Origin of the sequence: Rheinheimera sediminis (genome assembly GCF_004005375.1) — a bacterium.
Classification (GTDB): domain Bacteria; phylum Pseudomonadota; class Gammaproteobacteria; order Enterobacterales; family Alteromonadaceae; genus Pararheinheimera.
The window spans coordinates 1-87,594 of the sequence record NZ_RZUF01000023.1; the positions used below are offsets into that span (position 1 = coordinate 1).

Below are 87,594 nucleotides of genomic sequence, written 5' to 3' on the forward strand. Positions count from 1 at the left end.
AATAGGTGTTCACTTTGGGGCAGAATACGCAAAAGCGGCCAAGGAGCGTAACCAAGCATTCTTTGACAAGCTGGGTTTGTCTTCTGCTTAGGAAATTCTATGACTATCTACAACGTCTACTGCGACGAATAGTCGCCACATTTCTGACACGTCTCAACCCTATATTGTCATCGGAGCGCTGCAATGCCCTCGGGATGAAAAGCACCGCATTGTTGGCCGGTTGCATGGCCTGATGAGTAAACATGGTATTAAGACGGAATTTGGTTGGAAAAAATATCTCAATAAGGCTGAGTTTTACCAAAGTCTCATCGTTGCTGCCGGACATGGTTTGCTTCTGCACGTCTGCAGCAGCACAATGAATTTGGTAAGCTAAGATGATTTGATGTTTAGCGCACTAAAAATCGAATGTCCGCAATTAAGGCAAAGCAGATATTTATTAGGGAGATCAAGTCTGAACTAGTACAACTAAATGCTCTTACTACTCTAATCAATCTGATGTTATATTCCATTCTGCCCATTTGGTAGGTAAGCGATCTTGGGTGTTTAGCCACACCGCAAGATCAGGTTCAAGCCAGTTTATAACCATTACCCCTACTGAATGTTGTTGAATTAACGTAGGTGTTAACCACAAAAGTGGTTCATGATGAAATACTCTATTCCGCAAGTCTCGTATCTGGTTTAGTGCTGATGAAATATTATGGCGTTTTCTTTGATGTTTAGGGCAGCGTGTAAATACTAGGCGTAAGTCTTTCCATAGAACATGTTGGAATTGGGTGTTAAAAAGCGAACTCCAAAATCCAAAAGTTAATTCTGCGATTATTTTGTCCGGAGTTTGAGGTTCATGGCGTCTGTTGAGCTTTGCTTTTGCGTAGGCGACTTCTTTATTTTGCCAGTTGAAGTTTGTATCTGCAACCCAAGTCTCCCACCAGTCTTCTCTTCCATAAAGCGCACTTAGCCGAGTATGGATACCATTCCGCAAGGCGATTTCTAAAACGTTGAGCATTGGCATCATAGCTTCAGATAGCTGCAGATTATAAGTATAATCGAGTGCGGCTTTTGTCGTATCACCAGCCCTAGCTGCGCTGTAACGGCCTAATCGAGCAGGTGAGAACAGCCTTTCTAAATCATTCCAGTTCATACTTGATCACTTTAAATCATCGTTTAGTGCTGCTATACTCAAATCGCAGCCCTAGGCTTAGTCCTCTCCCAGCTACCATACTGGTGATTGACACTAGGTTCGTCCTGGCCCTGTTAATTAGGGCCATCCTAATTTTATTTAAGACCCTGCTAACTGGCAGGGTTTTATTTTTTAACCTTTCACCAAACGAGCTCTGATATTTACAGCTGCATCGTGATGTTCTGCGTCATATTCATAAGATTCCGCTATTGAAAAGAGTAGATTTGTGGCTACATATGGATGAGACGGTAAAAGTTTATTGCCAAAGGCTCTATACTTTTCAGCCAATTCCCTTTCCTGATTTCCACCATCGTTAAATGAGCGGGTGGTCACCCCTCGTGAGTTAAAGACGCCAGTTCTAATTCCCTCCATCATGGGTTCTGACTGAATTTCTTCTATTACCTCTCTTACTTCTTCGCATGGCCAGAGGCCATCTTTACCAATAGGTGAAGAAGAAAATAGTTTACCTATGCAAAGATCTCCTACCTCAGCACGGCTAAGTTCGTTACAAGATCCACGCACTCTTGAAACCCACAGCCTTAAGCGTTCGATCTCTAACTCCCCTAGATTATTTTGTCCAGGAATTAAAGTTAAAGCTTCGAGCAAGTGGTAACCTCTCTTCGCTAAATTGTCTCTACTTTTATCTGAAATTTGCAGTTCTTCGGGGTCAGAAAGTTCATCCTTTCTTTTATAGGCCCAAGTTATAGCTTGAACGAAGACTTCGGGATGATTTTCGATATATTTTTCTAAATTGGGGATTGAGTTACTGCTGCGTTCTCCAGTTGATCTAGACGATAGCATTTCCATGTAGGCAAATTCGAGCCATGCTTTTTCATCCAACGTCAACTTTGTCGTTGCATTTATCAGCTTGAATGCTGTTCTTACGTGATAGCTATCTAGCCTATAATGTTCAGTGTCCTCATCCTCTCCTCTAGCTATGTCTGACAGCAGGCGGTACAGGAGCTTTATTTCTATTTTATCTAAATGATATTGAATAGTTGTAAAGGCGGCTCTCGGCCTTTTGATATCCAACAGTCTATACACTGCTTCTATATTCTCTTCCTCACTAGAATATATGTGGGAAGGAGTTACCTTGCTCCAATACAACTTTTCTGCATCAGCGTTTTTGCTCTTTGCAAGCATCCATATGGACTTTCTAAAGGGAGCCAATAAAAGTAGTTCTGTATATTCACTTAATGACATGCCCTCGGCGACTTGTTGAATGACTGTCTCTCGTTCTATTTCATTTTCAAAAGCGGCTAAAGCACCTGATACAAGACTTTTTTGTGAAATAGAGTCAGTATTTTTTGTTAACGCTACCTTTGAAGATTGTCTTAACAGATTGACAAGATTCACTTTATCCATCACTGCTTTTGAGCAAAGCCAACCAATTTCCCGAGGGCAGTTCCCTTGATTTGCTAACTCCATCAATCCTGGAATACCTTTTTGAGTCAAGATCTCTTTTAGCGCTACAGATCTCAACTGCATAACTCTTTCTTCTTGGGTTTTGAAATCTAAGTCTTCATTTTCTTCAAATTCATCAACAGATGCTTCTGGCCATCCCTGTTGAAAAAGCCAACTATATTTGTTTAGTAGATCTTTGGGCTCTAGATTTTCATAAACTTCTCTTGCGAAAGCACTGAGGCTGGTTTTTTTAACTGCGCGCCGAGAAAATAGAGTGATTCTGATTTTTTCACGCAACTGTGCTTTTTCTTTATCTGTTGCTTTGGTTTCTGCCCATTTTTTTATTATTAACCAAATCTGTTCTTGATGTGATCCACCTAGATGTCGGATTCTATCTAATAAATCTGTAAGCATTGAGAACGTGTATTCATCACGATTGAGTGCTAGTGACAACATTTCATTGATGAATGACTGTATTTCAGTTGAGTCTTTTAATGGCTCTCCAAATCCATACCCATCAGTTCTCCATTTAGGCTTACGATTGTAGTCACCAATGGTGTTATGCGGGTGAAACTGATTAATACATATTTTCCATCCTACATAGGGATACTTACTTATAATGCGTTTTACCAACATTATGCGTGTTTCCAAATTTGTTGCAGTCTGAGGCATCCAAGATTTGAAAATAGAAAGCAGCGAGTTGATAGGTTTATTTGCCCAATTATCTTCTATTTCGATCTGAGCTAATTCAGCCAGAATTGATACACTTCTGGGAAAGGTCAAAGGATTCCAAGAGAGGCTTTCTAAAGCCCAAAGCAATCCTGTCCGACTCGGGTGGTGGAATATTCCTGTTCCAACGGGTCGCATTAATTTTTTTATAACTGGATCTGCACTTTTTAAATCAGATTCCAAAATTGACAAAAACTCATTTGGGGCAGCTTCTGCATACAGAGGAAGATCTTGCTGATTAGCTTCTAGCGTTCGAATCGTTAGAGGTGTATCCAGTAATTCTTTCACTAAACCAGAGATCTCTGCTGACACGCTAAAGTTAATAAAATTTTTAAATAATGTGTCACCATGTATTGATAGCAAAACTAATGTTTCAGAGATACTTTCACGAAACACTCCTGAAAATTCGCGAGTTTTACCATAAATAGAGGCAGCCCATCTTTTGTCTTCATCTAAATCTAAAGCAGGGTTATCTTCTCCTAACACAATCTTTGATACTTCGAAAAAACGTTTAAGATCCTCACTGGTAACCACAGTACTGATCGCAAAAAGTAAATCTATTTTAGAAACAACCCCATAGTAACCATCTGTCATCCAAACAGGTGAATCGTTTAACTGAGCTAGTTTTCGGAATTCACGTTCTAATTGAGAGTATTTTGCTTTGCCAGAAATAAGCTCTAAACAGCACTTATCTGCATCATTTTGACTATTCCAAGCACCAATAAATAGGAACGGGACCAAGTCTATTTTTGTTTGGTACTCACTTGCCCAATGGGGGAGTTGAACAGCAGGAACCTTGGATAACCGGCGTCTGAGGACTGTAGGGGAACGACCTGATTCAATTGCTAGGCGATGTATTTCATCGCGGTTTTTCCCCATATCTTCCATAGCTATATTGAACGATTCTTCACTGGCTGGTTTCAAAATGACGTGGGGTTCAGTGTTTAACACGTTGTGTGGGTAAACGACAATCGAATGGAACTTATGTGCATAAGGAGCTAGCTCCTGCTCAATTTTCCGATCATAAATCACTGGTATAAAAGTTTGACTGCTCTCGGCCAATTTGGATAACGTCCCAGGCTCATCAAATACCAGAGTCTGATCTCTATAATGCGCGAATCCATTCTCATCATTTTCACTTAACAGTAAAGATATGAAAGCCAATCCCTCCTCTGTTGAATCAGCAGCGATAATGATTGGTCCTTCGACAGGTTTAGATAATCTTGATAGTACTATGCGCTTAGATGCTTGAACCGAAGAATGGAACAACATTTTTGACAATGGTGGTTCTGAAACTGTTGCCCAATCTGTCCAGCATTTTTCTAGAGTTCTAACCCCTTTCGCTGTGGCATGAGTCTCATTCGCTAGCCATGCTTGTGCGGCGAGAGATTGTTCTAACCATTGCTCAAGATCACTTGCATCGTAAGCTCTAACATCCCCCCATAGCTTTTCACTTTTTTTAGATTCAACCCAGTTATTTTTTCCTGTCCAGCGCCGAGGAGTGATAAACACAAAAGTCATACTTGCTCTATCTTGCTCACTCACGTTTTTAACGCTTTTTTTATAGTCATCGTCTGCTTTACCTTTGGGATTTGCATTTACCCCAAATTCCCAGCCGGACACTCCTCTCGGAATCCATGGGGTAGCTTCATCGGCTTCTACATATCCATCCCATTCAGGGCGTTCACCATCGTCATTCCCTGGGAAGTCTACTTTTGTAAGTTTGAATCCTGTGGAGTTGACCAGCGTTCGAATAAAAACGGGGAGTCGTGTTCTTGCAGATATTTGGGACGACGCCCATTGCTCAATATCGTTTGCTTTTAAATTTAAAAAGGGAGGTACGTACGTTTTTGTGATTATTTGATTTTCACTTAGTGGGGCTTTAGCTTCAGAATAAATACTTTGTTTTGCCAGAAGATTTTTGCTTGGGTAGTTAAAAACTTGTTCTAATCTCTTTGCCATATCTGTTGAAAGCGATGCTTTACCATTGAGTAAGTTAGAAAGTGCTGGACGACCAACCCCTAATAGTTCGGCTGCTTTCGTTACTGTAGTTCCTTTAGGAATTACTTGACTCTTTATGTACGCACCTAAGTGAGGAAAATTACTATCGTTTTTCATTAAAAACTCCGCACCGATCATTTATTGATCACAGTGTAGCGTGTAACGCTACAGAATACAAATTTTTAAGCGGTAGATGAAATTCATAGTTCATAAAAGTCGCAACATTCAGTAATCACTTGTTTTTATTAATATATTGTCCATCAAATAGTCTAACTACTTTAGGCTCTGAGGAGGTATTTCCAATATCACTACATGGTTATCTGACCGCCAAGCCTTGGCTCTACCTCAAATGTTCAAGCAAATCAGCTGGAACGGGATTCGGATTAATGCAGTGGATGATAACGATACATATCTGATGAGAAAGGCTGTATCGGCGTTGCAAAACAGCCGGATGGATACGCACCTTGGTAAAAACACGGGGTCAGCTTGTCTGGCACCGTGCTATTTTAAAGCAGTCTAGCCACTAGATACTGTCGATATACTCTTTGCTATTTTGTCATTTGTCCTTGTAGGATCACCCAGATGACAGCTATGAATTTCATGCATGTAAGGGGTCGTACAGTACTCCAAAGTGTTATCCACTAAATCGAGTAACGGGATAATAGTCTTCCTAGCTATTTGGTTTTTATACCATTGCTGGAAAACATGATTACCTATTTTTAAGTCTTTGTAGGGGATAAAACACATTACTGCATCGTTTACGCTGCGGTGTATTGCAAGGGTGTACACATTGGAAGATATATATTCACTGACTGCTTGGTCTATAGTCACATCATCTGAGTCTGAAAGCTTCGGGGCATGCAATTTTCTAGAAGCGACGAACATGCAATAATTATCTAGAAGGTTAGCGAGCCCTTCTGAATTCAGAGAATACTTTGTTACAACAGCATGTCGCTTATAGCTTCGTTTCTGATTTTTTATTTGGTGAAGAACCATAGCTGTATGGTGAGATCCGCCTGACTGCACCCCCACATACCTATTTAACCACTCAAAATAATTGACGGTAATAGGCCTGCTCTTCGAAAAACCCTCTCGATTCTCTATATACCAAATGTTTTGCTCCCAATCGCTATCATCTAAGCCCGAAAGGTTATCCGATGGGTACATAGCTTGGCCCCAAGATGCTGCATCAGCGAACCAACTACCGTTAATGCTTGGAGACCAAAGTGAAGGACCAAAGCTTTTTGATGCAGAAAGACTCTTAATATTAGAGAAATCGAAGTCGGGTATTTCATGTTTTTCAGTAACAACTAATTTTTTTAATGCTTCAGCCAGGTCATTTGGCAAATAAGGTGGATACGAGCGTTGAAGTTCGTGATGCCAGTCAAATAGTAATCCTGCGTCGGCACTGAGTTTGTAGAATTTTGGAGGAGTTAGCTGTAACGTATATAAATTATCTTCTTGTAGATATGGAGTTCCGTTATAAAGCCAACGAATTATTTTATGCTGCCATTTTTCTTTATTTTTTCCTGTTTCTATTTGCATAGATAACTATCCTGTATTTGGTTGTTACCTCAATCCGAGCGGTGCGTTAAAGCCAGCTCATTGCAACTAATGTACATTGGTGATTATCTGGAAAATGTTCATAACAAAATGCTCAAAGCCTCGTATGGTATTGGATTCTCATTCCAACGAGGGTTTCCATTAATCTCGATTAGGGTTTGAGGTAAAGAAAACATACGACCAATAGGGGCTGAAGCATTTGGAATATACCTGGATAGCTCTACAACCTCTGAAATCTTGATCTCATCAGCTTTCTGAGTAAAGGGATTAACTCGCTTCCGAGACGAAGAAGACTCTTCTGAAAAAAGCTTGTCAAAAACTTCAACAAAATGACTGACGTCTAATGTTTTCGCGCCGCAGACCATAGCAATTTTTATTGTCTCAATAAGTAAGTGCTTTAACTTTCGATTCTCACCTTGAGTTGCAGCGAAAAGCGCAATTGCGATATCAGCATCTTCCAATGTTGGCGGAGTATCAAAAGGCATATGCTTCGCTAGGCCTTTGAGGTATCGCAAGTAATACGCACGATCATTAACTATACTGAAATAATCAAGCCGTCTTCTACGAACCAGCCGTGACGACCATTGTGGCTCCTTTGCTATGTGATCAGCCCAAGGCATTCCAACAAGCACAATAGGGACCTTCGCTTCTTCGCTGATAAACTTAAGCGCATTTGCAATGGCCTGACGCTCTCTCTGTGTCTTATACTCAATAAGCTCTTGAAATTCATTGATGATCAAGAGTTCGACTTCAGCCCGGATAAGGCTATTAACCAGCGTAGTCACTAAGTCTGTTTGATACCCTCTTTTTTTTCTTTGCGCACTACCGAACAACTCTAAATCAGAAATCATGTCAATCAACGTTGCATCCAACCCTTGATTACTTGCTATTCGACTTATAAGTATGGGCATACGTTCACGCCCGTAGTGTTGCGACGCTAATACTCGCTTTCGGTAATGATTAATTAGATGACTCTTGCCGACGCCTGTATCTCCGGTTAACAGCATACATTGCTGGTCAGATTGAAAGAGTCGATTCATTCGCAAATCATCAAAATCGCTGAAAATGGTTTTTACTTGTGTATGCTCAACCAGACTGTCGCTAAAGGCCTGAAGCTGCTCATTTTGCAAAAGTCTAAAGCTCATTCTTAGAACGCCTCCAGAGAGCTTGCATCATCATCCCAGCTTTCAAGAATATTATTCTTTTTGGTAGAGGCAGGACTATCCTTTTTAGGTTCAACTAAACTGTCAGAGTGCTCAATCTTAATTGAGCCATGCCCAGTGTTACTAATATCAGCAAACTGAGCATGCTTTTTCAGGTTTTTAATTCTCACAACACCTTTCGAAGCCGCAAACAAATCCTGCTCACTTTTGATTCTATCGCGCATAGCCATCCGTGCCTTAGCAAGACCTAAAGGATTCATACTTTCACGTATAACCTCGCGATTGTAAGCCTTAATTACTTTATGTTCATGAAGGCTCAAACCTTTCGTGTAGCCAACAGGATCATCACAAGGAACAGTTAAATATCCATTTAACTCCTCAAGGTAAACCCGAATACTAGAGAGGTCATCAGGATTCACTTTAATAAGCTTTTCGGCACTCTCTTTAGTCTGAGGGTAATTCATACGGTACTCAGCTAACGCCACTGAGTCGTACATTAGCTCTTCATATTTAAAGCCATTTTTAGTCAATGTCCTTTCTGTACTTATCCACATATAAGTGTCGAAACGCTTTTCATCTTCTGGCTCCATTTTTAAGGGCGGTAAGGAATCAAAACTCTGTTGCCAACGCAAAATTGGCATTCTGGTCTGTCGAGAATTTGCGTCTTGATGATAAATATCGACAATCCACCGGTGGAACTCTTCCACAAAGGTAGAGAAGCGGATGACAGCGTCTTTTTGCGGATTATATTCTTCTCTCTCTAAAATGTTAGAGAATGTCTTTCCAGGGAAATCGCTTAAAAAATGTTTATTGATGACGCCGAAAAAGCGTTCAATAATTGGTTTTAACCATGGTTTACGAACCGGATTGTATTGGACATTTATTCCTGATTCACGACATGCCTGCTCTAAGTTGTATGACCAAAACTCGGCGCCATTATCAACAACAAGTGTTTCTATTTTTCCAAAGCATGGCCACGAATTTTGGAGTGTAATACTCAATCCTTCCAGATTTTTAGGTTTGGTGGCATGGACGATTGCTTTTGCAACTGAAACATAAGATGGTGATTTATAACTTAAGTGGAAGCCTAAAATACAGCCACTGAACACATCAATGAGTAAAGTTAAATAGGGCCTGCCAATAGGGACCAAGAGGTCATCGTCAATAAGGATCACATCTAGTGGAGTATGATCAATTTCAACTCGCTCTAATATTCTTGTGGGCGGGATATGACTAGAGCAATAAGCAAACCATTGATCTGCAGTAAACTTTCCATGTCTTGCTAATGCAACAGGGTAAGGAGGTAATGACTGAACTCTTTTTCTAAACGCTGTATATGAAATCTTAGGGATCTTGCCTTCAATAACGCCCTCATTTAGCAGTTCGATGCTATCGCAATAATACCGGTACGCATCAATAATACTGGGCCTCTTTGAATCCAGGAAACGCGATAATGCTTTTCCAAAAACGACTTCGTCTCCCTGTACTCTGCTTTTCCGATTTCCCATTGCATGGCGTTTCGCAACTAAAGATACAAAACCGCCACCGTTCTCTAAGTAACTTTGACGCCAACGGACCAGTGTTCGCCAGTTAGGCCTTTTTGCCATATCAGCAGCGAAAATCTTATCTAAAATGGGGTCAATATTTTTCTGAGTCCAGCCGCCTTTGTTTTCTTTATCAACCAGCGCAATAACCTTGTATCGATGAATAGCTTCCTGCTGCAGAGGGTCAGAGAAGGTATCCAAATCACGCTCAATAATTTCTGAATCTTTAAGTTTGACATACTGGGCTGGCGGGGTTGGTTTTACAGCATTATCTGTGTTAACAAATTCGTCTTTAAATTCTTTCATTCCGAGCTCCATACCAAAGGATTTAGAGTTAAATCTTCTCCCTCCAAATCAGTAGCTAACAAGCCTTTACTTATTAACGTAATTACTAGAGCACGAGTTTCACCTAATGGAAGGCTATGCTCTTCAGCTATCTGATTGAGCCGAATAGGCCCAGAACTTTGAAGCTCACTAAGCAGCGTACGCTGACGGTTGTTGACTTCATGTGGCCCAGAGTATCGGTGTAATAACTTGAGATTATTTAGCACAGGGTTTACCCGAACCTGTTTCTCAGTCACCAAGATAAGCTCTATTCCTAATGAGCTGGAGGTGGCCTGCTTCGCTACAAACCGAGCTCTAAAAATTGGGTCTAAGGTTTTACGAAAGGGTTTATACTCATGGAAAACGAGCCTTCCATCGACATACCTAATCAGAGTATCGGGAGTATAGGGTAAGCGTTTGCCATCAAATTCATAGTAAAAGCCTTGCGGCTGACTGCGAAAGCTTTCAACCGAATTATTAAATTCATGGTGAAAGCAGGCGTCAAATTCGATGGAGCCTTCACACATTATGGTTTCACCAACTTTGGCGCTGGCGAACTTGTATAAAGTTTTTACTGGTGAAGCTTTGCGTAAATTTCTGATGTACATATACAATAATCAGAGCAATTTCGTGTATGTAAAGTGTAGAAGACTTAGTGAACTAGTCAACTTTGTCATTGATTGGTTGTAAATCAGCGTAACTAACTGATTTAGCTGGCCATAAATTATGTAATAAAACTACAAAATCAGAAATTATGTCAATCTATGGTTTCAATTTGTCACGCTATGGTTTCTTTATGTCAAACTATGATTTCAGCGACAGATTCAGCGGCAACAAAAATACTTAGATATTTAGCCGTCTATACTGTTGCAAAGCCCAAATTGCCGTGATATTACTAGTAACAGTTGTATAAATTAAACCCAATGAAGACCCAAACAACAATGAATTTAAACCAGCGTTTTGCTAACCTGCTCACACTCCTCGTGCTCCTCAACAGGCCACGGGGCTTTGTGCATTGGTAAAACGACTGTACCAGTAAACTAAAAACCCCGTGCCACAGGCCGGGGTTTTTTGTTTTAACCAAGGCCACCAGAACGGGTTTAAATCAATCAATGAGGAAAATGTGATGAGTGGTCAGGACAAAATCTGGATTTTTGATACCACCTTAAGAGACGGCGAACAGGCGTTGCGTGCCAGTTTAAGCCATAAGCAAAAAATTCAGCTGGCTCATGCTATCGCCCGCTTAAATGTCGATGTAATGGAAGTGGGTTTCCCTGTGTCATCGCCAGGTGATTTTGAGTCGGTGCAAAGCATAGCAACCCAGGTCAAAGGCCCTATTATTTGTGGTTTAGCCCGTGCTGTCAGCGCTGACATTGAAGCTTGTGGTCAGGCTTTGGCTAATGCTGAGCGTCGCCGTATTCATACCTTTATCGCGACATCCCCTTTGCATTTACAGTACAAATTACGCCGTACTTTAGAACAAGCCACTGAACAGGCTGTTGCCGCTATTCAGCTGGCGCGTCGTTATACCGACGATGTCGAGTTCTCCTGTGAAGATGCAGGCCGCACTCCTATTGATGATTTATGCCGTATTGTCGAAGCCGCTATTAAAGCCGGCGCCCGCACTATTAATATTCCGGACACTGTCGGCTACACCATACCGAATGAATTTGCCCGCATCATTACTGATCTGCGTAATAAAGTGCCAAATATCGATCAGGCCATTTTAAGTGTGCACTGCCATAACGATTTAGGTTTGGCTGTCGCGAATAGCATCACTGCAGTGCAGGCAGGTGCCCGTCAGATTGAATGCACAGTCAACGGTATTGGTGAGCGCGCAGGTAACTGTTCATTAGAAGAAGTGGCGATGATTATCAAAACCCGCCCGGACATTCTGCCGTTTTACACCGACATTAAAAGCACTGAGATTTACCGCAGCAGCCATTTGGTCAGCCAGATTTGCCATATGCCTATTCAGCCAAACAAAGCTATTGTCGGTGAAAACGCTTTTGCCCACTCCTCAGGTATTCACCAGGATGGCGTATTAAAAGCGCAAAACACCTACGAAATTATGTCTCCTGAACAAGTGGGTATTCGTCAGAACGAATTAAACCTGACCTCCCGCTCTGGCCGCGCTGTGATCCAGCATCGCTTAAGCGAAATGGGTTACACCACTGAAGATTACAACTTAGACGAAATCTACCAAGCTTTTGTCACTTTAGCCGACCAAAAAGGTCGTGTCTTTGATTACGACTTAGAAGCGCTGGTGTTTTTCCAGAACTTACAGGACACCAACGAGCCGTACAAACTGGAATTCTTAAGCTCATCCACTCATACAGGCCACGTTGCCAGCGCTACTGTGGGCATTAGCATTAATGGCGAAACCCATACAGAAGCGGCCACAGGCAATGGCCCTGTAGAAGCTTCATTCCAGGCTATTCAGCGTATTGTTGGCACTGACGTCAAGATGGTCGACTTTAACTTACAGGCTAAAGGCAGCGGTGAAGATGCCTTGGGCCAGGTGGATATTATTGCCGAACATCAGGGTCGCCGTTATCACGGCGCTGGCTTAGCCACTGACATAGTGCGATCTTCAGTCTTGGCTTATGTGCATGTCTTAAATTTAATTGAACGCAGCAAACAGGTAGACGCCGCCAAGCAGGCTCGCCGTTTATCTGAATCACAGACAGAGAAGTAACAATGAAAAATTATAAAATTGCCGTATTAGCCGGAGATGGTATTGGCCCTGAAGTGATGGTTCAGGCGTTAAAAGTACTGGCTGTGGTGTCAGAAAAATTTGGTTTTGGCATTCAATCGACTGAAGCCTTAATTGGTGGAGCTGCTATTGATGCTACAGGGGTAGCTTTACCAGATGACACACTGAACTTGTGTAAAAACAGTGATGCGATTTTATTTGGCTCTGTTGGTGGCCCTAAGTGGACCAGCCTGCCACCAGCTCAGCAGCCAGAGCGCGCCTCTTTATTACCACTGCGCAAAACTTTTGATTTGTTTTGTAACTTACGCCCTGGCCAGATTTATCCGGCTTTTGCCGAGTTATCGCCTTTGCATCCCAAAATCAGCAGTCAAGGCATGGATATTTTATGTGTGCGTGAACTGACAGGTGGTATTTATTTTGGTGAAAAAGGCCGTACTGAAGACGTAGCTTTTGATACCCAAAAATACAGTGTCAGCGAAATTGAACGTATTAGCCGGGTGGCTTTTGAAGCTGCGACTAAACGCCGCAATAAAGTCACCTCTATCGACAAAGCCAACGTGCTGGCGACCAGTGTGTTATGGCGTGAAGTAGTAGAACGTGTCGCTAAAGACTACCCACAAGTACAACTGGAACATATGTATATCGACAATGCCGCTATGCAGCTAATTCGCGCTCCGCAGCATTTTGATGTGTTGTTATGCGATAACCTGTTTGGCGATATTTTGTCAGATGAAATTGCCGCCATTGCCGGCTCTTTAGGTTTATTGCCTTCAGCCAGTTTAAATGGCTCCAACTTTGGCTTGTATGAACCTGCCGGTGGCACTGCACCGGACATCGCAGGCAAAGGAATTGCCAATCCAATAGCGCAGATTTTAAGCGCTGCTTTAATGCTGCGGTACAGTTTTGCCGAAGAAGCTGCAGCCCGGGCTATTGAGCAGGCCGTTGCCAGTACTTTGGAGCAAGGCATAGTGACAAGGGATATTAATGCAGCTTCGAATTACGGCACAGCAGATGTAGGCGCAGCAGTGATTGCAGCCTTAAATGCAATAGAGACAAAGAGAGCTTAATGATGGCTAAAACCTTATATCAGAAAATTTACCAAAGCCATGTAGTGGCCGCTGTGAATGGCAGCACCGACTTGTTATTTGTCGACCGCCATTTAATACATGAAGTCACCAGCCCTCAGGCTTTTGCCGGTTTACGCCAGGCGGGACGCACTGTGCGCCGTCCTGATTTAACTTATGCCACTATGGATCATAATGTCTCGACTCAGCTGCGCAGCATTGACGCCGCGGGGGAAACCTCGCGTAAACAGTTGGAAGCACTGGCAGCCAACTGCAAAGAATTTAATGTGCCTTTACTGGATTTACTGCATCCGGACCAAGGCATAGTGCATGTGATAGGCCCTGAGCTTGGCTTAACTCAGCCGGGTATGATTATTGTTTGTGGTGATTCCCATACCTCGACTCATGGTGCTTTTGGTGCTATCGCCTTTGGTATTGGTACGTCCGAAGTAGAACATGTGCTGGCGACTCAAACTTTGCAGCAGCAAGTGGCGAAAACTTTAAAAGTGGAAGTCACAGGTTCGTTATCGCCTTTTGTTACCCCTAAAGATGTAATTATGGCGGTAATAGGCCAGTTAGGTACTGCTGGTGGTAATGGTTATGTGGCTGAATTCTGCGGCTCTGCTATTCGCGGCATGAGTATGGAAGGCCGTATGACGCTGTGTAATATGAGCATTGAAATGGGTGCCAAGGCAGGTTTGATAGCGCCGGATGAAGTGACTTTTAGCTATTTAAAAGGCAAACCTCATGCACCACAAGCAGAGCACTGGGATGCAGCCGTTAGCTATTGGCAAAGCCTGTATTCAGATGCGGATGCAGTCTTTGATAAAACAGTAACTATTGCCGCGGAGAGTATCAGACCCCAAGTGACCTGGGGCACTAACCCTGAACAAGTGATAGCTGTCGATCAGCCAATTCCTTCCCCTGAATCGTTCAGCGATTTAATTAAAGCTGATGCCGCGCGCCGAGCTTTGACCTATATGGGTATTGAAGCGGGCCAGAAATTAACTGACCTGAAAGTCGATGTGGTCTTTATTGGTTCCTGTACCAACAGCCGGATTGAAGATTTACGTCAGGCTGCTGCTGTGGTGCAAGGCAAACAAGTGGCCTCTGGTGTTCGTGCTTTGATAGTGCCGGGTTCAGGTCAGGTGAAACGTCAGGCTGAAGCCGAAGGTTTAGCTGATATCTTTAAAGCTTCTGGTTTTGAATGGCGTGAACCAGGCTGCTCTATGTGTTTAGGTATGAACGATGACAGAGTTGAAGCAGGCCAACGTTGTGCCTCCACCTCAAACCGCAATTTTGAGGGCCGTCAGGGTCGCGGCAGCCGCACCCATTTAGTTAGCCCTGCTATGGCAGCGGCTGCAGCTATTGCCGGTCGTTTTGTTGATATTTCGTCTTTTGAAAGCGTGGGGGGAAACAACCAATGAGCCAGATTTTTGCAGAAGGATTAGTCTGTCCTTTAGATAAAAACAACGTCGATACTGACCAGATCATTCCGAAGCAGTTTTTAACCTCGGTCAGCCGTGACGGTTTTGCCGAAGCCTTATTTTATGACTGGCGTTATCTGGCGAACGAAACACCTAACCCTGACTTTGTGTTAAACGCCCCGCAATACAAAGGCGCTTCTATTCTGCTGACCCGGGCTAACTTCGGTTGCGGCTCCAGCCGAGAACATGCGCCATGGGCTATTCAGCAGTATGGTTTTAACGTAGTGATTGCCGAAAGTTTTGCCGATATTTTCTTTAATAACAGCATTAACAACGGCATGTTACTGATTAGCCTGAGCGCATCCAATATCGAGTTTTTATTCAGCCGCTGCCAACAAGGCACACAAGAGTGGAAAATAGATTTGGCTGGCCAGCAGATTATTCTGGGCAATAACGCTGCTGTAGGTTTTCAGATAGACCCTGATATCAAACAGCGTTTGTTAAGTGGCCTGGATTTTATCGGCGCCAGCGAACAATTTTCACCACAAATATCAAGCTATGAAACCCAACGCGCCAACAACCAGCCTTGGTTAGGGTAACACTACTTTTGTTCAGACCGCATGGGCCGCGACTTGTGCCGGCCCGTCCATGGCTACCGAAATAGCCTATAAACGGGGGAAAACCCGACTACCACCTGATCGGAATTTAAAACGGAAGGGGCAAGCCCCTCCCCTGCAGACATGAATAGCCCATCCAGCCGTCTAGCCATAAACTATTGATTTACATCAGCTACTTGCTAATCATAAAAGTCGGGTAATACTTGGCAAAGCAGTATCAGACAGTATATAGTTTCATTATTATCAATTTTACCAGTTCACCTATGAACCTTTAAGGGGTATTTTTATGAAAAAGCTCGTTACGTTAGCAGTAGTAGCAAGTGCTTATTTCGCCGCAGCACCTTCAGTTTTCGCTCAGGATCAATGGGCTGTATCCTTGTGTGAATATACGAAAGCAGACGATAAAAACCGCGTCCGTAAAGTTTTATCTGATAACAAAGTTAACGTTCGTAAGGTCTATGATGCGATCCAATGCAACGGTGATTCGCTGATTAAGTTTGCGATGCGTAGTGATGCCTATGAAACAGGTTCTTTTCTGGTAAAGCAGATGCCTGCTAAAGCATTGGTTGCTGAAGATTTGGAAGCATGGGCTGCGGCCAATGGTTTATCAGCTTCTCCACTGATCAACGATATTAAAGCTCGTATCGGCCAGGATTAATCACTCCACCTGAGCCAGTATTTACTGGTAAAAATATCCTCTGTAAAAGCAGCTCCCCAAAGGAGCTGTTTTTTTATGTCCAGGGACGGACGGTATGTCGCAACTGTAAGGAACAGAGTTGCGACTATGTCCAGGGACGGACGGTATGTCGCAACTGTAGGGAACAGAGTTGCGACTATGTCCAGGGACGGACGCTATGTCTCGCAACTGTAAATATAAATAACAGTGTTGCGACAGTTCAGGCCTCAAAGCCAGAGTTTAATTTGTATTGGCTTTCAAATTCAGACTGGCAAAGTTGATAAAATCCTCTGCGCTACCAATTCCTGCCATGGCAGAACCATCCTGCATTTCGGAAAAAGTTGGGGGATCTTGAAATTTAAAACTGAGTTTTAAACGTTGGGGTTGCTGTATAAATCCCAGAAGAGGCTCACGTATTTGAACAGGGATTTGCTGATTTTGCTGCAAAGCTGCGGTGAGCTGCTGCTGCATCACCTCATAATCCGGGGTGATTTGCGCCTGAGCCAATTGCGCAAAAAGTTGCTGGAGAAAAGCTTTGTTTTCAAGTTCAATTGCACCATTGGCAACACCTATAACCCCAACTTTTTTCATCATATTTGGCAAATAGTCTGGTTGTTCAGATCGCTGCTGTTGCTGCTCAGGAGTGAGCTGTTTTACCTCTTCGGCATATTGCCATAACTCAGTAACACCAGTCAGAGCAAAACGGTAGTTGAGGCTAAAATGGTGATCTATCCTCAATTCTTGCTGAAAAGACAACTCGCCGGTTTTTGCTTTGTAGTTGTATTGATAATTTAACTCCATCAACAAAGAGCCTAAGTAATCAGCCAAGTCGGCTGGCAAAGCAGCCAATGCCTGTGGTGCAAGTTTTAAATCTTTGAATCGGGCAGCTCCATCTTCAGGTAAACCTTCCCGCTGCAACCCTATCAGCTCTACCTGACCTATAGTGACTAAATCACCCATACCAGCAATACCAATATGCAAATTCTGGATTTTATAACTTGAGGTAATAATATTGGCGGACAGCTTGCTGTAACTCATATGAATAGGCGGCATATCACCATGTTCAGCCAATTCCTGATACTGCTGATTACTGCGCTCTATATGACCAGCCATCAGTTGTTCAGCATTATGGTTAGCATAAAAAAGACCAGCTAAAGCGCTGGCAGATGCAAACAATGCGGCACCAAGCCAAATCTTTTTATCCATATTTTCTCTTCCTTCCACAAAACTAGCGACGCCATACTAGCATGAGCAGAAAATAAAACACCTGTCTGAACCTGTGATTCACACCAAAAGCCTGTTAATTTAACGTTATTCATCTCATTTTTTGGTGTGCTATGGAGCTCTATTTCCATTGGTTTGATTTATTAGGTATAGCGGTGTTTGCTATCTCAGGCACTTTAGCTGCGTGGCGAAAACAGATGGATGGCTTCGGAGTCATAGTACTTGCCACTGTAACAGCCATAGGTGGTGGAACCTTGCGGGATCTGATCCTCGACTCCCCGGTCATTTGGCTGACCAACAACAGTTACTTTTTAGCTATTTTTACTGCCGCCACTCTGACTATTTTATTAGTCCGTAACCGACTAGTGATCCCAAACAATACCTTGCAAATTGCCGATGCCTTCGGTTTAGCGTTCTTTGTTATTATGGGTACACAAAAAGCTATGGACCATGGCACCTCAGACTTTGTCGCTATTATGCTGGGTACTATGAGCGGCGTCTGTGGCGGCATGATCCGCGATGTATTATGCCGTGAAATACCAATGGTATTTCGTGGCGAGTTATATGCCATCACCTGCATTTTTGGTGGCTTGGTTTATGTGCAATTGTTGAGTTTTGGCGTAGACCAAATGCCTGCAATGTTATCAGGCATGATAGCTTTACTGGCTTTACGATTAGCTGCTATTCGCTGGCATTTAACCATTCCGGTGTTTGGCAAAAAAGCCAACGATTTGCGCTAAAGCAAGCTTGGCATCACGCCAGTTTTTTAGCTGCACCTCTATGCTTGACCATTTTGGCGCTATCGGAACAGCAAGACATGTAAAAAATGAAAGCTCAACCTCAGAAATGTAAGCTTATCGTTGAACACAAATAACAGCATGGCGGGTTTACAGAGTCTTTAGTCTTCATAGGCTATCGATTCAGCCGTAGTGGTATCAATTAGCCAGCTACACTGGCTAATTCAGATTCCATGGTTAAAATTAAGTAAACAAAATTATCTGAGGATGGAGTATGGCATTGGCCTTAGTCCACAGCAGAGCCCGTTGTGGCTTAGATGCTCCTCTTGTTACCGTAGAAGTGCATTTGAGTCGCGGATTGCCAGGTTTCCAGTTGGTTGGCTTGCCTGAGACTTCTGTCAAAGAGGCGAAAGACAGAGTACGTAGTGCCTTAATCAATAGTGGCTTTGAGTTTCCTGATCATAAAATCACGGTCAATCTGGCTCCCGCCGATCTACCCAAAGAAGGTGGGCGTTTTGATCTGGCTATAGCTCTTGGCATACTGCGAGCCAGTGGTCAATTACAAGCCGATTTGTCCAGATACGAGTTTTTTGGAGAGCTGGCTTTATCGGGAGAAATTCGTAGCATAGTGGGAGAAATCCCTCTGGCTTTAGCCTGTAAAATAGCAGGTCACATAGCCGTATTTCCGTTAAAAAATGCGATACAAGCACAACAAGTTCCCGATATGCAGCTGCGTGGGGCAGAGCATTTATTGCAAGTGCACGCTTTTTTATCCGATCATCAGGACTTACCCGCTATACCAGCTCTGCCCGACACTCTGACAGACCCCTACCCGGATCTGGCTGAAGTCCGGGGTCAGGCGCAGGCAAAAAGAGCATTGGAAATAGCTGCAGCTGGTGAACACAATTTATTAATGTTTGGTCCTGCGGGTACTGGAAAATCAATGTTGGCCCAGCGCTTAGCTGGCATACTCCCCAGGTTAACCGATCAGGAAGCGTTGGAAACCGCTGCCATTTATTCAGTAGCTGCGCAGCCCCGAACTTTACAACAATGGTACCAAAGGCCCTTTCGTCAACCTCATCACAGTTGTTCTGCTATCGCTTTGGTCGGAGGAGGTTCAATACCACGTCCAGGTGAGATCTCTCTGGCCCACAGAGGCGTGTTGTTTCTGGACGAAGTACCAGAGTTTCCGCGGGTCGTCCTCGAATCATTACGCCAGCCACTGGAAAGCGGTAAAGTGTTTATTTCAAGGGCTGCACGGCAGGCAGAGTTTCCAGCCTGTTTTCAATTGGTGGTCGCTCTGAACCCCAGCCCTTCGGGACATCATAAAGATGGCCGTGCCAGTCCTGAGCAGATCAGACGTTATTTAAGCCGCTTGTCGGGCCCTTTTCTTGACAGAGTAGAGTTACAGGTCGAAGTTCCTTTACTACCCAAAGGCAGTTTAAGCCAGCAGAAAAAGGAAGAATGCAGCGAAGTGGTGAAACGACGGGTCGATGCAGCCAGAATGGTGCAATGGCGGCGTCAGGGTAAAGCCAATGCCCGCTTAAACCTGACTGAGCTTGAACAGTATTGTTATCTGGAACCAACAGATGCCGAATATTTTGAAAGCTGCCTGACTCAATTAAAGCTATCAGCCCGCAGCTATCATAAACTGTTAAAAGTAGCTCGTACTTTGGCAGATTTAGCACAGCGACCACAGATAGAGCGCAGCGATTTGTTAGAAGCCTTAAGTTACCGATCTTTTGACCGCTTGCTGAACTATTTAACCTGAACTAGGGATAACGAGTGTCGACTTCAGTTGATTTAATCAATAAAATCAAAGACGTAAAAGTGTCTTTTCAAAAAGAAAAACTCTTTACTGACTGAATGCGCAGATTTTTATGGATCTCAAGGCGCTTTGTCGTACGCCATAGCAAGCTATGGCTAGACAGAGCAACGCAGAGAGGCACGAAAAGATGCTCGTTCAGCGGCGCTGCATATCCCGATTTCAGGTTATTTACTATGAAGCCGGGATAGATCGAGCCCATCACTTTGCATATCAGGAGGCTTTGACCGCTTTGGTCTGATACACCCCAAAAAACTGACTGATGGCAATAGCCAACACACCTGAACACATCAGCACAGCAAAAGGCAAGGCAGTGCCTGTGTAAGTCAGCGCCAATAAAGGGCCTGCTAAAGCGCCACTGCCAAAACGTAAGGTACCAATTACAGCTGTTGCAGTACCACTATGCTCCGGGAAGCGCATCAAAATCATCGCATCAGCATTCGTGGCTATTAAACCCAAGCTAGCCATCAGCGGCGCTATGCACAGCACAGTAAAAATTAAACCTGCTTCAAAGCCGTTTGCCAGACAAAGTGCTGTTGAACTCAGAATAGCCAATACCAGCCCGAGATTTAACATCCGCTGTGGGCCAAATCTGCCCACCCATTTGCTATTACAAAAATTTGCCAGCATTAACATGCCCACGTTTAAGGCAAACAGCAGGCTAAACAACTGCTCGTTCACACCATAGTACTCAATGTAAACAAAAGGTACTGCGGTGAGAAAACAGAAAAAAGCAAAAGAAGCGAACATCGAGGTCGCTATTTGTGGTCGGGCCGCCAGATTGGCAAAAACAACACGATAACCCGCTAGAAACTCCAGTTTACGGCCTTTTATTACAGGCACAGGATCAGGCAAAAAACGCCAGGTAAGCAGTAAGATCAAAAATGAATACAAGGCCAGCACCAAAAATATGTCCTGCCAATGACCAAGCCATAATACAGCACTCCCAATAGCGGGCGCGATCAAAGGTGCCATCATCATAATCATCGAAACATAAGACATGCCCTTTGCTGTATTTTCCTGATACAAAGCGCGAATAATACCAGGAACCACAACAGTGGCAGCGCTGCCAGCAAAAGCCTGAAAAGCCCGCAGAGCCAACAACCACTGCGCATCCTGACAAAACACCAGTGCAAAACTGGCCAGACTAAAAAATAGCAATCCAGCCAGCGCCAGAGGCCGACGACCTATCGCATCAGCCAAAGGACCAAAAAGCAGCATACCAAGGCCGTAAGCAGCCAGATAAATGCTCAAGGATTGCTGGATAAGACCAATGTCTGTGCCAAGCTCATCCGCCATTACAGGCATAGCGGGTAAATACATATCAATAGCCAGAGGCGTAGTTGCGACTATACTGGCAAGCAGCAGTAGCAAGCTAAAAGAAACTGTTTTACTCATGATCATACTCAGGCAGGAAGTGAATAAATGATAACCGATCTCAATTAAATTATTGCTGCTTAAATCGCAAAAATTGTGATATTGGTCCTGAACTATAGGCAGTTATCTGAATTCAGGGTACGCAGAGCTATTGAAGCAAGCTTTTTTAAAATGAGAAGTGAGGACAAGGTTGATCTAACATGTCCAATACTTCGGCAGCCAGCACTGACAGTTTGAAGCCATTTCAGGGACAAACTATCTCCCCTGCATGGTGCAATGAACTCTAGTGTGGTCTTATCCGCCAGCTTTGCGACCCGAAAGCAGCTAAGCAATGACCACAGCTCTGACTATTACTCATAAACGACAGAATGCAACCGCCAACAGGGATGACAAAGTGCTGATCTACTGTATAACCTGGAGCAAAACAGGTCAGACACTATCCCCTGTTACTTGCACTGTCGCTTTCTGGAATGCAACAGACGAGGCCCAATTGAAACCGAGCTTGCGACTCTGTTCGAATCGGGAGACTTTGTCAGGATCAGTGCCAAACCCCAATCTTAAACCAGACTTTTAATGATCGTAGCCGGATTACCCGCTACTACTACATAAGCCGGTACGTCTTTCGTCACCACAGATCCGGCCGCTACTACAGCCCCGTCCCCCAAGGTAACGCCCGGTAAAATAATAGCACCACCTCCCAGCCACACCGAATTGCCTATGGTCACAGCCTTAGCTTGCTCCAGTCCGGTTTTGCGCTGAGCTGCATCCAACGGATGGGTCACAGTGTAAATTTGCACCCCGGGTCCAAAGAGCACATCATTGCCGATGCTGACTTTGGCCGCATCTAAAATAATGCAGTGATGGTTGGCATAGAAATTCTGACCCAGCTCTATATTCTTGCCATAGTCGCAGAAAAAATTCGGTTCTATATAGCAGCTCCCCACCTTGCCAAATAGCTGCCTGGCTAACTCTTGATGAGCTTTAAAAGGTAAAGGCCCTTGCTTGTTCAGTTGAGCACACAAAGCTTTGGCATGTATACGCTGTTTGGACAATAGCTTATCTGCTGGGTTGAACCATAAACCTGCAGCCATTTTTTCCTGTTCAGTCATCAGTGATTACTCTCGTTTAACTTGTTGATCCTTCCAGGCTATCGCCCACGTTCCTTATACAAAGCTTCAGGCTTTTTATAGTCTTATGCGCTGGATTAGAGATATACTAAAACTAATGTCGTTGTTTAGCCGGGATGATCTGATGAAAAAAACGAAAGTAGTCACCACCGAAGAAATATTACTCACCCTCTGCCAGTCCGTTACTCAGGTATTAGCTGCTGCAGGCAACGATAAAGTTGCTTATTCACCTATGGTCCAAAAGATCCAGAAAACCTGTTTGCGCCCAGATCTTGGCTGCTTTGTGTTATTTGATGGTGGTTTTTCTGGTTTAGTTATTATTAACTTTACCTCCCAAGCCGCCATGGAAATTTACCGCAAATACATGATGAGCATGGGGATGCCGGAATCTGAGCTGGCTAATTTTCACACCTCAGACGAAGTGAGTAATGTGATGGGCGAACTGATGAATCAAATAGTCGGCGACTTCACCAACAGAGTTCGCATGGAACTGCAAACCTCGATTAATCAAAGCCAGCCAAAAATGATGGCGATTAACAAACAAGTTCAGATTATGATCAACACCCAGCTTGACCAACCTCAGGCGCGCCGGGTGACCTTTAGCACACCAAACCATGCAATTTTTTACATGGAATTGTCTATGGATAAAACTGAGTTTATTCAGTTACATGACTTTGTACCAACACAAGATGAAAATCCGGACGATATTATTGCCAATACTAATGCGGCAGAATCTGAAGCTGCCTCAGCTGCAGAAGCGCTCGCCTCAGAAGTGGATGACGACTTCCTGAACAATCTCGGCCTTTAAACTTTTCGCTTCAAACTCTGCCATCAGAGCAAAGCTCAGATGGCAGTTTTATCCGAAAGCAGGCACCGCCTAAAGGACTTTCATCCACGTCCAGACTGGCCTTATGCCATTCAAGCACTCGACACACAATAGCCAGACCTAAGCCAAAACCGCCAAATCCTTTTTGCCGACTAGGGTCCAACCGCACAAAAGGCTTCAGTATCTCAGCCCTTTGCTCTACTGCTATACCAGGACCATCGTCTTCAACCCTTATTTCAATAGAATCCGCAGCTGATTCTAAAACCAGCACTACTTTGCTACGGGCAAATCGTTTGGCGTTGACCAATAAATTCTGCACTGCCCTTTCCAGATAATGACCATCGCAGACATACACACAGCTCTGGTTGAGTGACAGCTCAATGCTGGCACCGGGCAACGCAGATAACTTCTCGACTAAGTTTTGTAACAACTCAGATAAATCGACTTGTTGCATCTTCAACTGAGGTTGTGCCGATTCCAGCCGGGCGTAATCCAGCATTTCATCCACCAATTGCTCCAGCTCTTTGACATCATTTAGCATCAACTGTTTTTCGTCCTGAGTTAAAGCAGATAACTCCAAAGCGAAACTCAACCTGGCGAGAGGTGTACGTAACTCATGCGAAACCGCCTGAGTCATTTCGCGCTGCAATGCCAGCAAACGTTGGATTTTCTGGCGCATCAGCTCAAAACTGCTGGCGATAGGGGCAATAAAAGATCGAGCAGGAACAACAGTAGTGCCTGCAGGATTCAGCAATTGCTGTTTTAACTTTTGGATATCGCGCGCGACAGGCCATAACCATAACCAGACAGCTATGGCCAACAAGCCCAAAAATAACAAACTAAACCAATAGGAAGGAACTGTACTCTCGCTCAGGTCTGTCGGCCCTAATTGCCATAACTCGCCTTGCTGCATGGCATAAAAAAATACCTGATCTCTGGTAAACAGCGGCACAACCTGCCCAGCCTCTAAAGCTGCCAACTCTGTTGCAGACCATAAAATACTGCCTGCAGGTAACAAAGTAATAGGTAAGGCTAACGACAGCTGTGTATCTGGCAAAGACTGTGTCCTGAGCTGATTTGCAAGATTATCTGCAATCAGCATCACCCAAGGCGGCACTTGGCTTTGCGTTTCTTGCCAAATCCGCTCCACTGTCCAGCCCACTCCAATCAGCACCAATGAAATAAACAAATAAAAATGCAGAAATAATCTGGACATGGGTTAGAAGCCAAAACACTGGTGGTACAAGCAGCATACAGGTGCAAGCCAATTGCAGTTGCCTCCCCAAGCCCACTCAGACCCGCATGGATGCATTACAACTGAGGTTTCAGCGTCGCAGAAGTTATGAGTTCCAGGCATCAGCAACAAATAAATATCCTTTACCCCACACTGTCTTGATCCTGAAAGGCGTTTCAGCATTGTCATTAAGTTTACGGCGTAAATGCGACACCCGCACATCCACAGTGCGATCCAAGCCATCGTACTCACGGCCAATAATTTGTTTATGAATGGCCTCACGTTTTACCGTCTGGCCAGCATGCTTGGCTAACATCCATAACAAATCAAACTCATAACTGGTCAATTCGACCAGTTGCCCGTCAAAGTGTGCTTCACGAGCACTGTTGTTCAGATTAAGTTTACCGAAGCTCAGCTCCTGATTTTCAGTTTTCTGCACTGGATTGCCGCGTCTTAATAACGCATGAACTCTGGCCAGTAATACGCGGGGTTCCACGGGTTTTATCACATAATCATCCGCACCCAATTCCAAACCCAGCACCTGATCTATATCACCTTGTTTGGCTGTTAACATCAACACAGGTGCAGTAAACCAGGGGCGTATAGCCCGGCAAACGCTAAAACCATCCATACCAGGCAGCATCAGATCCAGAATAACCAAATCTGGCTGCCATGTCTGGCAAATCGCAGGCACGGTATCGCCTCTGCTCTCTTGACGCACCTCAAAGCCATGTTGCTGCAAAAAGCTCTGTACTAAAGCCGCCAGACGAGCATCATCTTCAACCAATAAGATTTTTTGCATTAAAACACACTCCAGGGGGCCACCAGACGGCGTCGTTTTTCCGGCTGACGGCTTAATACAATTAACTCTTTTTGCAACAACACCTGGGCGTTATTTTGCAATCTCACTTGCGTTTTACCCGGCCAGCTTAACTCTTGTTGCCATTGTCCTTGTTGCGCCTCTTGCCAACATTGCAATTGTTGTTGCGCAAAATACAAGCATAGACTTTGCGCTTTTGTGCTGCTCCAACGCACGCTAAGCTGTGCTTTACAGTTTTGCTCCACTGTTGCAGAAACACAAAAAGCCGGACTTACAGACCAGCATAATTCAGCACTGCACTCAGGGAGTTGAGCGGTCGCCAGTAACATATTACCAGCGAAAAACAGCCCGAACATTCCCTATCCTTGTATTAAAAAAAGCGATAACCCACACCTACAAACCAGGTTTGCACTGAATCATCCCGCACTAGCGGACTATCCGTCATTGCGTCGTCCAAATGCAGATATCTAAAAAAAGTTAACAGTGACCAGCGCTGGTTCAGTGCTCTTTGCCAGCCAAACCTTACCTCAGGTTGCCAGCTTGCTCGCCCCTGATATCGCTGCAGATAATACAGGTCATCCTCGTCAACACCATAATAGGTATCAATTAATCTGGCACTTTTCCAATACAAAGTCGCATTCAGATCAAAGTGTCCACCGCCAAGAGACCAAATTTTTGTCCAACTCAGGCTGGCATTCTGGCCTTGATACTTGGAACTCAGGTCCTGCCAAAGGTTCAATCTGCCTTGCCATTGTTCAGCGAACCAATCGAACTGAATACCTGCATCCACCGCAGTCGGACGCTTTTTGACATGTGAAATAGATACAGCAGCCAACGACTTTTCAGTGCCCACATCTACTTCTGGTGGCAATTGAGTTCCAGCCGTATTCATAGTCAGCAGATTGCCAGCAAACCAACGCTGAAAATAGCCTTTTTCTGCATTCAGTCGCACCACAATACTGGCGGCAAACTGTTCATTTTGTCTGAGGCTATAGCCTAAAGTGCCATTATCGATAAACCATGAATCGGTATAATAACTAAAATCGGGTAAAATCAGCATGGGGAAGCTATCGCCATCATGCAATGGGTTGCTGCGTTGCCCAGCTCCCAATGCAACAGAAAGTTGAAACTGATCCGGCGCTACGCAGCGTTCTTCACCAGTAGCGCACGCAAATGCTGTACTGCTGCCCAACAGACAGAAAAGAAAAAGCCAAGCCGCTGATTTCATCAAACTACTACCCCAATAATGAATAGCCTTTACTTTAGCATTGAACGCAAAACAGCTTAAGCAAAGTTAACAACTTCACACAAATTGCGTTATGAAGCGGCGCCGAATTTCAGTCCCTTAGTTCAGCTAAAAACACCTTTTCTGAAGCATGGCGAAAAGGATCCAAGAGACTATTTTAATGCTATGATGCCACAGCTTAAAAACAGCCCATTGCCAGTGAACGCGAGGCAATAAAAGAATGAGCTCCGCAGCAGATATTTGCTTGATGTGATAGGGAAGATAAAGCGCAGTCAACGCAGCTGCTGCTTGACGTAAGAAGGGTATATGAAGTCAACAAACCAGCCAGGAATAGCCCCGATGACACCGATGAAAGGAAAAGCGACCTCCTTTGATATCGCCTATCTCGCCGGCGTATCTCAATCTACTGTTTCCCGAGCATTGCGTGACAGCCCGGCTGTAAATCAGGAAACCAAAGATAAAATTTTTGCTATCGCTAAACAACTAAATTACAAGGTAGATAAAAACGCCAGTAATTTACGCAAGCAAACCACTGGTACTCTGGCGCTCCTGCTATTCGAAGATCCGACCGTAGATGAGTCGCAAATTAACCCATTTTTCCTCGCTATGCTGGGCAGTATTACCAGAGCTTGCAGCCAGCGTGGTCATGATTTATTAGTCTCATTTCAACAACTCAGTAATGACTGGCATGCCGACTATGAAGATAGCAAAAAAGCCGATGGTATTATTCTGCTGGGTTATGGCGACTACAAAGATTATGAAGAAAAGCTCAATACCCTGTTAGCCCAACAAACGCATTTTGTCTGCTGGGGAGCTGAAGTGCAGGGTCATCCTGAGTTCACTATCCGCAGTAATAACCTGCAAGGTGGCAAGCTGGCCGGACAGCATCTGCTGCAACAAGGCCGCAAACGTTTTGCTTTTATTGGCAATGCTTCCGATAACAGCCCTGAATTTCTCGCCCGTTATCAAGGTATGGTGCATGCTTTGGCACAAGCCGGCATAGCTGAAAACACTGTGGCTCAACTGGATGCCATTTCAACAGAACAAGCCGGTTTTGATGCGATTAACCAGTTACATGCGCAAGGTAAAAGCTTTGATGCTTTGTTTTGTGCCAGCGACCTGATCGCTATAGGTGCTATCCGGGCTTTGCAGAAAAAAGGCTTAAAAGTACCAGAGGATGTCGCAGTGGTAGGTTTTGATGATATACCAGTGGCCTCTTTTTCCTCTCCGGCTTTGACGACTATCCAGCAAAATACCTCGCTGGCTGGTGAGATGCTGGTGGTGAATTTATTAAAACTGATTAACCATCAGGCAGTAGAGCTGACTGAAATTCAGCCCAAAATCATTATCCGTCAATCCAGTGGCGCTGCAGAACGTTAAGCTGCAGCTCAGGTTTTCCTATGACTTTTACTTCCAAAGGCCTTCATCCTCGCAATAAGCACCAGCAAGTCTATGATTTTGTTGCTTTAACCGCTGAGGTTCCGGCTTTAGCTGCTTTTGTGCGCGACAATGGCCATGGCACACTTTCAATTGACTTTGCCAACCCGCAAGCCGTGAAAACTCTGAATCAGGCCTTGTTAAAACACTTTTATGCGATACCACACTGGCAGTTACCCGAGCAGTTTTTATGCCCTGCAGTACCGGGACGGGTGGATTATCTGCATTATTTGGCCGATCTGTTAGCCCCGTTGAATAAAGGCAAAATTCCAACAGGTTCAAAGCTGCACCTGCTTGACATCGGCTGTGGTGCCAATCTGATTTACCCTTTGCTGGCTCAGGCTGAATATGGCTGGAAAGTCACAGCCTCGGAATTAGACCTGCAAGCACTGACTGCAGCTCAGTTATTAATTGAGCAAAACCAGTTACATCATAAAATTACAGTGCGCCAGCAGCATAAAACTGAACAGATATTTCAGGGTATTATTCAGTCTGATGATTTGTTTGATTTAACCTTATGCAATCCGCCTTTTCACAGCTCTGCTGAGCAGGCTCAGGCGGGCAGTGCACGCAAAGCGAAAAACCTCGGGCAGAAAAATACCAGACTCAACTTTGCTGGCCGCAGCCATGAACTCTGGTGTGAGGGGGGAGAAGCCGCTTTTATTGGCCGTATGATCAAAGAAAGCCAAGATTATGGCCACCAAGTGTTATGGTTTAGCAGTCTGGTGTCTAAACAGGACAATGTGCCGCTGTTGCAGCAACAGCTGACAAAACTGGGTGCACAACAGCAAGTCATTGAAATGCAGCAAGGCAATAAACAAAGCCGAATACTGGCCTGGTCTTTTATGAAGCCAGCACAACGTCAGTTATGGGCTGATTATCGCTTTCGTTAAAGCACAGTAGAACAAGGTCCTGATCCGGCACAACGCCGCGGATCAGGACCAGGCTTGCTTTGTGTGTCACTGCTGTACTGCGGTCGTCTCTTGTTCTTTGACTAACCACACAGACAAAGCCCCCAATATCATGGCCGCACCTGCCAGCATCACAATATACAGAGCTTCATTTTTAAACACAGAGCCAAGGATCCAGCCCGCCAGTAAACCTGAGACAATCTGCGGCGCTGCTATAGTGAAATTGAAAATGCCCATGTAAACACCGGTTTTATTGGCTGGTAACGCGCCTGCCAGAATGGCATAAGGCATCGCCAGTATGGCGGCCCAAGCAATACCTATGCCTACCATAGGGATCATTAATGACAAAGCGCCTTGTGGAATGGTGACTTCAGTGATTAACAAATCGACCTGAGTCAGGGTAGGATCGTTAAAGAGTACAAAACTCAGATAACCCACACCACCACAAGCTAAAGCAAAGGAATACACCAGTTTACGGCCAAATACATTGGCCAGCTTTGCCATCACCATGGCAAAAAACACGGCAAACAGAGAATAGCCCGCATACAGAATACCAACCCAATCGCCTGCAGCACCTTTGGCAGCAGCTATATCGGCAGGTACACCACCCATTTGTTGAATATAAACCGGATCAAACCAGTGCACTGCAACACCCCAGTTGTTCTGAGCTACAGCGGCTGGAAAATAAGTCCACATGATAAATAAAGCAAACCAGGAGAAAAACTGTACCAGAGCCAGCTGTTTCATAATGCCTGGCATAGAAACCATGGTTGACCAGAATGATTTCATCTTCTCTGCAAGGCTGGTTTTTTCGTGCTGTTGCTGCAGTTTTTCAACCTGCAGTCCTTTGTACTGACAATATTGTTCAGGGCTATATTCACGGGTTCTGAATGCAGTCCACAATACGCTGCCCAGTAATACAGTAGCACCAATGTAAAAGGACCAAATCACTGAATCAGCCACCTGACCCGTTTGTGAGGCGTTATCCAGACCAATCACGTTGGTCAGCACGAAAGGCAAAATAGAACCAAAAACAGCACCAATGTTAATAAGCAAGGTCTGGACTGAGAACCCCAGATTGCGCTGTTCGGCCGGAACCATATCCGAAACCAAAGAGCGAAACGGCTGAAAGGTAACATTAAAAGCAGCATCTTTAATTGCAAAAATAACCAGACCAAACAACATAGGCGGAATAAGGGCAACCACCATGGAGGAATTAGGCAGCAACACCATAGCGCCAGCGGCAACCAGGGCACCCCCCAGCATAAAAGGAATACGACGTCCGAATCTGTTCCAGGTACGGTCAGAGGCAGCACCTACTATGGGCTGCACCAACAATCCCATAATGGGAGCAGCCAACCAGAACAATGACAATGACGATAAATCAGCGCCAAGATCGGAAAGGATGCGACTGACATTGCCATTTTGCAAAGCAAAACCAATTTGCACCCCAAGAAAACCAAAACTGAGGTTCCATATCTGCCAGAACGATAACTGCGGTTGTTTCATCTGTTGTCCTATTATTTTTATGTGAATGTCAGGTGAGCGCTCACCTGAAACCGGCTCCTCTGTCATCTAATCCGGCCTTCAGTTCACCTGCAATGGACAACGCTGACGACGCCTGTTAGAGCGTTGGAGAAGAGATCGATTAGAACAGCCTTTACCCGAGCCAGCAACCAGCTGAATACGTATTCAGCCGCTGAACAGAGTATCAATGATGGCCTGTATCAGTATGGCTCAGCCTGAATCTGATGCCGATTTTTTCCAGCTCACCATAGCTGATAGAGAATAACGGCTTAACGCTTTTCCCAGCTATAAAAAGGGACGTCAAAAGACGTCCCTGCAAAGCTTTCACTGCTTACCAGATTTTGACCCGTACCGCATCATCACGGTACATACCATCACCAGGCTTCACATCATAAGTCTGATAAAACTCTGGCATATTCGATAACACACCCAGTACACGGTACATACCCGGCGAATGTGGTCCTGTGATCACTTGCTGACGTAAAGAGGCATCACGGAACTTGATTCGCCACACCTGAGACCAGCCCATAAAGAAACGCTGATCACCACTGAAACCATCAATCACAGGCGCAGGTTTGCCCTGTAACGAGGTTTGATAGGCTTTAAAGGCAACAGTTAAACCACCTAAATCGGCAATGTTTTCACCTAAACCTAAAGCACCCTGCAGTTTTAAATCATCTATAGGATTAAAGGCACTGTATTGGTCTATCATCAGCTGAGCACGTTTCTGGAACTGCTCTGCATCTGTAGGTTTCCACCAGTCGGTTAAGTTACCATGGCCATCTGAACGACGACCCTGATCATCAAAACCGTGGGTAATTTCATGCCCTATCACGCCACCAATGGCACCGTAGTTCACCGCGTCATCCGCGTTCACATTAAAAAATGGCGGTTGCAAAATGGCAGCCGGGAACACGATTTCATTCATGGTTGAGCTGTAATAGGCATTAACAGTTTGAGGTGTCATACCCCATTCAGTACGATCGACTGGCTGGCCTAATTTAGCCACCATACGGTCGAATTCACACTGGCTGCTGCGCTGCATATTGCCCACTAAGTCGCCGGCTTTCACTTCTAAACAGCTATAGTCACGCCATACATCAGGGTAGCCAATTTTGGCATTAAACTTGGCTAGTTTTTCCTGAGCCGCTTTTTTGGTTTCAGGGCTCATCCACTCCAGACCATCGATAGCCTCTTTAAAAGCGACTTTCATATTTTTGATCATCTGATCCATGCGCTCTTTCGCTTCAGGCTTAAAATGACGCTCGACATAAATCTTGCCCAGCATAAAACCTAAAGACCCCTCCAGAGCAGCCACAGCACGTTTTTCACGTTCACGCTGAGCCTCTAAGCCTGACAAAGTTTTGCCATAAAACTCAAAACTAGCCTGGTCAAAGCTGCTGGCCAATAACTCACTGTTAGCACGTACCAGGTGGAATTTTAAATAACTTTGCCAGTCGGCAACCGAAATTTCGTTTTGTAACTGAGCAAAAGCAGTCAGATAAGTAGGTTGACGTACGACTAACTCTTTGACATCAGAGAGTTTCGCGGCACCTAAAAGAGCGGCCCAGTCAAAACCTGGAGCTGTTTCAGCAAGCTGGGCCAGAGTTAATTTGTTATAAGTGGCGTTGCGATCCCGGTTTTGTACCCTACTCCACTGAGCTTCAGCCAATTTAGTTTCTATCGCATAAACAGTGGCAGCAACTTTGGCCGGATCGTCCCAACCCGCCAATTCCGCGACTTTGCTGATATAAGCCTGATACTTCTGCTGAATTTCTTTCGATTTTTCATCTGTATTCAGATAATAATCACGATCAGGCATGCCTAAACCTGATTGGTTCGCCAGGGTAATATATTGATCCGATGCTTTTTGATCCTGACCGACAAATAGCACTACAGGAGTACCGGTACGAGCGGCCTGGAATTCGCCCCATAACTTAGCCAAATCGGCATGAGAGGTCAGCGCTTCTACTTTAGCAAAATCAGCTTTTAACGGCGCTAAACCTAAAGAGTCCAGGGCCGCCGTATCCATGTAAGAGCGGTAGAAATCGGAAATTTTCTGAATATCAGTACCAGCTTCTGCCGTTTGGCCCGCCAATTCCTGCACTATTTCCAGCACTTGCTTATCTGCGTTTTCACGTAATTCGTCAAAACTACCCCAGCGGCCTTTGTCGGCTGGAATTTCAGTTTTCGCCAGCCAGTTGCCGTTTACGTAACGAAAAAAGTCCTGCGCAGGCTTTACGCTCGTATCCATATTGGACAGCTCAATGCCTGAAGTTAAAGTTTTCACTTCAGCCACAGCAGCTGCAGGTGTTTCAGTAGATTGAGTTGGGGTTTGGGCTTTGTCGCAGCCTGCCAGTGCTACAAGCACAGCCAGAGCCAGAGTCGATTTTTTTAACATGGGTTTTCCTGAAATTGATTTTAGTTATCAGTTTTTACGCAGAACCAGTGTAGAGAAAAGGAGGGTATTGTCCAGTTTTTAGATTTTGACTGCGACTAGTGGCAAACCAAACCCGACCAATGTCTACTCTGCAGTGAAGGATTCGCCAAAGCTTGTTGCAATTCAACTTTCTAAGCCTTCTGCGATCTGAGTGGTGAGCTTTATTAACCAAGGCCTGTCTTGCTCAACTGCTGGTAAATCCAGTTCGCTCAACACGGCCTGAGCTAATTGTTGCAGATTTTCCTGCAGCATCCTTGGTATGGGATTGTCTACATCATTGACCAAACCTGAAACCGTCAGCCACAGCACTCTAAGATCGGCCAAGGCTTTGCTTTGTTGCAATTCAGAGCCTTGTTCAGCCAATTCAAGTTGATACAAGACGCGTCGAAACACCTGAGCTTCAAGAACCTTGGTGTTTGACGCCAGTAAACGGGTATCGCGATAAAGATCCACCGGGCTTCGCATCAGAGTGGCTTAGCTAAATAAACTGAGTAAGGAACGTGCGCCCTGATCTTTGCTACCAATGCCTATGGTTTGCTGTTTTAACTGCTGGCGGGTTTCTTCGGCCTGTTTTAGCAAGGCTGCACGACTTTCTTCATCCGGTGCAGCACGAGCTGTATTACGACCGCCAGTGCGCTCAGACTCCAGACTACTGGTTGCTTTGCTAACAGCTGTAGCAATTTCTAACTGAGCCTTTAATTTTTTATCATCTTTTGCCAAACGTTCCGCACTATCAGTCACTGCAGTTTCGGCAGTGGTTAAAAGGCTGGCTTTACCTTCTTTACCTTTTAGTAAATCGCGGGCTTCTGCTGCTGAGCCTATGTTTTCCGGCAAGCCCAAACTTTTAGTCAAAGCGCTGCTGCGCAATTCAGACTGGCTGCCATAACTATTGGTCGTCACTTTACTGCTGTCTTTATCCGTCAATAAATTAATGCTTTTGCCACCACCAGCGCCTTTGTAACTGGCACTTTCCAACGTTTTTTCGATACCGGTACGAAGTTCAGTATATTGCTTTTGTAGCTTCTCACGTTGCGGAGCTGTTAAAGAATCATCAGCCAATTGAGTGGCCACTTCCCTCACTTTTGTCAGTGAATCTTTAATCTCTGTAGTCGCAGCCTGAGCAGTTTCGACTGCGCCTTTACCTTTGGCTAAACTTTGCTGCACCGCTGAGTAATCTTTTGCTGAGTTGCGACCAGGACTCACTTCCAATTCAGCCTTTTTGCTGACTGAAGTTTTAGTATCTGGGCTGGCCTGACTGGAAACGGCGTTGGCCGCTGGATTTGCGACCTGGGTTGAGGGCATAAAGCCGGGGCTGATAGTATTGATCATAACAAACTCCATCTGGACTGGCGGCCAGAAATTAAACTCCTTAGTAGTTTAACTCTGCCAAGCCGTTTCGCCAGTTAAATATGGCTATTTTCTCACCACAGATCCACTGCAGCTTCTCTTCCGTTCAATGAGTGGTTTTGATGATTAGGCACCTTATGCAGCTAGCACTGATTTACGACGGAGACTGCCCCTTATGCCGTCACTATGTGGCGGCACAGCGGCTGCAAAAACAATTCGGCGAACTGACGCTGCTCAATGCCAGAGATTTGCCTGAACAAGCCCCCTTGTTACTGGCCGAATTGCATGCTCTGGGTTTGGTTATAAATCAAAGCATGCTGTTAAGGGTTGACGGTCGTTGGTTAAAAGGAGCTGAAGTATTGCAATTACTGGCTTCACTGAATGAAGCCAGTTGGCGCAACCGGCTTTGGTTGTATTGGTTTCAATCTGCAGACCGGGCCCGCTTTAGTTATCCCTTGCTGCGGGCCGGACGCAATCTGTTGTTAAAGCTGTTAAAAATACCGCCTTTGCCTTACTGAGGCTCCAGTTCCAGCATTAAACTGCCACGCGCTGGCAGTTGCAGACTGCCGTTGGTGCTGATGCTTTTGCCAGTCAGTACATCAGTAAAACGGGCATGGGCTGGTAAGAGTTCAGCATAACGCTTTAGATCCAGAGTTTTAGCATCGGCATTTTTATTAAAAAACACCCACAGCTGTTTGTTGTCCTGATAACGCACATAACTGTAAATACCGTCAGCCGGGCTAAAATGTTTCATCTTTCCTTGCTGTAACACAGTGTTGTTTTTACGGTAATTCGCCAGGGTTTTGATCAGTTGCTGTGCCTGTAGCTGCGCCTGGCTTAACCCCTTGCCGCTAAACGCATTCACTGCGTCCCCTGCCCAACCACCAGGGAAATCACTGCGTACTAAACCATCGTCACGCTGTTTAGGGCTTTGCGCCAGGATTTCAGTGCCATAATACAGCTGCGGAATACGAGGTGCAGTCAGCAGGTAAATCATCGCCATCCGATACAAATCGCTGTCTTCATTCAGTAAGGAAAATATCCGTGCTGTATCGTGATTGCCTTCAAACAGCACCAGATTGCTTGGGTCCGGGTAAATCACATCGTTACCTAAAGCTTCATAAAGTTTGATCCAGCCTTTGTCCCATGATTCTTCTTCAGTCAGCGCCGCCAACAAAGCGTAATAGAGCGGAAAGTCCATCATACTGGGTGTAAACGACTGATAACCATCAGAGTTCTGTTTGCCTTTTTGCCAATAGGACACTACAACAGGGTTAGCGCTCCACTCTTCACCGACAATATTAAAATTCGGGTATTCGCTCATCAGACGCTTCGACCACTGAGTCAGGAAATCTTTATCCGCATAAGAGTAGGTGTCTTCACGAATACCGGACAAACCAGCGTATTCCACCCACCAGATGGAGTTTTGGATCAAATAAGTCGCCAGTAGCGGATGACGCTGATTTAAATCCGGCATAGTCTCGACAAACCAGCCATCAACAAAAGCTTTGGCGTCGACCTCTGCAGCATAAGGGTCCTGCACTGTAGTGCGGGCGTGATTGGTTGGATGGAAACTGGCGTTATAATTCAGCCAGCTTTTTTCCGGTAAATCCTTCAGCCACCAGTGATTGGAGCCTATGTGATTCAGCACTATGTCCTGGATCACGCCTATGCCCTGCTTGTTAGCCTCAAGTACAAAGTTTTTGTAACTTGCATTGCTGCCAAAACGTGGGTCTATTTTGTACAGATCCGTAGCTGCATAGCCATGATAGGAATAAGCCGGACTATTGTTTTCCGTCAGCGGCTGAGGCCAGATTTGCGTCACACCCAACTGCTGTAAATACGGCAAAGCCTGCTGCATACCGGCAATATCACCTCCATGTCGGCCGCCTGGGTTTGCTCTGTCCAGCCCTTCGCTCATGCCATTCACTTCATCGTTGGCAGGGTCAGCGTTGACGAAACGATCCGGTGTGATGAGGTAAATTAAATCTTTTTGACCAAAACCCTGGCGCTGTGCCGCCCCCTCTTTACGCGCCAACAAGCTGTAGTTATACCTTGCTACTGTTTTGCCATTTCGGCTAAAACTCAGCTCAAAACTGCCTGGTTTTACATCAGGACTCAGTTCCAAATCGACAAACAGATAATTTGGATTTTGTACCTTCTGTACACCCAAAAGCTTCACGCCCGGATAACTCAGCGCTACCTGAGTGTGCTGAATAGCTTTGCCATGCACCATCAGCTGCAGCTTGGGTTCTTTCATTCCAACCCACCAGAAAGCAGGTTCCAGATGTTCAATTGGACTGGCGAAAACAAGATTCGCCATCAGCGTAACACTCAGCAGTACAGCTTTGATGATATGAAAAAGCTTCATTCTAATACCACCCTGGCTTTGGCCTGATCCCAGTGCAGCTTCAACAGCACTTGTTGTTTGCTGGCATCAAAATAAGCACTTCCGGCTACCAGTTCTGCTGCTGAATTGACCCAACTCAGCGCTTTACCATCCACCAGAGCGTTCACAGGTTTCGCCATCTGATGCACAACCAGCATTGTTTCCCGCTGTTTTGGCATACCGGAGTAACCCAAACCAGTGCGGTTGAATTCAAAAGCCAAACTCTTGCCTTTTGCCGCAGCACTGAAGGTCAGCAGCTCATACTGGCCTTTGCTTAACGAATCCGGCGATTTACCATCATCTTCATACATTTGGCCTTTGGCTTGGCTGATAGATTTGTCGTGGTAATAATGCAGCTCTAACTGACGGCTGCTGTAGTCTTTCAAGCTTTGAACTACAGGCACCATAGGCACAAAAGAGCCGGCACGAACCATAACAGGCAAGGTGGTTAAATCGGTCGGTTGTTCAATAGTTTTGCCACCCTGATAGGCTTTGCCTGTCCAATAATCCAGCCAGACACCTGCAGGTAACTGCACTGGTACCGACTTCACACCTGCAGCTGTCACGGGAGTCACTAAAAAGGCATCGCCCCATAAATAACTGTCTTTATTGGCAATTAAACTGGTGTCTGCTTCATTTTCAAAAAACAGCGGCCGCATTAATGGCATACCAGTGCTGCTGTTTTGATAAGCCAAGGTGTAGTTGTAAGGTGTTAAGCGATAACGTAACTTGACGTATTCGCGCAAAATATCTTTGGTTTCCTGGTCGTGCAACACAGGTTCAGGCGCTATTTGCTCCTGGGCGTGCGGGCGATACACAGGTTGGAACACACCGTATTGCAGCCAGCGGATATACATTTCTTTATCAAACACTTCGCCACCGGCAAAACCACCTAAATCCGAATGGGTATAAGCCAGACCTAACAAGCCCATTTGCAGCGCCAGTTCCACTTGCGGTTTCAAACCATCCCAGCTGCGGCTGACATCTCCTGTCCAGGGGATCATGCCAAAACGTTGTGAGCCAGCAAAACCAGAACGCATCATAATCATAGGACGCTGCTCTGGTTGCTTGTCTAAGCGGTTCTGATACACCAGTTCAGCCCAGCGATGGCCATAGGCATTGTGAATTTCGTCCGCAGTGCCAATGCTATGAATCGCATCAGCAGGATGCACTTCAGGCTCGCCTAAATCGCCCCACCAGCCCGCTACGCCATACTCAGCCAGCTCGTTATAAATGCCTTCAAACCAGCTTGTGCCTTCTTTTGAAAACACATCAACCAGGCCTGTATTGCCGAAATAAAAATCGAAGGTTTTGGCTTTACCTGCCAGATCAGTGGCTAGAGCTTTGGCTTGCACTGCTTCATCCCAACGTTTCGAGGTGCTTAATACAAAAGGTTCAGTGATCAGAACTGTGTTCACCCCTTTAGCTTTAAAGTCGCTGATCATGCCTTTAGGATTAGGGAAGGCTTTGTTATCCCAGGCTAAATTGCCCATATGGCCCTGAATATCTGGCCCAAACCAGTATAAATCCAGCACTACAGCATCCAGTGGAAAGTCTTCAGCAGCAAATTTATCCACTATGGCGCGGGTTTCGGCTTCGGTACGATAACCAAAACGTGAAGCAAAATTCCCCAAAGCCCAACGGGGTGGCAATGGTTGCTTGCCTGTTACTGTCACGTACTCTTCAATCAGTTTTGGATAAGTGGGCGCAGCCATCAGAATATAAGCCGTTCGGCCCGCCACAGCTTCAAATTGCAGCACCTCTTTTTCAGTTTTGCCTAAATCAACAAAACCACTGGCGCTGTTATCAAACAACACCAGATACTTTTTACTCGACATCACAGCAGGTAAACCAAAATACATCTGCTGTGCTTCAGTGGTATAGCCGTAACTAGCTTTATTGTACAAAGGCAAACGCTGACCACGTCTGTCCATGCCCACCACCCGCTGGCCTGTGCCTAGCAGCTTTTCATCATCTTGCAGCTTAAAACGAAAACCGCGCAAAGTTTCATGAGCAAAAAAACCTTTTTCCTCGGCAAGCAGAAGTTCATTGCCACGGTAATAGCTTACAGAAAAAGGTGACTTCTTCAGCCTGGCGGTCAGATCTGCGGTTTTGAACTCCAGAATGTCATCTGCAACTGTCACCTTGCCTGCTACTCTGGCATTGTGATCGGCAATAGCAAAAGAGGGTAATTGCTTTTGTCCGTCGATTTGATAAACCACTTCTATCGCTTCAGTGCTTTTAAAGGTCAGAAGCACCTGAAACTCATCCGTAGTCACAACCAGCTGATCATTTTGTACTATGTGACTCTGATAGTTTGCAGCTTCTGCAGGTAAGAGACTTCCGAGTAAAACCAGGCTTCCCAGCAAAAAGGAGCAAATTTTATATTGTATCGTCATAGTATGCCGCACTCACTTTTAACAAAAAAAAACAAATCAATTTTCATTTTGACAGCGAAAAAACCTGTTGTTGCCTTAGACAAAGCATCACAAGCATGCCACAACTTAGTGCAAAAATTTCAGATCCGCTGGTCAGCGGACTGCTGCATACGTATGCAGTGATTCCATTCAAGATAGCTCAGTACTCATTATCCAGATTAATTTTTAGCACCCACTTATTTTTCAGAGAAAACAATACAAACACTGCAAATGCACCAATTTGGAGCTATGAATTGCTAATTGCCTCATGAATGTGCACTTTAGAAAACATGAATACGTATTCATGTTGAGATGTGACTCGAACAAGTTTAATAAGCTAATGGGCTAACACCATAGTGCAAAAGCGCAGACCAAACCATAGCGTCAGAAGCACATAAAAAAACAACACACCGGGGATAAGGAATGAAGAATTTCAAACTCAATATGCTGACCATAGCGTTAGTAGCTGCAGGAGCGAGTTCAGTTGCTATTGCACAAGAGACTCAGTCAACAGAAGCGCAAAATCAAGTTCAAGATCAAGTCGAAGTGATCGAAGTTCGTGGTATCCGTCGCAGTTTGCAACAATCTCAGGCTTTAAAAATGGAATCAACATCTATTGTTGAAGCCGTATCAGCTGAAGAAATAGGTAAACTGCCTGATATGAGTATTGCAGAATCTTTAGCTCGCTTACCAGGCTTGGCAGCTCAACGCCTCGACGGCCGCGCTAACGTAGTTTCAGTGCGTGGTTTAGCTCCAGATTTCACCACTGCCACCCTCAATGGCCGTGAACAGGTTACAGTAGGCGATAACCGTGGTGTTGAATTCGATCAATACCCATCTGAAATGATGAGCAACGTTGTCGTTTATAAAACTCCGGATGCTTCAGTGATGGCGCAAGCCATTGGTGGCACCATCGACATGCAAACTATCCGCCCATTAGCTCATGGTGAGCAAACTATGGTCGTCAACTTGCGTGGGGAGCGAAACTCATTAGGCTCACTCAATCCGGACGGCACAGAAAATGGCTACCGTGGCAGCTTTTCTTATATAGACCAGTTTTTAGATGACACTGTAGGTATAGCTTTCGGTTATGCAAAAATGGTTTCTCCAAACCAGGAAGAACGTTGGAATGCTTGGGGTTACACTGGTTCCGGTGATGATAATATTTCTATAGGCGGTGCAAAACCCTTCGTACGTTCAAGCGAACTGGAGCGGGATGGTTGGTTAGGTATTGTCGAATACAAACCAAACGAAGCAGTCACCACTATGGTCGATGTTTACTATTCGAAATTCAACGACACTCAGTTGTTGCGTGGTATTGAATTACCTTTCATTTGGGGTCCTCAGGGCAATACCTTACAACCTGGTTACACCAGCGATAATGGGTTAGTGACCAAAGGTGTTTATAACGACGTTGAAGTCGTGATGCGTAACGATGTCAATATGCGTGATGCGGACACTATTGCTATTGGCTGGAATACTGAAGCGCAGTTAACAGACCTGTGGTCTGTTGAGACGGACCTGAGCTATTCAAAAGCAGATCGCACAGATTTTGGTTTAGAAAGCTACAGCGGCAGTGGTCGCGGCTATCAAAACGGTGTTGCAGACAACATTGCCTTTGAATATACCGCTGATGGCTCAATGCGTTTTACCCCTACATTGGATTACTCAGACACAGACATTATGAAATTAGGCGGCCCTTTAAGCTGGGGTAACGGCTTGACTGTGGCTGGTAATGCACAGGATGGCTTTATCAACACGCCTCATGTTGAAGATGAACTGTCCGCCGTGCGTTTGACAGCAAAAAGGGTATTTGAGCAAGGCTCTATCAGTTCTGTTGAATTTGGTATCAACAGCAGCACCCGAGAGAAATCAAAACGTGATACAGGTTTATATCTGACTCTTAAAGATTACCCGGCAGACGTTGCTGTACCTGCCAACTACCGTTTACCCGATGTATCGCTGGACTTTATCGGCATGGGTAACATGCTGGCATACAATTCACTGGCTTTATATCGTGACGGTTTCTATAACGAAACCAATGATGCGTTAAATGATACTGGCCGGGTGCAAAACAACTGGGATATCACAGAAAAAGTTTTAACACCTTATGCAAAAGCCAATGTTGAAAGCGAAGTAAGAGGGATCCCTGTTAAAGGCAACTTTGGTCTGCAGGCCGTGCACACTGACCAGTCTTCTAGTGGTTTTGCCACTACAAAAGATAGCGCAGGTTATGTCGTAGCCACACCGGTAAGTGGTGGCGATAAATACTGGGAAATGCTACCTAGCTTCAACTTTGGTTTTGAAGTAGCAGATGAGCAGGTTGTTCGTGTCGCAGCTGCACGCACCCTGGCCCGCGCACGCATGGACCGTATGAATGCCAGTAACGGTTACAACTACGACATCACCCGAGCGCAAAATACTGATATCAACGCCTCCCCCTGGAGTGCAAGCGGCAGTAACCCGGCTTTACGTCCATGGATGGCTCGCCAGTACGATCTGAGTTACGAAACTTATTTTGGTGATGATGGTTACTTTGCTGCAGCTGTCTTCTACAAAGATCTGGAAAACTACATCTTTAATGAACAGCAGCTCTATGACTTCACAGGTTTACCTGTGACAGGGGCTGAGCCTAACTTACGTCAGGGTTATATCAGCACACCTAAAAATGGCAACGGTGGCCATGTTCAGGGTCTGGAATTAACCTTGTCAGTGACGGGCCAAATGCTGCATCAATCTCTGACAGGTTTTGGCGCTATTTTGAGCGGCTCATACACGGACAGTGAAGTAAAAGAGAATGCCAGCAGCGCACCAACTGCTTTACCGGGCTTATCGGAAAAAGTTGTGAATGCGACGCTGTATTATGAGAATTCAGGCTTTGAGGTTCGCACCAGTGCCCGCTACCGTTCAGATTTCCTGGGCGAAGTGACGGGTATCAGTCTGACTCGTCAGACGGTAAGCGTACAAGCTGAAACTGTGATCGACGCTCAAATCGGCTATGATTTCTCGGAATCCAATATTGAAAGTTTGGAAGGTTTATCTGTATTGTTCCAGGTGAGTAACCTGAACAACGAACCTTTCGTGACCTACCAGAATGGTGATAGTCGTCAGGTACGCGACTTCCAAAACTACGGTCGCAACTTTATGTTAGGCATCAGCTATAAGCTGTAAGCAATAACAAAACTGCCGAAGAGGCCCCTGCTGCTGTATCTTGGCTCAGGGGCCTTTTTTATATCTGGAGATATACATGCCTACACCAATACGACATTTGGTTATAGCCGGAGGAGGAGCTGCCGGCTGGATGACTGCAGCTATGTTGTCCAAACTTTTTCCCCATCATTTGCAAATCACGCTGGTTGAATCTGAAGAGATTGGTATTGTTGGTGTGGGCGAAGCCACAATACCGCCGATCTTATTATTTAATCAGGCTTTAGGCATTACAGAAGCCGATTTTATTCGAGCAACTCAAGGGACCTTTAAACTAGGGATCCAATTTGAAAACTGGGGTCAGCAGGGTGATAAGTATATGCATGCCTTTGGTGATATTGGCAAAGACTTAGGGCTGACCAGCTTTCATCATTTCTGGCTAAGGGCGCAACAGCAAGGGGTCACTGATAGTTACTGGGACTATTCTCCTTGCTATCAGGCTGCACGCCGCAATAAATTTGCACCACTACACCAACTCCCCGGCACACCATTTAAACAGTTAAGTTACGCCTATCATTTTGATGCTTCGCTTTATGCTGCCACCTTAAGAAGACTGAGCGAACAGCAAGGCGTTACACGTATTGAAGGAAAAATTGCCTCTGTCACCCAGCATCAAACCAGCGGCGATATCCAGACATTGGTGATGGAAAACGGACAAGTCATTCAGGGCGATTTATTTATTGATTGTTCAGGATTCAAAGCATTGTTGGCAGAGCAAACTCTCAAAACAGGCTATGAAGACTGGTCGCGCTGGCTGCCATGTAACAGAGCATTGGCGGTGCCAAGTGCAAACTGCAGCGCTGCTGTCCCTTATACCAGAGCTATAGCACATCAGACTGGCTGGCAATGGCGTATTCCACTGCAGCACCGCACTGGGAATGGTGTGGTGTATTGCAGTGACTTTCTATCCGATGAGTCAGCACAACAGCATTTACTGAGCAATTTAGAAGGGAAGGCTCTGGCCGTGCCACGTCCAATACGTTTTACCACTGGACGACGCAAACAGCAGTGGCATAAAAACTGTATTTCGTTAGGCCTTGCCAGCGGTTTTCTTGAGCCGCTGGAGTCCACCAGTTTGCATTTAATTCAATCAGGAATTATCCGGCTGGCAAAGCTGTTTCCATCAACAACAGACTATGCCAGCCAGCGCGACCAATACAACCGACAGTCTGTCACAGAGTTTGAGCAAATTCGGGATTTTATTATTCTGCATTACCACCAGACGCAAAGAGATGATAGCGAGTTCTGGCGCTACTGCCGCACTATGAGTATCCCTGACAGCCTTAGCCACAAAATGGAGCTGTTTCGTCAAAGTGCGGTAGTGCAACGTGAGCAGGATGATCTGTTCAGTGAAGTGGCATGGCAACAAGTGATGCTGGGACAAAACTTAAAACCTCAGTATTATCATCCGCTTGCCAATCAGGTACCAGCAGAGAAACTCCAGCAGTTTATGACTGATTTGAAACTGATAGTGGCAGACATTGTCGGCAAACTACCTAGCCATCAGGCCAGTATTGAGCAGTTACTTGCCAGAGCCTGAAAAATACACTCTCAGTGCAGCGTTCGACTCAATAACAAACCCGCTTTTCGCGGGCTTTGTTTTTCAGATGGCAAGCGACGTCTTCATCCGACCTCAAATACCCAAGGTTGCTGATAATCAAACTGGCGCAGTTGCATACTCACTGTGCGGGATACGTAGCGCTACAGGGTCTTGACTAGGGTATTGGTATGGAAGTAATGAAAGGATAGGAACTGATACTGTGATAATTATCCTGATGAACTCGGGATAAGCCGCGCCACTGAATAGGCATCTTTTTACGCCTCTCTGCGTTGCTCTGTCTAGCCATAGCTTGCGATGGCGTACGACAAAGCGCCTTGAGATCCATAAAAATCTGCACATTCAGTCAGAAAAGAGTTTTGCTTTTTGAAAAGATACTTTTACTTCTCTGATTTTATTGATTAAATCAACAGAGGTCGACACTCGTTATCCCGAGTTCAGGTTAAATAAAGGTCTGATGCCCGTGAAGAAAAGGCATCAGACCTGACTTTGTAGTTAATTATTCGACTTTACTAACTCTCAACAATGGTGCCGCAGGGTCCGTTGCTCTGAAGCTGAACTTGTAATCTGCCTGTTCGGCAATTTGCAGTTTCAGATTGGAAGCACCTCTTGTCAGAGCTTTGTCTGTGTTGAGCGTGACACTTTGATCCGCTGAGCCAAAATCCACAGTAGACCAGTCTGCAGAGGCTATTTTGAACTCATGTTCGGCTACAGCCAGGTTCACTGTGACGCTATAGACGCCATCACCATCGTATTGCAGTGGATTGTTTTCACTCCAGCCATTCAGGCTACCACGCAGATAGACAGTAGTGGCCCCATAAGGCACGTATTCAGTCACTGTGATCACAGGAGCTTCAGCAGAAGCAGCGTTGACGGTAAAAGTGTAACTGGAGGTTTTAGGGATAGTAATTTTAAGGTTAGAACCACCACGACTTAAGGTTTTGGCTGCACCTAAAGTGACTTGCTGGTTGCCTGAGCCAAAGTCCACAGTGGACCAGTCAGCTGATGCAACTTTAAACTCATAGTCACCTGCCGCAATAGTGATAGTGGCACTGTATACCCCATCGCCAATATAACTCATGGCGTCAGTTTCACCCCAGCCGTTCATAGCACCACGCACATAAACTGTGGTTAAACCATAAGGAGCAAAATCAGGAGCTCCCATAGTCGCATCAGCTTTTAAACCTTCGCCCTGAGCACCATTTTGCGGTTTCACAAAAACCGCTGCTGTATAGGCCGGAACAGTGAAAGTACCTTCAGTCGCGGCTTCTCTGAAGCTGGCCTCCTGCACCATCAAATCTGCTGAAGCGGCCTGAACTGGATGTAACTCAAAACCTTTGGCTGTAGGCACAGCATGGGAAAGTTGTTCTGAAGTACCGTTGATCACCACCACCACAGCATCATGCTCAGGATCCAGATCGGTCAGGCCAGTACCATCATCTATGCTCATCACAATCAAGCCCGGCGTCAGATTTTTACCTATGTTATGAAAACCTAAACGCTCTATTACATCCTGCCCTGTGGTTAAACGGAACAAGTTGCTGCTTTTGCGAATGTTGAGGAATTCATTAAACAGATCCGATGAAAACTCAATCTCATCGCGACCTGCTTTAGCGTTGGCTTTGGTCGACACTGCAGCCATAACCGACCAGTTGGCGCGATTATCCTGGGCCAAAGGTAAGCCTATGTTCCAGTTATTACTTTCTTTAGTGAAATCAACAAAGTTAAACCAGTCGCCTGCATCATAACTATTCCGATCTAAAGATTTGGATCGCAGCAAATCATCGCCCATTTGTAAAAATGGAATACCCTGACTTAACACAGGAATGGCCAAAGCAATATTATTCACTCTGACCCGGTTTTCCAGGCTTAAATCAACGCCGGCATTATGTAATTCCAACTGTAATTTATCCCAAATCGCTTCGTTATCATGTTTGGACACATAGTTGATAATATCGGCAGGATCTTCAGCATAACCAGCAGGCTGGCTATTCCAGTTGACACCTGAGGCCATACCTGTGTTACCACGGTGATCTTCCAGCACAAAATCTTTTAAGCTACCGGCCAGACCAATTTCAATATAGTTTTGCTGTTGACGATCACCATCTTCATTCTTCTCTGTAAATAACGCCGCACTGCGCACAGCATCCCGGATACGGTCGTTAAAAGTACCCACCTCAGTTCCGGCCATATTGGCCTGACGCGCTTGTTCAAATAAACGATCATCCGCCACTTCGCCGAAATTCCAGCCCTCACCATAAAAATAGGTATCAGGGTCTACAGCGCGTACCAGCTCACGAGCGGCTAAAATATCAGCTTTCGGATGATGACCCATAACATCAAAACGAAAGCCGTCAAAGCCATATTCACGAGCCAACAACACCAACGAGTCTTTGACGAATTTATCCATCATTTTATGCTCAAGTGCCGTATTTTCGCAGCAGGTTGAACGTTCAATAGTCCCTGTTGTTGGATTGTATCTGTGGTAATAACCAGGTACTACTTTGTCGAACACTGAGTTTTCAAATACAGCGGACGAGTTGGTGTGGTTATAGACTACATCCAATACCACACGAAGACCCACCTCTTGCAAAGCCTGATTCATAGCGCGCATTTCTTTAATGCGGGCTACCCCTTCAGGATTCGATGCATAGCTGCCTTCAGGCACATTAAAGTGATGTGGATCATAACCCCAGTTAAACCCATCAGTCGCACGCATATCAGCCACTAACTGCTGAGCCAGTTCGCCAGAGGGCTGGTAGGATTTCAGCAAGTCCAGCAATACTGTAGCTGCGTTTTCCTGACCACAGACCTTAGCCGCAGCATTGACCGCACATAACTGGCCTACTGTGTCGGTAATTTCCACTCTTTTAGTGACATCTTCGTTCACCGTGGCCATATCAGTGGCAGGCAGCATATGAAAATGCGTCACACCACTTTCCGCCAGCTTTTTCAGATGCATAACGGGCGCACTGTCCATTTCAGTAAAGGCCAGATATTTCCCTCTGTTCGCTTCGCTGACACTGGTATCACGGATACTGAAGTCACGAATATGACCTTCGTAAATCACTGTATCTTCAGGATTTTTAACGGTTGGAATAGTTCGGTTTGCCCAGCCTTCAGGTTTTAAATCTTCGTCGGCCAAATTCACAAATTGACTAAAACGACCATTGGTGGACAAACTGACCGAGTAAGGGTCGGTACTTTCCACTGTTTCTACTTTTTTCGTGGCCGGATGATACACAGTCACTTCAAAACGGTAAAAGTTACGATCCAGATTGGCTTTGGTACCGCTGTAACTCCAAATGCCAGTCTTTGCATCTAAGGTCATGGCCTGAGTTGCAGTCAGAGTTTTTGCAGCGTTATAGAGTTTCAGCGCCACAGTTCTGGCTGTAGGAGCCCACAGAGCTACAGTGATTGTATCCCCCTGATAGCTGAGCCCTAAAGTGGCTTCATCGGCATCGTCGTCACCACTGGTGTACAAATCATCTAATACCTTAGCGGCCTGCACATAACTTGCCGCTGCCAGTTTGTTTTCTGCATCATGGGCGGACAACACCAGCTGATTTTTTACAATGGTTTTCGCCTGTTCCGCTGTCATAGTGCTGCGGTACGCTGGCCAGTCGGCTAAATGCGGAACCTTGGCTTTTTGTGCATCTGTCAGTTCAGTTTCTTCCAGCACCAGAGTTTGGCCATTGAGCTTATCGTCATCATCTATAGCTAAATCAGCATTCGCTGAGTGGTGTAATTGCACCTTTGTAGCCATAGTGCGGTCCACATTCCAGACGAAAGTGTTCGCATCAAGCCAATGAGCCGCAGAGTTTGCGATGGATACACCTAAGGCCAGCAAAGGAAACTCAAACACTGAATTCACGCCTGAGAATGTAAAATTCATCCGGGCAAACTTTTCATCTGACTTAGGCCCTAGTGGCATCTTCTGATCGCCACCGCCCATTTCTTTGCCAGCGTCGTCCGTACCTATATGGATCAGGAAGTTACCGCAGGCGCCTTCCACACCAGCCACTCCATCTTTTAACTCCAGTACCCAGTAAGCACCATAGTTCGGGTCGACCGCAGTATGGACCAGACCATTGTCCCAGGATGCTGCCAAAGAACTGTCTTTGTAGGCATCGCAGGCATCATTATTCCAGGTATGTAAACGGTAACCGTTGTAGTTGCCGTCTGCTCTTTTATAAAACAACGCAGCCTGACCAGGAGCAGGGAAAAACGCCGGCTCAGGCGCATTGGGGTCAACCCCAACTATACAGCTTTCATTTTTTGCATCCGGCACTGTAGGTGCTTTACATTTTATCGGCGGTGGGTCAATACAGGCTGTACCTGTGGCATTCGGAATTTGTGGCACATTACAGGTCAGCAGTTTAGTACCGCCTTCTACAGAATCCTCGCCACCACCGCCGCACGCGGCCAGTGTCAGCGCAGCCAGCCCCAAGAGAGCCAGCTTTAAGCTATTTATGATTTGAAACATAGTTATCGAACTCCAATCAATTCTTGTTACGAGCACCAGCTCTGAGGCTGAGTGCTGAAGCTGTCACTCAAGGTCAGAACCTATAGTTCGCACCAACAAAATACTGGCGGCCAAAAAACTGGATAGTGCCTGTGTTGGCTTCATTGCCAAAATAACTTTTGGTCGGTTCATCCGTCAGGTTGTTCACCTGGAACAGCACGCCCAAATTGTCATTTATCTGATATGAGGCCTGATAATCAAACACCATTTCGCCATCAAAGTTCACGGTCTGAGCTTCTACAGCCACCTGCTCAGACACAAAGTTGTCGCGGTAACGACCACTGAGTCGGGTTTCAAAACCTTCGTATTCCCAAAACAGCGTCGCTGTCATGACGTTTTTCGATAAACCGGGCAAGGTAATATCTATAGTCTGAGCCCCTAAGCTGACTTGCTGTTGAATTTCACTTTCGGTGTAAGAGTAACTGCCACTAAAACCTAAGCCTTGCCAAAAGGACGGCAGAAATTTAAATACCTGGGTGTAGGCAATTTCAGCACCACGGATGTAGCCACCTTTGTCGTTGTTGACTGCAGTGGTGTAATTGCCAGGTTTAGTCTCTATGGTGGAGCCGTTTTCCCGGACTATAAAATCAGGGATAGGAAAGCCTGCTGCTTTGAAGTCAAAATCAGCAATAGTGAAGGTGTTAATGAAAGATTCAATATTTTTGTAAAATACAGCAGCAACAAAAGCACCGTCTGTTTCAGTAAAGTATTTCTCGTAAGAGAGATCATACTGAGTGGCATAAAAAGGCTTTAAGAAGGGGCTATTTGAACTGGAGCCATTTACCTGCCCCGTCAGAGTATCCACTGTATAACTGGTATTGGAGGCTAAACGGTCAATAGGTGGACGTGACATCACTTTCGCCGCCGCAAACCTTAGTTGATCGCTGTCTGTAAGTGCAAAGTTCAGGTTCAACTGGGGCAGATAATCCCTGTAGGTCTGACCAATAATACTGGGCTTGTAGTGGGTATTCACCAAACCTGCTTCATCGGTAATATTCTGCGCACCTAAAGTAGCGTCCCCACCCACATTTGTTAAATCAGTAGCGTTTTGTTTGGTTTCTACCATACGCACACCAATGTTCCCTGTAACAGGAATAGAAAATACTTCAGTGTCCAGATTGGCCATGACATAAGCAGCCATCACATCTTCATAGACTTCGCCGCTTTGTAGCACAGACCAGGCTGTGTCAGGGCCTCCTGTCACACGTTGAGATTCCAGAACCCCTGTTTTTCCTGTTCCCCAGGTTTGTACTGGCTGCGGTATACCTTGCGGGAACCAGGCGTTCAGCGCTTTATTTAAATCAATAGCCAGATAACTTGGAAAGTGAGAGAAATTACCACTGAAATCTACCATCTCAACCATATCGTCTGTTAAACGCAGCGGTGGCTGTGAACTTAAAAAAGCACCGTCTGAGCCATATTCAAACACTTGGCGGTCGTTGGAGTATTCACGCTCTGTGTAGCGCACTCCAGCCTCTATAGACGATATAAAGCCTGCATTTTCAAGCTCGTACTTTCCATCCAGCTTAATCGCATTCACTTCATCTGAGTTGATGTAAGGGTAAATGCCATATTTACTGACCATCACTCTGTCGATATCAGTAAAAGCTGCTTCCTGATTAAAACCTACATCAGGCAGATTCAGACCGTTCAGTAAATAACTGATGGACACATTGCTATCCAGCACAGGATTAGCCACAGTGGCGTCTTCAGCCACTAAACTCCACAACAAACCGTTTTTGAACACACTGTCGGCAGAAGAGTGCGATAAGTCGAAGTTTAACGTCAGTTGGTCTGTTGCTTCAAAATCAACATTAAAACCGAAACTTTGCACTTCGTCATTGTCGGTATTGTCATCATTCACCAGCTCAACTCTGGTATTACCATTGGTTTTACGGTTAAAAGTACCGCCAATAACCAGATTGTCATTGAGCACCGGATTACCTATAGCAGCACTGTCCCCTTCCAACTTGACGCGAAAGCCGCGGGCGAAGGCTTCAGTGTCAAACTTAGATAAAAAAGCGTCGGCCTTCACCGTTAACTTGTCTGTAGGGATCCATTCAATAGCAGCCATGTAACCATTGCGGGTCTCTTCACCGCCGCGGTGCTGCATCTCAAAGCCCTCACTGATCAGCTCATTCGGCGAGCTTTCATCAATACCATCGACATCCAGCTGTTTGTTATAGGCCAAACCAACAAATTGAGTAGATACGCTGGGTTGATACAAACGGGCAAAACCCAGAGCTACGCCTAATGTGTCCTCCAAAAATTTGCCTTGGTAAGAAAAACTCAACCTATCCCCTGTTTCCTGACCACCTGGAATTTCATCGGCTCTGTCGTTCATCATGCCACGGGCGTTGACTGTGAAATTATGGGTTTCTTTGGCTTTTAATGGACTGGCGGTTTTTAACTCGACAGTGCCAGCCACACCACCTTCAATCAGTGACACTTTTGGAGATTTATACACTGCTGCGGATGAGATCAGCTCAGAGGGATATTGTTCAAATTCAATATTACGTTTACCACTGGTGGAGACCTGCTCACGACCATTTAAGGTAGAAAACACAAAACCACCAGCCATACCACGAATGTTAATTTCCGACGCCTGACCACCGGTACGCACCGCAGAAATACCAGGTAAACGAGTTAAGGCATCCGCCATAGAAACATCTGGCAAAGCACCTAAATCGTCTGCAGAAATAGCTTCAACTACGGTGTCGGCAAAACGTTTATCGTTCAGTGACTTGATTAAACTGCTAGAAAAGCCTTTGACTTCAATGACTTCAACTTCTTCTCTGGTTTTGCTGGTGTTCGAACCCGCACTGACCTGATCTTGCTGTTGTGTGAGTTGCTGATTTGCCTCTGCCGCGCTGATGCTGCAACTAAAACCTGCAGCAGCAATAGCAAGCGTCAGCAAACTATGCTTATAGTTTGACATGCCTCTTGTCCCCAATTTGGATTGTTATGGAGCTTCCCTGTACCACAAGATCAGAAGACGCTCTGGTTTTTATAAAATGTTCCGTGAACAGTTATTAACCAAGCTGAGGCGGCTCACAACATGAATACGTATTCAGACCCCGACTGTCGCTATAAAGCAGTGCAACAGGTATTTTTTGCACTAAAAAAGCACAAAACAGCAAAGCGCAGATCAGGAGTTTTGCCGCAGTTTGCTAGCATTTAACAGACATAGTGCTTGATTTCATCGAATGAGGAAGGTTTAGCAGTGCGGTGCCATTGCACTGCTTTAGGTAATACAGGCGCAGAGCTTGCGATCCATCCAAGCTCTGGCGTTCAGACATTTATACTTTGTAGGACGAGGCCTGCTGCTGTAATCGGGCAGCCAGCTGAGCCAGTGCACCGCTGGCATCCGCGCTGTGGGTCGCGCTGCGGCTGATTTCGCCGATACTGACACTGAACTCGCTAATATTTTTGTTAATTTCCTCCGCCACCAGGGTTTGCTCTTCTGTGGCTGCGGATATCTGTACATTCATATCCACTATGGTAGCCACAGCAGATTTAATATCTTCCAGCACCACACCAGCTTCCTTAGTCGTGGCCACGCTAACGCTGGCATAGTGGCCCGATTGTGCCATCGCCTGCACAGCATCCCGGGCAGAGGCTTGCAAGTTATCAATCATAGCGCGAATAGATTCTGTGGCTTTTTGCGTATTAGTCGCCAGAGTACGGACCTCGTCGGCAACCACAGCAAAACCCCGACCAGCTTCACCAGCCCGGGCAGCCTCAATAGCCGCATTCAGTGCCAGTAAGTTGGTTTGACCCGCAATAGTCTGGATCACAGCCAACACTTGGCTTATTTTCTCCGACTCACCATTTAATTGCTCTATCACCAAGCTGGCACCATCAATCACAGTCGACAATTGTTCAATAGAACCTACATTGTGAATGACTTTTTGATAGCCCAACTGAGTTTTCTGGTCGGCGTCATTCGCTTGCTCTGAAGTTGCCAGCGCGCTGCCTGCCACCTCCTGAATAGCAGCCGACATTTGATTCACTGCAGTCGCAATCAGATTGACCTGCTGTTCCTGCTCAAACGCTGTGCCACTGACTTGCTGACTGATCTGGCTCATTTGCTCTGAGGCGGCTGCCAGCTGCGACACCGCATCGGAGAGTTCGGTGAAAAAGCGGTGCACACGACTGATGGTTTGGTTAAAGGCAACTGCGGTCAATGCAATTTCGTCAGTGCCGGTGACATCGGCCCGCACCCTCAAATCAGATTGATCGCCAACCACAGAGATAGTTTGCTGCAATTGATACAAAGGATTGTGGATAGATCGATAAATTAACCAGGATAAGACGCCCAAACAAAGCAACACCAGCAGTAAGGCGAGCACAAATAACTGCATAAAAAACTGATACTGAGCAGCAGCCTGTAGCTTAAATTTTTCCGCTTCTACCAACTGAATATCAATTAAACCAGCCAGAGAGGCACTTAAAGGATCTGCCAGTTGATAAAGCTCTGAATTAAAGTCCTGCCCGCTGCGTTTTATCAATGAACCGTCCGCTATCAGCTGCTGGTAGGTGCGCAACTTTTGTTGAAACACCATCATTTGTTGTTTAGCTTTGTCGGCCAGCCTGGCTTCTTCTGCGGTTAAGCTGGTCGCCAGATAGGCCAGCCACACCTGGTCAGCCAATTGCGACTGTTGCTGCAACTGCTGCACTGCATCAGAAGCAGTGATCAGTTCACCCCGGTATTTATGTAGCAAATCAACAGAGGCTACCGCATAGGCATCAGCCACTTGTTTAATTTGTTTCAGTGGCACCACCCTGTCTTCATAAATACTGGTGGCACCTGCACTTAAATGCCCCATTTCCCTGACCGAAATCAAACTAATGGCAACTAACACTAATAATGGTATACAGACCAATAACAACAAGCGGATTTTTACCGACATTTGATTTAACATAGCAACAAGCCCCTTAACAGATCAGTAACTTAGTTATTCGATTGACCTATTGAGCATAGTCCAGAACTTGCTGCATCAAGGGATTCATACAACAAACCTTTGGATTCAGTTGTTGCCTTTTGCCTGGCTTTTCTGGATCATCGGCAGAGCACACTAACTTAAAGAAAGGATTTTATAATGAGTGATACTTTATTAGCCTCTGTGGCAGGTTTCCCAGACTTTATCAGTTTCTTTTTTCTGGCCATTTTGTTGGTGGCTTTGTTTTGTCGTTTTTACACCTGGATCACGCCACACGACGAATTAGCCTTAATTAAAGAAAATAACAGTGCTGCCGCTGTGGCTTTTGGCGGTGCTTTGATTGGTTTTGCCTTGCCATTATCCAGCGCTATCACTCACTCACTGTCGTTAGCCGACTGTGCCATCTGGGGTGCTATAGCTCTGGTGGTGCAGGTGCTCACTTTTGGCGTAGTACGTTTTGCGCTGAAACAACTGCCGGAACGTATTAACAAAGGCGAGGTCGCGGCTGGTGTGTTTTCTGCTGGTTGTTCTATCGCCATAGGTTTGATTAACTCAGCCAGCATGACGTATTAACCTGCATAACCTATTGAGGAGTCACTGATGAAACAAAAAGTGCTTAAACGCAGTAAAAAGGCAGCTTTAGTGTTAATGGTGCCTACTGCAACTTTTTTAATGGCAGGCTGTGGTCAGGAAGAGGCAGTACAAACTGCCGCTTTTGAAACTGTCGATCAATGCGCAGCTTTTTATAATCCTGAGCAGTGCCGCGCAGATTTAGGCCAGGCCCTGGCTATGCATACGCAAGTTGCGCCTAAATACACAGACAAAGCCGCTTGTGAAACGGACTTTGGGGTAGGCCAGTGTGAAACTCCGGCTCAGGCCGCAGCAGCTGCAGGCACAGAACAAGTGCCACAACAAGCTCAGGCCTCCAGTGGCGGTTTTTTTATGCCCATGATGATGGGCTTCTTAGCAGGCCAAATGTTGAACCGTTCAGGCGGCCAACTAAAGCAGCCGGTGCAGGCGCAGCCTTTGTATAAATCAAGGGACGACCGCAGTACTTTCCGTACTGCAACCAATACGCCTGTTGCTAAAGGTGTGGGCCCAACCTATATCAAACCGTCCTCAGTTCAACCTAAACCAGCTGGTATGGTCAATAGAGGTGGCTTTGGTGCTCAGGCACAAAAACGCTCCAGCTCAGCCAGTAGTTTTGGTGGTTAAAAACGCATGAAAAAAGTAGCTTGTGACGAGCGCCCCGGCTGGCGCTCTTATGCTGAATCTGTTGGCTTTGAATTCCATACCTTTGATGGAGAGCCCTATTGGGATGAAACTGCCTATTACCAGTTTAACCTGAGCCAGATAGAACAAGATTTAGAACAGCCTACAGAAGAGCTGCATCAAATGGCTGTCGACCTGGTGGACTATGTGATCCGCGATGAAGAAAAACTGCAGCAGCTCGCTATACCAGAGAAGTTCTGGGATTTTGTTGCCGACTCCTGGCGCAACAAAGCGCCGTCTTTATACGGCCGGCTGGATTTAGTCTACGACGGTAATGGCCCGGCTAAATTGCTGGAGCTGAACTACGACACCCCAACTTCTTTGTTTGAAACTGGTTTTTTCCAGTGGGTCTGGCTGGAAGATCAGCTGATGCGCGGTAAAGTGCCACAAGGTGCTGATCAGTTTAACTCCTTGCAAGACCAGCTTGAAGCCGCTTTTGCTGAGTTGCCTTTGGCTAATCCTTTGTATTTTGCTTCTGTAGCCAACAGTATCGAAGACAAAGGCACAGTGATGTATCTGATGGATATTGCTAAACAAGCTGGACTCGACAGCCGTTTTATCGAACTGGAACAGCTGGGTGAAGCCAGTGGTCAACTGGTGGATCTGGACGGTTACGCTATAGAGGGCTTGTTTAAGCTCTACCCATGGGAGTTTATGCTGCAGGAAGACTTTGCGTCCGTCATCTTAAGCAGCCAAACCCAGTGGCTGGAACCGGGCTGGAAAATGTTGCTGTCGAACAAAGGTATATTGCCTTTGCTGTGGCAAAAACATCCAGGCCATCCGAATTTGCTGGAAAGCCATTTTGAACAACCAGGCCAAAGTTTTGGTGCGGGCTGGGTGCGTAAACCGCTGTTTTCCCGCGAAGGTGCTAATGTTGAATTAGTGACTCCAAGCGGCGAAAAAATCAGTGAGCCAGGCCCATACGCCGACTCACCCTTTATCCGCCAAAAATTCCAGCCGTTACCCAAATTTGGCGACAGCTATACCATGATCGGCAGTTGGGTGGTAGGCAACAGCGCTGCTGGTATTGGTATTCGCGAAGATAACTCACTGATCACCAAAGACAGTTCACGCTTTTTGCCGCATATAATTTTGGATTGATTTTAAAACTCTGGTTACGGCTTAGCGCGGCCAGAGTTTTCATCCTGACTCATGACTGAGTACTCAAGTGCGGGTGGGTCATAGGCGCCCCCCAACGACCTGAACATAAAAAACAACCAGATGATGCAGTTAAAAACTGCTGTGCTAAAGCCCGGTACTATCAGGATTGGGTGTCTTTGCTGCTTCAGCAACATGCAAGGCCTGACGCCCTTGGTTTAATCAGACTGCTTGATTAAGGCTAACGAAGGTACAATTCCCTGAATGAGCTGACTACAAATACTAGAAAAATCGATACAAGTAACCATAGGTTGTTTTGGTCTGCTAATTTTGACCACTGCGGTGCGGATATTTTGTGCTGATGACTCGTCGATGCCAAACTGAATAGCTGTTTTTGCTTTTTCAATACCTGTTAATTTTTCCACAGCAAAGCCGTAGCGGTGACCTTGCTCCTCAACCACCAGAATAATCATTGTTCTGGCTGAATCTTGCTCAGCATCCAGTTTAAATAAACGTGTTAAATCAAAAACACTAATAGCACTGTCCCGATATAACATTAAACCGCAGCTCGATTCCGCATCTTGTTGCCAAAATTGATGAGACTGCCAAGGCAAGATTTCGACGATCTGCACTAAGGGAACAGACAGTTCACTTCCCGCTTCAAAAATAACCAGATCTTCACCGGAGTAACTTGCTTGCGTGTTGTTTTGTTGCTGCGCTGTAGCTTTTGCAATAGCACTTAACTCTTGATCAACAAGGAGCTTTTCCGCATCTACTTCAATAAAATAGTCGGTCATTTGCTCATTGGTTGAAGCGCTAAAACCAAATTGTTTGTTACAAAATAAGCCTTTAAATTTATCCTGAAATGGCAGACTCATGGGCGGTAAACTTGCTGTTTCAGTAGCGGCCATTTCAACAACATCAATAATTTCTTCAACCAGTAAAGCAACAAAGCCTGTATCCAACTGGATGACAAAAGCCTGGTTAGTTCGGTGTTTTACTCTGCTATTCAAGCGACACCAGGCTAAAAAATCTACAGCTGGAATTTTTACCTGCTGAAAAAGTATGGCGCCAATCAGGTAATCATTCTGTACATCCATCGGCACTATCTCTGGATTGAGTACTGTGCTGTAGACACTTATGGCGTCCAAGGCAAAAAAGAGCTGACCGCATCGGGCCAGCATCATTGAGCGTAGAGGCCTATTCTGATGCACATCCACTTGGCGTTGAAAACTAACCACAGGAATGTGCAGACTCAACACCACAGCTTCCGCATCAAGCAGCAGTACTGTTTGTTTACAGTCTTCCCGATAAAAGCCGCCTTTGATAATATTGCCAGGTAATGCCAGCTCTTGCGCTGTGCTTGTAACATGAAGCTCTTCAAGCGCCACTATGCCTTCCACAGCTTCTGTAACAAAGGCAAAGACACCAGCGTGCATTTGCACTACAGCAACACTATTCAGCCTTGCTGGCTGCTGGTGGTAATATTGCAACAGATCAATGACAGGTATTACATTACCGCGAATGTCGATACAACCGCGGATGGCTTTATTGGCCGAGGGCCAGCCCTCCAGAGCCTGACATGGAATAACTTCAATCAGCTCTTTTATGGGTAAAGCCAAATGCCAGGGACCATGCCTGACAATACCGACTTGCGACAGAGACATTTACACCCCCGTTACGGCTTTCATATGGTCGATAATGCTGCAAATCTTGCTGGCTGCAACAGATTGTTGTTCAGCCAAGCTACGGATACCAACAAACTCTGTATTGGTGTGCATCGCGGCTGAGGCCACAGTATCAAATTGCTGCTGTGCCTCGACTGAGTCTCGTTCTCCAGTCTCTGAATGCTGCAGCGACGCGTCGATCAGCAGGGTAATTTCTCTGGTGGCAGAGGAACTTCGCTCAGCAAGTTTTCTTACCTCACTGGCCACGACAGAGAAGCCAATCCCATGCTGCCCGGCACGAGCGGCCTCGATAGCGGCATTAAAAGCCAATAAATTCGTTTGATTGGAAATGTCAGTAATCACTTCCAAAATATCCTGTACTTTTTTCAGATTTTTGTGCATCTCTCGCAAGGAGATTAAAGAATGCTCCAGCGACGCTTTTCCTTTCTGACCCGAGGCCAGAAAAAATTCCGCCTGTTGTCGAGCTGCATTAATTTTTTGATCCGTAAGCTGCATACCTTGCACTAGCGCGTCCATTTCATCCGACATCTGTACAGATTGATGCACTATTCTCTGTTCAAGCTGAACTTCTTTGGTGACATCATAGGCATATTTGATGATTTTGGTTACTTTGCAATTTAAATCAAAAATAGGGTTGTAGGTTGCCTGGATCCACACATCACGATTGTATTTACCGACCCGGTGGAAACGCCCGGTGATAAATTCCCCTTCATTCAATCGTTGCCAGAAACTGCGGTACTCTTCGCTGTGTGTGTACTCTGCGGAGCAAAAAATGCTGTGATGATGACCTTGTACTTCACGTAACGTGTAGCCCATAGCGGTGAGGAAATTTCTGTTGGCGTTATGTACATTCCCATCTAAGTCAAACTCGATCACGGCCAAACCTTTATTGATAGCCGCAACCTTGGCTTCAAACTCTGCATTGCGCTGTTTCAGCTCGGTTACATCACTGGCAAATTTAACTACTTTGACGACTTTACCCATATGATCAAAGACCGGATTGTAGGTTGCCTGAATCCAAACATCCCGCCCTGTTCTGGTCAGGCGCTTAAATTCACCGCTTTGATATTCGCCACGCGCCAAATGATCCCAAAATGTCTGATATTCAGTGGATGCAGCTTCATCCTGAGTTATGAAGATCCTATGATGCATGCCACGGATATCCTCTAACCTGTAATTCATCAGGTTTAAGAAGTTATCATTAGCGGTTAACACTTTGCCATGCACGTCAAATTCAATCACTGCCTGAGAGCGTTGAATAGCCGTGATTTTTCCTTCGTTATCCATCCGTTCACGTTTTAAATCCGTGATGTCTTTGCACAGTACCAACACTTTATGGAGCTGGCCATCCAGTCCCATAAGCGGACTGAATACCGCATCAAACCACACCTCACCTCTGCTGCCTTTGCAACGAAACTCTGTGGTACTAGATTTACCGTCGCGCAGTAAAGTCCAGAGATGTTGGTGCTGTGCTATATCGCGTTCATCGTCATATAAGAAATCATTTTCGGCTCTGCCAATTAAATCCAGCTTGCTGTAACCGAGCGCTTTTTCAAATAAGACATTGGCCGATTGAATATAACCAAGCCGATCAAACTCAAACAAGCAGTTGCTTTTTGAAACGGCATCGAGCTGAGTCTGAACCTCCAAATGTTGTAACTTTTCCGCCGTAATGTCGGTGCAAAATTTAACCACCTTCACAACTTGACCATCTAAATTGAACACCGGGTTGTAACTAGCTTGTAGCCAAACAGGTCCACCGGATTTATTCAATCGCAAAAATTCCCCCTGGATTGTCTCTCCTTTACTTAACTTCGACCAAAATGCTTTATATTCCTGCGATTGCGCTTCCGTTTTGTCGACGAATAGTCTGTGATGCTGGCCTTTTATTTCTGTTTCGCTATAGCCAGTCGCCTTGAGAAAGTTGGTATTTGCAGCCAGAACAACGCCATGGGTATCAAACTCTATAATCCCCTGTGCACGGTCTATCGCTGTTAAACGTGCTTTGTTATCCAGTGCCGCTAGTTTGTCAGCGGTGATGTCTATAGCCAACTCAACAATCTTGTAGGGGAGCCCATCTATGCCCAAAACCGGTGTATAACTCGCCTGAAACCATACAGGTATGCCACGACTATCGTAATAATGAAACTCACCTTGTTGCTCTTCACCAGCCTTTAGTTTTTGCCAAAACACTTCATAATCGAAGCTATTGGCATAGTCATCAGACACAAAAATCCGGTGATTTTTGTGTCTTAATTGTTCGTGACTATAAGACATCACCTCGAGAAAACGTTTATTGGCGCTGAGGATTTGGCCCTGTAAATCAAACTCTATTAAAGCAAGGCTATGATTCAGAGCCTGCTGCATGGCATGCTCCTCCAACGCTTTAAGTTTGTCCCGCGTAATATCCCGGGCAATTTTTATCACCTTATAGATAGTACCTTCCTGATCGTACACCGGACTAAATACAGCATTAAACCAAATAATATCGCCTGATTTCGTGCGGCGTTCAAATTCTCCGCTTTGCGTTTTACCTTCTTTCAGTTTTTGCCAGAACTCATCATAAGCAGCACTGCTGGCAAACTCAGGTAAACAAAACATGCGTTGGCATTCGCCTATGACTTCGGTTTTCAAATAACCCATTTTTTCCAGAAAAATAGAGTTTGCTGTCACCACTGTGCCATCAGGTTTAAACTCGACAACTGCCTGAGTATTATTAATAGCGATAAGTTTAGCGTTATCTTCTAAAGCTTTATGGCTGTTATCCGTCACTTTACAGGCAATACAAAGAATGCGTTCCAATACCTCCTGGTTGTAATGCGGCAAAAATGAAGCGTGCAAATACTGGGTGCCACCATCTGCTTTATAAAACAAACAATCAGCAGAAACATGTTTGCCATTGCGAATGCCCTGCCACCAGTACTCGAAGTCAACATCATGACCAGAAGGGTCCAGTAGCTGACGGATTGATTTACCCGCTAAGTCAGCGGCACTGTAGCCTAATAAATCGCAAAAAGGCTGATCAACCTCTTTGATAAAGCCATCCTGATTGAGCTCCAGCATAGGGCAATACTGGTATAAGGTCGCGGCAAAAGTCTCTAAACGAGGTCCTGATGTTTGTTGCATAGCCATATTTACCTCTGAGTACGCGGCGTTGAGAGTGTAAGGTATGAAGGAGTGAATTCGAGCAAAGATACAATCAGGTTAGAACAGCATGGCTGAATTGCAATTGACCACAATAAAATTTAACGATCCCTTAAGTTCAGTACTAGGTTTCTCGCATAGTCCATTGCATGGAGAGTATTCTGCCGACATGGATAGAGCTGCTTTGCTTCTTATGCAACATTCTAGGCCTGACCCTGAGGTATCTCTTTGTCACTTATTTATCCGCTTTTTCTCCTTTAACAGTAAGGTTTTTCTCTACCCTCGGGTTCATTCTGGGTTTTGTTTTTTTGCGCTGACAACACAGGAGTTGATCTATGGGTTCTTTCCATCAACCATTAGTCGCTTTCATCTGCGGCATCTTCATACTAAGCACTCTGCTAACGGGTTGTGGTGGGGGCGAGGCTGTGCAGGGAGACCCGCAGCAAATAGGCACTAACTTTCCTGTGGGCGCCGAAGTGCCGGACAACCGCTATGTCGATCAGTATCAAATTTTGGTGTTTGGCAACAGCCATGTACGCTCCCACAATTTGACCGGGCTGATCCGGCAACTCATTTTGATTGGACGACCCGGAGTGACAGTGGATATCACAGTAGCGGCTGGTGGTTCTTACCTGGATGAGCGTTTATACAACAAAGTGGATTTGGCTTTTATGCAATCGCGCAGATGGACTCATGTCATCTTACAGGGTCAGAAATACTCCACTACAGGTTTGAACAGCTATCCAATAGATGACAGCCTGATGTGGCTTAGGGCAGTAAAGGCGCAAAACGCCACCCCTGTGTTATTTCCTGAACATGGTCAGGACGGTCATAGAACTGAAGGGAGCCGCGTACACCAGTTGCATCAAACCATAGTAGCGACTGAACCTGGTTGTATTGCACCTGTTGGCCTGGCCTGGGACAAAGTGTGGCAACAGGAACCCCAGATGGTGCTGCATGAAGCCGATGGTAATCATGCGGCATTGGCCGGTACTTTTCTGACCGCTTTGGTGTTTTACCAAAGCATTACGGGTAACAATGCCGACTTGATGGCCTATGTTCCGCAAATATCTTTAAGCTCTGAACAACAACAGTTTTTACGTCAAATCGCTGCAGCCACTTTGCAACAGCATCCAGCCTGCCCTTTTTAATGGATTAAATTAATATTCATGCAGCAAAGAAACATAACAACCCACAAAAATGCATACTGCAATTCAAAAGCAAGGCGTAAACCATTGATATGAAATACCTTTCACAAAAACACAGCCCCCATGCAAATTAACTGTTGGTTATTTATCCAAAATTGTTTAAAGTGCGCGCTCATTTATACTGCCCATACAGCGTCAGCCCTAGCTTTTGCATTATTTTGCTATGCTTAACTGGCTGTCGTATTGCTGTCACAAGGCAGCCCTAGTCTTATTTTTTGTTTTTGCCAGAAGGAAACAAAACCATAGTGCGCACTACAGAACTTGTTGATGGCTTTCGTCAATCCGCCCCTTATGTGAATTCTCACCGTGGCAAAACCTTTGTGGTGATGCTGGGTGGCGAAGCCATAGATCAGCCCGGCTTTCGCAGCATCATTAATGACATAGCTTTGCTTAATACCCTCGGCATTAAAATAGTGCTGGTGTATGGTGCCCGTCCACAAATTAATAAGGCGTTGGAAAAGGCGGGGTTAAATTGCGAATACCACAATCGTATCCGGGTTACGGATGACGATGCTTTTTCGGTGATTAAACAAGTCGCAGGGGCTTTGCAGCTGGATATTACCGCACGTTTGTCGATGAGCTTAAGCAATACCCCTATGCACAATGCGCAAATCAACGTAGTCAGCGGCAACTTTGTCATAGCCCAGCCTTTAGGTGTCGACGACGGCATCGACTATTTACATAGCGGCCGGGTGCGCCGCATCGATGTGCAGGGTATTCGACGTCAGTTGGATAATAACGGCATTGTGGTGATGGGCCCTGTTGCAGCATCTGTCACAGGCGAGAGCTTTAACCTGACCGCCGAAGAAATTGCCACTCAAGTGGCGATTAAACTCAAAGCGGAAAAAATTATCGGTTTTAACGAAGCGGGCGGTATTGTGGCTGACGACGGTGATATTACCGCTGAACTGATGCCTAATTATGCCGAACACTTAATGTGGCAAATGGAACAGAAAGAAGATGCCTGCACAGCTACTCTGGCTTTTCTGCATGCTGCTATTACCGCCTGTCGTGCTGGCGTGCCACGTTGTCACTTAGTCAGCTATGGCGAAAATGGTGCCATGCTGCAGGAGTTATTCTCACGGGATGGTATAGGCACGCAAATTGTCACTGAAGCCGCAGAACGTTTGCGCGCTGCCAGTATTACTGATATCGGTGGTATTCTGGATTTGATCCGGCCGCTGGAGCAGCAAGGTTTACTCGTGCGCCGCTCACGCGAACAGCTGGAGATAGAAATCGATCAGTTTGTTGTCATAGAGCGCGATGGCTTAATTATTGGCTGCGCTGCGCTTTATCCATTCCCGGAAGAAAATGTCGGCGAATTTGCCTGCTTAGCTGTACACGAGCATTACCGTGATGCTGACCGCGGCAGCGCTTTGTTAAAAAACATTATTCAGTTGGCACGGCAGCGTAAGTATTATCGCTTGTTTGCACTGACCACCCGCAGTATTCACTGGTTCCAGGAGCATGGTTTTGAACTGGTGACTGTGCAGGACTTGCCAGAGAAAAAACAACAACTGTACAACTACCAACGCCGTTCAAAAATACTGGCGCTGGATTTATAACAGCTTTTGTTGCACCTGTTGCACTACAGTCAGGGCCAAAGCTCTGGCTGTAGTCCATTTCCCACCCGAAACTGTCAATAACTGCTGTTGCCAATTCAGCGCGTATTCGCGACTGGCTGTGCTGGCGCTGTCACTGCCACCTAATAATGGCCGCACTCCGGCAAATTTACCTTGCACATCAGCTTCGTACAATTGAGTGTCAAAATAGTGGTTATACAGTTTCAATAAATATGCCTGCTCTTCGTCACTGCACTCTATAGGTTCTGCCAGATGTTGCCGCACTTCTGTGGTGCCCACTAAAGTTTGCCCTTGATACGGCAATACAAACACAATACGGCGCTCGCCCGGCACTTCCAGCATATGACCATAACGGCTGACAGGCGGCAGCAATAAATGACTACCCCTCACCAGATCTAACATTTGTTGTACGGGCAGTTCAGACTGCTCCAGCAACTGATTACTCCATGGGCCTGCCACATTCACCAGCAGATCAAATACTTGCCAGTCGGAGCTATTGCCGGCAAAGACTCCACCTGTCGCCGTAATTTGACGGACAGGGCAATGCTGATGAATTTGTACTCCGGCTTTAATGGCTTGTTCAGCCACCCAGAGCCCCAGTTTTCTGTCGTCCATCTGGCCATCAAAAAACAAATAAGCCCCTGTTAACCCCTGAGTCTTGATATCAGGTGAACAGCGTTTTACTTGTTCTGCCGTCAGCCAGCGATGGCGGCCTATGCCTTTTTTACCACTCAGCACGTCATAAAGCCACAAACCCATTTTGATTTGCCAACGCGGTCTTTGGCCGTTCTGATAGATGGGATACAACAGCGGTAATCTTTTAGTTAAATGTGGCGCTTTCTTCAGCCACCAACGCCTTTCCTGCAAAGCTTCATGCACCAGCCGAAACTCGCCCTGCTCCAGATAACGTAAACCACCATGCAGTAATTTGGAGGACGATTTACTGGTTGCCTGCATCAGCTCATCGCGTTCAAACAAAGTCACTTGATGGCCAGCCAAAGCCAGTTGCCAGGCTGAAGATAAACCGTTAATACCACCACCAATCACTGCAATTTTCATAGTACACCGGCCCAGAGTAAGGATTTAACAAATCTGCATCTGGGAAAATCTGTGTCGAATGTTTCAAAGTTCACTAACTCAATCCTATGTATGAAGCAAAGCCCAGAGTCATGCTTAGTTATGTACTGAATGAATACCTGGATTTTCTGCAAGCCCTGAGCTTATCTAAGCAAAGTATTTGTCTTCTGTCGAACCTGAACTATCAGTCTCAGCTGGCCTTGACTTTCCTCCTTAAGCAATTAATGTCAATACATCAGGCAATTTTTAGGATCGCCCATGCGCAGCTACCTGGGACTGCTTTACATCTCGTTGTTCTGTCCAGTGGCAGTGGCTGAACCTTTGGTACTTTTTACTGAAGAATTTTTTCCTTATAACTATACAGAAAACAACAAAGTGCAGGGTGTGAACGCCGATCTGTTGCGCCAGGCCTGTGCCAAAGCCAAACTGGTTTGTACATTCGAGTCCTTACCCTGGTTAAGGGCTTACGAATCGGCCTTGCACAAAGCTGAAAGCGGTTTATTCTCGACAGCACGAACCCCCAAAAGAGAACCGCAGTTTCACTGGATCGGACCTCTGGCTTCTTCCACCACGTATTTGTACCGACTAAAAAGCAGGCCTGAAGTGAATCCGCTGGATTTGGAACAAGCAAAAGCCTTTGGCATTGCCGTTACTCATGGCGATATCTTTGAAGAGTATCTGCACCAACAAGGCTATATTTTGGGCCAGAACCTGTTGTTGGTTACCAGAAAAACAGATGCTATTCCGTTATTTTTAGCCGGAAAAATAGATTTGCTCATTGGGTCTGAGCAAGTCATTGGTAGCTGGATGTCTACCTATGGCAGAACAAGGGCAGATGTCGAAACTGTAATGGATATCTCTTTTATCGGACAAAACTACTTGGCCCTGAACCGAAAAGTATCAGCGACCACTCTGAGATCACTGCAAAGGGCTATCGAGCAACTGGTTAAACAAGGAGAAATGGAGCGCCTGATCAGGCACTACCAAAGCAGGACTATGCCGCCTCAACGGGGGCCTTGAATGTTGAATGATTCAATATTCAAGGCCTGACCCTAAGAGCGGGTTTGCAAGGCCTGACCCTAAGAGCGGGTTTGGCCATCGCCTATCACTATATACTTTTCAGTAGTCAAAGACTCCAGCCCCATAGGGCCATAAGCATGCAGCTTAGAGGTAGAAATACCAATTTCTGCCCCTAACCCCAGCTCGCCGCCATCACTAAAGCGCGAGGACGCATTCACCATCACCACAGCGCTGTTAATTTGCTTTAAAAAACGCTGTGCAGTGCTGATGTCCTGAGTGCAAATCACCTCGGTATGGCCTGAGCTGTGGCGCTGAATATGAGCCACAGCTTCGTCGTAACCTGCCACTGTTTTCACCGAGATGGCTAAACGCAAATATTCAGTATCAAACTGGGTATCATCCGCTTTAGTTGCAGTGGCAAAATAAGGCAGAGACAAATCGCAGGCAAAAACATCCACCTGCTTTTGTTCAAAAGCGGCGGACACCAAAGCTAAGAACTCTGGCGCTATCGCCTGATGCACCAGTAAAGTTTCCAGCGCATTACACACTCCAGGCCGCTGAGTTTTGCCGTTGAGCAACAAGGCCATGGCTTTATCCAGATCGGCGGCTTTATCCACATACAAATGGCAAATGCCTTTGTAATGCTGGATCACCGGAATTTTACTGTTGTCGCTGACAAAATGAATCAAACCTTCGCCACCTCTGGGTATCACTAAATCGACACTGTCTTTTTGTTGCAGTAATTCCAGCAATAAAGCCCGGTCCGGGTCCGGTATTACACTAATGGCAGCTGGGTTAATACCTTGCTGCTGCATGGCTTTATGCAGCGAAGCAGCAATAGCCAGGCTGGACTGCAAGGCTTCACGGCCACCGCGCAGAATCACCGCATTACCAGACTTTAAACACAAAGCACCAGCGTCTGCTGTGACATTAGGCCGGGCTTCGTAAATCATCGCGATCACACCGAGCGGAATACGCATTTTACCGACCTGAATACCATTAGGCCTGGGTGCCATTTGACGGATTTGGCCTACAGGATCTGGCAAAGCTGCTATGTAACGCACTGCATTAGCTAAGGTTTTTATCCGATCTTCAGTCAGCAATAAGCGGTCCAGCATAGCGTCAGCTAACTGCTTTTCGCGCCCTGCCGCCATATCTTTGGCATTGCCAGCCAGGATCAAGGCAGTATCGGCTTCCAGCTGATCAGCCATCACCAGCAATAGCTGGTTTTTCGCGGTTTCAGATAATTGTGCCAGCTGCAAGGCGGCTTGTTTTGCCTCTTGGCAAATGGCTTTAATATTTACACTTGTCATGCTCAACTCTCTACCAGCGCTAAATCATCGCGGTGCACCACCACTTCACTTGGGCAATAACCCAAAATACTTTCAATCTGCTGGCTATGCACACCACGGATTTTACCAAGCTCAGATACACTGTATTGACTGATGCCTTTGGCTAGTTGCTTGCCCGCCTCGTCACATAGCCAAATAGCGTCACCTTTATCAAAATCACCGCTGATACTGCTGATGCCTTTGGGCAGTAAAGACGCACCTTTGTGTAATAGCGCCTGCACTGCGCCGCTGTCCAGCTTTAGCTCGCCCCGCGTTTTTAAACTGTGCAATAACCAGTGCTTTTTTGCACTGATGCGTTCCTGCTGTTTATGAAACAAAGTGCCACAGGCTTTGCCTGCTAAAAGTGCGGCAAAACTATCAGCTTTTTGGCCATTAATAATTAAGGTATCAATGCCTTGTGACGTGGCTTTACTGGCGGCCTGCAATTTGGTGGTCATGCCACCGGTGCCAATGGCATGATGACTGCCACCGGCCATGGCATAAATCTCAGGCGTGATTTGGTGTACTTCAGGAATAAGCAACGCATTGCTGTCTGAACGTGGATTGGCAGTATATAAACCATCGACATCTGAGCAAATAATCAAAGCATCGGCATCGACAACAGTGGCCACCAAAGCCGCCAGATTATCGTTATCCCCGACTTTCAACTCAGCTGTCGCCACTGTGTCATTTTCATTGACGATAGGAAGTACACCGTGATCCAGCAAAGTACGCAGCGTATTGTGGATATTTAAATAGCGGTTACGATGCTGTAAATCGTCATGCGTCAGCAAAATTTGTGCGCAATCAAAATCCAGCAAGTTACGCCAGCTTTGCATCATACGGGTTTGACCAACAGCAGCCATAGCTTGTTTGACATTAATGGGTAAGGGGTGATGGGCAAAGGGAATGGCTGCGCGGCCTGCCGCCACACTACCTGAAGACACCAATACCACTTCAACCCCCTGTTGCCTGCATTCGCTGATAAACCCAGCAATCGCCAGCAAATAACGGGTGGAGCAACCTTTTGCTTCTGGTGCAATCAGGGCACTGCCCACTTTTAATACCAGACGTCGCCACTTTAACCCAGCCATAACACCCATTTATCTCCAGTTATAATTTAACCACCCGAGCATACCTATTTAGACGTATATATGTCTATAGCCTTCGTACTTGCGACCACAGCGGCGTTGACTGCGTGCTCTCGCCCATTTCTACTGCAAAATAGTTCAGCGCTAATTCAGTTCTACCAGGGTAGAATTACCTCACAAAAATTCAGGAGAGTTCGTATGAAAGCCAAACAGTTAGCTTTAGTTGCCTTATGCAGCACCTTAGTTTTATCAGGTTGTGCCAGCATGAACATAGCGCCGGAAAACCAAAACACCGCTAAAGGCGCAGCCATTGGCGCTGGTGTAGGGGCTGTGCTGGGTAAAGCCACAGGTAATCATAAAAACAAAAGGTTGGCGATAGGCGCTGCTATTGGCGCTTTAGCTGGTGCTGCTGTGGGCCGTTATATGGACAATCAGGAAATGGCCCTGCGAGATCAATTATCAGGCACTGGTGTCAAAGTGCATCGTGACGGCAACATTTTACGTTTAGAAATTCCGTCACAAATTACTTTTGCTGTAAATCAGGCTGCCATTCAACCACAGCTCTATCCAGTATTAAACGATGTGGCTAAAGTGCTGGGCGAATACGATAAAACACTATTAGTGATCAGCGGCCATACCGACGATACAGGCACTTACGATTACAACATGCAATTGTCGAAAAAACGTGCTGAAAGCGTAAAAGATTATTTAGTAGCGCAGCGCCTGAACCCAATTCGGGTTGAAACTCAGGGCTTAGGTCCAAGTTACCCTGCTGTGCCAAACAATTCTGACAGCAACAGAGCAATGAACCGCCGCGTTGAGATACATATCGAAGCTATCACTCAATAATATAAAAAACCGGTCTGGACTTGTAATTTGCAACGGGCTGGGGTAAACCCAGCCCCTACATTTTGCAAAAGCAGCAAACCGGAGTTTGTTTATGGGTTTATTGTGGTTAGTTACACTGATTTGGGCTTTTAGTTTTTCCCTGATTGGTGAATTTTTAACAAGCCGGGTCGACCCTTATCTGGCGGTCAGCAGCCGTATGCTGTTGGCCTTACTGTTATTCCTGCCCTGGTTATTCAAAAGCACCAGCTCAAAAACTCAGGCTATGGCTCTTGCCGCCATTGGTGCTATTCAGTTGGGGCTGATGTACCTGCTGCTGTATCACAGTTTCCTGTATTTATCTGTGGCCGAAGTGCTGCTGTTTACCATTCTGACCCCTGTTTATATCTCAGTGCTGGATTACTTCTGGCGTTATAAAAAGCTGCATTTTCGTTGGTTAGGTCCTGCCCTGCTGGCCATTGTGGGGGCTTTAGTCATTCGCTATCAGAACTTAAGCTCAGATTTTTGGTGGGGTTTGTTGCTGATCCAGGCCGCCAACTTCTGTTTTGCTTTTGGCCAGGTGGCCTATCGTCAGCTGAATTTGGGCTCCACTGCTGCACAGCGTTATAACTTTGGCTGGTTTTTTGTCGGCGCAACCATCACCAGTTTACTGGCCACTGTTTTGTTTGCCGATTGGAACAAGATGCCGACCACGACTCTGGACTACGGCATTTTAGTCTGGCTGGGTGTAGTAGCTTCAGGTTTAGGTTATTGGCTATGGAACGCAGGAGCTCGCCAGGTCAATGCTAATCAGTTAGCGGTGATGAATAACGTGCTGATCCCCGCAGGCCTGGTGGTGAACTTTGTGTTCTGGCAACAAAATGTCAACTGGTGGACTTTATCAGCGGGGTCGGTGTTGATTTTTTCTTCGTTGTTATGGGCAGGAAGGCAAAACACCAACTAAATCACAGACGATTCAAGGCTGGAGCTCGGCTTTAACCAGTAAACGTATTTGCCAATATGTTTTAGTTTTCAGCTCCGACATATAAATATGCTGCCAAGACGGCTCCATCCCGGAAAACTGCTTCAGTACTTCGTCCGCCTTGATTTCAATTGGTAAACGCAGTTGGACCAAACAGATATTGTCCCGACAGCCGAAAGCCTCTGCGCCGGCGCCAAATTTGTCTTCTAAATCAGACAATGCCTGCTCGAGATTTTGTTCAAGTTGGTTATCTTGTGGATATTGATGAGAATAATGCAGCTGCTCCGCCGCTTCGCGAAAGTTTTTGCTTTTAAACAGCAACTCTAGTTTAGCGCGAGACAGTTCTTTATTTGCGCTGATCAGCCGCAAGTGCCAGTTTTCCTGCAGGTCTAAAGTACAACCCCGGCCTTCCAGACAAATCGACTTGGCCTGCTCAAACTTTACCACAACAGACTCCTGTGCCTGAGTGCTGTTGTGCACAACGGCTTGCACTTGACCCGATGGTTCGGGCTCTTTTGCAGGCACAAGGACCTGTGCTTTGGGTTGAACAACCCTTGTCACTACTGGAACTGCATCAGGTTGCTCTGACTCAGCCGCACCAATGAACCATAACCAGCCTATGATAAGTAATAGCGCTGCCCCACTGATCAGCCATTGCGTCATGCCGTCTCCTCCATGAATCATCACAATACCCGTCTTAGATACAGCTACTTTTTTGACGACCTGTTCTCTTCCCAACCACCTGGCTCCAGCATGCTTCTGGAGTCTGGCATTAGTCATTCTCATGCAACTTCAGGCTACCTGAGTCTGTGTATTTAGTCCTGTTTTACCTGCTTAACATTCTGATGTAAAGCAGGAACAGTGCCAGGGCATCAAGCGATGTTCGATACCGCCCGAAACTTTATCACTTCTCAGCAAACGCCTTCTTTACAAAATTAGGCAAAGCCATAGCAGCCTGATGCACTTCAGCATTGTAGTACTGAGTTTCAAAGGCAGGGTTTTGTGCAGCGTCAACCCGGAAGCCGTCAAATTTGGCCTCTTTACGGGCTAAAGTACAAGTCCACCAGCCGGATGGATAGACCATTTGCGGGAATAACAGACTTTGTAAATCAGCAAAACCAGCGTCTGTCATGGCATCACGCATGGCTTTTAGCAAAGGCATATGAATTAGTGGCGACTCACTTTGTTGCACTAAAATACCGCCAGGGCGCAGTGCTTTTAAGCAGCTTTCATAGAATGCTCCGTTAAATAAACCTTCACCCGGACCTATAGGGTCGGTTGAATCTACAATCACCACATCCAACGATTCTGGGGCTGCGTCACGCATAAACTGAATACCGTCAGCAAATTTCAACCTAGCACGTGGGTCGTTATTGGAGGCACAAAGCTCTGGGAAGTATTTTTCCGCCATCCGAGTCACTTGTTCGTCGATATCAATTTGGGTGACTTGCTCGATATCAGGGTGTTTTAATACTTCACGCAAAGTACCGCAGTCACCGCCACCTATAATCACCACCTGCTTTGGATTTGGGTGAGTAAATAACACCGGGTGGCTTAACATTTCGTGATAGAGAAAATTATCGCGGCTGCTGAGCATAATCACGCCGTCTATCACCATCAAATTGCCAAAATGCGTAGTCTCAAACATTTCAATATGTTGAAAAGGCGACTGTACCTCTTCCAGTTTTTTGGTAATGGCCAAACCGAAGGCACTGCCACTGGCTGCAAAAATTTCAGTGAACCATTTGTTGTCGCCTGACATACTTATCTCCTCAAAATAAACTAAGCTGGACTTCCCAGACTTATCTGAACTTGCAGCAGTGCTGAGGCCTTTTACCGCCAACCTGCCGCAACTTCAATGACTTTGGCAGTATTTTGCCAGCCAGGGCAAGATGAGACAAACTTTTCATGTTTTTTTCACAGCATTGGCTTTAAAATAGCGCATCATTTTTTTAAGGGCACGACAATGGCAGATTGGGGTATCGAAAAAGCACGATCCATATATAACGTAGCAGTCTGGAGTGAAGGCTATTTTGATGTAAACAACAATGGCGACCTGGTGGCCTATCCGGACCAGGACCACAAAAAACCCGGTATAAATTTCCCGGAACTGACTGCGCGTTTTAAAGAGGAAGGCTTAACCCTGCCCGTATTGGTGCGTTTTACCGATATTTTGCAGCACCGCGTTGGCACTTTAATCAGCTCTTTTGCTCAAGCTAAACAAGAGCGTGATTATCAGGGCGAATATACGGCTGTCTACCCTATCAAAGTAAACCAGCAATTCTCAGTAGTGAAAAAGCTGGTTAGCCATGACAGTGGCAAAGTAGGTTTGGAAGCGGGCTCCAAGCCTGAGCTAATGGCTATTTTAGGTGTCACCGACAAACCTCTGCGTATTGTTTGTAATGGCTACAAAGATTCTGAGTTCCTGCGTTTAGCCACTATTGGCCAGATGATGGGCCACCAGGTGTACGTGGTCGTTGAAAAAATCACTGAATTAAAAACCTTAATCCGTGAAATCGACAGCTTAGGCCAGGCGCCTATGATAGGCATCCGTATCAAGCTGAACTCGGTCGGTAAAGGTAAATGGCAAAATACCGGTGGTGAAAAAGGCAAGTTTGGCTTAACAGCCACTCAAGTGCTGCAAGCCATCGACATTCTGCGTGACGCCGGCAAACTGGACTTATTGCAGTTAGTGCATTTCCATATCGGCTCTCAAATTGCCAATATCCGCGATATTCACAATGCGATTCGTGAATGTGCCCGTCACTATGCCGAACTGCGCACTTTAGGTGTGCCTATCACTACGGTTGACGTTGGTGGTGGTTTAGGTGTGGACTACGAAGGGTCGAACTCACGTTCAGCCTGTTCAATGAACTACACCATGCTGGAATACGCCCGTAACGTGGTGTACGGCTTAAAAGAAGTTTGTGACGAATACGACTTACCACATCCGAATATTATTACGGAATCTGGCCGTGCTATGACTGCACACCACGCTGTGCTAATTACCGATGCTATTGACGTAGAGCGTGCACCAGGTCTGGTCAACATGCCAGAACCAAGCGAAGACTCACCAGCCGTGATTTGGGCTTTGTGGGATTCGTATAAAAACGTCACGCCACGCACAGCAGTAGAAGCTTACCACGATGCAGTGCATTATTTTACTGATGCTCATGCTCAGTATGTGCATGGTTTACTGACGTTAAAAGATTGGTCTTTGCTTGAGCAGATTTACTTTGCCACCATCAACAAAGTAAAAAACAAGTTGGATTTATCTTCGCGCTCACACCGTGATATTCACGATGAACTGAACGAGAAATTAGCGGACAAGCTGTTTGTTAACTTCTCCTTGTTCCAGTCTATGCCGGATGCCTGGGGTATTGACCAGTTATTCCCGGTAATGCCACTGGAGCGGATGAATGAGTCGCTGGAACACCGCGCTATTATTCAGGACATTACCTGTGACTCAGATGGCGTGCTGAAAAGTTATGCTGACGGCAACGGTATTGAATCAAGCTTACCACTGCCTTCTTACAAAGAAGACTCGCAGTTCCTGTTGGGTATGTTTATGGTGGGCGCTTACCAGGAAATTCTGGGCGACTTGCATAACCTGTTTGGCGATACCGACTCAGTCCATGTAGAGCTGGATGAAGAAGGTGGTTACCGTCTGACCAATGCGATTAAAGGCGACACAGTGGCTGACGTCTTACGTTATGTCCAGTTTGACGCGAAGAAGCTGCTTGCCTCTTACCAGAAGCAATTAGCGCGGATGGACTTTAGCCCGGAAATGCAGTCATCGTATTTAGATGAACTAAAAGCCGGTGTTTATGGTTACACCTACTTCGAAGATTAAGGTAAACTTGCCACTGATCAGATGAGTGAAGGGGTTAGAGCACTGAAGCTGGTGCTCTGCCCCTCTAAATTTTAGATGGTGGTGTTATGTTGCATTTCTTACCAGCCCCGGTACGTGGCTCGATATCTTTTCTGCTGTATGTGATCAACACTATTTTTTGGGCCGTCCCAATCCTGTTGCTCGCCATAGTCAAGCTGCCTCCGATCAAAACATGGCAAACCTGGATCACCTATTTGCTGGATTTCTGCGCTACCAGCTGGATCACGCTGAACAATTTAACCAGCAGTGTTTTTACCCGAGTTCGTTGGGATATCAAAGGTATAGATAACTTAAGCGTCAAAGACTGGTATCTGGTGATGGCGAATCATCAGTCCTGGGTCGATATTCTGGTGTTGCAAAAAGTGTTTAATCACAAAGCACCCTTTTTAAAGTTTTTTCTGAAAAAAGAACTGATTTACGTACCTGTGATTGGTTTATGCTGGTGGGCGCTGGATTTTCCTTTTATGCAGCGTTTAACAGCTAAACAGCTGGCAGAAAAACCTGAACTCAAAGGCACTGATATTGCGACAACTCGTAAAGCTTGCGAGAAATTCCGTTACAAGCCAGTCTCTGTGATGAATTTCCTCGAAGGCACCCGCTTTACTCAACTTAAACACGACAAACAGCAATCGCCTTTTACTCACTTACTCAAACCTAAAGCCGGTGGTATTTCTTTTGTACTGAATGCGATGGGTGAGCATTTGCATAAACTGCTGGATGTTACTATCTGTTACCCCAAAGGCATCCCTACCTTTTGGGATTATATTTCAGGTAAAGTACACGAAGTTAAAGTACGAGTCAGAGTCTTGCCTATAGACCCCAAGCTGATTGGTGATTATGACGATCCGCTATTCAGACAACGATTTCAGAGCTGGGTGAATCAATTGTGGTTAGACAAAGATCTATTGTTAACAGAGCTTAAGCAAGGAGAGCGAAACTAATGTTGTATTGGTTGCCTGTCGTATTGAAAGCACCTCTGGCGTTTTTTATGTTTAGTTGCAACCTGACTTTTTGGGGTTCGCTGGTTACATTGATAGGTATTGCCAAGTTGTTGTCGCCAACCACTGCAATCCGAACCTTCTGGTCTAAACCCGCTCACTGGTGTTATCGCCGCTGGTCACGCTATAACAAACTACTGATGGAGCTATTTAATAAAGTGGAATGGCAAGTCAGTGGTGTGGCTGAACTGAAAAAAGACAGCTGGTATTTGCTGATTTCTAATCACAAAAGCTGGCTGGACATTCCGGTATTGAGTCAGTTTGCCTTAAACCGAATTCCTGAGCCTAAGTTCTTTTTAAAAGAGCAATTAAAGTGGGTACCTTTTATTGGCTCTAGCTCCTGGGCTTTAGATATGCCTTTTATGAAGCGTTACAGCCAGGCACAACTATCCAAAAAGCCACATCTCAAAGGCAAAGATATTGAAACCACGCGTAAATCTTGCGAAAAATTTAAAGATACCCCGACCACTATTATCAATTTTGTCGAGGGGTCACGCTTCACTGCAGAAAAACACAAACTAAAACGTAGCCCATTCCGGCATTTATTGCCCCCTAAGGCGGGTGGTATTGCTTTTACGCTAGCCAGCATGGGACAACAGTTTCATTCGGTGTTGGATGTGACCATTATGTACCCGGATAACCCAGGCCATGTCGCCATAGATATGCTCTGTGGCCGCTTAAAGCGGGTGGTTGTGCTGGTTGAAATTCTGCCTGTTGATCACGAAATTATTGGCGATTATTTTAACGATGAAACCTTCAGAGTGAGTTTCCAAAACTGGCTGAATCAGCGCTGGCTGAAAAAAGATCTGGCTATAGCTGCATATCAACAACCAGAAACTTCAGCTGCGGAAAACGCCTTGTGTTAGATCTGTATTTACAACAAGCGGCCAGTTATTTTGGCCTGACCTTGGCGCCAAATCATGTCGCCATGTTATCCATCAGAATAGTGCTGGCGTTGTTGCTGCTCAGCCTGTTGTTTACTTTAGCCCGCCGCTATTTGTTACCCGCTATTGCCCGCCTGCTGGACAAAATGGACGGTACTTTAGAACATCAGACTGAAAAAGAACGGCTCAAACTAGCCAGCCATCTAGCACATCTGCTTCCAGCTGTAGTGCTGATTAGCTCAGCAGAACAGTTTTTCATGCACTGGCCTGATTTTATGTCGGTTGTGCATTTGGGCCTTTGGATCTATCTGTATTGCTTTGCGGGTTTTGCATTTGCCGCACTGATCAACTTTGCAACCACTATTTACAGCTCGGTAGAGCGTCAGAGTAACGTGCCTTATCTGGGGCTGGCTCAAGTATTGAAATTACTCGATTTTATCGTGGTCGCCATACTGGTCCTCAGCACTTTGTTGGGTAAGTCGCCGGTGTATTTGCTCAGCGGCCTGGGAGCCTTAACCGCAGTGTTATTATTAGTGTTTAAAGACACTATTTTAGGTTTGGTCGCCAGTATTCAGTTAGCCACCAATAACATGGTTAACCGTGGAGACTGGATTGAAATGCCAAAGTACGGTGCAGACGGCTCAGTAATAGAGGTAGCACTGACTACGGTAAAAGTGCAAAACTGGGACAATACTATTACCACTATCCCCACTTATGCGCTGATCTCAGACTCCTTTAAAAACTGGCGGGGTATGCAACAGTCCGGTGGTCGCCGTATTAAAAGAGCTATTAAAATTGATATCCACAGCATAGGTTTTCTTGATGAGCAAGAGATACAACAACTGCTGGAGCAGCAAGTGTTGCAGCCGTTTTTTGACACCGCAATAGCGCAAGACTTGATAAAACAGCCTCACCTGACCAACCTGAAATTGTTTCGCTACTACACCCAGTGGCTGCTGCAGCAGAACCCAAATATCAATCAGCGCATGACACTGATGGTGCGTCAGTTGGAGTCGAACGAAGTGGGTTTACCCCTTGAAATTTATTGCTTCAGTGCAGATAAAATCTGGGCCAACTATGAGCAAATTCAGGCCGAAATTTTTGAAACCTTATTTGCCACTTTACCCTTGTTTACCTTAAGCACTTTCCAGCGGATAGGTGGCAGGCAGCAAGAACTTTAGCTCGGTACCTTACAGGCGCTAATCAGCAAATTCCGTGGCGTGAGCTGGTAGTTACAGAATTGTTTAACCTGCACCTGATAACCTTGTTGCTCTAAAAATAAGGCTCTATCCAGCACCAGCCATTGCTCCAGCAAAGGCCGGAATAACGAACGTACCAGCTGCATTTTTTGTACTAATAAATGTCGTTGTTGCCCCAATTGCAGATAGTGCTGCCAGTCTGTTTCAGCCGGGATTTGCCATTGATGCTGTGAAGCAGCCCACTGGGCAAAAGCGCTAAACTCGCCACTAAACCAATGTTTAGGTACTGAAGATAAAGGCTTGTAGTGGCTTTGGCATTGTAAGGCCTGGTATAACTCCTGATAGGCCAAACGCCACATCACCTCTGTGTGACGCAAACGTGCAACTCTCTCTCCCGCCGTTACTTGAGCTTGCACAGCCAGTTTGAGTTCGTCCCTGCTGAGTTGCCCCAAAGCGCTTTGCTGCGCCAAAACAGACAAGGCCTGGTAATGCTCTGTGGCAATCAAATGATAACAACAAGGCACTATATCCAGCTTTGCTGCGCCTACCCAACTGGCTTGTTGCAGTAAACGGATATGCAAATCACCGCAGGCATGCAAAGCCACTATCTGCTGATCGGTGTTGAGATACCTAGAGGCTTCTTCCGACAACACATCGGCCTGAACAAATACCTGTGACAACCTGAGCTTTTCTGCCAGTTGCTGGCCCTCAACACAGAGCTGAGGTTGCCACTCCAGACTAGTTACTGTTCGTTGTTTGCTAAATGATAACCAACGTCCCAAATGACCTTTGCCAGCACACCATTCCAACACGGGCAAGTCACTTTGCTGCATCTGTAAGCCAAAGCTCTGAATTTGTTCTAGTTTTCGTCCTTTAATATCTCGACTAAACCAAAAAGGCAGTTCAGTCTGCTCTGTGCCTTTTTCCTGTATTAACTCAAAAGGGCTACACTGGTTTAATTCCGGGAAAAACTCAGAAAAATAATGACAACGTTGGGTTTCATCCTGTTCCAAACGCTCTATTGCTGCAGGCCCAAGCTGCTGTAAATTCTGAGCTAAGCTTGTATCAGCCCAAGGCAGGTTGGTGAAATGGAAAGGGCTAAAACGCCAGTAGTGCTGGTACTGAGTTAATAACAAATCCAACTGTAAAAATTGTTCAGACAATAACTGGGGCATGGGAAAGATAACTATCTGTACACTACCGAATACCGACACTATACCACTGCGAAGTTAAAAGCTCTGGCGCCGTTGGTTAGTTTTTTCTCAAGCCCGGCCCCGCTTCAACTAGCATCAAAGCCAAAAATCATGCACACTCAGTTCATCAAGCATGGCCCGATAAAGAGACATTCAGGTGACAGAACTCAAACGTATTATGCATGTGGAAGATGATCCATCGATCCAGGCTGTGGCAAAAGTTGCGCTGGAAGTCGTAGGAGGTTTTACCGTTGAAACCTGCAGCGGCGGTGAAGAGGCATTAAATACTTTTCACGCTTTTCAGCCTCAGCTGATCTTGCTGGATGTGATGATGCCAGGTATGGATGGCCCTAGTACTTTGAAAAAAATGCAGGCCGATTTTGATTTAAGCCAGATTCCAGTGGTTTTTATGACCGCCAAAGTACAAGCAAATGAAATTGAATCCTACAAAGATTTAGGCGCGGCTGATGTGGTTGTCAAACCTTTCGACCCTATGACCTTGTCCGAGCAAATCCGCGCTATCTGGCAAAAACTGCAGTAAGCTGAAAATACAGATCAGATCACAACGTGATCTGATCTGTATTGTTATTGCTTATCCTTATACTGCCGCTTTTGTTCTACTTGTTCAAATAACTGCTGTAAATCCTGCTCATACTGCTGAATATCTTTGCCCTGCCCCAGATAAAAAGGCAATGGCAAGATACGCGCGTCGTAACGCAAACTGCGGTCAAAAGGCGATGGCGGTGTGAGCAGATTAGCCCATTGACCTGAGGTAGCTAATAAAGCCAAAGCCAAAGCTACAGCAGTACGAAATCGAGGAGACCAATGGGTAGCCAGACAAAAGTTACCACTAAACAAAGCAGTTAAGATTAAAGTGTAGCCGACAACTTCAACCCCCTGAGCCATGCCTGAACCATCCAGATTAAAGCCTAGCCAAAAACAAAAGGCTCCCCACAAGGTGCCACAGGCAGCAGCAGCATAAGTCAGGCTTAGCTGAGGCATAAAATGACTTTCCTGCTGATTAAATCTGCTCCACAACGCCAATATCGCAGGCAAAATGCAAAACAACAGCAGACTGCGCGGAATATCCAGCAAACGTGCTGGCCACATATGTTCCATTTGCTTTGACAAAGTCAACCAAATCTCTGCCACCTGATCGGTTGCCAGTATCAGCGCAAACAACAAGATAAAAGCCCAATGCCCCATAGCCTGCAGTCTCTGCTCTATCACACTAAAAGGCATAGTGGCAGCTACAGGATGAGCGTCGTCATATAAACGTAATGCCTGCTCACCCAGCCAACAGATTTCACCTGAACGAAGCAGCTCTCTAGCCACTACAGCTTTGCGCCCGGACAAAAAACTGCCATTGACTGAACTTAAATCCTCCAGCCACCAATGACCTTCTTCATCTTGTTGCAACACGGCATGGTAAGGGCAAACATGTTTGTTAAATAAAATCACATCGTTATCAAAAGCACGGCCTAAATTCACTTGAGGCTGTAAAAACTTATGCCGCTCTGTGACTTTTTGCTGTTTGTTCAGTACTTCCACTATTACTGCCATACCACAGCTCCAATAAACTTACGGCTGAATGCTAAGGCGATTTGCTGATCTACTCCCGAAAGAGTGAAATGGCTGACCACACCTTGTTGCTGATGATCCATAGAGGCTGAGATATAAGCCACATCAAACAATTGCGGGTAGTTACGATAAGCCCTGATGCAAAAGATAGCTTTGGCATGCTGACCTTCCGCCGGATTGAGCAGCTGATTGTTACAGGAAAAAGCCGTCACATCATCCTGGCCTGCACGGTTATCGGCATTCATCTGGCTAATGCTGAACTGATAACGGCGAAAGAACTGCAGTGGATGTAAGTCTTTGGCCTGGATCCATTCAAACTGCATTTCAATGCGGCCTGTACTGAATTCTGACGACAAAAAGATTTCTTCCGGCTGGTTACAAAAGGCGTTGACTCTTTTTACATCGTCTTTGTCTTTCTCCACATTGGAGGTACCCCAACAGCGGATAAAGGGTACAATTTCGTCCGGCACTGTGGCAGGGCCAAAGCTTTTTAACTGCCAGTCAGCCTGCAGAATTTGCTGAAACATACGTTGTTGGTTATCGAGCAGTTGCTGCTGAATATCCTGTTTTAAGTCAGAGACTACAGCTTTTTCCACCAGCGTTTTTAGGGCCGCAGCAGGCACTAAAAAACCTAAGTCATTACCGGCAGAAGCCACGTTAACACCAATCACCTCACCAGCCTCGTTTACTGCAGGACCGCCACTCATGCCACTATTGATGGCACCGGTAAAATGAATGCGAGGATAAAAACTGTGCTTTTGCAGACCGTTGTAGGTGCCCGGCACCACTATTAAGCCTAAATCATGAGGGTTACCTAATGAGTAGACTGCAGCGCCTTGCACTGGGGGTTGCTGTTGCAACTGAAAGCTCTTAGCGGCTTTGTAGTCGGTTTTGAGCAAAGCCAAATCATTCACCACATCGACAGCCACTATTTCCAGTGTGCCTTTTTGCTGGTTTTGCGCCAGAAACTCCAGCTGATACTTTTGCGGAAATAATACAGCTTCGGACACCACATGGTAGTTGGTAACCACCAGATCTGAGTCTGCCAGCAAAAAGCCACTGCCGATGGCCGACTTAGCGCCTGAAGCATATTCCAGCACTTTTACTTGTAACAAAGCGTCAGCGTAATCGGCAAAGACTTTTTCTGCCACAGCAGCGCTGTAGCTTTGCGCTGACCAACAGCACAGAACCAGCCACACCAGGCTGGTCCATGTTTTTCTCAGCATAGGGAGTCCTTTCAAACAATGAATTAATACAAAAGGCTATAGAGTTTACGTCTGTAGCTGGAGGCTAAAGGCTCACCTTTGGGTAAAGTTGCCAGAATATCCAGATAGAGCTTTTTCGCCTCACCAAAGTTCAGATCCTGCCTCAATAGCTCATAAAGTAAAGCCAAAGCTTCGGCAGAACGTTGCACCTGATGATACTGCACGGCCAATTGTTGCTGCAGCTCTTTATTGTCAGGATCTGTGACTAAAGCCTGTTCCAGCGCTTTGACTTCAGGACTGTCAGCTGCTTGTTGCGCTAATTCTAACCGAGCTTTCACACTTTGATACAACGAGTCCTGATCGGCCATTAGCACTGTAGCCAAGGCTTTTTCAGCAGCCTCTAACTGACCCAGTTCAACCTGCACCAAGGCCAGCTGTAAACGGATATCAACCCGTTCAGCAGCCAGTTCATTGGCTTGCTTGAGCAGTGGATAAGCTTCAGTCCAGTTTTGCTGCTCCAGCAAAGGCAGAGCCTGCTGTAATAACTGATCTTCAGGCTTAGGTAAAAAAGCACTCAGGCGCTGTAAAATAGCCTGCTCAGGTTCTTCACCGGCAAAACCATCGACCGGCTGACCTTCTTTAATAAAGAGCACTGTAGGCACAGAACGCACACCAAAATGGGCTGCGAGTTGCTGCTCCTGGTCACAATCCACCACGGCCAGCGTCAGCGCATCCGGATAATTTTGCGCTATGCGCTGCAATACCGGGCCTAAATTTAAACAAGCCGGGCTGCGCTCTGAATAAAAATAAAACAGCACAGGCTGAGCAAAAGACTGCTCTAACAGTTCACGGACATTTTCTATAGTAACGGGCTTGATATTAGCTGACACAACTCACCTATTTTATTCGAACCGGACAGCTCCGGTTTTATGCAATGCTTTGCACCACTATGTGGCCGGGACCTTAGATTTGCAAGTCGGGGTTGTGCTGGGAATTGTGAGTATGGGAGCCAAATAGATTCACGAATTGGCCTTTGATGAGGCTAGGGGATACTAACTCAGCGAATACCTGATCGACTTAGTACATCTTACAACACTCAGGCTTGCTATCCTTTACGTTGTTCCTGTCCAGCATTTGGATCACTAAAAAACAACCTAACAAGTATTTTCTCAAACCCATAAAAGCACAGATTTAACACTACAAATAACCCCAAAACCACTCCAATCCAAATAAACCCTATTTCTGGTGAGTTCTCAATGGCGGGGAGACCTAACTCGGAACGACGATCCATAAGTGAATTGACGAAATACAACTTTAGTAACTGCCAAAAGAAAACAAAACCAGCCAAAATGTAACCGGACCTAACCCTGTATTTATGCACCAGTTGGCTGAACTCTTGAAGTGTCATTGATTGCATATCTTGTCCCTAAGAAACTTGTTATAACGTAGCCGTAAAAGGATACCAGACTAATACCAATGTGCCTGTATTCCAAAGATTTCTTACGAAATCACTAAAACTCGTGCAAAAGAAATCGGTGGGTAGCTCACTCTTTACTACCAATGATTAAAAGCCTCTACCAACTACGGGCACCAAATCCCTATTGGGGCCTGCTAAAGCTGTTTAACAGCTCATGTTATCGCACTGCTGCAGTGACACTTTTTTTGGTCAGACCAGAAAAAGCGTTATTCGCCGCCATCCATGGCGCTCACCCTCCGGGCCAATGCTTCGCATTGTTCACAAAACGGCAGGACAGCCGTTTTGCACAGCTTTAGCTGCCGAAGGCGAACATCAGGGATGATGTGAGTGAAAATCTTTCCCGAAGATTTTGTATTCGCCGCCTTCCATGGCGCTCACCCTCCGGGCCAATGCTTCGCATTGTTCACAAAACGGCAGGACAGCCGTTTTGCACAGCTTAAGCTGCCGGAGGCGAACATCAGGGATGATGTGAGTGAAAAACATTCCTGATGTTTTTGTATTCGCCGCCATCCGTGGCGCTCACCCTCTGGGCCAATGCTGCGCATTGTTCACAAAACGGCAGGACAGCCGTTTTGCACAGCTTAAGCTGCCGGAGGCGAACATCAGGGATGATGTGAGTGAAAAACATTCCTGATGTTTTTGTATTCGCCGCCATCCGTGGCGCTCACCCTCTGGGCCAATGCTGCGCATTGTTCACAAAACGGCAGGACAGCCGTTTTGCACAGCTTAAGCTGCCGGAGGCGAACATCAGGGATGATGTGAGTGAAAATCTTTCCCGAAGATTTTGTATTCGCCGCCTTCCATGGCGCTCACCCTAACGGGCCATCGTCGCTGCGCTCCAATGTTCAAAAACATTCCCGAAGATTTTGTATTCGCCGCCTTCCATGGCGCTCACCCTAACGGGCCATCGTCGCTGCGCTCCAATGTTCAAAAACATTCCCGAAGATTTTGTCGACTTTCGCCGATTATTCCCTTAAATTAGCCATCAAGCCTGCTAAATAAAAAACGACCAACGAGTCGGATCCATACCTCAAGGTATACAGGCACATAGTTTTGACAGATCCCTTACTCTGTCCGTCCACGTAAAAGAATTTATGCTGTTCTGCCCAAGGCAGAGCGGTTATTTTTGCTTTAAGCCTTTTTGCACCCGCAATAGGGCTTAAAGTTCGTACGTGCAAACTATGAGACCTGAACAATGACAAGCCAAAACACCCAACCAGAACTGCTGTCTGGTGGAGCCATGCTGATCCGCGCCCTAGCTGACGAAGGCGTAGAGTATGTTTATGGTTACCCCGGCGGTGCCGTGTTACACATTTACGATGCCATGTTTCAACAGCATCAGGTGAAGCACGTACTGGTCCGCCATGAGCAAGCCGCGACCCATATGGCGGACGCCTACGCAAGAGCAAGCGGCAAAGCTGGTGTAGTGCTCGTCACGTCCGGCCCTGGTGCTACTAATGCGGTTACCGGCATAGCCACAGCCTATATGGATTCTATTCCTATGGTGGTGATCTGTGGTCAGGTGATGAGCCATCTGATTGGCGACGATGCCTTTCAGGAAACCGATATGCTGGGTATTTCCCGCCCTATTGTGAAACACAATATGTCGGTACGCCGCCCGGAAGATATTCCGTATTTAGTCAAAAAAGCCTTTTATATAGCGCAAAGCGGCCGCCCAGGTCCTGTCGTGATAGATATTCCGAAGGACATGACTATCCCTAGTCAGAAATTCCCATACGAGTATCCAAAAGATATCAAGCTGCGCTCCTATAACCCGAACGCCAAAGGCCATCCGGGCCAGATTAAAAAAGCCCTGACCACCTTGTTAGCCGCGAAAAAACCTGTGCTTTATGCTGGCGGTGGCGTGATTTTAGGTCAGGCTTCAGAAGAGTTGACGCTATTAGCCCGCAAGCTGAACTTACCTGTCACCAATACCTTAATGGGCTTAGGTGCTTACCCAGCATCTGATCCACAGTTTATTGGCATGCTGGGTATGCATGGTAGTTACGAAGCCAATCAGGTGATGCATAACGCCGATGTAATTTTTGCGGTAGGCGCGCGTTTTGACGATCGCGTCACGAACGCAACGAAGAAGTTCTGCCCGAACGCCACCATTATTCATATCGACATTGACCCGGCCAGTATCTCGAAAACTATCAACGCACATATTCCTATTGTGGGATTAGTGAAGCCGGTATTGCAGGAGATGTTGCAGCAATTGGAGAAAAACCAAGGCCAGCTGGATCAGCAAGCACTGGGCCAGTGGTGGCAACAAATCCAGCAATGGCGTGAAGTGCATGGCGGCCGTTATAACAGTAGCGAATCGCATTTAAAACCTCAGGCCGTGATTGAGGCTGTACACCGTCACACTAAAGGCGATGCTTATGTCACCTCGGACGTAGGTCAGCACCAGATGTTTGCCGCGCAGTACTATAAGTTTGATAAACCGAATCGCTGGATCAACTCAGGTGGCCTCGGCACTATGGGTTTTGGTTTACCGGCCGCTATGGGTGTGAAACTGCATTACCCTGATGCTGAAGTAGTCTGCGTGACAGGCGAAGGCTCTATTCAGATGAATATTCAGGAGCTGTCGACCTGTAAACAATATGGTCTGAATGTCAAAATCATCAACCTGAATAACGGCTATTTGGGCATGGTAAAACAGTGGCAGGATATGAACTACGACAGCCGCTACTCCAGCTCTTATATGGATTCCTTGCCTGACTTTGTGAAGTTAGCTGAAGCTTATGGCCATGTCGGTATTCGTGTCACCAAAGCCGAAGAGTTAGAACCTGCGTTAGAACGTGCTTTTGCCCTGAAAGACAAACTGGTGTTTTTAGATATTCATGTCGATCCAACCGAGCATGTCTATCCAATGCAAATACCAGGCGGCGCTATGAATGAGATGTTTTTAAGTAAAACGGAGCGGACTTAAGATGCGGCATATTTTATCTGTATTGCTGGAAAACGAGTCCGGCGCTTTAGCCCGCGTGGTAGGCTTGTTTGCCCAGCGTGGTTACAACATTGACTCCTTAACAGTAGCGGCCACTGAAGATCCAACTATTTCGCGTCTGACACTAGTGACACGCGGTGATGATCAGGTGATAGAACAAATCACCAAGCAGCTGCATAAACTGATTGAAGTGGTCAAACTGGCGGATTTAAGCGAGTCAGCTCATATCGAACGTGAACTGATGATGGTCAAAGTCAAAACCACAGCAGAGCAACGTGAAGAAGTAAAACGCTGCGCTGATATCTTCCGTGGCCAGATTATTGATATCACAGCCAGTACCTACACCATTCAGGTGGTGGGTACCTCGGACAAACTGGAAGCTTTTATTCAGGCGTTAAACGGCACGCAAATACTGGAAACAGTTCGCAGTGGCGTATCTGGTATTTCACGCGGTGAACGAACTTTAAGTTTGTAAAACTGCGGTCTGGGCAACATGAATAAGGCGGACTATGGTTCGCCTTATTCATTTGGAGCTCAGGTTATTTACTCAGATACCACCAGATAAACAGCAGCGAAAAGCCAAATAAGTAGGTCAACCCCAACCAGGATAACAAGCGGATCCAAGGCTGCATCAGATGTTTTTGCTGGCCGCGCATCAGGCGGTAATTCAGCCAAGCAAACACAGGAGTAGTCACAAAAGCCAGACTCATGGCAAAAGTCAGCATAGGTCCAAGGGCTGATTTAAAGAATAAAATCACTGCCATACCAGAAGCAGCCTGAGCCAGCAGCCAAAGGTTGTAGCTATTTTTCCGTTCTGTTTTTTGCCAGCCCAGCAATTGGAAGGATTCATTGATAGTGCGGGCATAACCATCCAGCACGGTCAGCGTTGTACCAAACATGCAGAGAAAGGCCACCAAAGCGACCAACAGCTTTGACCAATCCCCTATAGTGCTGGCATACATAGCGACAAACTGGCTGGTGTACGCAACACCAGCTAATTCTACGTTCTGATCCGAGCCATATTGCACCAAAGCGCCCAGTGACAAAAATACCAGAGCCAATGCAGTAGTGCTCCAGTAGCCTAAGTTAAAGTCAAACAAACCATCCTTTTTACTGACAGGGGTGTGCTGCTGCTTGGCTTTCAGCCACAAGGAATTAATAGCGGAAATTTCAATTGGGGCAGGCATCCAGCCCATAAGTGCCACTAAAAAACCTAAATACAATAACTGCCAGGGAGAAGGGCCAACAAAGTCAGGCGCTGCAGTTGGCCCTTTGTTAAAAGCAATAATGGCCGCAGCTACAGTGGTGATCGTCAACAACAGCATGACCCACTTAGAGACAGTGTCGAGCAACTTGTATCGACCTGCCAATAAAATCACTAAACATACTGCCAGCAAGATCAGGCATAGCACAGTCAGTGACACTTCTGCTGGTACAAAAAACTGCAGTAAACTGGCAGTTAGTAGCAATACCCCCGCGGTGTTCACCACAGCAGCTATTAAATTCAGCCAGACAAAACTTAATAAATAACCCCGGCCCTGCTTTTTATAGCCTTCCAGCAAAGTTTCGCCACTATGCAGACTGTACTCCACACCAAAGCGGAAAAAAGGGTACTTCAATACATTCACCAGCAAAATCAGTACCGCCAGTTGCCAGCCAAATAAAGCACCAGCCTGAGTGGAAGCGACAATATGCGAACCCCCAATAGCAGCCGTTGCTAATAAAACACCTGGTCCTAAAGCTTTGAGCTTACTGTGCCAGTTTGATGAATATCCCTGTTGCATAAGTTTATGTTTTTATGTTTAAAAAGCCATGGCCCAGCTTAGCCAAAGCCTAAGCTGAACACCATCGGACAAATGGAAAAACTTCAGAAGCCGGTCCTTCGACTTGCTGCTTTGCCCTTGCTCTGGCATGCTGCGCTTATATGAATAGCTAGGAAATTCGCATGAGTCAGGAACCCTTAGTCGATCAAGAAATAATTTTTGAAGTGCTGGAAAACCAACTGGCCGATAATGAGCCAAAACAAGTAAAAGAAACTTTGATGCGTTTATGCATGACAGGCCACAGCAGAGAAGATGCACTGGAGCTGATGGCTTGTGCATTGGCACCAGAGATGGAAGCCGTGATTGAACGTAACGAAACCTTTAATCTGCAGCGTTATATCGAACATCTGTCCTTGCTACCTCAAATGCCTTGGGTAACAGAATAATTTTATTGGCTTCGATTGGACGCTGAACGGGCAGGGATAAACCCAATCGACACAGGATTGAACGCTGAACGGGCGGGGATAAACCCGCGCCCCTACAATGAAATTCACGATAAATCCGTAGGGTCGCCCGCCTGCAACGCAGCCACAGCGCCAAGGACGCAG

The 87,594-nt window shown here is 45.9% G+C and carries 66 protein-coding genes; 31 read left to right on the forward strand and 35 right to left on the reverse strand.

What is annotated here, in order from left to right; translation table 11 throughout:
- Positions 1-487: 487 nt before the first annotated feature.
- Positions 488-1,138, reverse strand: a complete 651-nt coding sequence (locus tag EMM73_RS15625) for an Abi family protein (protein WP_127687737.1) — start codon at positions 1,136-1,138, stop codon at positions 488-490.
- Positions 1,139-1,309: 171 nt separating this feature from the next.
- Positions 1,310-5,428 (reverse strand): helix-turn-helix transcriptional regulator, encoded by a 4,119-nt coding sequence (locus EMM73_RS15630; protein ID WP_127687738.1) that lies wholly within the window; start codon positions 5,426-5,428, stop codon positions 1,310-1,312.
- Between the two features lie 187 nt (positions 5,429-5,615).
- Here EMM73_RS15630 and EMM73_RS20610 point away from each other — a divergent pair, with 187 nt between their 5' ends.
- Positions 5,616-5,831: a DUF7706 family protein gene (locus EMM73_RS20610; RefSeq protein WP_458351832.1), complete on the forward strand. Its 216-nt coding sequence runs from the start codon at positions 5,616-5,618 to the stop codon at positions 5,829-5,831.
- Here the strand turns inward: EMM73_RS20610 and EMM73_RS15635 are convergent.
- From EMM73_RS15635 to EMM73_RS15650, 4 genes are all read right to left on the reverse strand, one after another.
- Positions 5,828-6,856: a DUF6685 family protein gene (locus EMM73_RS15635; protein ID WP_127687739.1), complete on the reverse strand. Its 1,029-nt coding sequence runs from the start codon at positions 6,854-6,856 to the stop codon at positions 5,828-5,830. The two genes, EMM73_RS20610 and EMM73_RS15635, sit on opposite strands and share 4 nt — an antisense overlap.
- A gap of 98 nt (positions 6,857-6,954) precedes the next feature.
- On the reverse strand, positions 6,955-8,019 hold the full coding sequence (locus EMM73_RS15640; RefSeq protein ID WP_127687740.1) for a TniB family NTP-binding protein: 1,065 nt from the start codon (positions 8,017-8,019) through the stop codon (positions 6,955-6,957).
- A 2-nt stretch (positions 8,020-8,021) separates the two neighbouring features.
- Complete coding sequence (locus EMM73_RS15645) at positions 8,022-9,887, reverse strand: integrase catalytic domain-containing protein (RefSeq protein WP_127687741.1); 1,866 nt, start codon at positions 9,885-9,887, stop codon at positions 8,022-8,024.
- Entirely contained in the window at positions 9,884-10,513 is a 630-nt protein-coding gene (locus EMM73_RS15650; protein WP_127687742.1) for a TnsA endonuclease N-terminal domain-containing protein, read from the reverse strand. The genes EMM73_RS15645 and EMM73_RS15650 overlap by 4 nt, the downstream gene beginning before the upstream one ends.
- Before the next feature lie 518 nt (positions 10,514-11,031).
- On the opposite strand from EMM73_RS15650, the gene leuA reads away from it, so the two are divergent.
- The 5 genes from leuA to EMM73_RS15675 all read left to right on the forward strand — a co-directional run bounded on the left by leuA (position 11,032) and on the right by EMM73_RS15675 (position 16,387).
- Entirely contained in the window at positions 11,032-12,603 is a 1,572-nt protein-coding gene (gene leuA / locus EMM73_RS15655; RefSeq protein WP_127687743.1) for a 2-isopropylmalate synthase, read from the forward strand.
- A gap of 2 nt (positions 12,604-12,605) precedes the next feature.
- Entirely contained in the window at positions 12,606-13,688 is a 1,083-nt protein-coding gene (gene leuB, locus EMM73_RS15660; RefSeq protein WP_127687744.1) for a 3-isopropylmalate dehydrogenase, read from the forward strand.
- The gene (gene leuC, locus EMM73_RS15665; protein ID WP_222422683.1) at positions 13,688-15,112 is read left to right on the forward strand and encodes a 3-isopropylmalate dehydratase large subunit; all 1,425 of its coding nucleotides are present in this window, start codon (positions 13,688-13,690) and stop codon (positions 15,110-15,112) included. Before leuB ends, leuC begins: the two co-directional genes overlap by 1 nt.
- Complete coding sequence (leuD, locus tag EMM73_RS15670) at positions 15,109-15,711, forward strand: 3-isopropylmalate dehydratase small subunit (RefSeq protein WP_127687746.1); 603 nt, start codon at positions 15,109-15,111, stop codon at positions 15,709-15,711. The genes leuC and leuD overlap by 4 nt, the downstream gene beginning before the upstream one ends.
- A gap of 304 nt (positions 15,712-16,015) precedes the next feature.
- Positions 16,016-16,387 (forward strand): DUF3718 domain-containing protein, encoded by a 372-nt coding sequence (locus EMM73_RS15675; RefSeq protein ID WP_127687747.1) that lies wholly within the window; start codon positions 16,016-16,018, stop codon positions 16,385-16,387.
- A gap of 258 nt (positions 16,388-16,645) precedes the next feature.
- Here EMM73_RS15675 and EMM73_RS15680 read toward each other — a convergent pair whose 3' ends face one another.
- On the reverse strand, positions 16,646-17,611 hold the full coding sequence (locus EMM73_RS15680; protein WP_127687748.1) for a hypothetical protein: 966 nt from the start codon (positions 17,609-17,611) through the stop codon (positions 16,646-16,648).
- 131 nt (positions 17,612-17,742) lie between these two features.
- On the opposite strand from EMM73_RS15680, the gene EMM73_RS15685 reads away from it, so the two are divergent.
- Entirely contained in the window at positions 17,743-18,369 is a 627-nt protein-coding gene (locus tag EMM73_RS15685) for a trimeric intracellular cation channel family protein (protein ID WP_127687749.1), read from the forward strand.
- 271 nt (positions 18,370-18,640) lie between these two features.
- The gene (locus EMM73_RS15690; protein ID WP_127687750.1) at positions 18,641-20,137 is read left to right on the forward strand and encodes a YifB family Mg chelatase-like AAA ATPase; all 1,497 of its coding nucleotides are present in this window, start codon (positions 18,641-18,643) and stop codon (positions 20,135-20,137) included.
- A gap of 267 nt (positions 20,138-20,404) precedes the next feature.
- On the opposite strand, the gene EMM73_RS15695 is transcribed toward EMM73_RS15690, so the two are convergent.
- Positions 20,405-21,589, reverse strand: coding sequence for a Bcr/CflA family efflux MFS transporter (locus EMM73_RS15695; protein WP_127687751.1), 1,185 nt, complete (start codon positions 21,587-21,589; stop codon positions 20,405-20,407).
- 536 nt (positions 21,590-22,125) lie between these two features.
- Positions 22,126-22,677 carry a sugar O-acetyltransferase gene (locus EMM73_RS15700; protein ID WP_127687752.1) on the reverse strand — a complete coding sequence of 184 codons (552 nt, stop codon included), beginning with the start codon at positions 22,675-22,677 and terminating at the stop codon, positions 22,126-22,128.
- A gap of 142 nt (positions 22,678-22,819) precedes the next feature.
- On the opposite strand from EMM73_RS15700, the gene EMM73_RS15705 reads away from it, so the two are divergent.
- Positions 22,820-23,503 (forward strand): DUF3334 family protein, encoded by a 684-nt coding sequence (locus tag EMM73_RS15705; protein ID WP_127687753.1) that lies wholly within the window; start codon positions 22,820-22,822, stop codon positions 23,501-23,503.
- 10 nt (positions 23,504-23,513) lie between these two features.
- Here the strand turns inward: EMM73_RS15705 and EMM73_RS15710 are convergent, their stop codons facing one another.
- The 4 genes from EMM73_RS15710 to EMM73_RS15725 form a co-directional block, all read right to left on the reverse strand.
- Complete coding sequence (locus EMM73_RS15710; protein WP_127687754.1) at positions 23,514-24,737, reverse strand: ATP-binding protein; 1,224 nt, start codon at positions 24,735-24,737, stop codon at positions 23,514-23,516.
- A 124-nt stretch (positions 24,738-24,861) separates the two neighbouring features.
- Positions 24,862-25,557, reverse strand: a complete 696-nt coding sequence (locus EMM73_RS15715) for a response regulator (RefSeq protein WP_127687755.1) — start codon at positions 25,555-25,557, stop codon at positions 24,862-24,864.
- A complete protein-coding gene (locus EMM73_RS15720; RefSeq protein WP_127687756.1) occupies positions 25,557-25,931 on the reverse strand; it encodes a DUF3019 domain-containing protein in 375 nt (124 codons plus the stop codon). The genes EMM73_RS15715 and EMM73_RS15720 overlap by 1 nt, the downstream gene beginning before the upstream one ends.
- A gap of 14 nt (positions 25,932-25,945) precedes the next feature.
- Entirely contained in the window at positions 25,946-26,803 is an 858-nt protein-coding gene (locus EMM73_RS15725) for a MipA/OmpV family protein (protein WP_127687757.1), read from the reverse strand.
- A 357-nt stretch (positions 26,804-27,160) separates the two neighbouring features.
- Between EMM73_RS15725 and EMM73_RS15730 the strand changes: the two genes are divergently transcribed.
- A complete protein-coding gene (locus tag EMM73_RS15730; RefSeq protein ID WP_222422684.1) occupies positions 27,161-28,201 on the forward strand; it encodes a LacI family DNA-binding transcriptional regulator in 1,041 nt (346 codons plus the stop codon).
- Positions 28,202-28,221: 20 nt separating this feature from the next.
- On the forward strand, positions 28,222-29,151 hold the full coding sequence (rlmF, locus tag EMM73_RS15735; protein WP_127687758.1) for a 23S rRNA (adenine(1618)-N(6))-methyltransferase RlmF: 930 nt from the start codon (positions 28,222-28,224) through the stop codon (positions 29,149-29,151).
- 66 nt (positions 29,152-29,217) lie between these two features.
- Here the strand turns inward: rlmF and EMM73_RS15740 are convergent, their stop codons facing one another.
- From EMM73_RS15740 to EMM73_RS15755, 4 genes are all read right to left on the reverse strand, one after another.
- Positions 29,218-30,678, reverse strand: a complete 1,461-nt coding sequence (locus EMM73_RS15740; protein ID WP_127687759.1) for an MFS transporter — start codon at positions 30,676-30,678, stop codon at positions 29,218-29,220.
- 349 nt (positions 30,679-31,027) lie between these two features.
- A complete protein-coding gene (locus EMM73_RS15745) occupies positions 31,028-33,097 on the reverse strand; it encodes a M13 family metallopeptidase (protein WP_127687760.1) in 2,070 nt (689 codons plus the stop codon).
- A gap of 162 nt (positions 33,098-33,259) precedes the next feature.
- Positions 33,260-33,601 (reverse strand): flagellar biosynthesis regulator FlaF, encoded by a 342-nt coding sequence (locus tag EMM73_RS15750; protein WP_127687761.1) that lies wholly within the window; start codon positions 33,599-33,601, stop codon positions 33,260-33,262.
- Positions 33,602-33,610: 9 nt separating this feature from the next.
- Positions 33,611-34,465, reverse strand: a complete 855-nt coding sequence (locus EMM73_RS15755) for a flagellin N-terminal helical domain-containing protein (protein ID WP_186435257.1) — start codon at positions 34,463-34,465, stop codon at positions 33,611-33,613.
- Positions 34,466-34,620: 155 nt separating this feature from the next.
- Between EMM73_RS15755 and EMM73_RS15760 the strand changes: the two genes are divergently transcribed.
- A complete protein-coding gene (locus EMM73_RS15760; protein ID WP_186435258.1) occupies positions 34,621-35,001 on the forward strand; it encodes a DCC1-like thiol-disulfide oxidoreductase family protein in 381 nt (126 codons plus the stop codon).
- Here EMM73_RS15760 and EMM73_RS15765 read toward each other — a convergent pair.
- Positions 34,995-36,854, reverse strand: coding sequence for a glycoside hydrolase family 13 protein (locus tag EMM73_RS15765; RefSeq protein ID WP_127687764.1), 1,860 nt, complete (start codon positions 36,852-36,854; stop codon positions 34,995-34,997). The two genes, EMM73_RS15760 and EMM73_RS15765, sit on opposite strands and share 7 nt — an antisense overlap.
- Positions 36,851-39,271, reverse strand: a complete 2,421-nt coding sequence (locus tag EMM73_RS15770; protein ID WP_127687765.1) for a glycoside hydrolase family 31 protein — start codon at positions 39,269-39,271, stop codon at positions 36,851-36,853. The genes EMM73_RS15765 and EMM73_RS15770 overlap by 4 nt, the downstream gene beginning before the upstream one ends.
- 441 nt (positions 39,272-39,712) lie before the next feature.
- Between EMM73_RS15770 and EMM73_RS15775 the strand changes: the two genes are divergently transcribed.
- Positions 39,713-42,460 carry a TonB-dependent receptor gene (locus EMM73_RS15775; protein ID WP_127687766.1) on the forward strand — a complete coding sequence of 916 codons (2,748 nt, stop codon included), beginning with the start codon at positions 39,713-39,715 and terminating at the stop codon, positions 42,458-42,460.
- 76 nt (positions 42,461-42,536) lie between these two features.
- A complete protein-coding gene (locus EMM73_RS15780) occupies positions 42,537-44,036 on the forward strand; it encodes a tryptophan halogenase family protein (RefSeq protein WP_127687767.1) in 1,500 nt (499 codons plus the stop codon).
- Positions 44,037-44,553: 517 nt separating this feature from the next.
- Here EMM73_RS15780 and pulA read toward each other — a convergent pair.
- The 3 genes from pulA to EMM73_RS15795 all read right to left on the reverse strand — a co-directional run bounded on the left by pulA (position 44,554) and on the right by EMM73_RS15795 (position 53,504).
- A complete protein-coding gene (pulA, locus tag EMM73_RS15785) occupies positions 44,554-48,540 on the reverse strand; it encodes a pullulanase-type alpha-1,6-glucosidase (protein ID WP_127687768.1) in 3,987 nt (1,328 codons plus the stop codon).
- A gap of 73 nt (positions 48,541-48,613) precedes the next feature.
- Complete coding sequence (locus EMM73_RS15790) at positions 48,614-51,517, reverse strand: TonB-dependent receptor (protein WP_127687769.1); 2,904 nt, start codon at positions 51,515-51,517, stop codon at positions 48,614-48,616.
- Positions 51,518-51,878: 361 nt separating this feature from the next.
- Positions 51,879-53,504, reverse strand: a complete 1,626-nt coding sequence (locus EMM73_RS15795; RefSeq protein WP_127687770.1) for a methyl-accepting chemotaxis protein — start codon at positions 53,502-53,504, stop codon at positions 51,879-51,881.
- 177 nt (positions 53,505-53,681) lie between these two features.
- On the opposite strand from EMM73_RS15795, the gene EMM73_RS15800 reads away from it, so the two are divergent.
- The 3 genes from EMM73_RS15800 to EMM73_RS15810 are packed head-to-tail and all read left to right on the forward strand — an operon-like array spanning position 53,682 to position 55,895.
- Positions 53,682-54,095 (forward strand): DUF350 domain-containing protein, encoded by a 414-nt coding sequence (locus tag EMM73_RS15800; protein WP_008899223.1) that lies wholly within the window; start codon positions 53,682-53,684, stop codon positions 54,093-54,095.
- Between the two features lie 27 nt (positions 54,096-54,122).
- Positions 54,123-54,737 (forward strand): DUF1190 domain-containing protein, encoded by a 615-nt coding sequence (locus EMM73_RS15805; RefSeq protein WP_127687771.1) that lies wholly within the window; start codon positions 54,123-54,125, stop codon positions 54,735-54,737.
- Between the two features lie 6 nt (positions 54,738-54,743).
- The gene (locus tag EMM73_RS15810; protein ID WP_127687772.1) at positions 54,744-55,895 is read left to right on the forward strand and encodes a glutathionylspermidine synthase family protein; all 1,152 of its coding nucleotides are present in this window, start codon (positions 54,744-54,746) and stop codon (positions 55,893-55,895) included.
- A 215-nt stretch (positions 55,896-56,110) separates the two neighbouring features.
- On the opposite strand, the gene EMM73_RS15815 is transcribed toward EMM73_RS15810, so the two are convergent.
- A complete protein-coding gene (locus EMM73_RS15815; protein WP_127687773.1) occupies positions 56,111-57,559 on the reverse strand; it encodes a chemotaxis protein CheW in 1,449 nt (482 codons plus the stop codon).
- Positions 57,560-60,706: a methyl-accepting chemotaxis protein gene (locus EMM73_RS15820; protein ID WP_186435259.1), complete on the reverse strand. Its 3,147-nt coding sequence runs from the start codon at positions 60,704-60,706 to the stop codon at positions 57,560-57,562.
- 353 nt (positions 60,707-61,059) lie between these two features.
- Here EMM73_RS15820 and EMM73_RS15825 point away from each other — a divergent pair, with 353 nt between their 5' ends.
- Both EMM73_RS15825 and argA read left to right on the forward strand, forming a co-directional pair.
- Positions 61,060-61,875 (forward strand): hypothetical protein, encoded by an 816-nt coding sequence (locus EMM73_RS15825; RefSeq protein WP_127687775.1) that lies wholly within the window; start codon positions 61,060-61,062, stop codon positions 61,873-61,875.
- Positions 61,876-62,177: 302 nt separating this feature from the next.
- Positions 62,178-63,497 (forward strand): amino-acid N-acetyltransferase, encoded by a 1,320-nt coding sequence (gene argA, locus EMM73_RS15830; RefSeq protein ID WP_127687776.1) that lies wholly within the window; start codon positions 62,178-62,180, stop codon positions 63,495-63,497.
- Here argA and EMM73_RS15835 read toward each other — a convergent pair.
- Entirely contained in the window at positions 63,492-64,574 is a 1,083-nt protein-coding gene (locus EMM73_RS15835) for a glycerol-3-phosphate dehydrogenase/oxidase (protein ID WP_127687777.1), read from the reverse strand. The two genes, argA and EMM73_RS15835, sit on opposite strands and share 6 nt — an antisense overlap.
- A 276-nt stretch (positions 64,575-64,850) precedes the next feature.
- Here EMM73_RS15835 and EMM73_RS15840 point away from each other — a divergent pair, with 276 nt between their 5' ends.
- Positions 64,851-65,612, forward strand: a complete 762-nt coding sequence (locus tag EMM73_RS15840) for a substrate-binding periplasmic protein (RefSeq protein WP_127687778.1) — start codon at positions 64,851-64,853, stop codon at positions 65,610-65,612.
- Positions 65,613-65,671: 59 nt separating this feature from the next.
- Here EMM73_RS15840 and EMM73_RS15845 read toward each other — a convergent pair whose 3' ends face one another.
- Positions 65,672-66,925 (reverse strand): glutamate-5-semialdehyde dehydrogenase, encoded by a 1,254-nt coding sequence (locus tag EMM73_RS15845; protein WP_127687779.1) that lies wholly within the window; start codon positions 66,923-66,925, stop codon positions 65,672-65,674.
- A 2-nt stretch (positions 66,926-66,927) separates the two neighbouring features.
- Positions 66,928-68,046 (reverse strand): glutamate 5-kinase, encoded by a 1,119-nt coding sequence (gene proB / locus EMM73_RS15850; RefSeq protein WP_222422685.1) that lies wholly within the window; start codon positions 68,044-68,046, stop codon positions 66,928-66,930.
- Positions 68,047-68,232: 186 nt separating this feature from the next.
- On the opposite strand from proB, the gene EMM73_RS15855 reads away from it, so the two are divergent.
- Both EMM73_RS15855 and EMM73_RS15860 read left to right on the forward strand, forming a co-directional pair.
- Positions 68,233-68,883: an OmpA family protein gene (locus tag EMM73_RS15855; RefSeq protein WP_127687780.1), complete on the forward strand. Its 651-nt coding sequence runs from the start codon at positions 68,233-68,235 to the stop codon at positions 68,881-68,883.
- 91 nt (positions 68,884-68,974) lie between these two features.
- On the forward strand, positions 68,975-69,823 hold the full coding sequence (locus tag EMM73_RS15860; RefSeq protein ID WP_127687781.1) for an EamA family transporter: 849 nt from the start codon (positions 68,975-68,977) through the stop codon (positions 69,821-69,823).
- 12 nt (positions 69,824-69,835) lie between these two features.
- On the opposite strand, the gene EMM73_RS15865 is transcribed toward EMM73_RS15860, so the two are convergent.
- On the reverse strand, positions 69,836-70,504 hold the full coding sequence (locus tag EMM73_RS15865) for a hypothetical protein (protein ID WP_127687782.1): 669 nt from the start codon (positions 70,502-70,504) through the stop codon (positions 69,836-69,838).
- Between the two features lie 241 nt (positions 70,505-70,745).
- Positions 70,746-71,603 carry a polyamine aminopropyltransferase gene (gene speE, locus EMM73_RS15870; RefSeq protein ID WP_186435260.1) on the reverse strand — a complete coding sequence of 286 codons (858 nt, stop codon included), beginning with the start codon at positions 71,601-71,603 and terminating at the stop codon, positions 70,746-70,748.
- A gap of 204 nt (positions 71,604-71,807) precedes the next feature.
- On the opposite strand from speE, the gene speA reads away from it, so the two are divergent.
- The 4 genes from speA to EMM73_RS15890 all read left to right on the forward strand — a co-directional run bounded on the left by speA (position 71,808) and on the right by EMM73_RS15890 (position 76,796).
- The gene (speA, locus tag EMM73_RS15875) at positions 71,808-73,694 is read left to right on the forward strand and encodes a biosynthetic arginine decarboxylase (RefSeq protein ID WP_127687783.1); all 1,887 of its coding nucleotides are present in this window, start codon (positions 71,808-71,810) and stop codon (positions 73,692-73,694) included.
- 86 nt (positions 73,695-73,780) lie between these two features.
- Positions 73,781-74,674, forward strand: a complete 894-nt coding sequence (locus EMM73_RS15880) for an acyltransferase (protein ID WP_127687784.1) — start codon at positions 73,781-73,783, stop codon at positions 74,672-74,674.
- Positions 74,674-75,597 carry an acyltransferase gene (locus EMM73_RS15885; protein ID WP_127687785.1) on the forward strand — a complete coding sequence of 308 codons (924 nt, stop codon included), beginning with the start codon at positions 74,674-74,676 and terminating at the stop codon, positions 75,595-75,597. Before EMM73_RS15880 ends, EMM73_RS15885 begins: the two co-directional genes overlap by 1 nt.
- Positions 75,591-76,796 carry a mechanosensitive ion channel family protein gene (locus EMM73_RS15890; RefSeq protein WP_261373465.1) on the forward strand — a complete coding sequence of 402 codons (1,206 nt, stop codon included), beginning with the start codon at positions 75,591-75,593 and terminating at the stop codon, positions 76,794-76,796. Before EMM73_RS15885 ends, EMM73_RS15890 begins: the two co-directional genes overlap by 7 nt.
- Here EMM73_RS15890 and EMM73_RS15895 read toward each other — a convergent pair.
- Complete coding sequence (locus tag EMM73_RS15895; RefSeq protein WP_127687786.1) at positions 76,793-77,989, reverse strand: methyltransferase; 1,197 nt, start codon at positions 77,987-77,989, stop codon at positions 76,793-76,795. The two genes, EMM73_RS15890 and EMM73_RS15895, sit on opposite strands and share 4 nt — an antisense overlap.
- 175 nt (positions 77,990-78,164) lie before the next feature.
- On the opposite strand from EMM73_RS15895, the gene EMM73_RS15900 reads away from it, so the two are divergent.
- Positions 78,165-78,548, forward strand: a complete 384-nt coding sequence (locus EMM73_RS15900; protein ID WP_127687787.1) for a response regulator — start codon at positions 78,165-78,167, stop codon at positions 78,546-78,548.
- A 44-nt stretch (positions 78,549-78,592) separates the two neighbouring features.
- On the opposite strand, the gene EMM73_RS15905 is transcribed toward EMM73_RS15900, so the two are convergent.
- The 4 genes from EMM73_RS15905 to EMM73_RS15920 all read right to left on the reverse strand — a co-directional run bounded on the left by EMM73_RS15905 (position 78,593) and on the right by EMM73_RS15920 (position 82,210).
- Complete coding sequence (locus tag EMM73_RS15905; RefSeq protein WP_127687788.1) at positions 78,593-79,570, reverse strand: FHA domain-containing protein; 978 nt, start codon at positions 79,568-79,570, stop codon at positions 78,593-78,595.
- Complete coding sequence (locus EMM73_RS15910; RefSeq protein WP_127687789.1) at positions 79,561-80,814, reverse strand: S1 family peptidase; 1,254 nt, start codon at positions 80,812-80,814, stop codon at positions 79,561-79,563. Before EMM73_RS15910 ends, EMM73_RS15905 begins: the two co-directional genes overlap by 10 nt.
- Positions 80,815-80,837: 23 nt before the next feature.
- Entirely contained in the window at positions 80,838-81,683 is an 846-nt protein-coding gene (locus tag EMM73_RS15915; protein WP_127687790.1) for a tetratricopeptide repeat protein, read from the reverse strand.
- A 215-nt stretch (positions 81,684-81,898) separates the two neighbouring features.
- Complete coding sequence (locus EMM73_RS15920) at positions 81,899-82,210, reverse strand: hypothetical protein (protein WP_127687791.1); 312 nt, start codon at positions 82,208-82,210, stop codon at positions 81,899-81,901.
- A gap of 532 nt (positions 82,211-82,742) precedes the next feature.
- Here EMM73_RS15920 and EMM73_RS20090 point away from each other — a divergent pair.
- The 3 genes from EMM73_RS20090 to ilvN all read left to right on the forward strand — a co-directional run bounded on the left by EMM73_RS20090 (position 82,743) and on the right by ilvN (position 85,698).
- Positions 82,743-82,904, forward strand: a complete 162-nt coding sequence (locus EMM73_RS20090; RefSeq protein ID WP_186435261.1) for a hypothetical protein — start codon at positions 82,743-82,745, stop codon at positions 82,902-82,904.
- Positions 82,905-83,465: 561 nt separating this feature from the next.
- Positions 83,466-85,205, forward strand: coding sequence for an acetolactate synthase 3 large subunit (locus EMM73_RS15925; protein WP_127687792.1), 1,740 nt, complete (start codon positions 83,466-83,468; stop codon positions 85,203-85,205).
- 1 nt (position 85,206) lies between these two features.
- Positions 85,207-85,698 (forward strand): acetolactate synthase small subunit, encoded by a 492-nt coding sequence (gene ilvN, locus EMM73_RS15930; RefSeq protein ID WP_008899063.1) that lies wholly within the window; start codon positions 85,207-85,209, stop codon positions 85,696-85,698.
- A gap of 64 nt (positions 85,699-85,762) precedes the next feature.
- On the opposite strand, the gene EMM73_RS15935 is transcribed toward ilvN, so the two are convergent.
- A complete protein-coding gene (locus EMM73_RS15935; protein ID WP_127687793.1) occupies positions 85,763-87,007 on the reverse strand; it encodes an NRAMP family divalent metal transporter in 1,245 nt (414 codons plus the stop codon).
- Positions 87,008-87,168: 161 nt separating this feature from the next.
- On the opposite strand from EMM73_RS15935, the gene EMM73_RS15940 reads away from it, so the two are divergent.
- On the forward strand, positions 87,169-87,432 hold the full coding sequence (locus EMM73_RS15940; protein WP_127687794.1) for a hypothetical protein: 264 nt from the start codon (positions 87,169-87,171) through the stop codon (positions 87,430-87,432).
- Positions 87,433-87,594 lie beyond the last annotated feature (162 nt).

What these genes read in the sequence shown, in the direction of transcription:
- EMM73_RS15730 (WP_222422684.1), top strand. Translation starts at nt 27,161, where the DNA reads ATGACACCGATGAAAGGAAAAGCGACCTCCTTTGATATCGCCTATCTC.
- EMM73_RS15815 (WP_127687773.1), bottom strand. Translation starts at nt 57,559, where the DNA reads ATGTCTCTGTCGCAAGTCGGTATTGTCAGGCATGGTCCCTGGCATTTG.
- EMM73_RS15795 (WP_127687770.1), bottom strand. Translation starts at nt 53,504, where the DNA reads ATGTTAAATCAAATGTCGGTAAAAATCCGCTTGTTGTTATTGGTCTGT.
- EMM73_RS15840 (WP_127687778.1), top strand. Translation starts at nt 64,851, where the DNA reads ATGCGCAGCTACCTGGGACTGCTTTACATCTCGTTGTTCTGTCCAGTG.
- EMM73_RS15695 (WP_127687751.1), bottom strand. Translation starts at nt 21,589, where the DNA reads ATGAGTAAAACAGTTTCTTTTAGCTTGCTACTGCTGCTTGCCAGTATA.
- EMM73_RS15685 (WP_127687749.1), top strand. Translation starts at nt 17,743, where the DNA reads ATGGAGCTCTATTTCCATTGGTTTGATTTATTAGGTATAGCGGTGTTT.
- EMM73_RS15715 (WP_127687755.1), bottom strand. Translation starts at nt 25,557, where the DNA reads ATGCAAAAAATCTTATTGGTTGAAGATGATGCTCGTCTGGCGGCTTTA.
- EMM73_RS15845 (WP_127687779.1), bottom strand. Translation starts at nt 66,925, where the DNA reads ATGACAAGTGTAAATATTAAAGCCATTTGCCAAGAGGCAAAACAAGCC.
- leuD (WP_127687746.1), top strand. Translation starts at nt 15,109, where the DNA reads ATGAGCCAGATTTTTGCAGAAGGATTAGTCTGTCCTTTAGATAAAAAC.
- EMM73_RS15645 (WP_127687741.1), bottom strand. Translation starts at nt 9,887, where the DNA reads ATGAAAGAATTTAAAGACGAATTTGTTAACACAGATAATGCTGTAAAA.
- rlmF (WP_127687758.1), top strand. Translation starts at nt 28,222, where the DNA reads ATGACTTTTACTTCCAAAGGCCTTCATCCTCGCAATAAGCACCAGCAA.
- EMM73_RS15790 (WP_127687769.1), bottom strand. Translation starts at nt 51,517, where the DNA reads ATGTCAAACTATAAGCATAGTTTGCTGACGCTTGCTATTGCTGCTGCA.
- EMM73_RS15640 (WP_127687740.1), bottom strand. Translation starts at nt 8,019, where the DNA reads ATGAGCTTTAGACTTTTGCAAAATGAGCAGCTTCAGGCCTTTAGCGAC.
- leuB (WP_127687744.1), top strand. Translation starts at nt 12,606, where the DNA reads ATGAAAAATTATAAAATTGCCGTATTAGCCGGAGATGGTATTGGCCCT.
- EMM73_RS15755 (WP_186435257.1), bottom strand. Translation starts at nt 34,465, where the DNA reads ATGATCAATACTATCAGCCCCGGCTTTATGCCCTCAACCCAGGTCGCA.
- EMM73_RS15635 (WP_127687739.1), bottom strand. Translation starts at nt 6,856, where the DNA reads ATGCAAATAGAAACAGGAAAAAATAAAGAAAAATGGCAGCATAAAATA.
- speA (WP_127687783.1), top strand. Translation starts at nt 71,808, where the DNA reads ATGGCAGATTGGGGTATCGAAAAAGCACGATCCATATATAACGTAGCA.
- EMM73_RS15720 (WP_127687756.1), bottom strand. Translation starts at nt 25,931, where the DNA reads ATGTTCGGGCTGTTTTTCGCTGGTAATATGTTACTGGCGACCGCTCAA.
- ilvN (WP_008899063.1), top strand. Translation starts at nt 85,207, where the DNA reads ATGCGGCATATTTTATCTGTATTGCTGGAAAACGAGTCCGGCGCTTTA.
- EMM73_RS15825 (WP_127687775.1), top strand. Translation starts at nt 61,060, where the DNA reads ATGGGTTCTTTCCATCAACCATTAGTCGCTTTCATCTGCGGCATCTTC.
- EMM73_RS15780 (WP_127687767.1), top strand. Translation starts at nt 42,537, where the DNA reads ATGCCTACACCAATACGACATTTGGTTATAGCCGGAGGAGGAGCTGCC.
- EMM73_RS15650 (WP_127687742.1), bottom strand. Translation starts at nt 10,513, where the DNA reads ATGTACATCAGAAATTTACGCAAAGCTTCACCAGTAAAAACTTTATAC.
- EMM73_RS15680 (WP_127687748.1), bottom strand. Translation starts at nt 17,611, where the DNA reads ATGGATAAAAAGATTTGGCTTGGTGCCGCATTGTTTGCATCTGCCAGC.
- EMM73_RS15820 (WP_186435259.1), bottom strand. Translation starts at nt 60,706, where the DNA reads ATGCAACAAACATCAGGACCTCGTTTAGAGACTTTTGCCGCGACCTTA.
- EMM73_RS15925 (WP_127687792.1), top strand. Translation starts at nt 83,466, where the DNA reads ATGACAAGCCAAAACACCCAACCAGAACTGCTGTCTGGTGGAGCCATG.
- EMM73_RS15675 (WP_127687747.1), top strand. Translation starts at nt 16,016, where the DNA reads ATGAAAAAGCTCGTTACGTTAGCAGTAGTAGCAAGTGCTTATTTCGCC.
- leuC (WP_222422683.1), top strand. Translation starts at nt 13,688, where the DNA reads ATGATGGCTAAAACCTTATATCAGAAAATTTACCAAAGCCATGTAGTG.
- EMM73_RS15800 (WP_008899223.1), top strand. Translation starts at nt 53,682, where the DNA reads ATGAGTGATACTTTATTAGCCTCTGTGGCAGGTTTCCCAGACTTTATC.
- EMM73_RS15745 (WP_127687760.1), bottom strand. Translation starts at nt 33,097, where the DNA reads ATGTTAAAAAAATCGACTCTGGCTCTGGCTGTGCTTGTAGCACTGGCA.
- pulA (WP_127687768.1), bottom strand. Translation starts at nt 48,540, where the DNA reads ATGTTTCAAATCATAAATAGCTTAAAGCTGGCTCTCTTGGGGCTGGCT.
- EMM73_RS15910 (WP_127687789.1), bottom strand. Translation starts at nt 80,814, where the DNA reads ATGCTGAGAAAAACATGGACCAGCCTGGTGTGGCTGGTTCTGTGCTGT.
- EMM73_RS15835 (WP_127687777.1), bottom strand. Translation starts at nt 64,574, where the DNA reads ATGAAAATTGCAGTGATTGGTGGTGGTATTAACGGTTTATCTTCAGCC.
- EMM73_RS15625 (WP_127687737.1), bottom strand. Translation starts at nt 1,138, where the DNA reads ATGAACTGGAATGATTTAGAAAGGCTGTTCTCACCTGCTCGATTAGGC.
- EMM73_RS15935 (WP_127687793.1), bottom strand. Translation starts at nt 87,007, where the DNA reads ATGCAACAGGGATATTCATCAAACTGGCACAGTAAGCTCAAAGCTTTA.
- EMM73_RS15895 (WP_127687786.1), bottom strand. Translation starts at nt 77,989, where the DNA reads ATGCCCCAGTTATTGTCTGAACAATTTTTACAGTTGGATTTGTTATTA.
- EMM73_RS15855 (WP_127687780.1), top strand. Translation starts at nt 68,233, where the DNA reads ATGAAAGCCAAACAGTTAGCTTTAGTTGCCTTATGCAGCACCTTAGTT.
- EMM73_RS15725 (WP_127687757.1), bottom strand. Translation starts at nt 26,803, where the DNA reads ATGAAATCAGCGGCTTGGCTTTTTCTTTTCTGTCTGTTGGGCAGCAGT.
- EMM73_RS15765 (WP_127687764.1), bottom strand. Translation starts at nt 36,854, where the DNA reads ATGAAGCTTTTTCATATCATCAAAGCTGTACTGCTGAGTGTTACGCTG.
- EMM73_RS15865 (WP_127687782.1), bottom strand. Translation starts at nt 70,504, where the DNA reads ATGACGCAATGGCTGATCAGTGGGGCAGCGCTATTACTTATCATAGGC.
- EMM73_RS15700 (WP_127687752.1), bottom strand. Translation starts at nt 22,677, where the DNA reads ATGACTGAACAGGAAAAAATGGCTGCAGGTTTATGGTTCAACCCAGCA.
- EMM73_RS15905 (WP_127687788.1), bottom strand. Translation starts at nt 79,570, where the DNA reads ATGGCAGTAATAGTGGAAGTACTGAACAAACAGCAAAAAGTCACAGAG.
- EMM73_RS15810 (WP_127687772.1), top strand. Translation starts at nt 54,744, where the DNA reads ATGAAAAAAGTAGCTTGTGACGAGCGCCCCGGCTGGCGCTCTTATGCT.
- EMM73_RS15705 (WP_127687753.1), top strand. Translation starts at nt 22,820, where the DNA reads ATGAAAAAAACGAAAGTAGTCACCACCGAAGAAATATTACTCACCCTC.
- EMM73_RS15770 (WP_127687765.1), bottom strand. Translation starts at nt 39,271, where the DNA reads ATGACGATACAATATAAAATTTGCTCCTTTTTGCTGGGAAGCCTGGTT.
- speE (WP_186435260.1), bottom strand. Translation starts at nt 71,603, where the DNA reads ATGTCAGGCGACAACAAATGGTTCACTGAAATTTTTGCAGCCAGTGGC.
- EMM73_RS15710 (WP_127687754.1), bottom strand. Translation starts at nt 24,737, where the DNA reads ATGTCCAGATTATTTCTGCATTTTTATTTGTTTATTTCATTGGTGCTG.
- leuA (WP_127687743.1), top strand. Translation starts at nt 11,032, where the DNA reads ATGAGTGGTCAGGACAAAATCTGGATTTTTGATACCACCTTAAGAGAC.
- EMM73_RS15740 (WP_127687759.1), bottom strand. Translation starts at nt 30,678, where the DNA reads ATGAAACAACCGCAGTTATCGTTCTGGCAGATATGGAACCTCAGTTTT.
- EMM73_RS15885 (WP_127687785.1), top strand. Translation starts at nt 74,674, where the DNA reads ATGTTGTATTGGTTGCCTGTCGTATTGAAAGCACCTCTGGCGTTTTTT.
- EMM73_RS15760 (WP_186435258.1), top strand. Translation starts at nt 34,621, where the DNA reads ATGCAGCTAGCACTGATTTACGACGGAGACTGCCCCTTATGCCGTCAC.
- EMM73_RS15880 (WP_127687784.1), top strand. Translation starts at nt 73,781, where the DNA reads ATGTTGCATTTCTTACCAGCCCCGGTACGTGGCTCGATATCTTTTCTG.
- EMM73_RS15805 (WP_127687771.1), top strand. Translation starts at nt 54,123, where the DNA reads ATGAAACAAAAAGTGCTTAAACGCAGTAAAAAGGCAGCTTTAGTGTTA.
- EMM73_RS15690 (WP_127687750.1), top strand. Translation starts at nt 18,641, where the DNA reads ATGGCATTGGCCTTAGTCCACAGCAGAGCCCGTTGTGGCTTAGATGCT.
- EMM73_RS15940 (WP_127687794.1), top strand. Translation starts at nt 87,169, where the DNA reads ATGAGTCAGGAACCCTTAGTCGATCAAGAAATAATTTTTGAAGTGCTG.
- EMM73_RS15920 (WP_127687791.1), bottom strand. Translation starts at nt 82,210, where the DNA reads ATGCAATCAATGACACTTCAAGAGTTCAGCCAACTGGTGCATAAATAC.
- EMM73_RS15630 (WP_127687738.1), bottom strand. Translation starts at nt 5,428, where the DNA reads ATGAAAAACGATAGTAATTTTCCTCACTTAGGTGCGTACATAAAGAGT.
- EMM73_RS15860 (WP_127687781.1), top strand. Translation starts at nt 68,975, where the DNA reads ATGGGTTTATTGTGGTTAGTTACACTGATTTGGGCTTTTAGTTTTTCC.
- proB (WP_222422685.1), bottom strand. Translation starts at nt 68,046, where the DNA reads ATGGGTGTTATGGCTGGGTTAAAGTGGCGACGTCTGGTATTAAAAGTG.
- EMM73_RS15775 (WP_127687766.1), top strand. Translation starts at nt 39,713, where the DNA reads ATGAAGAATTTCAAACTCAATATGCTGACCATAGCGTTAGTAGCTGCA.
- EMM73_RS15750 (WP_127687761.1), bottom strand. Translation starts at nt 33,601, where the DNA reads ATGCGAAGCCCGGTGGATCTTTATCGCGATACCCGTTTACTGGCGTCA.